Below are 115343 nucleotides of genomic sequence, written 5' to 3' on the forward strand. Positions count from 1 at the left end.
CATCTGCACAGAATAAAGCACCATCGCCACGTGTTGTCGAAAATGATTTATCTGATGGTCAAAGCATACGTCAACTACCAACATTGACTCAACCTGTCATCGATCAAGCACAGGTTTTAAGTCAAGCACAGTTAAAAAGATTGTCAGATCAAATCATTCAGCTACATCAATCTGCAAAAGCGCAAATAGGCATTGTGATTGTACCAACAGTTGGGCAAGAATCTATTTTTGACTTTGCTATGCGTATCGCAAATCAATGGAAATTAGGTACAGCAAAGCAAGATAACGGTATTGTGATTGCAGTTGCGGTGAATGATCGCCGTATTCAAATTTTGACAGGTTATGGTTTAGAAGGTGTATTACCTGATGCTATTGTTCATCGCATCATACGAAACCAAATTACCCCTGCATTTAAAGATGGAAATATTGCACAAGGTTTAACAGCAGGTCTTCAAGAAATTCAAAGAATACTGAATTTAGATCCTGACGTGGCGAAACAAGCAGCAGAACAGTTAAAACAGCAGCAAGATCGTGCCATTCAGGCTCAAGAATCAAAAGATCAAATGTTGTTATATACAGCCGTTATTTTAATTATCGGTATATTTGCATCCTCATTTTTTGGGAATCGCTTAACTGCATCTGTTGCAGGTGTGACAGCAGTGGCATCGGGAATGATTAGTGGTGCAGGAGTATTGGTCAGTTTACTGCTTGGGGCGGGGGTTTTTTTACTCTTAATTACGTCTTTAGCACAACTTATGTTACAAATTTTCACCTCGGGGGGTGGTCGAGGAGGAGGCTCAGGTGGCAGTGGTGGTGGTTTTAGTGGCGGTGGCGGTGGTTTTGGCGGTGGGGGAGCATCAGGGTCATGGTAAATAAAAGAGATACGGCACATATTACAACGCAGATCGACACTCGCGATGCGGTTGTACCGAGTTTTAAACGCTGGTTTAAACATTTTACATATATACCCAATGCATCAAAATACTTCACAAAATCTGATTACAGGCAAATTACGCAAGCTGTACAACATGCCGAAGATGGACATGCAGGTGAAATACAAGTGGTTGTCGAAGGGCATATTCCATGTACTTTGGCATATTATACCAATACCGCTTTAAGAGCACAGCAACTGTTTGCCCAATTGAGAGTTTGGGATACTGAATTGAACAGTGGCATTTTGTTGTATTTAAATTTATGTGAATGTCGGGTGGAGATTGTTTTTGATCGAGGAATCAGACAAAAAACAACGCCTGACATTTGGACTGTAATTTGTGAAAACATTGTACAGCGTATGAAAAATAAACATTATACCGAGGCTGTAACGCAAGGTGTTGCCGAAATTGGGCAAGTTTTAAATGAATACTATGCACAAATGCACGATCATGATCAGTATGGCAATGAATTGAGTAATCGGCCAATCATGATTTAATGATGACGAATTGTGAGTTTTATTGACATAAAATGTCAGTTTGTGTCATTTTAAGTACATATTAAATTCATACAATGGCTCAATTGCATGAATTTAAATAAATAGTTTGATTGGCACAAATGTTGCTATACTCTATGTATAAAAGAGTGACAACACGTTACTTGAATAGGTTTTTAAACGTTAAATTTACACAGAGGTAAATAAATGAACGCTCAAAAAGGTTTTACACTTATTGAATTAATGATCGTTGTAGCGATTATTGGTATTTTGGCTGCGATTGCGATTCCTGCGTATCAAAACTATACTGCTAAGGCAAAAATCTCTGCTGCGTTAGCAGATGTTTCTGCTGGTAAAACACAGTATGAATTATTGTATAACGAAAAAGGTACATCAGGTTTTAATGGTACTGCAGCGAGCCAAGTGGGTCTACAAGATAAAACTGGAAATTGTGATAGTGTGACAGTTGCAGCTCCTGCAGCAGATGGCAGTGTTTCATCTGCTATTTCATGTACTGTTAAAAATGTTGGAAGACTAGGTACTGAAGGCTCTGTTAAAGTAAGATATGACCGTACCACTACGGGTAACTATGTATGTAAAATTGAAGGTGTGACGGATACGAGTTATTATCCATCTGGTTGTACAGCGTAACTATAACTTCACATCGTTTTTAGTATGGCATCCAAAAAATTAGATGCCATACTTTTGGTACAATTAAAATGATTAATTTTTAACTCAATGAAAATATTTTTCATATTACTCATATTTTCATACCTATTACCTGCCCACTACTTACCTTGGTCTAGCTTTTTATTAGAGTTTTTAGCATTATTTAGCATTATTTTTTTACTTCCATTACTTACTTTTAAAAGAAAAAAAATTACTATCCCTTATTGGGCAATTCCATTTTTATTGTTGTCTTGCTTGCCCTTATTACAGTATTTTTGTGGCCAAATTTTCTTTTTTACAATTGCGTGGACGGCTTCCCTTTACCTATTCGCCTTTATGTTAGCCATTGTTATTGGTTATAACTTAATACTTCAAGAAAATTGCTCAAATCAAATTTTAAGTGCTTTATTTGCAGTGTTCATGCTTGCTTCATTCGTTTCTTCATTTTTTGCTATATTTCAATGGTTAGGGTTGTTTAAAGGACAAGAATGGTTGATGAATTTTTCTGGTAATCGTCCATACGCAAATATTGGGCAATTTAATCAGTTATCTACATTGTTGTCTTTAGGTTTGTTATCTGGGTTATATTTCTTTGAAAAAAATATCTATAAAAAATATATTTTTATGAGTTTGAGTTTTTTATTTTTATTTGCAATGGCGCTAACACAATCACGTACTGGATGGTTAATTATTATTTTTTGTTTCACTTTTTTAGTTTTTGCAAATAAGGAAGTATCTTTAAAATTTAACTACAAAGATGTAGTGATTTTAACGCTATTCTATATTTTATCTATCTCTGTACTTCCATTTTTAAATCAAGCATTGGCTCCTTATTTTAATGTTGCATCGATTAGCTCCGCATCAGAAAGAATTTCATCGGGTTATTTGAGATTAGATATTTGGAATCAAATGGTTCACGCGATATTAAAACAACCTTTTTGGGGTTATGGCTGGAACCAAACAACTGTAGCTCAAGCACAAGTGATTGATGTATATAAAGGCTATGAGTGGGCGACAAGTGCACATAATTTATTTCTGGATCTTATGGTCTGGTGTGGACTACCTTTAGGGTTGTTTATTACTTTTTATATTTTATGGATGTATAAGACTTTATTACACTGTATTGTTAACACTGAAACACTCATTATTTTTCTGATGATCTCGGCATTAGGAATTCACTCTATGCTCGAATTTCCACTCTATTACCTATACTTTTTATTACCTTTGGGGTTACTCATTGGAATATCCCTTGCATATCAACCTCGCTTTGAAACCTCAATATCTCAAGGCTATGTAATCATTATTTTTATACTTTCTTTTGTGGGGGGGTATCATGTATATCAACAATATAATCTTATATGGGATAATATCTTGACTGGAAAAACTGCTGAAATGAACAACCATAAAGGGGTAGTGGATTTACCTTATAAATTAGCTTTGTTCGATCAGTATGATGCTAGAGCGCAATGGATTGGCTTAAATATACATCAACCCATGACTGACAAAGATTGGTTGAATGCAAAAAAAATGGCTGAATTGTATATTATGCCGTACGATTTAATAAAGTATGCACAAATTCTTGCACTTAATGGTGAAGAAGCTGAAGCCAAAAGACAATTGGGTATTTTAAATTATACTTATCATAAAAATGTGAGCTATAAGCAATTATTAGAAGAAAAGCCTAAATTTTAGCGCACATTGGTTACTGTAATATTTCGCCTAAAAAAGAACCATTCGATCCATAAATAGGTTGAAACATAAAAAACCCCTTGCAGTAAAGCATTTCACTCTATACAATGCGCTCCATCAAGTCATTTAAGACTTGTTGTAAAATACATGTTTACCAGAACATTGTATGTCGGTGCGGGATGGAGCAGTCTGGTAGCTCGTCGGGCTCATAACCCGAAGGTCGTTGGTTCAAATCCAGCTCCCGCTACCAATTCAATGAGATTTGCAACATCATTGGGCTTATTTAGCGTTGTAAAAATACTCAAAATAAGTTAAAGTATTGCACACTATTGCGGGATGGAGCAGTCTGGTAGCTCGTCGGGCTCATAACCCGAAGGTCGTTGGTTCAAATCCAGCTCCCGCTACCAAGATTCTTGCTAAAAGGCTCACAAATAGGTGGGCCTTTTTGCACAGTGGGCTTTGCTTTTTCTGTGCAAAAAGGGCGGATAGACGCCCTTTTTTTAATGGTTGTTATGTTGTGTCGACATCAATTTGTCAACAAGACATGCTTCACTACATACAGGTGGGTTGGTGCAAAAGCCAACTGTTGTATTGCATAAAATGATGAGAGTACATGAAACTATCAAACAAAAATCAAGCGCTACAAGACCTCATTGCACCTGCGGTAGCCGCATGTGATGTTGAGTTGTGGGGTATTGAGTTTTTACCTCAAGGTAAGCGTTCTATGCTACGTGTTTATATAGATAGAGCGAATCAAACAGAATCTACACAGGTGCTCGAAGGTCTTGCAGATGAGCAAGGCAATGGCATTGGTGTTCAAGATTGTGTCAATGTCACAAAACAGGTTGGTGCAATTTTAGATGTACATGACCCCATTTCAGGTGAATACTCGCTTGAAGTTTCGTCACCAGGGTGGGATCGCCCATTTTTCGAGCTTACCCAAATGCCAGCTTACATTGGCCAACAGGTTGCTTTGCGTTTAATTGCAGCTGTTGAAAATCGCCGTAAATTTCAAGCGAAATTGGTTGCAGTTGATCTTGATAATGAAACGATTCAAGTAGAAGTGGAAAAACAGCACGTTATTGAAATTGATAGCCAAAATATCGACAAAGCGAACTTGGTATATCAAGACTAAATTATTAAGAAAATCTAAATGTATAGGTGACTTATGGGTCGTGAGATTCTTACCGTTGCAGAAACGGTTAGTAATGAAAAAGGTGTTAGCCGTGAAGCCATCTTTGAAGCACTAGAACAAGCGCTTGTTGCTGCAACGAAAAAGAAATTTTATGAGGGTACAACCTCAGAAGAAGCACAGCTTCGAGTACAAATTGACCGTAAAACAGGTGAATACCGAACATTCCGCCAATGGGAAGTCGTTGCGGATGAAGACCACGAAATGCCAGCATGTCAAGATGCAATTTCAGATCTTAATCCTGAAAAATGTTCAATAGGCGACATTCGTGAGCTTGAAGTAGAATCGATTGAATTTGGTCGTATTGCTGCACAAATTGCAAAACAAGTGATTGTACAAAAAATTCGTGAAGCGGAACGTGCATTGATTGCTGATGCATATATGTCTAAAGTCGGTGAGCTGATTTATGGTGAAGTGAAAAAACAAACCAAAGATGGCTATATTATAGATTTAGGCGACAATGCTGAAGGCTATCTAGCACGTGAAGAAACGATTCCAAAAGAAAACTTACGTCCTAAACAAAGACTCAGTGCAATTTTGTATGAAGTCAATCGTGAAGGTCGTGGTGCACAACTATTATTGTCTCGTGCTAAACCTGAGATGTTAAAGGCGCTTCTTAAAAAAGAAGTTCCTGAGATATCGGAAGAAATTATTGAAATTAAAGCAGCGACACGCCAAGCGGGTGTCCGTGCAAAAATTGCAGTAAAAACCAATGATCATCGCATTGACCCAGTGGGTGCATGTATTGGTATGCGTGGTACACGTATTCAAGCTGTACAGCAAGAGTTAAATGGTGAACGCATTGATGTTGTGGTATGGTCAGATGATCCTGCTCAATATATTGCAAGTGCATTAGAGCCTGCAGATGTTTCTGGTATTGTTATTGATGAAGATATGCGAACAGCAGATATCATTTTTGCAACCAGTGAACAATTAGCACGTGCCATTGGTTCACAAGGGCAAAATGTACGTCTTGCTTCAGAGTTGACAGGCTATAAGCTTGATATGATGCTAGAGGAAGATTACCATGCTCGTCAGCAGAATGAAGCACAACAATATTTGGACATGTTTGTTACCCGTCTAGACATTGATGAAAGTTTAGCTGTGGCACTTGTTGAAATGGGCTTTACGTCGCTTGATGAAGTGGCATATGTTCCTGCAGAAACATTCAATGAAATTGATTTAGACAGCGATACTGTTGAGCTTTTACAAAGTCGTGCGAAAGAAATTGCTTTGGCAGATGCGCTAAAAGAGCAAGAAAATATTCAAGAGCCAAGTGAAGAGCTGTTGAATATGGAAGGCATAACGAAACAAATTGCGTATGCACTTGCAAGCCGTGGCATTGTAACTGTAGATGATCTTGCAGATCAGGCAACAGATGACATTTCAGATATTGAAGGTCTAGATGCAAAAAATGCAGGTCAATTAATTATGAAAGCCAGAGAATCATGGTTTAACTAGGAGGTAATAAATGACGGACAAGTCGATTAAAGAATTGGCGGAAAATGTGGGACGTCCTGTTGAGAAGCTCCTAGAGCAGGTTCGTGATGCTGGATTACCACAAAAAAATGCGAATGATACGCTTACAACAGAACAGCAAAATACTCTCGTAAACCATCTTAAAAATGTGCATGGTCAAAACGAAGGAAATGCAGGAAAAATTACCTTGAAACGTAAAACGACCAGTACAGCAAAAGTAGCAAGTACCTCAGGTAAACCTAAAACGATCAACGTAGAAGTACGTAAAAAGCATACGTTTACAAAACCTGATCCTAAGCAACTTGCTGCAGAAGCAGCTGCAAAAGCGAAAGCAGAAGCAGATGTAAGTCAGCCTAAAACTACAGCTAAAGCGGTTAAAACAGAGACCAAACCTGCAGTAGAAGATAAAGCAAATGCAACGCTTGAAGCAATGCGTGCAGCACAAGCGCAGAAAAAAGAGCAAGTAACAACGTCTACAAAAGCTGCTGCTGTTGTTGTGAAAAAACGCAATGGTGCAGTGGTTCGTCCAAGCACTAAGCCAACGGTTAACGCTGCCGAGAAAAAGGCACGTCAAGCACAAGAAGCGCAATTACGTGCGACTGAAGAAGTTGTACGTCGTAAAGCTGCTGAAGAAGCACAACAGCGTACACTTGAGCAAATGCGTAAAATGGCGTCTAAATATACCAATGACGACAGTAAAACGATTCGTGTTGTAGATGATGCACCAATTGCAGCAGGTCTGGTTGGACAAGCTTATGAAGAATCTTTCAAAAAAGAAGACCGTGAAATTAAACGTGGTGGTGCAAAAGACACCCGTGGTCAAAAGAAAGGTCGTAATGGTCAAGAAGAGCAAAGCTTCAACAAAAATCATCACAAACGTGGTTTAAAAACCAGCGCTGCAAATAAACATGGTTTTGAAAAACCTGTGAAAAAGCAAGTGTACGATGTTGAAATCGGTGAAACGATTATTGTTGCTGATCTTGCACAAAAAATGGCTGTAAAAGTGCGTGAAGTCATTAAAATGCTTATGAAAATGGGCGAATTAGTGAACGAGAACCAAGCGATTGAGCAAGAAACAGCATCTTTAGTGGTTGAAGAAATGGGGCATAACCCTGTATTGGTTTCAGATACTCAAACTGAAGACAACCTACTCGAGCAAGCTGAACAAGCACGTGGTGAACTCACAACACGTCCACCTGTAGTGACCATCATGGGTCACGTTGACCATGGTAAAACGTCACTTCTTGATCGTATTCGCCGTGCAAAAGTGGCTTCTGGTGAAGCTGGTGGTATTACACAACATATTGGTGCATACCATGTTGAAACTGAGAAAGGAATCATTACGTTCTTAGATACCCCAGGGCATGCTGCATTTACTTCTATGCGTTCACGTGGTGCTAAGGCAACAGATATTGTGGTGTTAGTTGTTGCAGCAGATGATGGTGTAATGCCACAAACTACCGAAGCAATTGACCATGCACGTGCAGCAGGTACGCCAATTATTGTTGCCATGAACAAAATGGATAAGGAATCTGCAGATCCAGACCGTGTATTGAATGAGTTGACTGCAAAAGAAATCGTTCCAGAGCAATGGGGTGGTGATGTTGCCGTAGCTAAAGTGTCAGCACATACAGGCGAAGGCATTGACGATTTACTCGATCAAATTTTACTTCAAGCTGAAGTGATGGAACTTCAAGCATCTGCAAAAGGTGCTGCACAAGGTGTTGTTATTGAAGCGCGTGTAGATAAAGGCCGTGGTGCTGTAACTTCTATTTTAGTGCAAAATGGTACATTGAACGTAGGTGATCTTGTATTGGCAGGTTCATCATATGGTCGCGTACGTGCGATGTCAGATGAAAATGGTGTTCGTATTAAATCTGCAGGCCCTTCTATTCCTGTTGAAATTTTAGGATTACCAGAAGTACCGATGGCGGGCGATGAAGTACTTGTTGTGAATGATGAGAAAAAAGCGCGTGAAGTTGCTGATGCTCGTATGACTCGTGAGCGTGAGAAACGTTTAGAGCGTGCAAGCGCAATGCGTTTAGAAAACCTCATGTCATCTATGGGCAAAAAAGATGTTCCTACGGTGAATATCGTGTTAAAAACTGATGTTCGTGGTTCTTTAGAAGCATTACAAACAGCTTTATATGAACTTGCAACAGATGAAGTGAAAGTACGTGTGATTGGTTCTGGCGTGGGTGCAATTACAGAATCTGATGTGACGCTTGCTGAATCATCAGATGCAGTTTTACTTGGTTTTAACGTCCGTGCAGATGCAACAGCTCGTCAAAAATCAGATCAAGACGAAATTGATATTCGTTACTATAGTGTGATTTATCAATTGATTGATGATGTGAAAAATGCAATGAGCGGTAAGCTTGCACCTGAACATCGTGAAACGATTCTTGGTGTTGCACAAGTGCGTGAAGTCTTCCATTCAAGCAAGTTTGGTGCAGCTGCAGGCTGTATGGTCATGGAAGGTGTGATTCATCGTAATAAACCAATTCGTGTTTTACGTGATGATGTCGTTATTTTCCAAGGTGAACTTGAATCTTTACGTCGCTATAAAGAAGTGGTTGAAGATGTACGTGCAGGCATGGAATGTGGTTTAGCAGTTAAAGGTTATAAAGATATTAAAGCCTTAGACAAAATCGAAGTTTATGATGTACAAATTATTAAACGGAGCCTTTAATTTATGGCAGGTAGTCAGCGTTTAAAACGTATGGCAGATTCAGTTCAGCGAGAAGTCGCTGAATTGATTCGTCAAGAGTTGAAAGACCCTCGTTTAGGTGGTTATGTTACCATTTCTGCTGTAAAAGTGAGTCCTGACTTGGGCTATGCCGAGATTTATGTCACAGTGATGGGGCGTGAACTCGGCGATGAGCAAACCGAGGAAGCAAATAAAGAGACGCTGAATGTACTAAATAAAGCGTCTGGTTTTTTGCGCCAAGAGTTAAGTCGACGTATTAAAACACGAGTTACACCACGCTTACGTTTTCATTATGATAAAACCAATGCATATGGCAACTATATGTTTGATTTGATTGAAGAAGCCGTAAAGGACTTACCTGAACGTAAAAAAGAGCAAGATTAATTAAAAAAAGCCACTTTAGAGTGGCTTTTTTTATATTTAAGATGGATTGGAAGATGAATCTTTAGTATTGGTACTACGTGCTGAAAATTTAGTTTTAGACCAAGGTAATGGCCGTTGAATGGTTTCTGGTACATCACCACTTAAAGAGCGCAATTTTAAATGCAGTGCGGCTTGAGCCATTAAGTTGGCTGATACAGGTGCGCTAATAAATGCCAATAAAGTAATAATGAGCTGAGCAAAACCAAATTGATGATGAAACGCAGCATAGATAATGGCTGCAATTAAAAAACTACCTAAACCTAAGGTGCTCGACTTGGTTGGTGCATGTAGGCGAGTAAATAAATCTGGCATGCGAACCATACCAATACTCCCTGTAAGCATAAAGAAGCTACCAAGTAATAGAAAAAAAGAAACACATATTTCCATGATTAGTTGCATAATTTCATCCTCAGTCAATCACATGGCCACTGGTAAAATATCGGGCCAGTGCAACGGTTGAAATAAAACTAAACAAAGAGATCAAAAGTGCACTTTCAAATAATAAGTGAGTAGCCCAATAAACACCAAGAACAATGATTAGTCCTGAAGTATTTAAAAATAAGGCATCTAGTGCCAAAAGTCGATCAACAATAGAAGGCCCAATGACCATTCTAACCAAGCAAAGGAGCATGGAAATGGTAATCATGGTCAGGCAAATTCCAAGTACGTAAGGCAATATTGTCATTGATTTACTCCTGTTTTTGCGCTAAAAATCTGAATCAATGGCTGTTCATAACGCTGTTTAATGAGTTCAATTTCAGCATCAGGATTTTTAGCATTAAGAGCATGCACTAAAATATCACCTCGCTCTTGGTCTATTCCTGCACTGACCGTACCGGGTGTTGTGGTAATAATCATGGCCAATAAAGAATTCACTTGTTCGTGTTTGGTTTCTAAGGGGATGCGAAACCATTTTGGTTCTAAGTTCTTTTTTGGCCCTAATACCAGTTTGGCAACAACAAAATTAGAAACAACGATGTCCCATAACACGGTAAAAAATAAGTGAATGGTTGGCCACCATTGCATATTGGGGGTTCGTGCAATAAATGGCGCAGATAATTTAGGAATAATAACAGCAATCAATAGAGCAACTATAATATCACTTAGAGCAATACTATGATTGAGCATCAGCCAAAGTAAGCCACAAACCACGGAAACAAAAGGGTGAGGTAACCAACGTCTAAACAACGATTTTCTTTTCATTTAAGGCTCCATTCGCTGTAGTTTTGCCCCATCATTATTGATTGGTAAAGTGGTTGGCCGTGATAACTCTTGTTGCTGTTTGAAAATTTGCTCTTTCTTATAAGACGAAATATGTTCGCCTGCATAGGTCTCTGGTGAAATAATATACGGAATTAAATGTGCATTTGGATCTAAATTTTCACCTGCATATTTTGTTTCAGCAATATTTTTTGAATCAAATGGTTGTATGCTAATCAAATTTCCACGTTGATCTTGCTTAAGTATTGCATTTTGATAAAACGATTGTTGTGATAAGTCGGTACTGGCCGCGGCTAAATATTGCTGAATTGGGTTTGCAAAAATAACATATAAAATAAGCATGCTTAAAAAGAAGTATACTGTAATGTCATAACGCTTTGGTGCACGTTTAGGTAAGGCTTGATAGTTTTTATAAGCTTCGCTATCTGGGTTTTTTTCAGGTTCACTGGTTTGCCAAAATAAAATAAATCCTGCTTTAACAAAGGCCAATATGCTCAGTAAACTGACCACTAAAACGGTAATGATAATTAAAACTTGATATGGATAGCCTGCGGTTGCTTGTAAAATAAATACTTTGCCTAGAAAACCACTAAATGGTGGCAGTCCTGCCATCATTAATGCCACGAGAAAAAAGCAAATAGATAACAAGGTATTTTGTTTCATGCGTGGAGCAGCTTTAAAATGATCTTTAAATTCACCACGTTGTGCAGTAATCCAACCACACAGTAAGTAAAATGCAGCACCAACAATTGTGCTATGAAAGAGGTAATACAGGCCTGCCGTCCAAGATGCGGGGCGGTCGATACCTAAGGCCACACAAATGGTTCCAAGTGATGATAAAATCATGAAGCCAACAAAACGTCTCAGTCGAATTGCACCTAAAGCACCAATTACGCCATACAATGAGCCGATCAAGCCAAGTGTTAATAAAATATTAAACAGAGCGGTGTACTCTTGTTCTAAAAATAATACCGCATTGACCCTTAAAATTGCATAGATACCAACTTTGGTCATGAGTGTAAATAAAGCTGCAACAGGGGTACTTGCCACAGCATAGGTTTTGGGTAACCAAAAACCAAGTGGTAATACAGCGGCTTTAATGGCAAACACTGTAAACAGTAAATATGCGCCTGCAGTTGCAAGTTGCTTTTGGTCTGGATGTAATGTAGGCATAATTCGTGCTACATCGGCCATATTTAGGCTACCTACACTGGCATAAATAAGGCCTAAAGAAACCAAGAAAATTGCACTAGCTACAAGATTAATAACCACATAGTGTATGCCAAGCTGAAAACGTGCTTTACCTTGTCCATAAATCAAAAGGACATAGGAAGACATCAATAAAACTTCAAAAAATACAAATAAATTAAATAAATCACCCGTCAGAAATGCTCCGCACAAGCCCATGAGTAAGAACTGTAGTAGTGCGTGAAAATAGCGGCCACGTAAGTCCCAATCTGAGCTTGCAAACCACACAATAGGCAGTGCTAGTAGGTAGGTCAGCAACAACATAAAACCAGACAGGCGATCTAATACCAGCACAATTCCGAAAGGCGCAGACCACTCACTGAGACTATAGACGTAAAGTTGTCCATGTGTGCTTTGTACCACATAACTGATTGCAGTAATAAAACCTGCAATTGTTGCGCTATAACTGATAAATCTTCGCCATGGTTGATATTTATCTGTGAGTAAGTTTTCGGCACGAGGGTTGCCTAATAAAAGTAAAATAAAACCAGCAAGTGCGGGGATCAGTATGCTAATAATTGGAGTTTGAGTGTGCCAAAAGTGAAAAAAGTCATTCATGATGCTTTGTCCTCGTTTGGATCATTGGCAAGTTCTGTAATTTCTTTTGAGTCGACATGGTCTGTACCCGATTCATAGCGACTGCGTAATGCCAATTGCACAATAAAAGCTGTGGTTGCAAATCCAATCACAATTGCTGTAAGGACTAAAGCTTGTGGAAGTGGGTCAGTTACAGAGGTGGTTTCAGTTAAGATGGCAGGTGAATTTACATGTACACGCCCTGTAGCAAATAAAAATAAATTGACCCCATAACCAAGCATGGCTAATCCAAGAACAACAGGAAAAGTTCTGGCACGTAAAATTAAATAAATGCCTGTGGCAAAGAGTAATCCAATCCCCGATGCCATTAAGAATTCAATACTAATCATTTTAGCTACTCCTTTGGCATAGGGCCAGACATTGAAGAATGTCGAGAGTCCCCTAATACTGAAATCATGAGCATGGTTGAACCGACCACAGCAAGATATACACCTAAATCAAAAAATACAGCAGAGGCTAAATGTGTTTCTCCAAATAAAGGAGGAGAAACATAAATGTGTGCGCTGGTTAAAAATGGACGCATCCAAAACCAAGAGGCAATTCCCGATAGACCTGCAATAATTAATCCTGAACCAATCCAAATTTCATATAAACGACCAGATCTGGCACGAATCAAACGTTCTGCACGATCTTGGCCTAATGCAATGTATTGTAGAATTAATGCAATTGCAGTGATGAGGCCTGCAATAAAGCCACCCCCTGGATAATTGTGCCCACGCATAAAAATATAAAAACTGACCACCAAGGCAACAGGTAAAATCCATGATGCTGTGGTTCGCAATAAAAGTGGTGATGGGTTAAAACGATAGGTTAAGCCCTTGGTGGTTTGAGTACCATGAGCTCGCATACCATCCATTAAGCACAGTGTACCTATACCTGCAATTCCCAAAACTGTGATTTCACCAAATGTATCGAATCCACGAAAATCGACCAAAATAACATTAACGATATTTGCACCACCACCAAGGGGTAAAGATTGTTGAATGAAGAACCACGAGATTGAACTATAGTCACGTGTTAAAATCAGCCAAGTGACCCAACCAATCCCACCACCTGCTGAGATTGCAATGATGGCATCTCTCCAACGTCTCGCTTGTGATGATTCATATGGAGTAAGCTGTGGTAGTAGCGATAAGCTCATTAACAGTATGACGGTGGTCACCACATCTACTGTGATTTGTGTGAGTGCAAGGTCGGGTGCGCTGAGTGTGGTAAAAGTAATAGAAACCACAAGTCCAACAGCACCACTAATAAGCACAGCTTTAATTCGTTCATGATGAAACCATAGCATCATCCAACATGCACTAAACAGTAACAACCAAAGAACAATCGCCAGTATTGGTGCATGCGTAAGTACACGTGTACCTGTGCTAATTTGATATGGCAGTAAAGGAATACAAATCATGCAAATGCTAAAAGCAATGACTAAAAATAAATAGCTTTGTAATCGACTGGTTTCCGTGGCCAATTTGATGCGTCTAGAAAGGGTCTCTAATTGAGATAGCAGTTTTTCAAAAATGAGCTTGCCTTGAATTGGGCCCAAATATTTTTCAAGCTCAATACGGCGAATTTTTCCGTGTCGAGCTAAGAAGAAGTACATGCTTATTCCACCCACCAAAGCAACAACACTCATGCCTAAAGGAAGGTTAACGCCGTGCCAAATGGCCAAATGCACAATATGTGAATTGCTATCGAGTAGAATAGATTGTGTAACGCTATTAACAATATGTTCAGCAAAAAATGCAGGTAGAACACCCACCAAAATACACAAAATGGCCAGTAATAAAATAGGTGCACGCATACCAAAAGGTGGTTCATGGGCGTGTTTGTTTGGAATATTTTCACCTAAAGCGCCATCAAAAAATATGCCATGAATCATGCGGGTTGAGTAGGCGACCGCAAAAATACCTGCAAGTGTTGTAATAATAATGGCAATGGTTAAACTTGTTCCCGAAAATTGAGACACAATTTCGGTAAAAAACATTTCTTTGGATAAAAAACCATTGGTTAAAGGAACACCTGCCATGGCAGATGCTGTAATAAATGTGAGCGTACCTGTAAATGGAAGAAGTTGCCAAATGCCTTTGAGCTTACGTAAACTACGGGTTCCCATTTCATGGTCAATGACCCCTGCAATCATAAACAGTGCCGCTTTAAATGTGGCATGATTAATAATATGAAAAACTGCAGCAGCCACTGCAAGCGGTGAGCCCATTCCCAATAAACAGACAATCAACCCTAAATGACTAATGGTTGAATATGCCAATAAGCCTTTGAGATCTTCTTTAAAGATGGCAAAAAATGCTCCAATAAAGAAAGTAATCAGGCCAACACTAGTAACAATAGTATGGAATAAGCCAAATCCAACAAAAATAGGAAGTAAGCGAGCAATGAGAAAAATACCTGCTTTAACCATCGTTGCTGAATGTAAATAGGCCGATACAGGTGTTGGGGCTGCCATGGCATTTGGTAGCCAAAAATGAAATGGAAACTGCGCACTTTTTGTAAATGCACCTAGTAAGATCAGGAGCATAGCAGGGGTGAACAAGGCATGTTGTTGTAAGCTTGAGCCCATGGCTAAAATACTATGAATTTGGTACGTACCTGCCATTTGTCCAAGTAATACAAATCCACCGAGTAAAGCAAGCCCTCCCATACCCGTAATGGTCAATGCCATCCGTGCACCACGTTGTGCTGCATCGTATTGATGCCAATAAGACACCAATAAAAACGATGAAATGCTGGTAAGCTCCCAAAAAACCAGTAAAACAATCAGATTATCTGAAAGTGAAATACCGAGCATGGCTGCCATAAAGAGGTTTAATAAGATATATAACTTACTTAACGAGCTATTTTTACTTAAATAATAATAAGCATAAATAAAAATAAGAGTGCCAATACCACTAATGAGTAGTGCAAAAAGCCATGCTATGGCATCTAATCGAAAACTTAAATTAATACCTAATTGGGGTAACCAGTCCCAATGCTGTAAAATAGTGTGTCCCTGTAAGATTGGGTCTGCTTGACTGAGCAATAGAATAAAACAACTTAAACTAATAGCGACAGCCACCAGCATTTTGGCGAGGCGGTGAGCTTTATTGAATAACGCACTGAGTCCAGTACCTAACAATAAAGGTAAAATGATGATAATGGCCAGCACGCTTGTATCCTTATTTTGATGTAGGCATGTGCCTGGTGAATCTTTTCTTTTAAAATTTAGAGGTTTGCAAAGAGAAATCCAATATTCAAATTTTAAAAGCCACTGACTGTATTTTACTTGATTGACATAAAATAACAGGCCGAGGGTCATCAGACGGTATCAGGTGATATTGTAATCAATAAACCCTGTCAAATTCGAGTTTTTTAACATTAAAAAACAGCAGGATTGGTAAAAACAGCTTTATTTTAACATGATTCATTTTTATGCGTGATAGATTGAATCAATAGTGAGCATTTTAAAAAACTTTAACCCAAAAAAGTGCAAATCTGCTATCTTATAGGCGTGGTAACACGGGTGTGACATCTGCGATGTTAGGCCAAAGTCTTAATGTATGATGCATATTTTTTGTAGAGCAAAAGATCAATCAGTGTTAGTTTACATGGTCAGATTGACAGTATGATGATCGATTCTTGCAGTGGTTTATCTCGATACAAAAACCATGTGTTGTCATGATTTGGTTGTGCATATTGCAAGAATCAAGGAAAGAACTTACACCTGATGCCCATAAGTTGTTGAGTATATTGAGTGTAAAAACATGTACTGCAATGTGAGTGGTACATATGAAACATTGATACCATGAAATATGGTCAACATGCCAGCAAATGATGAAAAAGCGAGCTACGTAGAAACATAATGTTTTATACACGCATTATACTTTGTAGTCAGTGAATGAGCCCGTCTAAAATGGATGAAATAGGAAAACCGAATATGTCTAAGATTTTTGATTTTGTAAAACCTGGTGTAATTACTGGTGATGACGTTCAAAAAGTATTTGCTGTTGCTAAAGAAAATGCTTTTGCTCTACCTGCGGTGAACTGTGTAGGTACAGATTCAATCAATGCAACGCTTGAAGCTGCTGCAAAAGTGAAAGCACCAGTCATCATTCAATTTTCAAATGGCGGTGCAACATTTATTGCAGGAAAAGGGTTGAAAACAGAACAACCTCATGGCGCAGCAATTTTAGGTGCAATTTCTGGTGCTCAGCATGTACATTTAGTTGCTGAACATTATGGCGTACCTGTAATTTTACATACAGATCACTGTGCCAAAAAACTATTGCCATGGATTGATGGTTTGCTCGATGCAGGTGAAAAGCATTTTGCAGCTACAGGTAAACCTTTATTTTCTTCACATATGATTGACCTATCAGAAGAGTCTTTAGAAGAAAACATCGAAATTTGTGCTCAATATCTAGAACGTATGTCAAAAATTGATATGACTTTAGAAATTGAGTTGGGTTGTACAGGTGGTGAAGAAGATGGCGTAGACAATAGTCATATGGATGCTTCTGCACTGTATACACAACCAGAAGATGTGGATTATGCATATCAAAAACTCAGTGCAATTAGCCCACGTTTTACCATTGCAGCATCATTTGGTAATGTACATGGTGTTTACAAACCAGGAAATGTAAAATTAACGCCAACAATTTTACGTGATTCACAAGATTACGTGAGCAAAAAACATGATCTACCACACAATAGTTTAGATTTTGTATTCCATGGTGGTTCAGGTTCTTCTGCACAAGAAATTGAAGAATCTATTGGCTATGGTGTGATTAAAATGAACATTGATACAGATACCCAGTGGGCAAATTGGCAAGGTGTGCTTGAATTCTATAAAAAGAATGAAGCTTATTTGCAAAGCCAGTTGGGTAACCCTGAAGGTGCAGATAAACCGAATAAAAAATTCTATGATCCACGTGTTTGGCTACGTGCAGCACAAACATCAATGGTGACACGTTTAGAGCAGGCATTTGAAGAGTTAAATAGCGTTGACCGCAACTAAAATTTAATTCATGAGATAAAAAAACCGAGCAATGATGCTCGGTTTTTTTTATTTATATTGGTTCGATATTATTTTTTTAATTGTACAATTTCTTTGACTTTTTCATTTTCGTCATAAGTCACTTGATAAGCAATATCTTTACCATCAAAGGCTGTTTCTGTTGGTGTGCCGACAATTTCCCACAGTCCGAGTGTGGCAACATCTGCTACACCATGAAAGAATGCACGCCCAATTTTAGCGCCTTTGCCATAACCTTGTTTAAATGAATACACATCAACACGGGTATTGTCATTTCGTTTTTCTGTACTGACAGGAACACCAAACTCGGCAACAATTACAGCACGTGGCATGCCTGATACAAGAAGTGATACATTTTTCTTATCGGGTTGTTTTGCCGCCATAAATACAGAACAACCAGCGCTCATGAGTACAGTAAAAGTCATGATGATGGCAGTGACAAGTTTTAGTATAGTGTGTTGCATGGTTTACCCCTTAAAATAAGTGGGGTAATTTATATTAAATTTGATTAAATTCATAGGGTTAAGTTAAATATATAAGCTATTTTATGATTTTAAATGAATGAAAGCACAAAGTAGATCACTAGGATCTACTTTGGCTAGTTGGTTAGTATTTAAATTTGAGTGAGAAGTTGATTTGGCGTGGGTTACCTAGCGTAACAACGCGGTCATCATTGTTTGTATTGGCAAATGTTCCTGCATAATATTCTTTATTAAATAAGTTGCGTATAGACAGTTGTGCACCCCAATGTAAAGCGTTATAGCCTGCTTCTGTATCAAATAAAGCATAACGTGGTAGTTTTACAGAGGTATCACCAATAATAGGTTTTGAGCTTTCACCTCGTACACCACCACCAATATACCAACCTAGACTATCACTTTGTGTATAGTATCGAGTAGATAAGCTATAGGTGTTTTCAGGTGTATTTTCAATACGTCGACCGACACGCTCAGGTCGAGTATCTTTACTGGTTTTTGCTTCATACATGTGACCAAAAGAGGCATTGACACGTAATTGGTCAGAGATATTGGCCGCAAGTTCAGTTTCAATCCCTTTGGTTCTTTGCTGACCCTCGGCAATGTTAAAACTGGTTGCTGTCGGATCACGTACGAGTACGTTGTCTAGTGTTAAATTATACCAAGCAATACTACCTTGTAAGCTTTGGCTGTCATTTTGGAATTTAAAGCCAGTTTCAAATTGTTTGCCTTTTTGTGGGTCAAATGGGGAACCCATTTTGTCTGTACCTGAGTTTGGCAAGAAAGACGTTGAATAACTTGCATATGGTGAAACCCAGTTATTGATATTGTAAAGAACGGAGGCACTACCCGAGAAAGCATCTGTACTTTTTGGTGTAGTTTTTTTGCCTGTTAATCGGTTCTCTGTACTGGTTTTTGACCAGTCATAGCGACCTGCCAAATTGACAATCAAATTGTCTTGAATAAAGATTTGATCTCGTAAATAAATGCCTGCAAATTGAGTGGTATCAATTTTATCGGTATTGTTGCTCGCATCGGTTGCTTTTTTATAGCTAGGTTTATAATTTCTGTTGCTACAGTCAACATTTGTGCCATATACAGGATTGAAAACATTTAAATTACTAATGGCACAGTCGTAGCTGTTCATTTTTCGTTGATCATGTAAACCATCAATACCGATCAAGAGATGATGACTCATGTTTTGAAAATCAAAATTTCGTTTTAATTGGTTATCTAGTGTGTAAATTCGGTTGTTTGCATCTTGTAGGTTAGAGGTGCGCAGTATAGAGGTGAGCTTGTTATTGCTCCAACGGTCGATGGTAATGAAGTTACCATCATTGCTTGCATTTCTAACTGCAAAATTTTGTTCAAACTGCCAGTCATTGTCAAATTTATAACTAAATGTATAACCTACACGATAGACATCTGCTTTATAAGGCCCTGCTTGAGGTTCGCCAATAAATAAGTTTCTTTGAATTTCACCATTAGGATTATTTCTTATTGTACCTGCAGCGGGTAGCCCTTGTATTCGTAAATACTCGCGATGTTGGTAACTTGCAATCACAGACAATGCTGCTCGATCGCCTAAATCAAAATTATATGATGGTGAAATAAAGAAATCTTTAAAGTAAAGTTTATCAATTTCATCTTTTCGATCAGAGACACGACCTGCTAAACGAAAAGCCCCTTCTTTGGTTTGATTGGGGCTATAGTTTAGATCAAATTGGGCTTGTTTAAAGTTATAACTACCATAAGTGAGGTCAAGATTGGCAAAAGAATTTGCGGTCGGGCGTTTCGTGACTAAGTTGACAATACCTCCCGGTAATGATTGTCCAAAGTTAACAGACGCAGGGCCCTTAATTACTTGTACTTGATCGATTCCTGATAAATCTACCGCAACATCTGAACCACCTGATGCTGTTAAATTGGTTTGTCTTAAACCATCAATATAAATTTGATTAGATGCATTTTGTCCTCGAATAATAATATCGTCGAGTCCACGGCGACCACGATAACCTGCAGATACCCCCGCAATATCACTGACTGCATCGACTAAAGTGAAAGCCTGTTTTTGATTTAATTGTTCTGAAGTGACAACACTGACGGATTGTGCTGTTTTAAATAATGGCGTCTCTGATTTTAAACCTGATGCAGCAGTTTTTGCAGCATAATTGGTATTGCCATTGGTTTCAGCTGTAACGGCAAGAGTAGGTAGGGTTTCTGTTGTATGGGTGTTTGATGCGGCATGTAGATGCGCGGCCGACACACATAAAATGGAACATATCGATAAATGTAGTGATTTTTTTTTGAACTTATACATGATTTTTTAAGCTATTTTTAATAATAACAATTTACATTATCATAAATGTTTATTTTATAAAATAGCCTAGTCAAGGCAAAAAAATGAATTGTATTGTTAAAGAATGTATTATTTTTTATAAGTTTATGTTTAGATTAGTATTTTATTATTTTTAATTTTTAGTACATTATTTTTAATTTTTTATAAGATTTTGATTTATTTAAATAAATAAATTTATCTATTTTTTATTTAATTTTTCGATGAGATCGTAAATATGATGAATATTGAGACTTTTTTTGGCGCGTGTGCAAGCCACATACAGTAAACGTAGTTCTTCATCACTAATTTTATAGTCATGCGGATTAACTTTAAATTGATAATCATCTTCAAGATGAACTCTGTCCCACTCTAGACCTTTGGCTTTGTGCGCTGTAGAAATGACATAATCTGCTTGTTCAATGGGTGTGATTTGGTGTAATGCTTTTTTAAGTGGAGATGTACCATGCTCATCAACCAGACGGACAAGTGGCTTAATGTCACTACCTTCGTGTGTTTCACAGTACTCATGTACATCATTCCATGAATTAAACCAAGCCAATTCAGGAACATCTACAACACGTTTGCCTTGTTTAAGCATGGTGGCTGCATCAATAAAGCGTCCTAGTCGGGCATGATCTGCCTGCAAGCTGACTCGATCACCACGAATTAACCCCGATAACAGTAGCTCCATTGCTCTAGCATTGGTTCGACATAAAATGGCATCGTGTTTTTTATGGTGTGGTGAATGAACAACGTTCGACAGGGCATGTGGATTACCTTGTAAAGGCACTGTTTCTTTTAGATCACGCAGTAATAAATTTGCAACCTCTGCAATGTCTTGCCCAAAACGAAAGGATGTCGTGAGTCGAGATTCAGGTAGAGGCATTTTTTGCATTGCATTGACTGCACCGCGCCATGCATAGATTTGTTGGTGTGCATCACCGACATAAATGACTTGGCTGTGTTGTTGTTTGAGTAAAATGCCAAGCATAAGTGGGTCTGCATCTTGCGCTTCATCAAATAAAACGTAATCTGTAGGAATAATGGGCTCAGAGAGTGCCCATAATTTTAAGTAAATATCGTGCCCAATACCTGCTTCGTGCTGTGGATGAATGGACTCAAGCCAACGCCGTTCTAAAAATGGGTATAAGTATTGTTGTAAAGCCTCAATATCATCTGTGTGTAACCAAGAGGGTGCTTGAATATGCCTTGGTGCAGGGTATTGCGAATTGGTTGAACAAAAATATCCTACTGCGTTACTGACTAGACTGGCAAGACGGCTTGGCAGGATGGTGTATCGCTCGTAGCGTCCACCCATGAGTCGACGTAACGTTAGTGGTTCTAAGCGGTAAGATTTGGCTAAAAAGCTTGGACTTAAACGTGGCAGGCGAAGTTTGTCTGTAATGGCGCGAGGTACATTTCTAAATGCTAAAGAGTGAAAGGTACGACTATCTACACGGCCTTGAAATTTTTGTTTCGCTTCGGCTGCAATGGTTTTATTAAATGCTAAATACATGCCCTTTTTATGGGGTAATGCCTGACTGATCATTTGTAAGGTAGTGGTTTTACCTGTACCTGCGTACGCCACAATTTTAAATGATTGGCCATGTTTAGCCATGTCAAGGGCATGTGTTTGTTCTGCTGTTGGCTGTATGGTTTGGTTCATTAAGTGGTTCGATTGGCTTTTTCTACAAGTCCTGATAGCCCCTGACGACGTGCTAATTCATTGAGAACGTCTTGTGGGTTGAGGTCGAAATAACCTAAAACGACAAGGCTATGAAACCAAAGATCTGCTGTTTCATAGATCAGGTCATTTTTTTGATCTATATGTGGCATTTGCGCTAAATCTTTAGCCGCAATGATGGTTTCAATCGATTCTTCACCGACTTTTTCTAAAATTTTGTTCAAACCTTTTTGATATAGTTTTGCAACATATGATTGATCGGGGTCTGAAGTTTTGCGTTCAATCATCATCTTGCCTAAATAGTCGAGAATTTCTACAGATTCGGCATGTGATGTTGAGCTAGACATGATTTGCGTGTGTGTATGGTGAGTGGTCGTGCTGGTTTGGTAGATGTCTTTTGGGTCTTTCTTTGGTGCATCAACAATTTGCCAACCTTGCGGTGTTAATGTACGGTAAAAGCAAGATTCGCGTCCTGTATGGCAGGCGATCCCACCGTGTTGTTCAATCTGTAATACAATTACATCTGCATCACAATCAAGGCGTATTTCATGTACGGTTTGAAAGTGTCCAGACTCTTCACCTTTATGCCATAGTTTTTGACGTGAACGAGAATAATACACGGCTTGATTTTTTTCTGCAGTGAGTTGTAATGATTCACGATTCATCCATGCGACCATCAATACACGGCCTGTTTGGTGATGCTGTGCAATGGCAGGAATGAGGCCTTGCGCATTAAATTTCACGTCATCTAGCCATTGTGTATTGTTCATCAGATGCCACCTGTTGCATATAAAAAGTATAATTTTGGTGTTGCATAGTGTACGGCATATTTGACTTTTTCTAAATGCTTTTATGGTGGAGGTATTATTTGACTAAGCGCCAAATGGCAATGATTGCACTGCATACAATGAGTGGAATAGCAATAAACCATGGTGTGACTAAAGCAAGGCTGATTAAAATTGCAATCATACTGCCGAAAATCCAACTGCGTTTTTGTTGTGATTCAATTTGAATGCGTATGTTTTGAAGTTCACGCAACTGTCGATCTTGCCATTGCGACTGCATTTTTAAGCTATGCAGACTTTCTAAAATTAGGTTAGGAAACTCTTGTACGTTGAGCATGAGGTCAGGCAAATGCTGACGCAAGTATTTAAGGTTTTTGGTTGGACTACTGTTGGCTTTGACCCAATCGGTTAAAATAGGTTGAGCCAGCTTCCAAATATCAAGCTGTGGATAAAGCGCAGTCCCTAAACCTTCTACATGAATTAAGGTTTTAATGAGTAACATAAGCTGGGGTGGAATTTCCAAATGAAAGCGCCGTGCGATATCCATGATTTGTAGTAAAATTCCTGCAAAATCAAGTTCATTCATTGGTTTTGAAATCATAGGACCGACGGTACGACGCATATCTCGTGCTAAAGCATCTTTATCGATACTTGGAGGAACCCATGCCGCTTGATAAATGATGTGTACCAATTGGTCAAACTCATTATTCATGACGGCCAATAGCATACGCGCGACATTCATTTGATCTTGCTTAGAGAGTTCTCCCATAATTGCACAATCAAGTGCAAGATAGCGGGGTTTTTTTTGGTAAACGGTTTCAACAAAGATATTACCGGGGTGCATGTCTGCATGAAAAAAGTTATCACGTAAGACCTGAGTGAAAAAAATCTTTAATCCATTTTCAGCCAAACGTTTTCGGTCTATTCCTAAACGATCAAATGTTTCGGTGTCAGAAATAGGTACACCTGTAATACGTTCTGCCACCATAACGTCTGTGCTTTCCATATAGACTTCAGGCACATACATCATGTCTGACCCTGTAAAGTATGCACGCATGCGACGAGTGTTATTGGCTTCTAAGGTTAAATCTAGCTCATTTAAAATGGTTTGACGGTAATCTTGAATAATTTGGTTTAAATGGAGTGCTCGTGCAGCTTCTAGGCGCTGTTCACAATGTCGACCAAGCCAAGTCAGAATTTCAAAATCTTGTAGTATTTGTTTTTTTATATCTGGGCGTGTGACTTTAACCACCACTTCTTTACCATCATGTAACGCGGCAGTGTGGACTTGTGCAATGGATGCAGCAGCAAGCGGTTGTTCATCAAAACGTTGAAAAAGTGTATTCAGGTCGGCTTTAAGTGATTGTTGAACACGATCTTTGACGGTATGTACATCAAATGGTTTAACACGATCTTGTAAAATAGTCAGTTGATTGAGAATATGTGGGGGAATGAGGTCACGCCGTGTGGACAACAGTTGGCCTAATTTAATGGCCAAAGGCCCCATATCTTCGAGCGCTTGTTTTAATTTTTCTGGGTTTTTTTGGTGTTTGCTTGACCATGCAGCAGGGTGTAGGGCAATGAGTTTAACAATGGGTTTGGCTTTAAGTGGCAAATCATCTTTGGCAATCAGAGTATCTAGACGATAGTGAGCAGCAATGCGCCAAAGTTCGAGTAACCGTGAGATATGCGGGATCATAATGCCGATAGCCTGTATTTACAGAAGATTTGTTAGAAGACATGCCAAAGATAACTTGAGCATGTCTGTTCTTTAGATGTGAACGTGTGGTTTAAACTTTAAAACCACGATGTACTGCAACAATACCACCTGTCAGGTTGTGATAATCACAATCTTTGAACTGTGCATGTTCCATCATCTGTTTGAGCGTACGTTGGTCTGGATGCATGCGAATTGATTCTGCTAAATATTTATAGCTCTCTGAGTCATTTGCAACGATTTTCCCCATTAAAGGGAGTGCTGTAAATGAGTAAAGATCATACAGTTTAGAAAACGGTTCAAACACAGGCTTAGAAAACTCTAAGATGAGCAAACGACCACCTGGTTTGAGTACACGATACATCGCTTCAAGTGCTGCATCTTTGTCGGTGACATTGCGTAAACCAAAACTGATGGTGACTAAGTCAAAGCTATTGTCTGCAAATGGTTCGAGTGACTCGGCATTGGCGAGTATAAACTCCATGTTTTTACATTTGTCTTGTAAGCGATTTTGCCCGACTTTAAGCATAGATTCATTTATGTCAGATAAAACGACACGTCCTTGAGCACCCACTTCTTTACTAAAGACTTTAGCAAGATCACCTGTGCCACCTGCAATGTCGAGTACGTGTTGGCCTTGGCGTACACCAGACATACGAATTGCAAAGCGTTTCCATAAACGGTGAATACCAAAAGACATCAAGTCATTCATAAGGTCGTATTTTTGTGCAACCGAATGAAACACCTGTGCAACTTTTTGCTCTTTTTCAGTGGTATTTACGGTTTGGAAACCAAAGTGCGTGGTCTCTCCTACGTGTTCTGTACGGTTTGCATGTGTAGAAGAAGGTGTAGGTTGAAACGGCGTTTGTTCATCGAGGGGCTGACTTTGCCCTTGAGGCGTTCCTTTAGGTAATGGTTCGGTTAAAAACGGGCTTGTTTTGTCTTGAGATGCCGTCTGTTGTGCTGTTTTAGGCATTTGGTTTTCATTTGACATGGAATTTCTCCTAACCACCAAAGAAAGAATCATTTTAAAGGGTCACATCATGACAGTATTTTACATTTTTTGCAGTGCATTATGCGCACGTTGAAGCATAATATCTGTAAAAAGAAAATATTGTTGTATTTTAGATAGATTTAATCCGTTTGAATCTGAAAAGGATTTTTCTTCCCACGTTGTATTTGCATTAATACTTGACGCTCTTGAGCTGTAAAATTTTGCACAAAATCTTGTGCCGAGGTCATGGGTTTGAGTGCATTAAAACCTTCAGCAATAAAATCGTAGGCTGTATTGAAACGATGTTTATAGGCTAAAGGTTTTGCAATCTTAAATGCAGTGTGAAGTAAGCGAGAACGTAAATACTGATCTAAATATTGCCCAAGCTGATCTGTCATGTCGAGCTGTTGTTGTCTTTTTGCATGTTGGTCGAGCTCTTTGTAGCATGCTTCAATCATTTCATTTGAGATCGTGAGCTTTGCAGGGTAGTGATGTAATAGAGCTTGTGCAATTTGTTCATCGAGCTCGACAGCTAAAATCGCTAAACTAATGGCATGAGTACCTGTTTGTATGGCTGTTGCAGGAATGAGTGCTTCTACGCGATGGGCATGTTGAATCATACGCTCAATTTGGCTTGCAAGAGTATCAAAATCAGGGCTACCGTAGAGACGTGTCACAAAATAGCTAGCCATACGTTGATTTTTAGGTTGATGGAACAGCGCATGATGTGTGGATTGCAATCGTTGTTTTTGCCATTGTTGTACATCGGTTAATCTTTGTTTTAATGCGCTCTTTTGGTGGTATTTTAACTGATGATAACGTTGAATCAGTTCATCTAATATGCTCAATTTAGACATCGAAAGCTAGTTCTAGGTATGAATAAGAGGTATTTATCATAAAAGAACAGTGATGAAAATGATATAAGCAGATGGTAACCGTGATCGGCATTAAAAATAAAATAATTGTGCACACTGGGAGTGATTATATTGGGAAAAATTCATAAAAAACACATTGCTTTTGAATTGATTAAAGCACAGCGCGCTTTACAAAATTATCAGGGTACATCACAGGGGCGAAGTATCTTGATTGTTGTTTCAGGCGTCGCTTTTTCAGAAAAAACAACTGCAGTAAAGCATTTGAGTTCATTGTTAGACCCACATGGGCTACGTATTGTTGCAAATGAAGTTAAAACGATAAATGCTCATGTACCATTTTGGCAACCGTATGTGGAACATATTCCTCAAGAGGGTGAAATTGTTGTTTTATTGGGCAATTGGTATGACCAACTGTTGGCCACAGCACTGCACAAAGATCAAAATACGGTCGATATTCCACAAATATTACAACAGGTTTTAGCTTTTGAGGCGTATTTGAAAAATCAACGTGTAGAGGTGATGCATTTTTGGTTTGATTTGTCGTGGTCTGCACTTAAACAAAAATCGTTAGAAAAAGAGCTTTTAGCCACACAAGTACAGCAACTCTACGGTGTGGATTGGTTCAATAAAAAATGCTATCAAAAAGCACAACAATTACGCCATACATTTACGCAAGATTGGATTCATATTGCAGCTGATGATCCAACACCAACTTTGAGCTTTGCACAGCATATTTTGTATATTTGCCAACACAGCACCTTACCACAGCATGATCATTTTACATTTGACTCGGTCACATTGTCACCACGTTTAAATGTGACCAAGCAAGAGGCATTGGCACGTGAACAGTATGAAGACACTTTGGCACAATTAATCCAGCAGTTTGTTGTGTTACTGCGACAAGAAAAACGTCAAATTGTTGTTGTTTTTGAAGGTATGGATGCAGCAGGAAAAGGGGGAGCAATTGCACGAGTGATTGAAGGGTTAGACCCTTTAGAATATGGTATTCATGCGATAGCCGCCCCTAAAACACATGAGTTACAACGACCTTATTTATGGCGTTTTTGGCGTCATTTAAATCAAAAAAAGCTGACTATTTTTGATCGATCTTGGTATGGCAGGGTTTTGGTTGAACGTGTGGAGCAAATTACACCAAGTGTACTTTGGCAAAAAGGCTATCAAGAAATTAATCAATTTGAACAAGATTTGGTGAAACATAACACATTGGTGGTTAAATTTTGGTTAGCAATTGATGTGAAAGAGCAAGGCAAGCGTTTTAAATCCAGAGCGTCTACACCGAGTAAGCAATTTAAAATTACAGCAGAAGATTGGCGCAATCGTGAGAAATGGACTGACTATTTGCAAGCTGCTTCAGATATGTTGGCATGTACAGATCATGTGCATGCACCATGGTACGTGATTGCCACCAATGACAAACGTCGTGCTAGACTTGATGTGTTGCGTGCGTTAATTGAACAAATGACCACCACAGCGTAGGTTGTGTCGTGGTCATTTAAATATTATTTTAAGACGTTTGTACAATCGGTTCTTGGCTTTTGTCTTGAATACTTTTTGCAAGTTTGTAACTGTCTTCTATGTGTGATTCAGCAATTTTTTTGAACACAATATAGCCCAAACTTGCAGCAATAATTTGCCCACCAAGCGGAATGAATTTAGTGACCTGTTTGGTGAGCATACGACTGACAAAACCATTGATTGATTTTTTAACCCCTGTGCGTGCCACCATTAAACCTGAAAACTCAATCCCACGTTTTTTGAGTTCATCCCAATGAACTTCTTTGGTTTGTGGGTTAAATACGGTGGTGTAATTTTTAGAGAGCCCAAAACTTTGGTTAATTTGTGGAATCAGCGTGGTGAGAATCCCTACGTCAATCATGACATCAAAAAAAGGGATGGGTACAATCGCTGCCCCTGCTGAAATATAAGCCCGTTTTTTAATCAGCTCAAGCGCATTGGCTTTGGCTTTTTCTAAGTCTAGCTGTGGGTCAATAAACTCGGGTACATTTTCAATTTTCATTTGACGATCCCTTAAATATTTTTGTTAGCGATATACAACATACTTATGATACTGATTTTAAATGACTCTAACAGATAGACAATAGATAAATACATAAACATACAAAGATATATGGGCAAGTTGGTGGGTCAAATGCTGTGTATAAAACTTAAACATGTTTCTAATACATTATTTGAACACTGTAAAAGCGCTGTGATGATTCTGTCATATAACGATGATGAATATTTGAATGTGCCTTTGAAAGGATGACATAGTGATTAAAATAGATATCTGATAAGATTTAGATTGTCGGGGGAGTCTTGTTAAAGACTGAGAGGCTATTTAAGCGACCCTTTGAACCTGACCCAGTCGATGCGGGTGTAGAAAGACATGTACATGATGATCTTCTGCATAATCACGGGTCTCAACTTGAGAGACTACGATGTATATTTTTTTTAAAATGAGTGTGATGTCATGAAATGGTCTATTTTAGGCGATGGCGTGACAGGTTTATGTGTAGCAACAGCATTAACTCAAGCAGGTGAATGTTGTGAAGTGATTACCTCAAATCATACGGCAGCGTCTCATTGGGCAGGCGGTATGCTTGCACCGTATTGTGAAGCTGAAAGTGCCAGTGCTTACGTTACAGAGCAGGGGCTAAAAGCCATTACATGGTGGCAAAATCATATTCAAACAGTTCACCGACAGGGAACTTTAGTGGTTGCACCCGTGCGAGATACCCAAGAGTTGCACCATTTTGCACATTTAACTCAAGGCCACCAATGGGTTAAACCACATACGCTAGAACCAGATCTAGCAGATTCTTTTGAGAAGGGATTATTTTTTTCACAGGAAGCGCATTTAAATCCACGTCATGCATTACAACAACTCAAAGAACAGTTAAAGCAACGAGGGGTGATGTTTCACCATCAAGCTCCAAGTGGAAAAATTGTTGACTGTCGTGGAATATCTGCAACAGATACGTTATCTAACTTGCGTGCTGTTCGTGGCGAAATGTTAATTTTACACAGCAATGATCTTGAGTTTTCCCGCCCAATTCGCTTTTTACATCCACGATTTCCGTGTTATTTGGTTCCTCGTGGTGATGGGCAATTTATGCTCGGTGCGACCATGGTAGAAAGCCAAGATACAGGTCAAATTACGGTGAGAGCATTGTTAGAGTTATTAACGTCGCTTTATGTGTTGAATCCAGCATTTGCCGAAGCGAAAATTTTAGAAACAGGAACAGGGTTACGCCCATCATTTCCAAATAATTTACCTCAAATACAGTATCAGCAAGGTAAGCACTTTATTAATGGTATGTATCGGCATGGTTTTCTTCTTGCCCCTATTTTGGCCGAACAATTTGTTCAGTCTATTAGCAAATCTTAGGTGAATGAATGAATATTCTATTTAATGGTCAATCGACCCAAACGACGTGCGTGTATTTGAAAGATGTTTTGCTCGAACATCACATTGATCTTTATGCAGTTGCAACTGCGCTCAATGGTGATTTTGTGCCTCGATCTTTATATGCAACGACTGAACTTATGGAAGGGGCTCGAATTGAAGTCTTATCTCCAATGCAAGGCGGTTAAAACCATGTTATATGACTTTCCTTTACAATCACGTTTATTGCTTGGTACAGCAGGGTATCCATCACCAGAGATACTAGAGCAAGCCATTGATGCATCTGAAACGCAAATTATTACCGTAAGTTTGCGTAGAGAAGGCGCTTCTTGCGGGGCAGGGTTTCGAGAACTCCTTAAAAGAACACACAAGAAAATTTTACCGAATACCGCACATTGCTTTGGGGTGAAAGAAGCAGTAACAACAGCACATATGGCACGTGAGGTTTTTGAAACCAATTGGATTAAATTGGAAGTGATTGGTCATGCAGATACATTACAGCCTCATCCGTTTGCATTGGTTGAAGCTGCCCGAATTTTATGTGAAGAAGGTTTTCAAGTGTTTCCCTACATGACAGAAGACTTGGTGTTGGCTGAGAAACTTTTACAGGTGGGGTGCAAAGTATTAATGCCTTGGGCATCACCGATTGGTTCGGGACAAGGGGTGCGTAATGTTGAAGGATTACGTGCGATGCGTGCTTATTTTCCAGATACGCCGTTAATTGTAGATGCAGGTATTGGTGCACCAAGTCAAGCAGCACAAGTGATGGAAATGGGGTTTGATGCAGTATTACTGAATACAGCGATTGCAAAATCTGCTCAACCTGTGCAAATGGCAGGCGCATTTAAGTTAGCGATTGATGCAGGTCATCAGGCATATCAGGCAGGTTTAATGCCAAAACGAGACATGGCACATGCCTCAACCCCTGCTTATGGATTGGCTTCATTTATATAGGAATGGTCATGCGTTATTGTCGTCAAATACAAATGGCAGAAATTGGCCAGCAAGGACAAGCCAAATTACTCAATGCACGTGTGCTTGTGGTTGGTGCAGGGGGGTTAGGGTGTCAGGTATTGCCGTTATTGGTGGGAGCAGGTGTCGGCTTTATTCGCATTTTTGATGCAGATGTGGTCGATGAAAGTAATTTGCATCGTCAAACGTTATATCGCATGTCTGATCTTGGCAAAAAAAAGGTGGATATTGCAATCAATACATTGCAAACACTTAATCCTGACGTGGACATGGAAGGGCATAGCACACGTTTATACGTTCATAATATTAAACAAGCAATACAAGACATTGATCTTGTCATTGATGCGGCAGATAATTTTGTCACGACGTACCTTTTATCTGATGTTTGTTTTGCACAATATATTCCTTTTGTAAGTGCATCTGTCATGATGCGTGAAGGGTATGTGGGTGCATTTTGTGCAGGAGCACCAAGTTATCGTGCTGTTTTTCCACGTATTCCACAGCAATTAGGTTCATGTAATACACAAGGGGTGATGGGCTCTGCTGTGGCTGTGATTGGAGCAATGCAAGCACAGGTGGCTTTAAGTATATTACTTGATTTTAAACCTGTGGTTTTGGGGCAGTTTTTTCAATTTGATTTGAGCACATGGCAATACAAAACCATGAAATTTCAATCGGCAGAAGAACCTGAACATCAATCCATTGAGTTTATTGATGTATCTTCTGTGACACCAGAAGATTATGTGGTTGAGCTACGAGAGGATCATGAATTGAAAACTGCACCGAGTATCCCTGCAACAATTCGACTCACTGTAGCACAGTGCAATACATACGCATGGCCAACACCAATCAAACGATTGGTTTTGGTTTGTAGACAAGGGGTTCGAGCATTAAGTGCTGCGCAATCTTTAGTGGGTGTTGCGAATGTTGAACATATTGCAATCTTGGCCATGGGAGATGAGTCGTAGGTGTTGTGGTGATATACGTTACACTGAACTGCTCGATTTAAATTTTTCATTTGAGTTTGGTTTTTGATGGCAATGCATTCGTCACATGAGATTACTTCAATGCTTTTTTATTGTTATGTGACTGTCGTTAGCCGTCATTTATAGCCCAAATCAATCTCTATTTTAGGGCAGTAGATTTTTTCTAATGCTATGAGTCTTGAATGTGTTTGAAAATTTAGATGAAAGGGTGGTTTTATGATGAAGTTTTACATAGATTGTTGTTGGTGATGTAGATTGTTTCTACACGTTTAAAGTGTTCAACTTTTGTATAACGTCATTAAGAGAGATATGAGTAAGCTGTGATTGTGATACATCAATACATGCTAATGTTTTAAATGGAGATCTGTTGACGGAACCTAGAATATTTTGAGTTTTAAATAAAAAATAGATGGTTTTGATAAAAATCGCGCATGTTATACAAGCCATTTTAATCCGTTGTTGCTCTGATTGAAATGGCTTGAGTATGCAAAAAATCACGCTGTACGATGAATACTTATTGATTAAATAATCTGTAAAGCGTGATAGTGCTGTCTGTATTTAGTATTTAAATTTCAGATTAAACATAAAGGTACGCGGATTACCGAAATTAACCAATTGCGCGTTGGGGGTCGTACCTTGAATATAGTCTTTATCAAACAGGTTTTTTACACTGAAGTTTGCACCCCAATGTTTCGCTTCGTAGCCTGCATTAACATCAAAGAGCATGTAGCTTGGAATATATACATAGTAGGTTGAGCGTTGTGCAGATGCATGGCCTTGATAGCGCACGCTACCTCCGATATTCCAGCCTGTTTTATGGCTGTCGAAGTAGTACTGTGTAGAAAGTGATGCTGCATTTTTTGGAACATGGTTAATACGCTTACCAATGTCCGTTTTGGTGATACTCTCAGTCGTTTTTGCTGTTGGAATATAGCTATAAGCTGTAGAAATATTTAGCTGAGGTGTGATTGCAGCAGACAGTTCCGCTTCAAAACCTTTGGTGGTTTGCTCACCTGTTTGAATAGAATAGGTGCCTGTAGTACTACTTTCAGTGACATTTTTACGCACGAGGTCATAGTACGCCATGTACCCTTGTAAGCGACCATCAAAACCTTGCAGTTTTATCCCTACTTCAATTTGTTTGCCTTTTTCAGGCTTTAATAATTCACCTTGTGAACCAGTGTCTGTAACAGGCATGAATGACGTTGAATATGTGGTATAAGGCGCAAAATGATCATTCAGGTTGTACATTAACGATGCACTGCCTGTAAATGCATTGTCTGAATTTTTAATCGTATTATTTTTTACAAAGTTGTAAACTTTGACTTGTGTCCAGTCATGACGGGCAGATAAGTTGAGTAACCATTGGTCGTTAAATTTAAAATTATTCTTTAAATATAAGCCTGTATATTGATTATAGGTTAAGTTCCAAGACGGTGTGCCTGTTTTAACGCTAGTGACACCATATGCTAATTTATTGGCATTGAGTGAATTAATTGTATCTACACGTTGATAATAATCGCTACGTTCTCGCATTAAATCTACGCCAAGCATGCCGTTATACTGAACAGCACCAACGTTAAAGTTGCCTTGTATATTTTGGTCTAATGCAAAATTACTGTCTTGTTTGTCTTGATAGTTAATTTGTCGAGTAAGATTTGGGAATTTTGCACCAGATGCTGAAAATACCGAATTACTCCAGCTTGTATTTCGTGTTGCTGCAAAGTTTTGATTGAATTTCCAATGATCATTAAAGTAATGCGTGTAGTTGCTGCCAAAACGATATACATCTACGTCATAGCCACGGTCTGGTTCACCAATGAAAATGCTTTTACTATAGCCTTGATAGTTTTGTGGAATACCTTGATTACGAATGTACTCTCGATGTTGATAGCTGGCAATCACAGACAATTCGTCTTTATCGCCTAGATCGAAGTTATATGATGTTGCAACATATTGGTTTTTGAAATAAACATAGTCTGTTGGGTCGTTTTGGTCTGATGCTTTAGCCACAACTCGTACAGCACCTTTGCGACTATTTTCATGGGGTGCATAGTTTGCATCAAGGGTGGCCTCTTTGAGTGCATAACTGCCATAGGTTAACCCGCCTTGAATAAAGGTCTGATCTTCTGGGCGTTTGGTTGTTAGGTTCACCAAACCACCAGGAAGAGCGAGGCCATACCCCACAGAGGTTGGGCCTTTAACCACTTCTACTGACTGCACACCTGCAATATCTTCAGACCTTAAAACATTGGTGGATGTTTGGGTGCGTAAGCCGTCAATGTAGGTTTGTGAGCTTGAAATCTGCCCCCGAATAATAAAATCATCCCAACCACGGCGACCATAAGGTGCAGTGTTTACTCCAGCTACACCTTGCAAAGCATCAGTTACACTTTGCATTTGTTTTTCTTCAATCTGTTGTTGTGTCACAACGCTAATTGATTGCGCTGTTTCAAATAAAGATGTACCTGTTTTAACCACAGATGCAGTTTTGGCTGCATAGTTGTTTTGATCTTGTTCGGCTTGTGCTTGAATCGATGGAAGCATGGTGTTGCTTTGGAGCGCAGCATAGGTGTTTGGAAATGTGGTGGCAAGAATACACAATGCCAAAAAAGATCGTTTGATCTGCATGATAAATAAACCCCCAAGTAAACGATAATTATAATTATTCTTATTTTACTTTTAAAGTCCTTTATAAAGGCTTTGAAGATCTAAAGTTGTTTTTTTAATCTAGATAAAATACAAAGAGAAAAACAAGGAATAAAATTAATGTTTATTCCTTTGTAAGCATACTGAATGAGCAATTATAAATAATCTAAACCAATATCTAAATATCGAGCACTGTGTGTTAGATAACCTAAAGCCATAAAATCTACCCCTGTTTCTGCAACCGCCTGAGCCGTGTGTGGTGTAATGCCTCCAGATGCTTCGGTTGCTGTGTGTCCTTGGCAAAGCGCTACGGCACGTTTAAGGGTTTCAGGTGACATATTGTCTAATAAGACCAATGAAACCCCTTCTTTTAATACGAATTCAAGTTGTTCTAGGGTATCTACTTCAACTTCTATGGGAATCAGATGTCCTGCATATATTTTTGCTTTTTGAATGGTTGAAATGATGTCTCCGCCCGACAGTGCAATGTGATTGTCTTTAATTAAAATAGCATCATCTAAGCCCATGCGATGATTTCTACCTCCTCCTGTGCGGACGGCATATTTTTGAATATCTCGTAACCCAGGAATGGTTTTACGTGTACAAGTTAGACGAGTTGATGTATGTGCAATACTGCTTTGAATCTCATGAGTGGTGGTTGCAATCCCACTCAGATGCGTCAGGAAATTTAATGCTGTACGTTCTGCACTGAGTATGGCATGTGCATTGCCTTGAATAGATGCAATGATGGTTTGGGGCGCTATTTCGGCACCATCTTTGAGATGTGCATGGAATTCAAGTTTTGGGTCCATGGCTTTAAAGGCGAGTCGTGCTAAATCTATACCGCATAAAATACCTGACTCACGTGCCACAATATGTAACTGTGCTTCTTTTTGAGCAGGAATGACGGCTGCAGAAGTAACATCACCACGTCGCCCGAGATCTTCTCTTAAAGCAGTTTGTACAAGGGGGTGTAAAATCACGTCAGGCAATGCGTAATGCATAGTAAATCTCCTATATATACTCATATAGAGTATATGTTGGAAATTTATACGGACGCAATCTTTTAATGATTGGCTGCAGGAAGTTTATAGCCAGACAGAAGGCTTTCTTGAAGGACGTTCTTTTTAAATCGATAAAGCTGTGCAGGGCGACCTCGTTCAACTAAAGCTTCTTTGCCTGTTGCTTCAATGACATTTTGATGATGAATGAAACGTCTGAAGTTTTGTTTGTGTAGTTCAATACCTGTTAGAGCCTCTAAGCTTTTTTGTAATTGCAATAACGTAAACTCAGTTGGCATAAGATCAAAAATAACAGGTCGATATTTTAATTTTGCACGGAGTCGTGTCATGGCTGTTGCAAGTACTCGACGATGATGATTGTGCATGGGTTGACCTGTAATTTTTTCAGGCAATTGCTGGTTAAAATAAGGCGATTCAACAATTAATCCTGCTTCGTACATCAGTTCATAACGTAAAAGTACATGTTCTTCTTGCCATTCATGATCATGCAGCCCCCAACACAAATTCAGACGTTGCGTACGTTGGTTATGTATTTCAGTACGAGATGATGAGTCTACCCAATTTTGTATTTGATTGATAATTAAATGAATGTTTGTATAGTGATCGGGTTGTCTACGATCTTCCCAAGGAAAATAGGCATACCAATCATGCCATTTGGCATTTAATGCAAGTTTTTCTTCATCTGCTTCTTTAACCAACCCTAAATAGCTGACATAAACAACAGGATAACCAATGGTTTGTGAACGCTTTACATCTACAAATGTATAAAGCTGTTCCATATAACCTAAAGGTTGTCGAGTTTGTTGTTGTACCCATGTACGAGCACCTGCTTGTAATGAGTGATGAATGGCGGTGAGAGGGCCTGAAGGTAACAAATTACCCTCATGAATTGTTAACACACGTGCTGAAAAATTTGTCACTGCAATGAGTACAGCAACAAGTTCTGTGGTTGTTTCTTGAACCATATATATTTTATGTTCTCTTATATTGCGTGATTAAATGTCATACCGTTTATTGTATTTGAAACAGATGACTTGTTGAATACTTCTGAAAAAATTAGAACAATCTTGTGATTTTTAATAAAAATCAATATATATCATTGTCTTATATTATTTATACTCAATTTGATTAAAAATAGTTTGAATTTATATACTCATTATGAGCATAATTAGTAAAGAAGTAATTTGGATGAATGTAATGAAAAACGCCATTGAGCATTATCCCTATGAAAAGCCATCGTTGGATTTCATGCAAACCTATTTAGCCGATATAAAAGAACAGCACTTACAAAATAGTTGTACGTTGCAACAAGCGTGGGCTAAAGTTGCCCAACCCATCGAACAAGAACAACAAAAACATTATATTGAAGAAATTAAGCAACATTTAAAAGAGCGTAATGCAGTGATGGTTGCACACTATTATGTTGAACCTGAATTGCAAGATCTTGCTTTAGAAACAGGAGGGATGGTCGGAGATTCGCTAGAAATGGCAAAGTTTTGTAAATCTCACCCTGCGGACACGCTACTTGTTGCGGGAGTTCGATTTATGGGAGAAACCGCTAAAATTTTAAGCCCTCATAAAACCGTTCTGATGCCTGATTTAGATGCAACCTGTTCACTTGATTTAGGCTGTCCTATCGATGAATTTTCAAAATTCTGTGATGACCATCCTGATCGTACAGTTGTGGTGTATGCCAATACAAGTGCAGAAGTCAAAGCACGTGCAGATTGGATTGTTACTTCTTCAATTGCTATTGAAATTGTGCAGTACTTACATGCACAAGGGCAAAAAATTATTTGGGGGCCTGATCGTCATTTGGGAAGCTATATTCAAGCACAAACAGGTGCAGATATGCTGTTATGGCAAGGGTCTTGTATTGTTCACAACGAGTTTAAAAGCATTGAACTTGAGCATTTAAAGCAAAAGCATCCTGATGCATTGGTGTTGGTGCATCCTGAATCTCCTGCTGAAGTGGTGGCCCATGCAGATGTGATTGGTTCGACCAGTAAGTTACTCAAAGCGGTAACGCAATATGACAATCAAACATTTATTGTCGCGACAGATTTGGGCATTTTGCACGAAATGCAAAAACAAGCGCCTCATAAGCAGTTTATTGCAGCACCTACTGCAGGCAAGGGGGCAACGTGTAAGTCATGTGCATTTTGTCCATGGATGGCGATGAATGGTTTAGAGGGTTGTTTAAATGCGTTGAAATATCAGCAAAATTGTATTGAGTTAGATTCAGATTTAGTGGTAGAGGCCGAAAAACCTATTTTAAAAATGTTGGATTTTTCTGAGAAATATCAAAAATTTAATCAAGAAAATAAGCATGCTGTCAATCTAAATACACAGGATTTTCATGTATGGCTAATGGAGCAACAGCATGGTGCAAAGTTTTGAGTATGATGTTGTTATTGTGGGTGCAGGGTTAGCAGGTTTAACGGTGGCATTGTCTTTACCACAACATATGCGTATAGGGTTATTTTTAAAAGACGAGCTTCATATTTGCTCAAGTTACATGGCACAAGGTGGGATTGCTGCTGTTTTGGCTGAAACGGACAGTATAGAAAATCATGTACAAAATACGATAACAGCAGGTGCAGGATTGTGCCATGTAGGAAATACACAAAAGATTTTAGCTCAAGCCCCTAAAGCCATTGCTTGGTTGCAACAGCAAGGTGTGATCTTTGATACAGAAGTATTTAATGACCCTACTCAATTGCATTTAACGAAAGAAGGTGGGCACGATCATCGCCGTATTGTGCATGTGGCAGATCATACAGGGCAGTCGATCATTCAAGCATTGGTTAAAAAGCTAAATACTGCACAGCATATTGAATGTTTGTTTGGATATGAAATTGAGTCTTTGTTAATGCGTGGAACGCATTGTTACGGTATACGAGGTAAACGTGAAGGTGAGCAACGTAACTTTATTGCACAATATAGCGTACTTGCAACAGGAGGATTAGGACAACTTTTTGAAAGAACCACAAATCCAATCACGGCAACAGGTGATGGCGTTGCATTGGCTTATCATGCAGGGTGTCGTGTTGCAAATTTGGAGTTTATTCAATTTCATCCAACGGGGCTTGCCATAGAAAATGCAGGTGGATTTCTTATTTCAGAAGCTTTACGTGGCGAAGGTGGAATCTTACGCAACATAGATGGTCATCGGTTTATGCCAGACTATGATGAACGTGCTGAGCTTGCACCAAGAGATATAGTGGCTCGTTCAATATTTAAAGAAATGAGTCGGCAAAATCATCAACCTGTATTTTTAGATATGACCCATTTAGATGCAAATTTTATTCAAACACATTTCCCTGCAATTTATGCAAAATGTAATTCGTTAGGTTTAGATATTTCTCGTGAAATGATTCCTGTTGCACCCACGGTTCATTACAGTTGTGGGGGTGTGTTAACCGATGCGTATGGGCATACCGATCTTGAGCATCTGTATGCTGTAGGTGAGGTTGCATGTACGGGGTTACACGGAGCAAATCGCTTAGCCAGTAATTCTTTACTAGAGTGTGTTGTCGTGGGACGTTATATTGCACAAGATATATTCGAGGGTCATTCATGGTCATATCCCACAGTTGCATCGTATAAAATAACCACTTATGCATCTACTGACATCAACATTAATCCTGAACAAGTCGCCTTTTCACCCCAAATTTTACAACGATGGATGAGCCAATATTTTGGTATTGTGCGTGATCAAACAGGACTATTTAAATTATATGTACAATTAAATATGTGGAAAGAACAACACCCTCAGGAACACTTAATTACTGTTGCATTGTTGATGGTAAATGCAGCATTAGAACGTTTAGAAAGCCGAGGTGCGCATTTTAATGACACTTATCCTGATCTTTTAAATCATGAATTATATTCAATTGGTGTAAATGCGCATTGAGATTCATTTAATCATGATTTTTTAAATGACAATTGAGAGCCCATCATATCGATTGCAAGATCAAGAAAGCTGTTGATTGGCTGAAAAATCACTTTTGATTTTTCATTTCAATAAGACGGTATTGAAAGAAGCCTTGATCTTTGAATATCTCTGTTGAGATTTAATTGGTGATATAAATGCAAGATCATGACTAAGAAAGTATTTATTCATATTTTTTAAATATAATCAACGCTGTGTATGTCCGATATGTGTTGGGATAAAAAGAATAAATGATCCAAAGAGATCTGATGAATTTAATGAAATAACGGTGGTTGATTGATTTGGAGTTGCGTAAAATATAGCGAGATCAGGTCTGTATTATTTCAGCATCATTGGCAGTGGTGGTTAAATATGTTGCGATCATAATCATCATAAAGGAGCTGTTATGGGCATTCATGTTTGCCAAAGTCAGAAGCTAGAAGTTCTTGCACAAATGTTATTGGCACAAGTGAATCAGCCCTCTTCAAATGTTTTAGAAGCGTTGCAAAGCCAGCATTTTATTGTGCCTAATCAGGCTGTTGAATATTGGTTGACCCAATATATTGCTCAACAACAAGGCATTAGTGCAAACCATGTTTTTCATTATCGTATTCAAGCCTTTCAGTGGTTTATTTACCAACATGTATTAACCAACAAAGACCAAGTTCGTCAGGCCAACTTACCGCGCTTAGTCATCAAGTGGCGAATTTATACGGCATTGTCGCAGTTAAGTGAGCAAGGTGTATTGCTATCTCAACAGCACCCAATGTATGCATTTATTCAGCGTATTGAAGAGAGTGCATCACATCTTACTGACCATGTGCAAAAACAACAAAAAAAGCAAAGTATGTGGTATTGGGTCGCAGAAAATGTCTCTAAACTATTTAGCCATTACATGGCATATCGAGGGCATTGTCATCAAGACCATGGTGATTTACCTTGTGATTGTCGTCATAATTGGTTGGCACAGTGGGGTGCAGGACAACACTTAGATATAGAGGCACTGATCTCTCCTGAACAACAGGTGTCTTTATATAATTTAGAGCAAGCTGGTGCATTAGAGCTGTGGCAAAGTTGGTTATGGCAACATATTTTTCATGAAGACTTTTTAAATATACATGCCATTGATGATGCATTTTGGCAGCGTTTATCACACATGAGCGAACAAGAACGCAGTGAAGCATTACCGCCACAGGTGATTGTATTTACACTTCTAGATCTACCGCCAGTGCAACTCCATTTTTTACGCCGTTTAGCACAATATACTGACGTTATTATTTATCACTACAACCCATCACAAGAATATTGGGCAGATAGCGTCGATCCGAGATGGAAAAAAAGTTATGACGCGAAAGTCAAACAGCGTTTTATTGAAAAAAATCAGCAACAAGGAAAAGTGGTGTCTGATCAAGACATCGATCATTTTCTTCAGCGCTTTAATCAACATTTTGATGCAGAATCAAGAGAATCTAGACACCCATTACTGACACGCTTTGGTAAACAGGCACGAGATCATTTTTCTTTACTTGCAGGCTTGTCGTCTGGAGAGGAGGGGGAGTGGGTCGATGTTTTTGTAGATATCGATGCAGATCATATTTTGCATCAATTACAAGCCGATATTTTGTATCTTATGGAGCCTGAAGCAGGTGGCTATGCATTAAAAGAAAATGATCAGTCGATTCAAATACACGTGTGTCATACCACACTTCGTCAGTTAGAGGTGTTGAAAACACAATTGGTGAAATGGTTGGCTGAAAAAGATCCGACACAGCCACGTCGTTTAGATGATATTTTAATTCTGACACCATCGTTAGCTGATATTGAACCGTTGGTACGCAGTGTCTTTGCACCTATGCCAAATTTGCACGGTAAACTGCAAGATGATTATTTACCCATCAAAATGGCAGGTGTAATGCAGTTTGATTTAAATAATGCATGGCAGGCAGTTTTGGGACGAATTACATTGCCTGAAGGGCGTTTTCAATTCCCTGATTTTTCGGATTGGTTAAGTTTGTTGGCAACACAGCGATTTTACAACATCGACCATCAAGCAGTTGAACGTATTTTGCAATTATTAGATCGTGCAGGGTTTAAACGGGGATTAGACGATATACATTTAAAGCGAACATTATTGGCAGATGATACAGATTACCGTTATACCTTTAAATTTGCTTTAGATCGCTTGGTGAAGGGCGTGGCGGTGCCTGAACATTGTATGGTGCTCGATGGATTGAGTATAGATCACATCATGCCAGAAGATTTTGCTTTGATTGGTGTACTCATCCAAATGTATCAAGATTTTGATACACGCCGTGATTGGTTGTATAGCGATGCATTTTCAAAAACTACAGTTGAGGCGTGGTTGAGCATTTTACTTGAGGAAGTGAATGCATTTGAAAAACAGGGTGAAACAGTTTTACGTAGTGTGAAAGAAGTCATACAAAAACAAATACGTATGCTGACATTAACAGCCAATTATGAACAACGACATGCCAAAACCGAAGACCTTGCTGCCTTAACGGACTTGGTTTTACCGCTTGCAAGTGTAATCCAAGAAATTAGTCAGGCCATAGAAAGTCATGTCGAGCAAGCGATACCGAGTGGATCAATTACATTTAGTGAAATCGGCCACATTCGACCATTACCATACCGTTTAGTGGTGATATTAAATTTAGACAATGGCGTGTTTCCAAGTCAGCAACGGCATACACCATTTGATCTCATGCAAGTGCTTCGCCCAATTTTAGGGGATCGCTCTCGTCTTGAAGATGATCAAGGGGCTTTTTTAGATGCGTTATTGCTTGCAAAAGATGCACTGTGGTTATTTTATAATGGTTTTGATGCTAATGATGGTGAAGTACGTCCACCATCTGTGGTGTTACAAGAGCTTATTGATCATTTGGCCTTTATTATTGCTGTGCCTGAACAACCAAAGCAATTTAATGATTATGGTTTAGAGATTGCACCACATTTATATCCGTTGTATCACTTACATCACTTACAGCCGTTTCACATTGAATACTTTAACCAACCTGACCGACCAAATTACCATGATCAATGGTTTGAGGTGGCATCTCAGTTGCAACAGAATACTGAAAAACGTCCTGCATGGGTGGATGTAGGCGTAACTGTGCCTGCCAAAACTGTGCAAGTAATTGAACAACAACAGTGGTTATCTGATGTTACCTTTCCTGCACGATTATATTTAAACGCTTTGGGCATGGTGAATACGCATTTGACCGAAGAGGTTCAAAACAGCGAACCTCTTTTGTTAAATGGTTTAGCTCGGTATCACATTCGTGATTTTTTACAACAGCAACAACACGCGCCAAATATCAATTTACTCATGGATTGTTTACCTGTTGGAAAAGTGAAATATAGTGCATGGCAACAAGCCCAACAGGAACATGAAGATTTAATGGTTGAGTTACAACGCTATGCCCCTCAACCGACAAAAACAACGCAAGATACTTTATATATCGATGATGGTTTGTATATGCGTATAAATATTGCTGAGCAAGGTACAAAACAGTGGGTAAGTTTACAGGCCTCAAGTGCACGAGCAGAACGATGTACTAAAGTGTGGCTTGAATATTTATTATGGCTGAGCTATTTAGATCTTGCAGAGGAGGGGGCTGAGCTTAAACGTGTGATGATTTTTAGTCATCGAACGCTTATTTGTCAAGGATTGAGCTCAAACCAAGCCAAAGCCTATTTGTCACACTGGTGGCAAGCATGGTATCACGCACAACAAACTCCTTTGGTATTGCCTGCGGCATTATTGTTAAAACCGACCGAACAGGACAAAACATTAGTCTGGCAGCCAAGCGAAGAAGGGAACATACTCGATGAGAAAAGTTGGCAGATGCTTTTGAAAGTGTGGGAGAACCAATATGAATATGGTGCCTTTTCACTCAGTGAAGATAAAGCTTCACAGTATCATCAAGATTGGGCCTTTATTTTACAACAACAAGATCGCACAGCATTATTAAAAGATGCATGTTTGAAATGGTCAGCTTTGCTGTATGCCCCAATGTATGAATCATACTTGGAGCTTCATCATCATGAATAACAATACCACAGTATCATTTGATCCTATTCAAGAGCTTCAATTTACAGGGTTGCATTGGATTGAAGCATCTGCAGGGTCAGGAAAAACGTTTACTTTGTCTAGTTTGCTTGTACGTGCGCTTATTGAAAAATATGTACCCAAGCAAATTGTAGCCACCACATTTACGCGTGCAGCCGCAGCAGAATTAAAATTACGTACACGCAAACGATTGCTTGAAGCATTGACATTTTTTAAAACCTTGCAAGGAAATACAGAACAACAGAATTTAAAATGGCTTGAAACACCACATACAGATCCGTTGTATGTGGTTTTGCTTAAACAATATGCCAATAAAATTGACTACGTATGTGCACGCTTAAATCTCGTTATTTCACAGTTAGATGAGCTATTTGTAGGTACACTAGATAGCTTTAGTCAAAAGCTACTCCGAGAATTTGCTTTTGAAAGTGGAAAAGTAGAGCGTGCAGAAATTACTGACCAGTCTAAGCAGTACATCAAACAGCTTATTCATGACATACTCAGAGAGTGGTTACAGCAACAACCGCAACAACAGATTGATTTTATGTATTTTGCAGGCTATTTACAACCTGCCGAACACTATATTAAATTGGTTGAAGATACGCTAAATTTTAGTAATGCACAGTTTAATTCGCCTAGACCACCGCAATTGACACTGACCAAAATTACCCAGCTACAACAGTTACTCACTGATTTTTCAGTACACCATCTTGCCCCATATTATGCCTTTGAAGGTGAATATTTACACACTGTGAGTGGTACGCTTTATAAAGATAAAAGTAAATTTACCACTTTGTTTGATGTGGATATTCCTCACGCCGTTCGTTCATTACTTAAAGATGATGGTAAGGCATTTTTTAACCAAGAGTATGCGGGGTTATATAAATTACAACAGCAGTTTTATGCTCAAAAACTTTTTACTAAAAAATGCCCAACAGAGATGGCGAATGCCTTTTATAACGATGTGGCATTGCACACATTTTTTCAAGTGCTGACAGAGCTTGGTGACATACAGCAACAACTTCAACACAGTGAAACATATTTTAAGTTTTATTTGTGTCAGCAAGTAAAACAACGTTTACCTGCATTGTTGCAATATAAAGGTGAAACCACCTTTTCACAGCAAATTAAAACCTTGTCAGATGCTCTGCAAGATCGCCAAGGGCAAGATTTTGCCAAGTTTGTACAACGAAGTTATCCGCTGATTTTTGTAGATGAGTTTCAAGATACCAATCAAGATCAAGATAATATGCTCGCGCAAATATGGCGTGATTCAGCGCGTTATATGCATGGTTGTATGGTTATGGTCGGTGATCGTAAACAAGCCATTTATGGTTTTCGTGGTGGAGATATGTTGACCTTTATACATGCACAGCAAGATGTGAGTGCGAAGCAGGGGAAATATTATCGTCTAAAATACAATCATAGAACCGTTCAACCATTGGTACAGGCAGTAGATGCTTTGATGCGTCAACGTCCAGATTTTGGTGAGCACGTCATCTACCAAGCAGTAGAAGCAGGCACACGCTCACACCCAAGTTTAGTCGATGCCTCAGGCGAAAATCATGCTCCACTGCGTTGGCTTTGTATTCGTGATAAAAAAGCAGTGAGTGCAGATATACAAGTGGCATGGCAGATTTCAACCCTTTTACAACAAGCCCAACAAGGTCGGTTGTACATTAAAAAAGACCCTTTACAACAGCCCATAGAGGCTGATGATATTGCAGTATTATCAAAAAATCATCACAATTTAGATTTAGTGCAATATGAATTAGAACGCCTTGGAATACGTGTAAATCGACCTGCTAAACGCAGTGTATTTGCAGGTGCAATGGCACAAGATGTTGCTGCATTTTTAGCTGCGATTTTACATCCGTTTGATGAGCGTCTGATTAAACGGGCACTGGCTACACGTCTTATGGGCTTTAAAGTGTCTGACTTAATACAGCTTGACACCCAAGTCGATGGATTGGGTAAATATATTGCCATGTTCGATCAAATTCGTGAGATGTGGTTTACCCGACAGTTTTTAACCGCTTGGCAGTTTGCTTTAAATCAGTTTCACGTTTGGCACAACGTTGTACAATATGCATCACGTGATAATGAACGTTCAGTTGTGGATTTAAGACATTTAAGTGACTTATTAAGCCAAGAGAGTCGACATTATCAAGGCCCATACAATTTATATCAGTGGTATATCAAACAGTTGGCCTCACCAAGTGAGCGAGAGTGGGAGCTTGAGCGAGGTTTGTCGAGTATGGCTGGGGTTCAGCTAATGACCATACACCAATCGAAAGGACTTGAGTTTAAAATTGTTTTTTTGATGAATGCCGATGCCCCATTTAAAGAATTACAAAAAACATTAAACTTTTCAACGACTGAATCTGCAGATGCAGAGCACCACATTCAGCGTGTTGTTGAAATTAACGATCAAGCACATTTACACGAACAGGCGGTCTCACAACATCAAGCCCGTGCAGAGGCAGAACAAAATCGTTTATGGTACGTTGCGCTGACTCGTGCAAGTCATCGAATGTATATTGTTTTGAATCAACCAAAAAGTGCAGCAGGAATATATTTTTGGACTCAAGGTTTGCCTTTTGAGCACCAAGAGAGTCAGGAGGAAGAAGAAATTTTGAATGCTCCTGCACCATATCGTGAAAACACGGTGCAAATGAGCCCCATTTACGCACAGCCTGTGCCCAAGTTACAATTATATCCTCGTTCACGTACCAGCTTTTCAGCATTGGCTCAACATTTAACACATCAACACGCATTTGACGTATTGGTTGAGCAAGATCATATACAGCAACCTGCAGATGATGAAGTTCATCTGTCGACCAACCCAGACATCGTGACTGTACCTGTCCCCATATCTTCCATTGCAATGAAATTTCCTATGGGTGCACAAGCGGGTAACTTTTTACATGAAATTTTTGAGCAAATCGATTTTCAATATCAGCAAGACTGGGCACTTGAAATTCAACGCCGTTTAAAAAATGACTATGCCAGCTTACGCCAACCTTTGTTTGAGTATTATCAAACCCAATCTGAACAACCCGAACAGCAGATGATTCAGGATCTACTTCATTGGTTAAATGCCATTGTGAATACTCCTATACACTCAAACTTTTGTTTAAAACAGCTCAGTCGACAAGATTATTTGTCTGAATTTCCGTTTCATTTGGCTTTGTCAGATCGTGTATTTGCCACACAACGTATTCAAAATTTGTTGAAAGAATATAATATTACGATTCCTGTACTACATACAGCAGAGTCAGCACGATTCATGAATGGTTCTATCGATTTGGTCTATATTTTTGAAGGAAAATATTACATTGCTGATTATAAGAGTAACTTCTTAGGTGAACAGACGACAGCATATAGTACCGAACAAATCGGTAAAAATATGTCGAAAAGTAGTTATTGGTTGCAGGCAAGTTTATATTTGGTGGCGTTACATCGTTATTTAAAACAAAAATTAAAAGGCTATCAAATTGAACAGCATTTAGGTGGTGCAAGTTATTTATATTTAAGGGGGATGAGTGGTATTTCTGATCAGGGGGTTTTACATTGGAAACCCGAAATAGAGTTCATTTTACGCCTTGATGCGATTTTGGGATATGATGATGCACATTCGAATAAACACTAATCTTTTTATTCTAAATCAATATCTTGTGTTGTGGAAAAACCTGAGTATAACTCTGTTGATATATATGTGTATAAAATTGAGGATATGTCTATGAATATTATAAAGAATCAAGACATACAGGCAGAGCCATGGGCGATATTGTGGTCAGAGTACTTGACACAGTCTGTTAGTTTTACCGACGATGCCGAGCGAATTGCTGCACAATCACTCATACAGGCTGTACTTTTTTCTGTATCAGAGGGACATAGTTGCTTAGCGACAACCGCATCTGATGCAAAGCGGTTGCGTAGTCTAGTGTCTTTTTCAGATAAAAGCCATATCACTCCCTTTGTTTTTTGCCATGATCGCCTTTATTTGTACAGATATTATGCACTTGAACAACGTTTAGCACAGCAAGTCAAACGATTAAATGGGCCAGCTTTATTTACTGTAGATCATCGTACAGATTTATACAGCCAACTATTAACAGACCCTTATCAAAAAAAGGCGCTTGAGGTGGTTGCAACTCACGGATTGAGTATGATTATAGGTGGACCTGGAACGGGTAAAACCTATACTTTGGCACGAATTATTGCGGTATTGAGTCATCGTGTTCAAGATTTACGTATTGCCATGGCTGCGCCTACAGGTAAAGCTGCACAGCGTATGCAAGAGGCTTTAAAGCATGCTTTTAAAGATGATGACTTAAAAGCCCTAATGACCCCAGCGCTTGAACTACTACAGCCTGTGACTTTGCATCGACTGTTAAAAATAAGCAAACAAGGGCGTAGTCAATTTAACCAACAACAGCCTTTACCATACGATGTTGTGGTGGTCGATGAAGCCTCTATGTTGGATCTTCAGCTTGCAACGCAACTCTTTGAAGCAGTGGCTACGGGTACACGTTTAATCTTACTCGGAGATGCCAATCAATTGGCTTCTGTTGATGTGGGTACAGTGTTGAACGATTTGCAACACAGCACACTTTTACACACACAGCTGGTTGAATTGCAATACAGTCGCCGTTTTAGCGATGATGCACAAATTGGAAAAATGGCACGATTTATTCAACATCAGAAAAAGAATAAGACTCAAGATGTGGTGCAGCAGTTTGAGCAAGAGGTGGCTCAAGCGACTGTGTTAATGCCTATTGATTTATCTGAAATTAAAAAAGATTATATTCAACTTCAATATATTAATGACACCATACAAACATCGCAGTATTTACAGACATTATGGTATGGTTTTGAACATTATGCCGAAATGTTAAAACGTTATTGCCAAACGGAAGACCATGTTCAGCAAGAGTTAAGTCATGAACAACAGGCTGTTTTGGCGGCTTTTGATGATTATCGTATTTTAACAGCCATGCGCTATGGCGATTTTGGTGTCACTCAACTCAACCATTATATGCAAACGCAATTGTTAGAATATTTGGCGGCAGATGCTATACCAAGGGGGGATTGGTATGTGGGTCGTCCTGTGATGATGACTGAAAACAACGATCAAATTGGATTGTCTAATGGTGATGTGGGTATTTGCTTTAAACATCGACAAGACCCTACGCAATTTGAAGTGTATTTTCCGAGTTTGGCAAAATGGGTGTTAGCAACACGATTACCTAAGCACATACAAACAGCATTTGCCATGACTATTCATAAGTCACAAGGTTCAGAGTTCACTCACACGGCAGTGGTTTTTGCAAATGATGCCGAAAAATTATTGAGTCAAGAGTTGCTCTATACCGCGATTACTCGCGCAAAGAAAGTAGTAACGTTATTGGTGGCTCAAACAGCTTTTGCTTCTGCTTTAACTCATCGTACTGTGCGTCAAAGCGGTTTAATTCATTTTTTAAAATAATGCTGAGATTGTACGAAATAACGTACAGTAAATAGGGTCTTTGGCTAATAGTGTAAATCGTTATTTTTTGCGATGATTGTTTTACACAATAAGCTTGATCGGGAAAGGTTAAGTAACCATGCAGATAAAAATAATAGATATTCGAAAGACTGCAAACTTACAATGAATCGTGGGTTAAAGAAATAAGCGTAAAGCTACTAAGCCTTTTAGTTTTGGGAGAGACTAAAAGGCTTCTCTTTTATGTGGTGACCTATTTTTTGTTTAAAAGGTCAAACAAACACATCATTTGATTGACCTCTTGACTAAAAATATTAAAGCACAGATTGAGCTATATTTTTCACATTTTGACTAATTTTCATTGAGCAAAATTGAGGACCACACATAGAGCAAAAATGCGCTGATTTATGTGCATCTTTAGGGAGTGTTTCGTCGTGCATTTGACGTGCTGTATCTGGATCTAAGCTCAAATTGAATTGATCTTCCCATCGAAACTCAAAACGTGCTTTTGAAAGGGCATTGTCTCTGACTTGTGAACCGGGGTGACCTTTGGCCAAATCTGCAGCATGTGCTGCAATTTTATAGGTAATAATCCCATCTTTCACATCTTTTTTATTGGGTAGACCAAGGTGTTCTTTCGGAGTCACATAACACAGCATGGCTGTGCCATACCACCCGATCATAGCGGCTCCAATGGCAGAAGTAATATGGTCATAGCCAGGTGCGATATCGGTGGTCAGCGGGCCTAAGGTATAAAATGGTGCTTCTTTACAGACATCAAGTTGTAGATCCATATTTTCTTTGATCATCTGCATTGGTACGTGCCCTGGGCCTTCAACCATCACCTGTACATCATGTGCCCATGCGCGTTGTGTTAGTTCCCCGAGTGTTTTAAGTTCACTAAATTGGGCATCATCGTTGGCATCTTGAATACAGCCCGGACGCAATCCATCTCCTAAACTAAAACAAACATCGTAAGACTTCATAATTTCACAAATATCATCAAAGTGTGTGTATAGGAAATTTTCTTTTTGATGAGTCATACACCACTGCGCCATAATCGACCCACCCCGAGACACGATCCCTGTGAGCCGATGACTAGTTAATGGAATATATTCTTTGAGTACTCCAGCATGAATCGTAAAATAATCGACGCCTTGTTCTGCTTGTTCAATGAGTGTGTCTTTAAAGATATCCCAAGTTAAATGTTCAGCAATACCATTTACTTTTTCTAACGCTTGATAAATCGGTACTGTGCCAACAGGTACAGGTGAATTTCGAATAATCCATTCACGGGTTTCATGAATATTTTTACCTGTCGATAAATCCATGATCGTATCAGCACCCCAACGGGTGGCCCAAGTCATTTTGGCAACTTCATCGTCAATAGAAGATCCTAGTGCTGAGTTGCCAATATTGGCATTAATCTTAACCAAAAAATTACGCCCAATAATCATGGGTTCACTTTCAGGATGATTGATATTGGCTGGAATAATCGCACGTCCTGCGGCAACTTCTTGGCGTACAAATTCGGCAGTAATTCGCTTTATTTGCTGCGCACCAAAATTTTGCCCTGTATGTTGTTGGGTGTTAACAGCTGCTTCTTGCTGTTGGTTTTCACGAATCGCGATAAATTCCATTTCAGGAGTAATAATGCCTTGTCGTGCATAATGCATTTGCGTGACATTTTTCCCCGTCAAGGCCTGTCTCGGTCGTTGAATATGTTGGAAACGAATGTGTTCAGTACGAATATCTTTGGCGCGTTGATGACCAAATAATGAGCTTAATCTCTTTAGCCGTATGGTATCTTGTCGTTGTTCAATCCATGATTGACGTACTTTGGGAAGCCCTCGATTGAGGTCAATCTCAATAGATGGGTCTGTATAGGCCCCTGAAGTGTCATAAACTAAAATTGGGCCATTTGCTTCACCACCTAAACCTTCAGGTGTGTGTGCCAGCTCAATTTTGCGCATCGGTACACGAATAGAAGGTTGTGAGCCTTCTATATACACTTTTTGAGAAGCAGGGAGGATGCGGGTAAGGTCTTGCGCATCTTGCTCAATTTGAGCTTGTTTTTGAGAAAGATTCGTTAATTGGTTCATGGTCATGATCCTTGTGAAAAATCAACGAATCAAGCACGGCCAAAAATGAATACACAGCGTCAGGTCTTGGAAAAGACAGACAATCAGGGATCAGTTTGTGGTGGCTTGATTCCTACGCAGGTTTTAACCTGATCAGGTTCAACGGTATTCACCATTAAGTTATCCTTTGGTGATCTCAGCGAGTCGTTACTCGCACTCCGTCAAGCATGGCGCTATAGTAGCAGGTTTGTTTCTAGATGTCGTTTTTATCAATTTGATGCGTGTGAAAAATGTGATTTTTATCGCTTAGCGTTAAAATAAATAGAATGTAAACGCTATTTACATGTGTTTTGGGTGTATAGCGCAATTTGTAAGATATTTCTTACGTGATATACAGTCAAAAACCACTATAAAGCATATTTTGTTGTGGCAATATGAAGATGTGGGAACAAGATGAAACAAACCATAACAATACAGGAACAGAATAAATTATAAACACTAAAATGACAAAAACAGTCATAACTATAATAACGACATAGCGCATTAAAAAAAGCCCAAGGAAACTTGGGCTTTTTTTAATGCTTATTTAAAATCGGTTGAATCTGTAAAAGCATTTTGCAATTTGCATGCTTTTCACTTAAAATATGCACTTGCTGTAGTGATGCACGGCAGGCAGTTTTTCAAAAATTGTCTTATATCATTTTTTTATTTTAAGCATCTCGGAGAAATCGAATGTCTTTAACAACTACAGATCGTGCTGAAATTATTGCTAAATTTGCACGTGCAGAAAACGATACAGGTTCACCTGAAGTACAAGTTGCTTTGTTGACTGCTCAAATCAATGATTTACAAGGTCACTTTAAAGCACACAAAAAAGATCACCATGGTCGTCGTGGTTTAATCCGTATGGTTAACCAACGCCGTAAGCTTCTTGATTACCTAAACGGTAAAGATCATGGTCGTTATGTAGCGTTAATTGGTGCTTTAGGCTTACGTCGTTAATTCGATTGAGCAACTTTTCGGTACAACCTATGTTATTTATAGCATTGGCACTGAAAACAAAGCATGGCTTAGTTTGCTAAGCAATCTAGGAAGGGGCGAATGTTCGCTCCTTCTTTGTGTTTAAAATCTAGTGAAGTCGGCTTCTAATGTTTGTTATTTAAAAATAATCGGACTGTAATATACGAAAATAACAAACCTTAGGGGTCTCCACTAGAATAAATGAATGAGGAAATAACAATATATGTCAATGTTTAATGTGACTCGTAAAGAATTTCAATATGGCCAGTACCAAGTCGTACTCGAAACAGGTCGTGTTGCACGTCAAGCCAACACCGTTTTAGTGACGATGGGTGGAGTAACTGTATTGGTTGCTGTGGTTGCACAACCAACAGCAAAAGCAGGAACGGACTTTTTCCCGCTTACTGTGAACTACCAAGAAAAACAATATGCAGCAGGTCGTATTCCTGGTGGATATGGCAAGCGAGAAGGTCGTGCATCTGAAGCTGAAACATTGATTTCACGTTTAATTGACCGCCCAATTCGCCCATTATTCCCTGAAGGCTTCTACAATGAAGTACAAGTGACAGCAACAGTTGTTTCTTCAGACAAAACGATGGATGCAGATATTGCAGCGATGATTGGTACCTCTGCTGCACTTGCCATTGCAGACACACCATTTCATGGCCCAATTGCCGCAGCACGTGTAGGTTTAGTGAATGGCGAATATATTTTAAACCCATCACATGAACAATTGACTCAGTCTGATCTTGACCTTGTTGTTGCTGGAACAGAGTCGGCTGTATTGATGGTTGAATCTGAAGCAAAAGAGCTGTCAGAAGACCAAATGCTAGGTGCAGTATTGTTTGGTCATGATGAAATGCAAATTGTGATACAAGCTATTAATGAGTTTGTTGCTGCAGTTGGCGTGACGAAAACACCATGGAATGCACCTGTAAAAAATGAAGCGCTTGGAGCGCAATTAAAAGAAGCATTTGAGGCGAAAATTTCACAAGCATATACCATTGCTGTGAAACAAGATCGTTATACTGCACTTGATGCTTTACGCACTGAAGCAATTGCACAATTTGTACCAGAAACAGATGAAGATGGTAAAATTGCAGACGAATTAAATGACCTATTTGATGATCTGAAATACCGCACTGTACGTGACAATATTGTATCGGGTAAACCGCGTATTGATGGTCGTGACCATAAAACAGTTCGTGGTCTAGATGTACAAGTGGGTGTATTAGATCGTGCGCATGGTTCTGCATTGTTTACACGTGGTGAAACTCAAGCATTAGTGACAACAACACTTGGTAATACCCGTGATGCGTTAATGGTAGATACATTGTCAGGAACAAAAACTGACAACTTTATGTTGCATTACAACTTCCCTGCATACTCTGTTGGTGAAACAGGTCGTGAAACAGGTCCAAAACGTCGTGAGATTGGTCATGGTCGTCTAGCACGCCGTGGTGTATATGCTGTATTGCCACCTGTAGATCGCTTTCCATATGTAATTCGTATTGTTTCTGACATTACAGAATCAAATGGTTCATCATCTATGGCTTCTGTGTGTGGTGCATCATTATCACTCATGGATGCAGGTGTACCTTTAAAAGCACCGGTTGCAGGTATTGCAATGGGGCTTGTGAAAGAAGGTGAGCGCTTTACAGTACTGTCTGATATTTTAGGTGATGAAGATCACTTAGGTGACATGGACTTTAAAGTTGCAGGTTCTGAAAACGGAATCACTGCACTTCAAATGGACATAAAAATCGAAGGTATTACTGAAGAAATTATGGAAGTGGCATTAAATCAAGCGTATGCAGGCCGTATGCATATCTTGAATGAAATGAACAAAGTGATTTCTCGTGCTCGTCCTGAAATTTCTGCACATGCACCAACTTTTGAAGTGATTAGCATTAATCCTGATAAAATTCGTGATGTGATCGGTAAAGGCGGTGCAACAATCCGTCAAATTACTGAAGAAACCAAAGCTGCAATTGATATTGAAGACAATGGTACAGTCCGCGTATTTGGTGAAACGAAAGCGGCTGCACGTGCAGCGATTGCGAAAATCCAAGCATTAACTGCTGAAATTGAACCAGGTACGATTTACCAAGGTAAAGTCATTCGTATTGTTGAGTTTGGTGCATTTGTAAATATTATGCCAGGCACAGATGGTTTATTACATATTTCACAAATTTCTAACGAGCGTATTGCAAATGTGACGGATGTATTGACAGAAGGTCAAGAAATCAAAGTACAAGTGCAAGACGTCGATAATCGTGGTCGTATTAAACTTTCAATGAAAGACATTGAACAAGCTTAAATCTTGTTTTAATTTGAAAAAGTCCGCTTGATGCGGGCTTTTTTTCGTTCCACAATCCGTATATTCCACCATAAACATGAATTCATTTATGCAAAGTTACTATTTTTATCGCCATCAAGATACGGGAATTTTATCTGTATCGCAGCATGTTTCTCAGCAAAATCATCCAGATTTTGTGTGGATAGATTGTTTTAGAGAAGACGTCGTAAATGCTGTAGATTTGTGGCAAGAGCACATTAAAAATCAAGCACAGCTGGTAGTGAATGAGTTTCATATTGCAGATATTTTGAATATAGAGCATCCATGTGGTTTCGATACAATGGAAGAGTATGATTTTTTAACTTTTCGTAAAATTATGACACCTGATGATCAACATATTCTTGAAAATCAATCGAATGAACAGCATCAAAGTGAGTTTGGTTTATTTACGACACCTGTGAATTTTATTATTACGGGCAAATATTTAATTACGGTGCGAGAGCGCGGTAATAAATCCATGCAAAACTACGTTGATCGACTGTCTGGATTATTAGAAAAAAATGTGACAGAACAACATAGGTTAAGACGTTTACCAAATACGCCACTAAATTTAGCACTACGTATACTTAATAGCATGATTGATGATTATTTAGGGCTACGTACACCATTAACGCGTCGAGTAGAATTTTGGCAAACCGAACTGTTGCAAGGAAAGCATTATTTTAAACAGTGGCAACAGTTATTACAAGAAAACATGGCTTTTCAGCAAGTGGAAAATTTATGTGAAGAACAAATTGAAACGTTGCAAGAACTTAGAGATGAAGCCGTAGAAAATCACCATCACTTACATGAAACACCATCAATAGATAGTTTAGACCTTATTTTGGTCAGAATTAATGATTTAGTGAGTCATATTGAACGTATTCAAAAACATACTTCACGCTTACGTCAGTCCATTCAATCTGCAATTGATTTACATTTTTCTGCAATTTCCAACCAAACCAATGAAAATATGCGTATATTGGCCATCATTACGGCAATTTTTGCGCCATTGACGTTGCTAACAGGAATTTATGGAATGAATTTTGAGTCAATTCCAGGGCTGAAATCGCCTGAGGGCTTTTGGGTGATGTTGATGGCTATGTTGATGACTACATTATTGCTGACGTTTTATTTTTATCGTCGTCATTTGGTAGGTAGAGGAGAGAAGAGTGTTGTAGATATGTTGTCGCAATCGAATCAAAAGAATGTCAATTTATTTACAATTTTAAATGTAGAGCCTATTAAGAAAACCATGAAAGAGGTTGAAAAAATGGCAAAAGGCGTAACGAAGACATAGCATGAGATATGCTATGTCTATGTGTTGAGATCGGATTAATACTTCCAATCTACTCTAAAGAGTACATTGGTTGGACTAGCTAGGAAATTATTACCACCGTTAATACGTACTCTGTTGTTTTCGTAATAACGTTTGTTGGTAATGTTATCGCCAATTAAGTTAAATGATAAGTTTGGTGAGTAGCTATAGCGAATATTTGCATTCCAAACGGTGTACCCACCTTGATAAATGCTGTAAAGGCTACTAGTACTTGTTTGAGCAATTGCTCCAATGCCTGCAGACCATTTTTCCAAAGAGCCGGGGAGTTGATATTGAGAATGTATTTTAAACATATGTTCAGGCGTGTGTTTACTAAAGTTTGTGCCTGACAGATAAGTTAAACTTTCAGTCTGTAAATACTTACTTTTGTTGTAGGTATATCCTGCAAATAGTGCTAAATCATCGGTTATTTTGCCAGAAAGCTCGACATCAATGCCACGACTACGTACTTTTCCTTCAGGCACAGCAAAGCTGATATTATTGTATGTCGCAGCGATGGGGCGGTTTTGTTGCTCTATTTGAAATAGCGCCAATGAAGCATTTAAACGCCCATCAAAAAGTTCAGATTTAATTCCAATCTCATCATTTTTACCGATGACAGGGTCGAGGGGCTTTCCTGATAAACTTCTAGAAGATTGAGGTTTGAAAATTTCAGTATGGCTAGCATACACACTTGTATTGTCTGTTAAATCATAGGTTAAGCCAATATACGGAATAAATTTATTCTTTTTTATTTCTCGATTTCTTGCGTATTCACCGTCAAATTGACCACCAGTAATGGCATAATATGTACTTCCGTTATTGACAGTTTGAGTATAACGACCTGCAAGTATTAAATGAATATTTTGAAGTAAGTTAACTCGAGTTCCTAATGTTGCGGAGGCTTGAGTAATATAATTGGTGTAGAGCCAATTTAAGTTTAAAGCACCATTCCAATTGGGTGCGGCTATGGTTGTCGGATCAAACGTGGTGACATTATATGATTTTGAATTTAGAATTCGACGCCATTCAGATTTTTCATATGTGCTGACGTAAGTTAAATTTGCAAAGAGATCATGTGTGGCATTAAATAAATTGTATTGCCCATTTAATGAAACTTTTGCACTTAACTCATCACTACTATTGTCATAGTACTGATAATTATTCATGGCTAAGTTTTGATTACTGCTAGTTAAGCCAATATAACTGGTCCCGAGTTGTGCAAGTGCTCCAATATGCTCTAAAGAATGACTCCAAGTGGCATTAATTTGGGTGCTTAGACTCCAATGATCATTAAATTGATGTTTTACATCTGCAAATACATTATATTTTTCTAAATCACGTTGAGACCAATCTGCACCTAAATATTTACTGGCGGGTAATCCTGAATCTACTCCACCAAATGCCATTGGAATACCGAAGTTATCAATGCCTTCAGATGATTTTTGATATAATACACCTAGACGGACAAGTGTTGCAGGTGTGAGATCAATATCTAATACGCCATAAAATGTTTGATTATCTTTAGATATCGTATTTTTAAAAGAGTCTTTGTCCTCACTAATAGCAACAAAACGGCCACGTATGGTGCGATCTTGATTGAGTGGACCAGAAACATCAAACATCGATCTGAAGTTATTCCAACGACCAGCTTGTAAATAACCATGCATTTGGAAATCTTTGGTTGGATGCTTACGTACAGCATTAAGTGTACCACCTGGTTCGCTGTATGCTTGGGTGAGGCCTGTTGCACCACGAACAACTTCAATATGGTCATAGATATCTAAATCGGTAAAATTAGATGAAGTTCTGTAGGGGTTTGAACCAGCACCTGGCATATTTGTACTCAAACCGTCTTCTTCAATTTGATCGATATAAAACCCACGAGATTGGTAACGAAAACGCCCACCATCTCGAATCACGTTGATCCCTGTGGTTTGTTTCATGGCATCTGTAACGGTGGTTAAGCCTTGGTCTTGAATTTGTGCTCGTGTAATGACTGAGACAGATTGGGGTGTTTCTTTTCGTGTTAATTCAAGCCCTGTTGCTGTTTTCATGCTTGATGATTGATTTGACTCAGCTTGAATCGTTTCAAGATTTGTCACATGAGAAAGATCTGTATTGTCTGTAGCAAAACTATGCATAGAAATACTGAATATACTTGCGCATAATGGCGTGAATAAAAATTTCTGACGACTAATTGACATAATTAAAAAAAGTGTGAATAAAGTGGTGGCATTTTTATACAAATGCAAACAATTATCAATTGCTTCACTATACTCATTCAATGAAACGTTTTTATATGATCTTTATTTATTAAAAATAAAAATTTATAACATAAAAATATAAAGTGTTTAAATTTACTTAATTTTTTGTAATATATCGTGGCTTTTGATTCATGACAGCGTCATATTTTGCTAAGATAATTTTAAGGAAATAAACGAAGTATGATAATAATGGTGATGTAATATTGATCCCATGCGAGGTAAAAAATGCCAGTTAGACTCATCGCTGTAGATATGGACGGTACCTTCTTAAACGGAGAAAAGCAGTACAATACACAACGCTTTTTGAAGCAATTCTCAGCCCTTCAACAAAAAGGAATACACTTTGTAGCAGCGAGTGGCAATCAGCTATACACGCTGAAAAACTACTTTTCCGATATTCAAGACCACATTGGATATGTTGCTGAGAATGGTGCTTTTGTTGTAGATGGTTTAACAGAAGTCAATTTTTCACACTTTGATTCTCAAGTTGCAAAAGTGATGCTTGCTGACCTCATGGCAGATTATGCAGAAGGAATTATTTTATGTGGCAAGGAAGGGGCTTATGTAGATGAGCAAACACCTGCTGAAAATATGCCAAAACTTCATAAATATTTTAAACGATTATTTTGTGTAGAAGACTTACTTCAAGTCGATGATTTAGTGTGTAAAATTACTATCAATACGAGCAATTATGACTTTGATGTACTCACAAATGCATTAAATCAAAAATCGTATATTAAAAATAATCAAGTCAAAATGGTTTCAAGTGGCTTTGGATTTATCGACTTAATTGTACCTTCTCAACATAAAGCTTTTGGATTAAGTTTTTTACAACAGCGTTGGCAGGTGAGTGCCGATGAAACGCTGGTGATTGGCGATAATAATAACGACATCGAAATGGTGAAAATGGCTAAATTTGGTTTGGCCATGGACAATGCTATACCTGAGTTAAAGCAAGTTGCAGATTATGTGGTAGGGCACAACGAACGTGAAGCTGTGCTTGACGTGTTAGATGCTGTTTTACACAGTGAATCAGATACACAACTGGCTGAAAAGTTGGCATGTTTAAATTAATCTTTCTAAGTACATGGCAGTGTGTGAATGACTGCCATGTACTTGAGATTTTTTAAAACCAACCATTGATAATTTTTTGGTATTCTCCAGTCTCTTTGCTCAGATGTAACCACTGATCTACATAAAGTTTCCATGTGATATCGTTTGTTGGGAGCATATATGCTTTTTCCCCATATTGGAGCGGTTTGTCTGTGTTTACAGCGCATAGTGTGGGATAGTGTTTTTTCTGATACATGGCTTCAGATGCTTCTGTGATCATGACATCTGCTTTTTTGTCTACCAATTGCTGAAAAATTGCTAAGTTGTCTGAGCTGAGTGTGAGATGACTATTCGGCAAATGCTGACGTGCAAATGCTTCGTTTGTACCCCCTGTTGGTTCAATCACGCGTACAGAAGATTTGTTGATTTGTTCAATGGTCTGATATTTCTTTGCGTCAGTACAGCGCACAAATGGGACTTTGCCATCAACATCGATGCGCTGTGTAAAAAAGACTTGGCGTTGTCTTGCTAAAGTGACTGAAATACCACCCATCGCAATATCACATTTGCTTGCAACTACATCGGGTGTCAGCGTTTTCCATGTTGATTGAATATAATTGGCCTTTACACCTAAACTTTTGGCTAAAGACTCTGCCATAGAAATATCTATTCCTTCATATTTGGCATCGGAATTAAGAAAACTATAGGGCTTATAATCACCTGTTGTACATACATCTAATGTCCCCTTATTTATAATACGTTGTAGTTGAGATTCTGCATGTAGGTGTGTTGCGGTGAAGGCAAAAAAACACAATGTGAGATATTTTTTCATAAACATACTCTAAATTTAAATATAATATAAATATTAATTGTCTGTTATTTATAAGGCAAATTTTATGCCAATGACATGATTTTGAATATTATTTTTAAAAATGTGTTGCCTGTGGGAGTTGAGGCTAAGCAGAATTATCTTTATGTGTTTTGACATATATTTGATAAAATATAAGCATACCTTAATAAAGCATCGATATACTGTAGAAGCCTAAATGAATTAGGTCGCTTCTAGGTAATTTGTAGAGCCGATAATATGCTTTTGATGAATGTTGAACAGTATCGAAAAAACAATTGGAAAATACTTTGTGATTTCGATGGCACGATTAGTTTGCAAGACACCACAGATGAATTGCTCGAACATTTTGCTGACGATGGTTGGCAAGACATTGAAGAGTTGTGGGAGCAAGGCCAAATTGGCTCTAAGGAGTGTATGCAACGTCAAATTGCATTACTCAATGTAAGTAAACAAGACTTAGAAGCTTTTGTGCAAAATATTAAGATTGATGAAAGCTTTATTGAGTTTGTCAAACTCACCAAATACTATGGTATACCCCTGACCATTGTGAGTGATGGTCTAGATCAAGTGATTCGTTGTGTACTTGCAAAATATAATTTAATGCATGTTCCTGTGATTGCAAATCAGTTGCAACAGGTGAGTGACACTCGTTGGCAATTGGCATTTCCAAATGCGAGTAAAACGTGTAACTCTCAGTCGGGAACCTGCAAATGTAAGGTATCTAAACAACATCAACAATATAAAACCATTTTGATTGGTGATGGGCGTTCGGATTTTTGTTTATCTGAACGCGCAGATTACGTGTATGCGAAAACATCACTTTTAAAACATTGTCAAAAAAATAAAATTAGCCATGTCGCCTTTCATCGTTTTGATGAAATTAGTGCATCTCTTGAACAGTTTGTACAGTCACAAAAGATGACAAAGGTGATTAGTTTATGATAGAGGATCATTCCTTTTTGCTGTCTGGAGGGCGTACAGGCATTTTACTCATTCATGGGCTTACAGGAACGCCAAATGAAATGCGTGGATTGGCACGGCGTTTTCATCAACAAGGCTATACTGTAATGGCATTACAGCTTGCAGGACATTGCGGAACAGTTGAAGATTTAGTCAATACCACATGGCAAGATTGGTATAAAAGCGTGTGTGTTGCTGCCGAAAAATTAAAACAAAATGTAGATGATATGTTTGTGGCAGGGTTATCTATGGGGGCATTACTGGCTTTAAATTATGCCACTGAGCATAAAGTTAGTGGTGTGATGAGTTACAGCCCGACATTTAAATATGATGGTTGGAGCATTCCTTTATGGTCAAAAATGATTGCGCCTGTTGCTTTGCCTGTTGTTTATAAACTCAATATTTTTCGTGATCTGACGTTTGATGAGGCAGAGCCCTTTGGTATTCAAAACGAAAAACTCAGACAGCGTATTGTGCATTCGATGCACCACGGAGACAGTAGTGAGGCAGGACTGCCAGGAAACCCTTGGCATTCGTTATACCAACTACAATGTTTATCTAAAGTACTAAGAAGAAATTTGTCTCGTATTAGTGCACCATGTCTGTTGATTCATGCATACGATGATGATATTGCACATCGTAGAAATAGTCAGTTGGTATATGATCAAGTTCAAGGACCTAAGCAGTTAGTTTGGCTGAAAAAAAGCTATCATATGATTACCATAGACAATGATAGAGAACAGGTGATTACAGATTCTTTGGCCTTTATGAAGCAATACCACAGTGAAGTTTAGGGTCAGCAGATGAATGCATTGGTCGTTATGGTGTGGATGTTTACAATAGCAGTAGATACCGTTGGGCAATTGGCATTTAAAGCCTTGGCTTTGAAAGGTCTAGCCTATGAAGGTAAAGCCCGTTGGTTGGCTTTTGCTAAAATGCCAATGCTATGGCTCGGTTTGGCCTGCTATGTGGTGGAATTTGTGGTTTGGCTGGCTTTTTTATCATTGGTGCCTTTATCTGATGGTGTGATGCTTGGCTGTATTAACATTGTGGTGATTATGATCGCAGGCCGTTTGTTTTTTAAAGAGCAGTTAACCAAAGAGCGTTTGATTGGTGTGTTATTTATTAGTGCAGGCGTGGCTGTGATTGGAATAGGTCTATGAGATTATTTTATTTGGTTGGTTTTTCTGTACTGATGCTATTTGATACCTTAGCGCAAATCAGTTTTAAGCTGGCCTCAAATCATGCGATGCCATTGACCTTTGATTTACCATGGCTTGCACGTGTATTTGGTAATATTTGGATTTATGGTGCATTGATTGGTTATATCGGTTCATTTTTTACGTGGATGACTTTACTTGAAAAAGCACCCATTGGCCCTGCTGTGGCTGCTTCACATATAGAGCTGATTAGTGTCACTTTATTGTCGGTTTGGCTGTTTAGTGAACCACTGACCGCGTTTAAAGTATGTGGTATGACCTTAATTGTGATCGGTGTGTTATTTTTAGCAAAGGGCGAAGCTAAAATTTATAAACAACAGCAACAATAATTTATGAGCGCCATGCTGTATCAATGCGTTCAATCAGTCGAGTATTGAGCGCTTGTTGCTGGTTCTGCCAAGCTGTCAACTGTTCCTCAGGCATATCTTCTTGTGCATCTAACTTACTCAAAAAAGCTTTAAACCACTGTTTATATTGATATAAAGAAATATCTCCAGTGATATCTGCCCCCATTAATTTTCCTCCACATGCATCAATGAGTGTATGCAGATGTTGCTCTAAGAACTGACCTTGGTCCCAATTGGTTTTAACCACGTCTTTAGATAAAATATCTTTATCAATGGAGAGGTAAATAGGCAGATTTACAGTGTTGAGTGTGGTTAAAAACTCAGCCATGAGCGCATCGGGAAAAGCAAAATTACGTGCTGCGTGTTTTGCACCAATGTGTTTTAGCCAGCTTGCATCTTGCTGTACACTCCAGTAATGCAGTTTGCCTTTTTTGAGGGGTGACCAATGATTTTCCCATGCATGACTTAACCCAATATCATTTGAGCTAATTCCAAGCACGTCTATGCGAGCAACTTGTGGGAGTTGGCTGGCCCAATAGACCCATGATCCACAATGAATACCAAAAGGATAGCGCATGTTGTCTGGGTGGTTATCGCAAACCACCAAATGAATGGGTTCATCTTTTGCTAAACGAGAAAGCAATAAATAGCTGAGGTGATGATAGTCACCACTACCAAGTAAAGCGCAACCTTGTTGTGAAGGCGCAGGAAGTTGGTTTGCTAAGTGGGTTTCTAATTGCTTAAAGTCATGCCATTTACAACCAAAACGAATTTTCTCTTGCCATGATTGTAATGCAACACGCCGCCAAGCATTGGGCTGAGCCGAGGAATCATCAAAATTTAAAATAACAGGTGGTCGTGTCACGGTCATGTACCTTATGTGTCTTGCTGCTGATGCCAATGCGCATCTGATTCAAATAAATGTCTGAATTTCTTGAGTATAAACCGAAGCATGGGAGATTTAACCCATACAAGATGTTGTGTAAATGTAAATTGTGCCCCGAGTTGGGCTTTAACCTCAGGATCTGTCCATCCTGCCACGTAGAAATCTAAGTGGTGGGTTTTGGCATAATCTAAATTTACAAACCAACTGATGAAATATAAGTTGTAATCTAGCGCAAGGGAATAGTTGAGGCCAATATATTTATCAACCAACGTATTGTTGTGTACGTAGCAGATATTATAGCCGATGAGGGTGTCGTCTTTCCAATACATAAAAACACGGCCTTGCTGACCAGATTCTTGTAAAATAGTACGAAAGAATTCAAGGCTGAGCAGGTCAAAGTGTATGTCGCTTTGTTGATACACTTCTAAATATAAGGCATATAATTGTTGCAGTGTATCTGTATTTTGAAAGTAAGCATCGCCTGTATGTTTAATTTCAACATGCAATTCATCTAGATGTTTGAGTTTTCTTTTTAAATTTTTACGTCTGCTTTTAGAAAATCGATTTAAAAAATCGTTTTGGTCGGCAAAGTCTATTTTTACATAGGCCAATGCTTGACCTTCTACCGCCAAGAAACCACGTTGTTGTGCAGATTGAATCAGCGCCTGACTAAAGAGATTATCTTTTTCGGGTAAAAGTGGAGACTGAATAGGCAAGTCTTTAATAATCGTTAAACTTTGTTTTTGACAAAACGGTTGTATTTGCTCGAGTAGTTGTTGTGCCGTATGTGTATGTGGTAAAGGCGTATATTCTGTAACAGTGGTTCCAATAAATTGCGTTGGAAAATGAACGAAGCGTTGCCAATACTGATAGCCAAGCACCGACTGGATTTTCTTGCGAAGGGGAGCATCGAGTGTGGTGAGTAGATTAAATTGTGTGCTAAATGCATAAAAAGATACATCAAGCGTTTGAGCTTCAAATGCGTTTGGTGGATGCTTTAAAAAAGCATCCACCAAACATTGAGGTTCTACATGATTAAAACCAGTATCCATAAGTCGGTTTTACATTTCCTTTTTTGCACGAACCAAGAGTTGATCAAGCAATACGAGTGCTTGGTCAATTTCGGCACGGCTGATTTCAAGTGATGGTGCAAATGTAATCACATTTTTATAGTAACCACCTACATCGAGTACCAAACCACATTTTTGACCTTCATACTCTAAAGTACCAGATAAGCCAATGTCTACCATTTTGTCGAGGAGTTCTTTATTTGGTGTGAAACCATCAGTTTGACAAATTTCTGCACGTAAGGCTAGGCCTAGACCATCTACATCACCAATTTCTACATGTTGTTTTTGGAGTGTTTTTAGACCATCTAAGAAATAAGCACCACTTTCCATGACTTGTTTTTCATAGTCTTTTTCAGCCAACATCGTCATTAACTCTAAACCAACGGCTGTACCAAGTGGGTTAGATGCAAATGTAGAGTGTGTTGAACCGACCGGGAACGTGGTTGGGTTGATGAGGGCCTCTTTTGCCCAAATCCCTGCCAAAGGATTTAGACCATTGGTTAATGCTTTACCAAATACAGTAACGTCTGGTGTAATGCCAAAGTGTTCCCATGACCATAATTTACCAGTACGGTAAAAGCCCATTTGAATTTCATCAACAACCAATAAAATACCATGGTCATCGAGTACTTTTTTCAAGCCTTTAAAGAAGTTTTTAGGTGGAATAACATAACCACCTGTTCCTTGAATGGTTTCCATGTAAAACGCTGCAAATTCACTTTCACGAACTTTTGGATCCCATACGCCATGATATTCAGTTTCGAATAAACGCGCAAATTCTGCCACACATTTGTCGCCATATTCTTCAGCTGTCATGCCTTTTGGACGACGAAATGGGTATGGAAATGGAATGAAGTGTGCACGTTCACCAAAGTGGCCATAACGGCGGCGATAACGATAGCTTGATGTAATTGATGATGCACCTAAGGTACGGCCATGGTAGCCGCCTTCGAAAGCAAACATACGGCTTTTACCACCACAAAAGTTACGAATAACTTTGAGGGAGTCTTCAATGGCTTGTGAACCACCCACGTTGTAATGAATACGGCCAGCTTCACCTGTTTTTTTGAAGATATCTTCGGCAATTACTTTGCTAAGCTCGATTTTTGTTGGATGTAGATACTGACTTGCAACTTGTGGCAAGGTGTTAATTTGTTCAATTAAACGGTTACTTAAACGTGGGTTTTTATAACCAAAGTTGACTGCTGAATACCACATCTGTAAATCAAGATAAGGGATGTCTTGATCATCATACAGGTAGCTTCCTTCACAGTTGGTAAAGATTTTTGGCGGTTCTACATAATGTACGGTATCACCATGTGAGCAATATTTTGCTTCGTCCAAAAGGAGCTGTTTTTCATTAATCGCCATAAGTAAATCCTTATCGTGCTTTAAAGGTCTTTAATATTTTATTGTGTTTAAACGCGATAAAATGATTAAAGGGAAGTGGTGTTTAAAATTGGTATAAAATGCCTATACTGTTGCTAAAGTCAGCGATTTTATTGACCATTGGGCTTTGCTGCTGTTGCCTTGATAGGCGAGTAACTTGACTGCTGTTGTAAAGCGTCCAGTGTGGGTTAATTTGATAACCTATATCTAAGCTAAAATATGGTTGTATGCTTTGTTTGGGGGTGTAACGGTCTATCTGACTACGTTGAGCTTCGATTTCACTGACCCCATAGTAATAATTGTTGTAGTTTTTATCATTCCATTGCAGTCCCAATTCTGGGGAAAAGGTCCATTGTTTATAATGTGTTTCTGCAAGGTAGGCAAGCGTCGCAAAAGTACCATGACTGCGTGATTGAATATCTTTTTCAGCTAAAATCTGAAAACCACCATAAGGGGTAATATAGGTATAACTGCCCCCTGCCATAACAGAAGCGTGTCTTTTGTCGAGTCGGCTGAGTGTGTCTGAAGGCTTAAATTCGGTGCTGTTGTAGTAAAGATTGAGTTTAAGTTGGTGTTTTGGTGTATGCAAAGCATATAGTCCAATTTCATTGCCATCGACATAGACATAATTTGAATCAAAAAATACACTTGGAAAAACAGTTGTAGGAAAGTTATTGTTTTTATAGGCTTGTATGTCAATAGCCCCTGCAACCCCTACTTGTAAAGTAGTTGGTGTGTTTGCATAAGCATATGGGGTCGTGGTCAAAGCCATGGCAACAGCAGTACTCATGGTGTATTTGAAACATTTTACGTAATCTAGCATATAGGTGTGTTGACCATGTTTTTAGCACATACTTCTAGTTATATATAAATTTAATATGTCATTATTAGGACAATCTTAAAAAAAATAAATATTTAATCGTTTTTTGAGTAAGTTAGCTGTAATTTTATACCATGATCAATACGATAGGTATAGTCATGGTATATTTTTTGATTTATTTAGCTGAGGTGGCGACCAAACAAAGCCAATGCTTCTTCGGCATTAAAGGTATACTTTGCATTACAAAATTGACAATCCATTTCAATGGGATTTTGTATGCTTAAAGTCTCTTTTACAGCATCTTCTCCAATGTGTAATAGCGCATTTTCACACTTTTGTTGTGAACAGGTACATGAAAATTCAAGTTGTTCTACATCAGGTAAGCGCACCTCTTCTTCATTATATAAACGATATAGAATCTCTTGTGCATCGAGTTGTTTGAGTTCATCTGCCTTGAGTGTGTTGGTCAACATGATGAGGCGTGGCCACAAATCATCATCAATATGTTGTTTTTCTTCTTCGGTGCGTGGAAGCAGTTGAATGAGTAAGCCGCCAGATGCTTGAGCATCACTTGCTAGCACTAGATGGGTTGGAATTTGTGCCGATAAAGCATAATACTGCATGAGACAGCCTGCCAATGTAGGTTGGTCAAGTGCAATAATACCTTGATAGCGCTCTCCAAACTCAGGGTCAATATTAATGAATAAAATAGGCTGCTGTAGCGTGGAAAATACAGTGCTACTGTCGGTGGCGTGTTCAAAGCGTGAATCTGCTTCAAACTCTGCAAGTGCTCTGAGTTGTCCTAAGTGATTGCATTCAGCCATTGCCCATTTGAATGATCCTTGGGCTTGTATTTGCAAGCTAATATTGCCTTTTATTTTTAATGTACTTGCCAATAATGCAGTTGCACTTAGCATTTCACCTAAGAGTACCTCAATGGCTTGTGGGTAATCACGTTGCTTTAAAATCGTGTGTAATGTGTTTGTGAGTTGCACTACTTCACCACGAACAGGGCAATTTTCAATATAAAAGCGTTGACGTAAGTTTGACATGTTTTTCTCCAATCTAAGCAATAAATGGTGGCATTGTCTTAAAAGACAAGAGGCTATTGATCCTTTCTTGACAGGTTAGAAGGATCTGTGTGTTCACATTTTGTGGTGGGTTCTTTTTGTTGAACTTCGGCATCTCGTTCAAATAAATGTTCTAATTCTGCTAAAGCGTTGCGGTGAGTTTCAAATATTTTTTGTTCATCTTGATAAATGCTTTGCTGTTCGTTGAGTAAGGATTCATCATACTCTTTAAATAGCTCAATATGCTGATAAGCTTCTGTTTCATCTACACCGAGTTCACGTAAGGTTTTATATGCCATTCCTAATGCAGATAAATATGTTTCACGCCAAATATGTACTACGCCAATTTCTTTGAGTAAGTGAACATGGTGGCGATCTCTAGCACGCACTAAGAGTTTAATGTGGGGGTAATGCAAACAAATGTGGCGTGCTGTACGAAGTGAGTCTTCCACATGATCGATTGCAAGCACAAAAACTTTGACATGCTCAATCCCTGCAGCGCGTAATAAGTGGGGCTGAGTGGCATCGCCATAATATAAAGTGCCCCCATATTGGCGTACAAAATGAATTTGTTGCAAGCTTGAATCAATGGCAGTAAATGGAATGTGCTGTAAGCGAGCAATACGTGCCACAATTTGTCCAACACGGCCAAAACCTGCAATAATCATGGGTGCGTGTTGTGATGGAATATCATCAAATGCTGTGGTGGAGGATTTGTCTAAACGTGGAACAATATGGCGTGAAACTAGCCAAAATAAAATGGGTGTGAGTACCATAGACAGAGTGACAATGAGTGTAACTGGTTGTGCAATTGCATTTGAAATAATGTCTTGACTATGAGCTACACTTAAAACAACAAATGCAAACTCTCCACCTTGAGCAAGACATGTGCCGAGTAAAAGACTGTTTTTCCAATTGTGCTGATAATAACGTGCAATCAGTAACATGATGATCGCTTTAATGATGAGTAAAGCCATTGCACCCCCAATAATGAGTAAGGGCTGGCTAAAAAGAACAGACAGTTCGGTGGTCATGCCTACGGTCATAAAAAATAACCCGAGCAATAACCCTTTAAAGGGTGCAATATTTGATTCTAATTCATGGCGAAATTCTGAATCAGCCAATAATACGCCTGTCAAAAATGCACCCAAAGTGGTGCTAATGCCTAAAAGATCCATCAGTAATACGGTAGACAATACAATGAATAATGCAACGGCTGTTAATAGTTCACTTGCGCCACTGCGCGCAACGAAACGAAAAAAGGGTCGCATGACAAAGCGACTAAATAAAAATAGCCCACTAAATACAGCAATAATGGCGGCAAAATAAGCAATACCATGATGTGTATTTGATGTTCCTACCAATAATGGAATGATTGCAAGTAATGGAATAGCAGCAATATCTTGGAACAGTAAAACCGAAAACGCATTTTGCCCATAACTGGTGTTTAATTGTTGTTTTTCATTGAGCAGTTGTAATACAAATGCGGTAGACGATAATGCCAAAGCAAAACCAATACAAAAACTGGCGGCTATGCTTTGTTGAAAGACAAGCCAAATCAAAAGCATAAGCACAGTACCTGTGATAATGACTTGTAAACTACCCATCACAAAAATGGCTTGTCTTAGCTTCCATAAACGTTGTGGTCTTAGTTCTAAACCAATTAAAAACATCAAAAAAATAACGCCAAAATCTCCAAGCTGCATCACAGCAGAAGCATCGTGTGCAATATTGAGTATACTTGGCCCTAAAACAATACCTGTAATGAGATAGCCTAGTACTGTAGAAATTCCAAAATGTTTTGCACAGGGCACAATTAATAAACTGGCTGCAAGAAAGAGTGTAATTTGGAGAAGTAATGACATGAGATTGCCTGTATAGGACATGCAAAGGTGGAGTCACATTATTTTAAGAGCAAATCAAGCCACAAGATAGTCGAAGTTGTTTGTGGTTTAAAATCGTGTTTACAAAATGTCTATGTAAACGATGCTGTTTTACTCATAGAGTAATTGTAGGATTAAATTTGACAGTATTATTAGAATTTACTAATATTAGATTTATCTAATAAAATGAAATGATGATATGGCGAATCTAGACGAAATGTTTCAAGATGCGGTTAAAGCAACCAATTTCTTAAAAATGATTAGTAATCCACAACGTCTATTAATGATCTGTGCAGTGATGAAAAAGCCTGGTTTAACCAATGGTGAAATCAGTACTGAATGCGGATTGAGTATTTCTGCCACATCGCAACATCTTACAAAAATGTGTATGGAGGGAATACTGTACAAAGAAAAAGACGCTCAAATGAGTAGATACTACGTTAAAGAAAAAACAACAGAAGAAATCGTTTGGTCACTAAAAAGAGCATTTTCAAATGAATAACATCAATATATCGGGTTTAGTTCAAACGGCTAAAAATATTGTAAGTACCGAAAGCATTGGTTTGTGTATTTGTTTACTGAACCAAGCAGGACAAAAAGTGTTTTTTATTAGCTTGGGTCAAATTAAACCATGCAGTATAAAAATGAGTGAAATGAAAGCATTCACGTCTTATCAATTTACTCACGATAATGATGAAATATATCAATTACTCAAAAGTTTAGGCGATACACCACTTATTTCAGAACAATATTGTTTTATACCAGGAGGAAAATATATTCCAAATCTATTTGGACATGATGCATTTTTAGGAGTTTCTTCAACTGACCCAAGTCAAGATGCAAAAATAGCAGATGAACTTGTAAATTATTTATATCTAGGAGATAAAAAATGAAAAAAGTATTAGTGACAGGTGCAGGAAGTGGTTTTGGTCAACTTTATAGTATTGAGCTTGCAAAGCGAGGCTATGAGGTGTACGCAGGCGTTGAAATTACCAGTCAAATTACACAGCTTAGAAATATTTTAAAGGCACAAAATTTAACTGCACATGTGTTTAAATTGGATATTTGTAGTGAGATTGATCAAACTTACGCAAGTCATTTAGATATTGATATCTTAGTCAACAATGCAGGTATTGGTGAAGGTGGTTCACTTGCCGATATGCCAAGTGAAGTGTTAAGAAAACAATTCGAAGTCAATTTTTTTTCAACCATTACATTAACACAGAAAATATTAAAAAATTTGGTGAAAAAAGGACAAGGTAGAGTCGTATTTATCTCTTCTATTGGTGGTGTTGTATCTTTAGAAAAATATGGCGCTTACTGTGCATCTAAACACGCTTTAGAAGCAGCAGCACAAGCTTTAAATCAAGAAGTTTCACCTTTAGGCGTAAGTTTTGCGACCATCAACCCAGGGCCGTACTTAACAGGATTTAATGATAGAATGACTGAAGCGTCCAATGCATGGTATGACGCCAATAACGCAGTCGTAAATCATGACAATCCAACATTTGGTCAAGATCAGTATCCACAAGAACAAGATATTGAAAAAATGGTGGATGTGATTGTAGATCCAACATCAAAATTTAGAAATATGTTTCCATTAGAAATTAATCAGCCATTTAAAGATATGCAAGCGAGTGTTTGGGACGCTTAAACATCAATAGAGCTTAACAATGACGTTAAGCTCTATTTTTTCATATATCGCAGATGTATTGCCACATTGATAAAGACAATACACGTTAGAGTAGATACTGAATTACCCCAATTCTTGAGGGTCGATATCTATTGATAAGCGAATATGAGAAGGGGTGATAGCACGAACTTGTTGCCACCAATGACTGACATAGTAATGTAATTGGGCTCTGTTTTCAGACAGCAATAGCATGTGTGCATGGTATTTACCTGCTTTTCGTTGCATTGGGGCGGGTATTGGCCCCCAAATATCAATACTTTGTTGTGCAGATGTTGTTAGGGTTTCGGCACATTGGGTTAAAAATGCTAAATGATCTTTTTCATTTTTTGCATCACTACGAATTAACACACTATAACGATAAGGCGGAAGACAAGCACTTTCTCTTTCTTTTAAAGTTTGCTGTGCAAAAGTGCGGTAATCATGTTCAAGTAACGTATGTAGGATTGGATGATCTGGCCGAAGTGTTTGTAAAATAACCTCGCCGTGCACGTTTCCACGCCCTGCTCGTCCAGAGACTTGGGTAATGAGTTGTGCTGTACGTTCAGGTGCACGAAAATCGACACTCAGTAAACCTGCATCGACATCTAAAATTGCGACTAAACTCACATGAGGGAAATGATGCCCCTTAGCGAGCATTTGTGTTCCTAATAAAATGAGTGGTTTTTCTGTATGAATTTGAGCATATATTTTTTCTAAACTGCCTACATGACGGGTACTGTCTTTATCAACTCTAAGTACATCATAGGTTGGAAAGAGTTCTTTTAACCCTTCTTCAATTTTTACCGTACCTAAACCAATGGGTTTAAGTGTTGTATGTTGACAGGCAGGGCAATGTTTAGGCAACGTCTGTATCAAGCCACAATGATGACAGTGCAAATGGGTGTAAGGCTGTGTGTGTAAGGTAAAATGAGCATCGCATTGTGGACAATTGGCCTGCCATGCACATGACTCACACATGAGTACGGGTGCATAGCCACGTCGATTTAAAAAAACCAATACTTGCTGATTTTTTTGTAAGGTTGCTTTAATTTTTTCAATCAACATTACACTTAAACCATGCTGTTTAGGGGCAATTTTTAAGTCAAGAATATGCATTTTAGGCAAACTTGCATGACCCGCTCTTTGATTGAGTATCAGGTGTGTTAACTTACCGTGTTTGGCTAAAGCAAAGCTATCAATACTGGGGGTGGCAGATCCTAAAATCACGGGGCATTGTGCTAAATATCCTCGATATAAAGCAACGTCCCTTGCATGGTAGCGAAATCCCTCTTGTTGTTTAAAAGAAAGATCATGTTCTTCATCTAAAATAATTAACCCTAAATCAGGTATAGGTACATAAATTGCAGAACGTGTTCCTAAAATGATACCCGCTTGGCCTGTTTGTGCTTGTTGCCATGCCTGTAGACGTTTTGTTTCATTGAGCCCTGAATGTAATAGTGCAATTGGGCAATCAAATCGAGCACTGAATCTAGCAATCGTTTGTGGGGTAAGTCCTATTTCAGGAACTAAAACCAGTACTTGTTTATTTTGTTTTAATATTTGCCACATGATTTGCAAATAAATTTCTGTTTTCCCACTACCTGTAATTCCATCGAGTAAATAACCGTGATATTGCGTGAGTAAGGGCAAAATTTGATTGAGTACATGTTGCTGTTCTGTATTCGCGATGAGCTCGTTTTCTGCTAAATTCACGGGGTGGCGACTAAAATCAATAGGTACGTCTTGTTTTGTAATGAGTTGTTTTTTTTCTAATGTTTTGAGGGTGGCTGTACTGATCCCTTGTTGGTTTAATTGGTTTTCGAGTACATGGCCTTGGTGCGTTTGTAAATATTCATATGCTACTTTTTGTTTGCTTGAGCGTTTGAGCTGTTGATCAAGGTCATGTGGTGTAGGGTTGAGTTGCCATTCGGGCGTTACAACATCATAACGATGACCTTGTCTTAATTTGGCAGGGAAAGCGCTTTGTATCACCTCACCTAAAGGGTACATATAATATTGTGCTGACCAAATGAGTAATTTTAAAATGTGTTGGTCAAGTAATGGTTTTTGATCGAGAATATCTGTAATTTTTTTGAGTTTAAATTGTGTGGAAAGCTCGGTGTCTAGGGCAATTTTTTCAATCACAATAGCCACACATATTTGACGTCCAAAAGGAACAGAAACTCGCATACCTATTTTAAGATCTGCATATTGTTGCGCAGAGACTTCGTAATCAAAGCAATCGTGAATGGGTACAGGTACGGCAACACGAATACGATAGGGAAGAAGATGATTCATGTTTCATTCAACTAGAAGTATATTTTATGTACATTTTAGTCCCTCATGGCGTAAATATGTCATATACGATTTACGCCATGAAGGAGGATATTAACGTCTTGATTTAAAAGAAACATCTATACTACGTGGGCGATAATACCAACCTAATACTAATAAAATGACTGAAAATAGCAAAATCGGGGAGTCACCAAGGCGACTATACATGGTTTGCCCTGTAAAAGCGGGTACGTCGTGGCGTAAAACCAATGCTTTATCTTGCGGTGCTTGCGCAACAATTTGGCCGTGTTCATTGATAAATGCGGTTACTCCCGTATTGGTTGCTCGCATAAACCAGCGTCCATTTTCTTTGGCACGCATTTGTACCATTTGTAAATGTTGCCATGGGCCTGCTGTCCCTGTAAACCATGCATCGTTAGAAATGGTGGTCATATAGTCACTACCGATGGCATTTAATCGGGTGAGGTTAGGGTAAGCAACCTCATAACAAATGGCTACACCAAGAGCGTGGTGCTTTATTGTTAAATGTGGTTGAGGGGCTTGTCCTGCAGACATTCCACCACCACTTGGATCATTTTGAAGTGCAGGAAGTACCCATTTAAGAAGTCCTGCCATTGGAATATATTCACCAAATGGGACTAAACGTTGCTTTTTATATAAGCCTGAAGCATTTTGACCCGAAAGCATGAGTGCATTATAAAGTAATAGTTGTTGCGCCTGTTCCGATGCTTTTACATCGTAATACAACATGCCAACACCCCATGCAGAACCTGTTTGTCGCGCATGTTCAGTGACTTGATCAATAAAGGGTTGTACTGAGGTTTGTAACATGGGAATAGAAGATTCAGGCCAAAGTACTAAATCTCGCCCCCATTCAGATGCACTTAATGCGCTATAAATATCGAGTGTTTTGTATTGATAGGCTTCTTGCCATTTTAGATCTTGAGGAATGTTTCCTTGTATTAAAGATACAGAGAGGGGTTGATCTGCTTTAGGTGTAACAAAACTGATTAAACTTGCTCCCCATGCGCCGAGCAGTACGATTAATATTGGGATGAGCCAAAAAAAACGCTTTTTAAAGAGTTCTACGCATGCTGTTGCAATAAAAACAGCAACAAATGACACACCAAACACCCCTAAAAGAGGCGCATACGCATCAAGATAGGCTTGAGTAAATGCATAGCCGACAAATAGCCATGGAAACCCTGTAAAGAGCCATGTTTTTAGCCATTCAAACAAAATCCAAATGGGAGTAAATGTCAGCGGTGTTTCGGGGAAAAATCGTTTATAAACCCAACTAGATACTGCGCTAAATAGACCCATTACGAGAGCAAGTAGGCCAATAAGTAAAACGGAAACAGGGGAGCTTGTATCGCCGTATTCATGGATAGAGGTATATAACCAAAACGCACCAACAAACCACAAACCTATGCCATAACACCAGCCTAAAATAAAAGCTTGAGGTGCGCTACGTTCATTTAAACACGCATATAAACATGCAGGCGAGAGAAGGGCTAGCCACCAATAACCATAAGGCGCAAGTGCAAAGCTAAATAGCCCTCCTGCCATGAGTGTAATGAAAGATAATAAGGCAAGTGGGCATTTTTTTAGATGAAAGCCATTTAGACTCATTTGCGCACAGCTCGAATCAGTTGAATCGTCCGAGAATCTGCGGTCACAATGGTAAAGGTCCAGTCTTCTAATTCAATCACTTGGCCTTGTAAATCATTGACTAAACCAATTTCTTGTAACAGTAGTCCTGCCACTGTTTCGACTTCATCGTCTGAAAAATTGGCATTTAATACGCTATTGAAATGTTCAATTGGTGTAAGTGCTTGTACAATCCATGCAGGTTTATCTTGATGCTTTGAATCTGGTAAGATCAGTTGACTTTCTTCATTGGCATCATCGTGTTCGTCTTCAATTTCGCCCACAATTTCTTCTAAAATATCTTCTAATGTGACCAGCCCTGATGTTGCACCATGCTCATCAATAACAATGGCAATATGTGTTTGTGTATTTTTAAGCATACGCAATACTTGGTCAGAACGTGCACTTTCTGGAATGAAAAGTGGTTGTCTGATGAGTGCTGAAATGTCCACTTTGGCAGTGGCTTCAGATAAAAATGGCAACAAGTCTTTGGCCAACAATACGCCCACCACTGTATCTGGATGGTTTTCACAAAATACAGGAAAGCGAGAGTGTGCAGACTCTGTTAAAATAGGTAAAATATCAAGAAGTTGGTCATTTTCTTGTAGGCTGACCATTGCAGTACGTGGGGTCATGACCTCACGAATTTTGGTTGCAGGAAGGTCAAGTACACCTTCAAGCATCGCCACAGTATCGGGTTCTAAAAAGCGCTTAGAGTCTTGTACTAATTTAAGTAATTCATCTCTGGTTTCAGGTGCTGTACCTAACCATTTTCTTAAGCCACGCATGCCCCACGATGGGCTTGATTCCTCGTGCATGATCCTTCCTAATTAGAGGTGTGTTTTTATCTGATTGAATGGTCATCATACCGAAGAAAAATGGCAGATGCATTAACAAAACCATGTTAAATATGTAAAAAAAACAAATCACGATCTAGATTATTGGTCGTGATTTCTTCGTAATGATGGGCTTTTTAAAAAATAATCATCTTTTGAGCCATAAGAGGCTAACTATTGATGAAAATACACCCAATGTAATCGATCTTTTCATGAAGACAAAACAGTCTTGCCAACATGTTTACGCTTAACCCTAATGATGAAACAATCAAGTTGTTTGATGCCTGTGATGTATGATTTAAAAACAGCATAAAAGCGTATGGTTATAATTAGGAGGTCGTTAGGATTTTCATTTGTGTGTTATTTCAATGGTACAACACAGGTAAACACAAAGTATTGTCGTGGCGATGCCAGTCATTGTTGTTTTAAACAGTCTTTGCTAAACATGTGAATTATTTTATGTCGTTGAGCACTCTATGTGTTTTTAATCGATTAATAAATTTTATGTCTTATTTTAAGAGGCCTAGCTGTTTTATAGTTTGTGATAAAATAACTTTATTTACCTATAAAAGGGAGCGTCATGTCTGATTCGGCAATCATGGTACATGTTCAATTAGATACTCAAGGGTTGTATTGCCCAGATCCCATCATGATGCTTAGAAAAGCCATTCGTCAATTACAAGTCGGAGAAGTTGTTGAGGTGGTGGCAACAGATCCGTCAACCTCTTGGGATATTCCTCGATTTTGTGTACACATGAATCATGAATTATTATTGCAAGAGCAAACACTCAGTGAACAACAAAAAAAGTGTTATCGTTATTTGATTAAAAAAGGTGCGTAGTACATCGGCTATAGCTTTACTATAGCCGATGCGATGTGTAGTGATTACATGTTTGGATAGTTTGGCCCACCGCCACCTTCAGGTGTGACCCATGTAATATTTTGCGATGGGTCTTTGATATCGCAACTTTTACAATGCACACAGTTGGCCGCATTAATTTGAAAACGTGGTTTTTGATTGTCCTCTTCCACAATTTCATAAACGCCAGCAGGGCAGTAGCGCTGTGCTGGCTCATCCCATTTGGGTAAATTGACATTTACAGGAATATCGGCATTGGTCAGCTTTAAATGTGCAGGTTGATTTTCTTCATGTACGGTATTTGAAATAAATACAGATGATAAGCGATCAAAGGTGATTACACCATCTGCTTTTGGATAGTTTGGTTTAAAGTGGACCGCATCTTTCGTTTTTAATGCCGCAAAATCTGGTGTGAGGTCATGTAAAGTAAATGGTACTTTAAATAGATTTTGGTCGACAAAGTTAAATGCACCGCCTAAAAATGTTCCAAATTTATGCATGGCAGGGCCAAAGTTACGGCTATTATATAGCTCCTCTTTAAGCCAGCTTTGATTAAATTTTTCTGTATAAGCCGTGGTTTCCTTAATGAAATGGTCTTCACCTTCACTTACACGGGCAATGGCAAGATCGCCACCTTTTGCTACACCTTCTGCAATTGCTTCAAAGACGGCTTCAGCACACAGCATGCCTGATTTCATGGCCGTATGAGAGCCTTTAATTTTTGCAAAATTCAGAAAACCTGCATCATCACCAATCAAACAGCCACCAGCAAAGGTCAGTTTGGGTAGCGCATTTAGCCCTCCTTTTACGACTGCGCGTGCACCGTAAGATACACGTTTACCACCTTCTAAAAATTGTTGAATCAGTGGATGTGTTTTCCAACGTTGCATTTCCATAAATGGATACATATGAGGATTTTGATAGGAGAGATCAATAATCATGCCTAAAGTCACTTGGTTGTTTTCTGCATGATATAACCACCATCCACCAGAAGATGCCGTTTCAGTGAGCGGCCAACCTGCGCCGTGCATCACTAATCCTTCTTGATGTTTGGCTGGGTCGATATCCCATAACTCTTTAATACCAATGCCGTAATGTTGTGGGTCGGAATTTTTATCTAAGTTAAATTTTTCAATGAGTTGTTTGCCTAAGCTACCACGGCAACCTTCTGCAAATATTGTATATTTGGCATGAAGCTCATAACCTGGCGTAAAGTTTGAAGTTGGTTCGCCATCTTTACCTACGCCCATGTCGCCGGTTTGAATGCCTTTGACAGTTCCGTCTTCATGATACAAAATGTCTGATGCGGCAAAACCTGGAAACACTGCAACTTCAAGTTCTTCAGCTTTTTCTCCGAGCCAACGCACAACATTGCCTAAAGATACAATGTAGTTACCTTGGTTATGCATGGTTTTTGGAACCATCCAGTGCGGTGCTTCTTGATGTTTTGTGTCAGACATTAAAAAATAGGTTTTATCTTCTTTTACCGACACATTCAGTGGAGCACCCTCTTGTTTCCAATGTGGGAAAAGCTCATCTAATGCACGGGGTTCGAGCACAGCTCCTGATAAAATGTGTGCTCCTACTTCTGAGCCTTTTTCTACGACACATACGCTTAAATCAGACAAATCGTTTTCAATTGCTAACTGACGAATCTTAATTGCTGCAGAAAGCCCAGCTGGGCCTGCACCAACAATAACAACGTCAAACTCCATCGATTCACGTTCGATGTGTTCCATGTAGGACTCCTCATATTTTTAAAGGTGGCAACCAAATCATCAGGTTATGGTGCTGCCATGAGTGTTTTGTATAGCATAATGACCACGATGTATGCTTTGGGTCATTTTCAGTTACTATAGCGATAAACATAGCTCTATATTTTCTGTCAAATGAGGCATAAAAGCGATGGTAAATGACAATATTTGCCCTGATTTGTGTAAAAAAAATGCACATAAAGCCAATACATTGGTGCATACAGCAGGTCATAGCCCAGATTTAAGCACTATTCTAGCACATCATGACATTCCGCCTTTACACACATGGCACCCGACCCAATGTGGAGAAATGGATTTATGTATTCACTCAGATGGCACATGGTGGCATGAAGGTGAGCAGATTCATCGTGAAGCACTGGTTCGTCAATTCTCTCGTATTTTATGTAAAGAAGGGTCGTTTTATTTTTTAAAAACACCAGTCGAAAAAATAAAAATTCAAGTTCAAGATGCACCATTACACATTGAACGTATAGAGCGTATGTGTGTTGATGATAAAGATATTTTATATTTTTACACCACAGATGGTGATGGCGTCATGCTCGATGAACAACATCGTGTATTTATGCAATCTTATCAGGGTGAAGATAGACCTTATATTTGGATACGTTACGGACTTCATGCATTAATTCCACGAGCTATTTTTTTACATTTAATTGATGATGGGCAACTTAGCCAAGATGAAACAGGTAAAACAATATTGATGCTACAAAGTGGTGATTTTTGTTTGCATTTAACGGCATGAGGTTTAATATTCAGCATATCTTGCTTAAGCCATTTTATTTTGATGATGAACAGTATTTCTTCTGTTGTAGTATCTGTTTCAAAACAATCACCCATTGGAGTCTTTGACTCGGGTGTAGGTGGCTTGTCGGTGGTCAAAGAAATTTGTGAATATTTACCTCATGAGCAGATTATTTATTTGGCAGATACGGCGCATGTACCGTACGGAATAAAAACAGATGAGGAAATTCGTGCGCTCACATCTATTGCGGTAGAGTGGTTATATCAACAGGGCTGTAAAATTGTAGTGGTTGCATGTAATACGGCATCTGCATTTAGTCTCGATTTTTTAAGACAAAAATATGGTGAGCGTTTTCCAATTATTGGGCTTGTACCCGCATTAAAACCCGCAGTCTTAAATACAAAAACAAAAAAAGTGGCAGTACTTGCAACACCTGCCACTTTTCGTGGCAAATTAATTCAAGATGTGGTCGAGTATTTTGCCAAACCTCAAGGGGTTGAGGTGATGACGGTGACTTGTTTGGAGTTAGTCCCTATTGTAGAAGCAGGGCAACAATATGCGGTTGAAACGCAAGAGTTGCTCCAACGTATTTTAAGTCCTGTGATGGCCAAAGGTGCTGATTATTTAGTACTTGGTTGTACGCATTATCCTTTTTTAAGACCGAGTATTGATGCATTTTTGCTAAATCAAATGACTATAGTCGACTCAGGGCAGGCGGTAGCACGCCATGTTGGTCGTGTTTTAGCACATCATCAATTAAATACAGCATCTCATCGAGCGAATCGACCACAAGTGATTTGCTATTTTACAGGTGGGGATACTGCCCATCTAGATACTTTATTAAAACAATTATTACCTCCACAAGTGTCTTGGAATGTTGCAAAATTTACGACATATTAAGTACCTCTACTCTTTTATTTATTATCAATATATTTCAAAAATGATAAATAGCATTAATGAGTCTATTTCATGGTCGATAAGCGGTATCAAGTTTTTATTTCTACATCGGGCTTAGATCAATCAGATGCCTACAGAACTTTATGTCAAACTCTTGTTGTGATGGGGTGTTTTCCATGGGGAGTTGAACAACGTTCTGCAAAAACAGCCACACTTGCACGGCGGCAAATTGATGAAAGTGATTATGTGGTTTTACTATTAGGTGCAGATTATGGCATTTTATCTTCTTCTGGCATGAGTTATGTACAGCTTGAATATATTTATGCTTTGGCTCGACAAAAACCGGTCATTGCATTTATGTCAGCGAATCCACGTGATGTCAGTTGCTATACTCAAATGTCTAAAGACACACAGAAAAAATTTGAGCTATTTAGACAGCAAATTTTACATGATGTGCAGTACGTGTTTGAATTTGAAGATATGGCAGATTTAGAATTCAAAGCGCGTTTACATATGCCAGAAGCACTTTTACATTATCCAGCACAAGGCTGGATTCGGTCGTATGGTACTCGTTTATTACAAGATGAGATTCGGCGTTTAAGACAACGTGTAGACGTATTAGAAGATGCAAAACCAAAACATCGCTGTGCCCCAAGTATGTTGAATTTAGCACCTGTAGAATGCGAAGATTTGTTTGAAATACAGTATCATTTGCGGGCTTATGACCCTACAGGTCAATACCGTCTCAAACAAGTTAAAACATTAACATGGTTGAATATTTTACAAATATTGGCACAATATTTTTCGAAACCAAAACCTGAAGCACATTTTGTATATTGTTTAAATCGGTATTTGGAAAAAGTGGCTTTATCCGATGCGTGTATGTCTCATCCTAATTTGACTGAAGTTTCGGAAGTAAATATTACCACGCAGTCATTACACAGGATCAAAGTACAGCTACAAAAAAATGCATGGATTGTACCAGTTGGTCGAGATCATCATCGTCATGTACTTTGGGAAATTACGCCTAAATCTGTTACAATACTTGAAAAATACGTTTCAAATAAATAATTTAACTTGATAATTGTTAATAGCGATTAGTTTAAATAAAAATACAAGTCATGGTTTAGTTTTAATTAAAACTAAAAAGCTTTACATTACACTTAAGTATCAAGAGCGACTGAAATGATGATTATAGAAAATAAACCCAAGGTCACTGTTATTCTCGCCAATTTGGGCACGCCAGACGCAGCGACTGCACCTGCTGTACGTGAGTTTTTAAAAGAATTTTTATCCGATACACGTGTTATTGAAATTCCTAAATTTCTTTGGCAAATTATTTTACGTATGTTTATTTTACCTTCCCGACCAAAACGTGTTGCAGAGGCATATGCATCGGTATGGTGGAATGATTCGCCAATGCGTGAAATTATGATGGATCAAGTCAAACATATTCAACAGGTGACGCCACAAAAGTATCCAAATTTAGACCTTAATATTGTACCTGCGATGACCTATGGTAATCCGGGTATGCAGGCATTGCTTAAGGATTTAAATGGTTCAGACACAGACCATATTTTATTGTTTCCGTTGTATCCACAATACTCTGCAACGTCTACAGCACCTCAGTTTGATATGTTGTCTAAATGGTCGCTAAAACAACGTAATATTCCGGGTGTGAGTATGATTCGTGATTATTATCAGCATCCACAATATATTAAAGCTTTGGCAGAAAGCGTCCGCCGTTATCGTGCTGAACATGGTACAGCAGATAAATTATTGATGTCTTTTCATGGTATTCCACAACCTTTTGCAGATAAAGGTGATCCGTACCCAGAACGTTGTCGTACAACAGCAAAACTTGTTGCACAAGAATTAGGACTAAAAGAGCATGAGTGGGCCACGAGTTTCCAATCTCGTTTTGGTTTACAAGAGTGGGTGAGACCGTATACCGATGAGCTTTTAGCAGAATGGGGTAAAAGTGGTGTTAAATCGGTTCAAATTATGAGCCCTGCATTTTCAGCAGATTGTTTGGAAACCCTAGAAGAGCTTGCTGTAGAAAATGCAGAGAACTTTAAACATGCAGGGGGAGAGTCCTATGCATATATTCCTGCATTAAATACAGATGAAATGCATTTACAGTTATTTGAAACATTACTTGATGCACATTTAACAGCGATAGATGTTACATTGGCGCAATATAAAAGTTAATTGAGAGACTTAGGTTATGTTGCAGGTTCAGATTATTCCAGTCACGCCATTTGCTCAAAACTGCTCTGTGGTTTGGGAGTCTGAAAGTAAAGAAGCTGTGGTGATTGATGCAGGTGGTGATGCTGCTAGAATTTGCCAGTATGTGACTGAAAATGGTTTAAATGTTAAAGCATTGTGGATTACACATGGCCATGTAGATCATATTGGTGCAGTTGGTGAATTGGCAAATTTATGGCAAATCCCAGTGGTGGGTCCGCACAAAGCAGATAAATTTTGGATAGATTCACTCCAAGAGGTCTCTGCAAAATATGGTTTTCCTACACCTGAACCTGTCAACGTAACACAGTGGTTAACTGGTGGTGATCGTTTATATTTAGGTGAGCATGAGTTTGAAGTTCGTTTTGCCCCAGGACACACCCCAGGTCACATTATGTTTTATCATGCTCAACATCACTTGCTATGGGCAGGTGATGTATTATTTAAAGAGTCGATTGGGCGTACCGATTTTCCACAAAGTAGCCATGCAGATTTAATCTCCTCTATTTGGCGAGAATGTTTGTCTTTACCTGATAATACGCAATTTATTGCAGGTCATGGCCCAACGAGCACCATAGGCCACGAACGAGCACATAATCCTTTTATTCAATCAAAAAATTAATCATCTAAATTTTTTTCATGTGCTGAGGGTGCCTCCTCACTTGGCAGGCGATAAGCATCACTTGCCCATGCACCAAGATCAATGAGCTTACAACGCTCAGAACAAAATGGACGAAACGTATTGTTTTGCCACGTAGAGTCTTCACCACAACGTGGACATGGAAATATAGTCTGCATAAAAATGATCCTAAACAGGCGGGTTAAATGTAGGCAAGTACGATTCGGCTTGTTAGACTGACGCCAATATTTATAGGTTTGATCTGATTATGCCGATTCGTCAATTTCAAGCACAGCGTATGATTGCACCACGCCAATTCCAGCCCATTAAAAATGAACCTGTCGTGGTTGAAATTGGTGCGGGTAAAGGTAAACACGCATTACAGTTTGTACAGCAATTTCCAGAAACAACCTTGTATGCCATCGAACGTACTCGTGAAAAATTTGATGCGATGCTTAAACAGGCTAAAAGTATGTCAAATGATCACTTTTATCCGATTCATGCAGACGCATTGCCGTGGATAACTCATGCATTATACCCAAAACAAGTCACCACATTTTATATTTTATATCCCAATCCTGAACCACATAATCCCGCTCAACGTTGGTTAAATATGCCATTTTTTGAATTTTTATTGTCGCGTTTGGTCGAGGGTGGGCAAATTATTTTAGCCAGTAATCTGGCTGAATATATTTCAGAAGCTGAACAACAACTTCTACACGTGTGGCATTTACCGTATCAAAAACAGATCATTGATACACATTCAGCAAGAACCCATTTTGAAGTAAAATATTTAGCTCGTGGTGAACAATGTCAACAGTTAGTCATCACAAAACCTGAATATTATCAAACACGTTTTGATGATTTTTCTCCATTAAATGGTATAAATGCATGAGTCAACCATCTGTAGCGATTGTGGGTGCTGGCCCTGCGGGACTAATGGCAGCAGACGTCTTAAGCCAACAAGGTTATGCAGTACAGGTATTTGAACAAATGCCATCAGCTGCACGTAAGTTTTTAATGGCAGGAAAAACAGGGCTTAATATTTCGCATATCGAACAGATTGAAGCATTTATTCAACGTTATGATGCGACAACGTGGGTAGGCCCATGGGTAGAAAAATACGATGCTTCTTGGATTCGAGCATGGATGCAAACACTTGGAATAGCGTCGTATGTTGGATCTTCAGGGAGAATTTTTCCTGTGGAAATGAAAGCTGCTCCGTTATTACGTGCATGGTTAACGCGTTTACAGCAACAAGGTGTGCAATTTTATTATCGGCATCGTTGTATTGATTTAATTGGACAATCTCTAACGTTGCAAAATACACGCGATGCAGAAGTGAAAAAACAATCTTTTGATGCTGTTATTTTAGCATGTGGGGCGGTATCTTGGCAGAAACTTGGTAGTGACGGACGTTGGTTGGCATGGATGGCTTCAGATGAGGTCAATCCATTTCAGCCAAGTAATGCAGGAGTAGTGCGTACATGGTCTGAATATATGCAACCGATCTTTGGCCAACCCTTGAAAGGAATTCGTGCGTGGGTGGAAACGGAAGAAAATGCAGTGACAGGCGATATTATTCTTACCCAATATGGTTTTGAAAGTGGTGTGATTTATCGTTTAAATCGTGCCTTACGAGTACAAGGCATAACATCGAAAAAATACGTGTTAAATGTAGATTTATTGCCTCAAATTTCTTATGAACAACTTGTACTTCGACTAATACAGTATAGAAAGCAATCTTTAAATAATCGGTTACGTAAAACAGGCTTAGATGCAGTAAAATCAGCATTACTTAAAGAAATCGTTGATCGTGGCCAATGGTCAAATGCCGAAATAATGGCATTACATATTAAAAAATTATCCATCGATTTAAATGGGTTTAGACCCATAGATGAAGCGATTAGCTGTGCAGGTGGCATTAAACAAACGGCTTTAAGTACAGAATTGCAACTCAAGAGCCAACCTCATGTGTTTTGCTGTGGTGAAATGCTAGATTGGGATGCGCCTACGGGCGGATATTTGCTGACTGCATGTTTGGCGAGTGGTCGTGTTGCAGGGCATGGTGTTGATCGTTTTTTATCGCAAAAAAGTGAATCGTAATGATACATTGAGCTGTGTTGATCTCATCAGTAGCCTTGGTCTGATATAATAAACACAGCCCATCGAGCCAGCAAAATATAATAACTTTGAAATGATTTTTTTCGATCAAATATGCGTTTATATGAAAATACATGTAAACGTAGATGGGTATTGTTGGCTAATTACACAGATATTAAGATGAACAACCGAAGATATTTTATGGTGATTACACGCATACTTTTTTAAAAGGTAGAGTTTTAACAAAATCATTGCGAGTATTTTTAGTATACGTTTAGAGTATGATCAGGTCGATAAAATCTAGCCTATAATTTTTTAGGAAATATGTATTTGAGCAATTGCATGGTTCATACTTTTTTCTGTACTTTCGCTCAGTAAATATAAAAACCTTAAATATTTATTTGTTTTATCGAGACAAATATTTCTATAGTGAAACCGTGAAACCGTGAAACCGTGAAACCGTGAAACCGTGAAACCGTGAAACCGTGAAACCGTGAAACCGTGAAACCGTGAAACCGTGAAACCGTGAAACCGTGAAACCGTGAAACCGTGAAACCGTGAAACCGTCTAATGATTCATGCAAATAATATTAAAGGCTTCGCTATATGTATTCTTTAATTGTTAATTGTATTTCTGATCCGCGATTTGAGTGATATAACACTTATTTTCATTATTTGTATTTATTTTTTAGGTGAAATTGCCGTGTTTGCCATACACGATGGTCATAAAAAACTGCTTATTTAAATAAAATTAGATAAAACAGTAGTTTAATGATAAGTCTTAGCCATAATTTGGATTATCTTTATATTTTCTAATTAAAATAATGATTCAAGAGCGTTTTATTTAAGCTCATCTTGTTAAGCTTTATCATCAAAGAAAATTTTAAAAAATAATCAGGAGAAGCACAGTGGGGTATTCATTATTTGCAATCGCATGTGGTTCTGTTCTCGGAGGATGGTTGCGTTGGTTTATTGGCCTCAAGCTCAATACGCTATACGCTTCAATTCCTTTAGGTACGGTCTGTGTAAATTTAGTCGGTGGTTTTATTATTGGTTTTTTAGTGGCTTTTTTTGCACAAAGTACGTTGAGTGAACAGTATAAATTATTTTTGATTACAGGTTTCTGTGGTGGATTAACCACATTTTCCACTTTCTCAGTAGAGGTCGTGGCAATGTTACAACAGGGGCGAGTGACAACAGCTTTGCTTACTATTGCGATACATGTTGTTGGTGCATTGCTGTGTACGTTGGCAGGAATGGCAAGTTATCATTATGTCACCACCTCTTAGGTGATGACATGATACTACGTCTGAAATTTATCCTTTTTCTGCCAATACAGCCCCTGAAAAAACCACACCATTCCAGCCATGTTGCATAAACTGGCGAATATTTTGATGATCGTGGCCATCTGGTGTATCAATTACACTTTGATAATGCTCGGCAAATAAATTTAAAGTTTGTGCTTGGTCTAATTGTTGTAACTGCGCAAAATACAGTACTTTAGCACTGCCTTGATTTTCATGGGCTGTATTCTGTTGCGCACCATTTTTAAAGGCAGTAGGGGTATGTGTGTATAGTTCATCAATATACGCAATAATATCTTTAAATTGGCTGTGCTGTTGAAGCTGCTGTAAAATAAATTCTGCCATGTGTTGACTCATATAGGGTTAGGACATTGGCTACACGTTAGCAAGACTTTGTTCAAAAAGCGAGAGTATATTGATCGCTCTTTTATCGATCAGTAGGGGGAATTAACTCCTCAAAAAGATCATTTAAATTATCGTGCACTTTTAAATGAATTAAATTCCAATAGTGTCCAGAGACTGTACGATTAATCATGAGCGTATCTGGGGATGGTCTAAATAAATCCCAATATTTGAGCGATTGTTTCGCTAATTTTACGCCATCATGATGCGCACTATTTTCAGCAAAGTCATAATCTTTGGTCAATGGGCGCAGTAAAACATCTAACCATTGTTCATATAATGCTGGAGGAAACGCATTTTTTTCAGTGAGCGCACGTAGTGCCACCATGTGGTCTTCGAGAGCATTTAAATCGTTGTTTCTAGCGGCTGAAATCAGTTGTTTAAAATGTTGAATAATTTCAGGAGAGACAATTTTAACACCACCATAATCATACACCACTACTTCACCATTTTCTCTAAAGGAAAAGTTGCCAGGGTGAGGGTCGCAATGAAAACGTCTTAAATAGAAAATTTCTTGTCCCATTGCACGAAATAAGCGTTTACCTAATTCATTTCTCAATGGTTGAGGCCATGAACTTGCGGTTTGTATGCTTTCGCCTGGTTCGTAACTTAATGTGAGAATATGGCGTGTAGATAAATGTTTGTAAATAGATGGAATAATAATTTTAGTATCTAAGTTGGCGTGAAACGAGCGAGCAACTTCTAAATTTTGTGCTTCTATTTCGTAATTAAGCTCGTTACTTAAACTTTCTTGTATTTCATTAAACAATTGATCTTGTAGCTTTTTATCTATTTTAAGTACGCCCATAAGTCGTAATGCTAAACGAACTTGTTTTAAATCGCTTTCGCAAGCTTCATCTACACCCGGGTACTGTACTTTAACAACGACATCTTCACCACTATGAAGTTTTGCTCTGTGTACTTGGCCAATAGAAGCTGCTGCAAAAGGTGTTTCATCAAAAGATGCAAAGATCGTATGTAATGGTTGTGCTAGCTCTTTTTCAATATATGGTTTAATTTGATCAAACGGCATTGCAGGCGCTTGACGTTGTAATTTTTCAATGGCTTTACTGACTTCAGGTGGGAAAATATCTTTGTATTGAGATGCAATTTGCCCCACTTTCATCACAGCACCTTTCATCTCACCTAACGTGTTGGCAATTTGCACCCCAATGTCATGAAATAATTGTTGCTTTGCAGATGTTTTTTCAGTTTCATTAGAAGTGATATTGCGAATGGTATTAGATACAGTTTTGCTCGCAATACTTGCTGTCATGGTGGCGAGTTTTAAAAAGCGTTTGCTTGATGATGCCATAGCCAATAGCCTTTTTTTATAACTAAGATTTATGCAAAATAATAACGGTGTTGTTGTATACAGTATATCTATTCGTGTTCAATTTTTGTTGTTCGGTAAACAGTGTGGAAAAGATTTTCCACACTGCGATCGCTTTATGCTTTGCCTTCAGCTTCAGCCGCAGCCATTTGCGCACGCTGTAAGTTAGCTTCAAATTCTGCATCGAAGTTAATAGGTGTTAGCAATAATTGCGGGAAGCTACCTTTAGTGACTAAGTCATTCACTGCTTCACGTAAAAATGGGAACAAAATATTTGGGCAATATGCCCCCAAAATGTAAGGTAGGCGATCTTCTTCAACGCCATCAACCAAGAAAATTCCTGCTTGTGTGACATCTACAATAAAAGCTGTTTCAGACGCATTTTTTGCTTCTACAACCACTTTTAATGCAACTTCAAAATGCGTATCATCGACTTTATCGGCAGTTGACGATAGGTTGATGTTCAGTTCAGGTTGCCATTCTTTTGTAAAAACATGTGCCCCAGGAACTTCAAAAGAAACATCTTTGGTATATAGACGTTCAAGTGCCAATTGCGGTTGTTGTTCTTCGCTCATTATAAAGTCCTTTGTGTTAAAATTTAAGCCACCAGATCATCAAGTTTACCTTCACGATCAAGCGCATAAAGTTGATCAAAACCACCAATAAATTGGTCATTGATAAAAATTTGAGGAACCGTACGATAATTCGTTTTTTGCATCAATTCTGTACGAACTTCAGGCGCCTCATTTGATAAATTTACTTCTTTATATTCAATGCCTTTACGCTGTAAAAGTTGTTTTGCACGAACGCAATATGGGCATACTGTAGTTGAGTAGACAACAACTTTTGACATACTTTTCTCCAAAATCTTATTTAGGTTTAACCAATGGTAACCCTTGAGCTTTCCAATTGGCTACACCACCATCTAAACGATAGCTGTCGCTGTGATTCACTTGTGATAATGCTGATCCTGCAACTTGACCTAGGTTACAAATGAATACCAAAGGACGTTCCGATGTTTTTAATTCTTCAATATGACTTGCAAGTTTACTGTACGGAATATTACGACTACCACTAATGTGTCCTTCGCGGTAATCTTTGGCATCTCTTAAATCAATGAGCATTGCATTTTTAGCTTTAACTAAAATACCAAGGGATTGTGCCGATATTTTGCGACCGTTGCGTTTACCCTCAACAACAAAAAATGATACGATAAGAATCGCAAGCAGAGCAAACAAAAAGGGGTGATTCCCCATAAATTCGAACCAACGTTCCACAATTCACCTGATAACCGTTAAAAATGAGTTTGAGTATAGCTTATATTGATGGTGATCAAAAACCTCGCTTCAAGGGTAATCTCAAAGAAATTTAGCTTTTTTGCTGTGCTTCTTGAATTTCATCGCATAGACGTAAAAAACTCTCTAAACGTCTTGGTAAAATATCACCCTGTAATGCTGCTTTTTCTAAAGCACAATTCTTGGCCTGTTTATGGGTACAATTTCTAAATTGGCATTGACCAATTAACGCTGAAATTTCAGGAAATCCTGAATAAATGGCATCTTCTGTTAAATGCCATAAACCAAATTCACGAATGCCAGGGGAGTCAATAAGGGCACCACTTTGGCCAAAATCAATCAGTCGGGTCGATGTCGTGGTATGTTGGCCAAGTGCTGAATTTTCAGAAATAACATTAATTTTTTGTGAGGCATCTGGCAAAATTGCATTAATTAATGAGCTTTTGCCAACACCTGATTGTCCAACAAATGCAACTGTTTCACCGTCAAGCCTTTGTGTTAAAGCATCAACGTGCCCATGTGCATGTGTGGTCATTACTTCATAACCTAATGCTTGATACTCTTGTAACAGTGTTTGAATATGATGATTTTGATCGATTAAGTCTGCTTTGTTGAGAACCAACAGTGTGGGAATGTTGGCATGTTGGCATGCGACTAAGTAGCGATCAATGAGTGTGGGTGCAGGTTCTGGTAGGGGTGCAAAAACAATGACAATTAAACTGATATTGGCTGCAACGGGTTTAACTTTATGGTAACGATCTGGACGTGTGAGTAAGGATTGTCTGGCGTGAATTGCAGTAATAATACCTAGACCTGTATTGGGGTCTGCTTGCCATGTCACACGATCACCTGTCACGAGTAGTTCAAGGTTAGTTCGTGTATGACAACGCCAAACACTGCCTAATGTGATGGGCTTCCAAAAAGGTTCTGGGTCATTTGGCCCAACCGTGGGTTTTTCAGGATGTATTTCAGGCACAGACAATGCCTTAATTTCAAGTTGACGTCCATAATGTTGAACGACAAGACCTTCAAGGTCATTAGATGTATCTAGATCATCTTGTCGAGATTGATGTTGTTTATGAATGCGTCGCTTTTGCTGGTCGGTTAAACGTCGTTTACGAATGAGAGCCATTCAAACCCTGAAACAAAATAGATAAACCGCAAAAATAGCATGAAGGCGGAGACAATTACAGCCAAGACAGGATAAATTTGCTAATATTAATATTTATTAATGAATAAGCATTGATTTCATGAGCAGCACATTACAAACGCGGTTAATTTGGATTGACCTTGAAATGACAGGGCTAGACACAGACAACGATAAGATTATCGAAATTGCAACGATTATTACCGATGATCATTTAAATATTCTTGCCGAAGGCCCTGTGTTAGCAGTACATCAGCCAGATACGATTTTGAATGCGATGGATGAATGGAATACGCGTCAGCATGGTCAATCTGGTTTAATTCAGCGTGTGCGCCGTAGTACGCTCACGATACGAGATGCAGAGTTGCAAACGCTTGAGTTTTTAAAAAAATGGGTATCACCAAAATCATCTCCAATGTGTGGTAATTCTATTTGCCAAGACCGTCGTTTTATGCACCGTTTAATGCCTGAATTAGAGCAATTCTTTCATTATCGTCATTTAGATGTTTCTTCGGTGAAAGAGCTTGCCAAGCGTTGGAGACCAGAAATTATGGATGGTCTTAAAAAAGAAGCGTCTCATTTGGCATTAGATGATATTAGGGATTCCATTCGTGAGCTGAAATATTATCGAGAATATTTCTTTATTACTAATTAATAAAATCATCTGTTGTGTCATGATATTTGTAGAGTAATACCTGTTTGACGATATTAAACACATCTTAATATCGTTACAAAAACGCTTTGTGATCATATGTTTTTGTACTTAAAATAGTTCAGTATCAACTACAACCTAAAAGAGTTGAATAATGCAAAGTAATAACCCTATTTTAACGCGTGCAGAAACGCACGCAGATTATGCACAGCCCATGACCGTACAAGGTGCTGTGGGTAAGTCAGTCTTGTTAACGGCAATATCAGCCATTGCTGGTATTGCATTATTTTTTTACTGTGCCTTGAGCATGAATGTTGGTATCGCTTATGCAGCAAGCATGGTGGGTGGTCTTGGTGGCTTTGTTTTAGCGTTAGTCATTACATTTAAGCCTAACACGGCACCGACATTAGCAATTCCTTATGCCCTGTTTGAAGGCGCATTTTTGGGCGGTATTTCATTCGTTTTTCAAGCCAAATATCCTGGTGCTCCATTGCAAGCATTGTTAGCGACATTTGTGACGACATTGGTGATGTTTGGGCTGTATCGTGCAAAAATTATTCGTGCAACTGAAAAATTTAAAGCAGTTGTTTTATCTGCAACTATCGCTATTGCTCTAGTTTTTGTTGTACAAATGGTTATGAGCTTACTTTTTAGTTCATCTATTCCATATGTGTTTGAAAGCAATTGGTTGGGTATTGGTTTTGCCGCTTTTGTTGCTGTGATTGCATCATTAAATCTGATTTTAGACTTTGATTTAATTGAAAGCTCTGCAGAAGAACGTGCACCAAAAGCTTTTGAATGGACATGTGCAGTGGCTTTATTGGCAACATTGGTATGGATGTATGTGTCATTCTTACGTTTAATCGGTTTAACATCAAACGATTAATTCGCGAATTGTTGAAAGAAAGCCATCTTTATTGTCACGATAAAGGTGGCTTTTTTATGATGATGACGAAAAAAATTAAAAAAGATGCTTTATGCAATTTATAAATTGCCTCAAACTCGACAAAATAGACCATATTGATTAAAAACGTAAATGAGAGACCAGCACATGGCACAAGGACTACTGACAGGTAAACGCTTTTTAATTGCAGGCGTTGCAAGTAAATTATCAATTGCATATGGTATTGCACAAGCTTTGCATCGTGAAGGTGCAGAATTAGCATTCACTTATCCAAATGAAAAGCTAAAAAAACGTGTTGATGATTTTGCGGCAAGTTTTAATTCAACTTTAGTTTTTCCATGTGATGTGTCTGTAGATGGTGAAGTTGATGCAGCTTTTGCATCTATTGCTCAGCATTGGGATGGCCTAGATGGTGTTATTCATTCTATTGGTTTTGCACCAGCGCATACTTTAGATGGTGACTTTACGGATGTGACCGATCGTGATGGATTTAAAGTTGCACATGATATTAGTGCATATAGCTTTATTGAAATGGCACGTGCTGCAAAACCTTTATTAAAAGTACGTCAAGGGTGCTTATTGACACTAACGTATCAAGGTTCAGAACGTGTAATGCCGAATTACAATGTTATGGGTATGGCAAAAGCATCACTTGAAGCGGGTGTACGTTATCTTGCATCTAGTCTAGGTGCAGAGGGCATTCGTGTGAATGCAATTTCAGCAGGTCCAATTCGTACGCTTGCAGCGTCTGGTATTAAGTCTTTCCGTAAAATGCTAGATGCCAACGAAAAAATCTCACCGCTGAAACGTAATGTAACGATTGAAGAAGTTGGTAATGCTGCTTTATTTTTATGCTCTCCGTGGGCATCGGGCATTACAGGTGAAATTATGTATGTGGATGCAGGCTTTAATACTGTAGGCATGAGTCCTGCAATGATGGATGATGAATAATTTAAATGTTTTAAAAAAGCGACCAAAGGTCGCTTTTTTAATGTTAAGGTTGGGGTAAAGGTCTACCGCCAAGGGCTTGTAGTAATGTGACATAAGCATTGTATTGACTTTGCTTCAAATTAACCAAGTTTAAATGGGTATTTCGCGTACTTTCTTGTTGATCCAACACATTTTTTAAAGCAACAGCCCCATATTTATATTGTACTAAAATTAATTTTTCGGAACGTTCAGATAATGCCAAAGTATCTGCTTGCGCACGTACTTGATTTGCTAATTGAGTTTGATTAGATAAGGCATTTTCGACATCTGCAAACGCTTGATATAGTGTTTGTTTATATTGCAAAACTGCTTTGTCATAATCGAGCTGACTGACTGCGATATTGCGTTTCATATCGTTGTATTGCAAAAAAGGTAAACTTAAGTTTGCGCCAAGTGTGAGTATCGGGTTTTTAATCAGCTCTGTTAAAGCTGTACTACTGCTCCCTAGATTACTGGTTAAGCTGATAGAAGGATAATAACTTGCACGTGTAGCATTGGTATTTTCAAGTGTTTTACGCAAACGAAACTCTGCTGCTTGTAAATCGGGTCTACGCGCTAAAAGTGTTGCAGGTAGTCCTGCTGCAATGGCAGGCAAGGTCGTTTGGGGTAATTGTGCTGGTTCAGAAATATTTAACTGTTGTATCGGAATATGTAACAATGTGGCCAGTCCAGTACGTGTTTCAACGAGGCTTTGCTCAATACGATTGAGATTGGCCATTTGACTTTGTACTGCTTGAGCGGCTTGCGCAGTTTCTAAACCCGATACAGCACCTAATTTATACTGTGTATTGACTAGGCGATCGAGTTGTTGCGAATGGGCTAGACTTTGCTGGGCAGTCGTTTTACTTTCATTTAAATAGGCCAATTGCCAATAAAGTTTTGCTGTCGTTGCAATTAAGGTTTGTGCGGTGGCTTGTAAATCTTCTGCACTGGCTTGTGCTTCCCATTGAGCGCTTTGGGTTTGATGTGACAACTTACCAAAGAGGTCGAGTTCATAACTAACCCCAACATTGGCCGATACACCTTGAGCTTGGTTTGATCCATCTTCAAACATAAATTTATGTCTTGTAGATGAAGATGCATTGACTCTAAAACCTTGTTGATTTTCGGCCAGTCCTGCTTTGAGTCGTGCTTGTTGGAGTGTTAATCCAGCAATTGCAAGGTTGTGGTTTTCTTGTATTACATGTTCAATCAGATGATTTAGTGTTTGATCGCCAAATAACGTCCACCACTGATCTGGGTAATTATTTTGTAGACTGTTTTGAGCATATGCAAATGTTTGACTCGTAGATACTTCAGGGGCTTGATAAGGTGTTTTAACGAGTGCACTACAGCCCAAGAGTACATTTGATAGCAAAATGACAGATGCAAATGTTGAAAATTGATGCTTCATGGTTTTCCTTATTCTCTTGCTAAGGCTGCAACGGGATCCAATTTTGCTGCATTTTTTGCAGGTAAAAATCCGAAGACAACACCAATGAGGGTGGAACAAATAAATGCAGCGACAATAGATGTCGCTGAATAGGACAGGGTAAATAGCCCACCGCCAAGTTGAGTCAATAGTTGACCTAAGCCTAGAGACAATAGGACACCTAAAATACCGCCAAGTAAACAGACTAAAATGGCCTCAATGAGAAACTGTTGTAAAATATCGCCCTGTCTTGCACCAACAGCCATTCGAACCCCAATTTCTTGAGTACGTTCGGTCACAGAAACCAACATAATATTCATGACTCCAATTCCACCAACAACCAAAGAAATAACGGCAATGGCAGAGACCAGCAATGTCATGGTATTGGTTGTTTTTTCGATGGTTTGTCGAATACTGTCACTGTTCATGGTGTAGATGTCTTGAGCACCATGACGTTGTGTGAGTAGATTAACAATGGCATTATCAGCAGCATCTGTTGAATATTTATCGTTGACAAGAACCAAAATGTTCCGTAAGTTAGCTTGCCCTAGAATACGACTCATGACCGTGGTATAGGGCATGTATACATTGAGTGAGTCGCTGAGGGTGGCTGCATTTGTAGGTGGTGCAATCACGCCAATAATGCGGGCAGGTACACTTCCTAACAAAATAACTTGGCCAATCGGGCTTGGAAGATGTGAAAAGAACTGCTTTTGTGTGTTGGTATCAATTACAACATCTTGTGCACGTATACGAATACTGGTGTTATCAAAGCCTTGTCCTTCTTGAAAACTCAGACCTTTAACAATAAAAAAATCACGCCCAACACCATTAATACTGGCGGTAGCTTCACTTTCTTGAAAACGCAGAACTTTAGATGTACTGACTAAAGGGCTAACTGCACTGACATAAGGCTGTTGAGCTAAGGCATCAGCATCACTAGGTACAAGGGTTTTAAAATTTGCTGTTCGAGAGTTATCACCAAAGCCTTTACCTTGCATGACAGTAATTGTATTTGTTCCTAACCCACTAATCTGATTTAAAATTTCTTGTTGAGAGCCTCGCCCAAGAGCAACTACCGTCACGACAGAGGCAATACCAATAATAATTCCGAGCATGGTTAAAAAAGTACGCATGCGGTGTGCATTCATAGCCAAAAGTGCCATACGAAAGGCTTCAGAAAGCCGATCTAAAAATGAACGAAACTGAGAGACGGTTTTAGTTTTTTTGGTATTAGAGGCTAAGATGGCCTGATGTGAAGCGTGTTGTGGGCTTTGATCGAGCGATTTTTGTGTATTGGCTTGATCTGCAATGACTTCACCATCTTTAAGTTCAATAATACGAGTTGCGTTCTTTGCAACCTCCATATCATGTGTAACTAAAATAATAGTGTGACCTGCCGTATTTAGAGCCCGTAAAATACGCATGACTTCAATACCACTATGAGAGTCGAGTGCACCCGTGGGTTCATCTGCTAAAATCACATCGCCACCATTCATGAGCGCACGTGCAATCGATACCCGCTGCTGTTGTCCTCCAGAAAGTTGATTTGGATGATTATTGGTTTTTTGCTCAAGCCCCAATGCAGTAAGTAGTTGCTGTGCTCTGACTTTACGCTCAGATGGTGCACTACTTGCATAAACAGCAGGAACTTCAACATTACCTTCAGCTGATAGATCATTGAGTAAATGGTATCGTTGAAAGATGAAACCAAAGTATTCTCTGCGTAATTGTGCTAGCTCATCGGGTTGTAATTGCCCTGTTTCATGACCATTTACTTGATAATAACCTTGTGTTGGGCGGTCTAAACACCCAAGTATATTCATTAAAGTTGATTTACCAGATCCTGATTGCCCGACAATTGCAACCAATTCACCTGCATAAATATTTAAATTAATATTTTTTAAGACTTGAATTGTACCTTCACCCGCAGGGAATTCTCGAGTAAGGTCACGAACTTCAAGCAATGCTTGTTGCGTCATGGTTACATTCCCATCGGTGGTGGTGTGTTACGTTTACGGTTATTACTTGCTTTGGCTGTGGCTGCAGAAGAATCACTACTATCGGCAATAATCACCTGATCTCCTTCTTTTAAGCCAGCCAATACCTCCGCATGAATACGATTATTCATACCAATCAAAACTTGTTGTGATTGAGGTTGATGATTATTTAAGATTCTAACCACACTTAAACTGGCTTTACCTGCTTTGATTAATTCTTTTTGAGCTGTTGTTAATTCAAGTTTTTGTAGTGGGTTGTCTACGTTATTATTATTGATATTGGGATTATTGGGTGGAAGTTTATTTGATACATTCATTGAGTTTCTGACATTATTGAGAGCAGCCGATGGAACTAAAACAGCATCTTCAATTGATTTGAGTATAATATACACTTGTGCTGTCATATTAATACGCAGTTTTTGATCGGTATTAGGGACATCAAATAATGCATTATAATAAATGGCTGAATTGTTAGATGAGCTTGAATCACTGCTAATCGAATCGGGTGCAGGTTCAATTTGACTCAATGTGGCATAACGTCGCTTATCGTCCCCAAGCGTGGTGAAATAAACTTGTTGGCCTTTTTCAATTTTCATAATATCCGCTTCACTGACTTGTGCCTTAATGGTCATTTGATCGAGCTGGGCGAGTTTTACAATCGTGGGTGTAGTCTGATTTGAGTTTACGGTTTGCCCTTCATTGGTCACAATAGCCACAATGGTGCCATCCATGGGTGCAATAATTTTGGTGTAGCCCAAATTAATACGTGCTGTAGACTCCGCTAGATGAGCTTGCTCAATTTGTGCATCAATAACCTTGAGTTGAGCTAAAGCAGTTTGATATTTGGCATCTGCAGATTCATAATTTGCACGAGAGGTTGCATCTTGCGCAAACATGGCTTTTTGGCGCTTATACTCTAAATTGGTTTCTTTAAGCTGAGCCTCTTGTTGTAATCGTTGAGCTTGTAGACTTTTAATGTTTGCAGCACTATTTTCGAGTGCATTTGCTTGAGTAACAGAATCAATTTTAGCAATGATTTGTCCTCTTTTCACTTGGTCTCCGAGTTGAACATACATATGTTTTACTTGGCCTGAAACCTGTGCACCGACACTTAAACTTTTACTTGCACCGAGTGTACCTGTTGCTAATACAGTACTTTCAAGATTTCCTCGAATGACATCTTCAGTAATATACTGGGGCTGTTCAGTTTTTGGTTTAAATGACTGCCATATAAAGAAACTGATGCCAGCCAAAATAGCTATAATAATAAGGAGTCGTATCGGCTTGATTTTTTTTAACATAGTATGAAGCAACGCCAGTAAAAAATGAAATATAGAAAGGTAGATTAAGTGAAAATAGTGAATCTACTGTGAACATGTTGCTTTATTATAAAATTATTTAAATGTGATTGAGAATAATGATTTCTTATTTAAATAAGGGTTTACCGCATAAAATTGCAATGATTTGTAGCACAGTCAGGTGAGCGGGGTGTTTGCTGTGGCCTTTAATTGCAAGATCAACTTGAAGCAGTAGAGCAGGCCATTGTAAAAAACTGCGAGGTTCAAAGCGTTGAACTGCTTGCTGATACAGTCTGACTTTATTTTGCCAAATACCCAATTGATGCACAGATTGAGGGTTTTCAAAAATTTGCATCAATAAGCGCATTTCTTTATGTAGCACCCATAAGATTAAACTCATAGGCTCATCTGTTGCAACAAGATATTGATAGATTTTAATCGATTGGTTGAAATCACCTTGGAGTAAAGTGTCGCTTAAATCATAGATGGAATAGCGAGATTGGTCTTGTAAACAGGCTCTAAGCTCATCAATTGAAATGATGCTATGTTCAGGAAAGGTATCACTGACTCGAATAAGACTGTTTTTTGCAGCCAATATATGATGTTCATGGTGTTCTAATAGCCACTGCCAAGCTGTTTTTTCCAGTTGAATGCCTATTTTTTGGGCTTCAATCTCTAATATTTTTTGTTGGTCTTTTTCATAAGGGAGACTCAGTGAAACGACAATGCCATTGGCTTCTACGGTTTTGAAAAAACTACTTTTTAGTCCTGCACTGTCTTGTTTGGGCATGACAATGACAAGGGTGTTTTGTTGAGGGTCTTGAATAAATTGTTTTAATTGTTTGAGTGCTGATGCATCAGGTTTGATGCGTGTATGGACTTCTATAGCAAGTGCTTGAGAAAATAATGATAGGCTGTTGAGTGCTTGAAAAACCTGTTTCCAATCATTGACATTGGCAATATCGTAGCGCTGTCTTTCAATGTCTTGATTTTGCCAAAGCTTATGAAATTGATCGAGTAAATTATGTTGTAGGAGAGCCTCTTGACCATGCAAAATCCAAGCACCTACGGCATTTTGGGTGTGTTTCAGTGCTTGAAAGTAATCAATTTTCATCGTGATATCGCAAATATCTTACGGGGAAGTCACTGTTGGTAAGCGATTCGTTGCAATTTGGCGCGCCATTTGCTGTGCAATGTCATCAACTAAAATCCCAATTAAATAGCTTTCTTCGTTATCATCAACATTTACTGTGGCCACATTATATTGATAAGTTTTTACACTATTAATTGTTCTAGGTTGTGTAATGACTTTGCCATTTTTATCTTCAATTTGAAACGTTGCATTCAACTGCAAGATCACTTCAGCGACACGACCACTGAGCTTTTGGCGACGATAATTGTAATCTAATACACGTAGTGTGTATTGACTGTCGTGATTGGTAACATGAATGCCGTTACCCGTCAGATACACTTTTAATTTTTCATCAAGAGCATCTGCTTGGTCGGGTAAGTTTAATGCCATGTTGTTGTAGGCAACAGGTGTTGCATATGGGCCTTTACCTACAAGGTGAAAACTGCAACCGATTAAGCTTGCACTTAAGCCTAAAGTAAATACGATAACTGCAAAACGACGACTTAAGTGCATACTCTTTCCTTTTTAAACAACTAAGTTAACAAGTTTATTTGGAACAACAATTTCTTTTTTTGTTGGGCCAGTCAAAAATTGTTGGACTTCAGGCAATGCTTTGGCTTGTGCGAGTAACTCTTCTTTTGATAAGCCAATAGCAACTTCTAGTTTGCCTCGTAATTTACCATTAACTTGTACCACAATGGTCTGTACATCACGAGTTAATGCGCTTGGGTCAACTTCTGGTAATTGATGTTGAGTTAAATCAATATCAAATTTTGCTAAAAGTGTTTGACTCAAGTGCGGTGCAAATGGAGACAAGAGCGTGAGTAAGCTAATAATCCCTTCACGTTCAACAGCAAGATCTTGAGCAGATGTTGCATTAAACTTCGCAAGACTATTTAAAAACTCCATCTGTGCGGCAATTGCCGTATTAAATGCATGACGTCGCTCAATATCATCAGTAACTTTTGCAATCGTTTCATGGGTTTTGCGACGTAAATCTTGTGCATCTTTAGATAAGTTGGCCGAATCAATCGCAATGTTTTCAGCATTTTTTTCTAAAATAGCGGCTGTAAGACGCCACACACGTTTTAAGAAGCGATTTGATCCTTCAACTCCTGCATCTGACCATTCAAGTGACTGATCAGGTGGTGCCGCGAACATGGTAAATACACGAGCCGTGTCTGCACCATACTGATCAATAATGGATTGAGGATCTACACCATTATTTTTAGATTTAGACATTTTTTCTTGGCCACCAATGACTACAGGTTGACCATCTGCTTTGTATATTGCAGAAAATACACGACCTTTTTCATCACGCTCTAATGTGACATCGGCAGGATTAAACCATGTTTTTTTGCCGTCAGATGCTTCGCGATAAAAAGTGTCTGCCAAGACCATGCCTTGTGTTAGCAAATTACTAAAAGGTTCATTGCCTTGAACCACCCCTTCATCACGCATCAGTTTATGAAAGAAACGCGCATACAAAAGATGTAAGATGGCATGTTCAACACCACCTATATATTGGGTGACAGGTAACCAAGTTTGTGCTGCATCTGGGTTAATCATGCCCTCAGAAAAATTGGGTGATGCATAACGAGCATAGTACCAAGATGACTCTACAAAAGTATCTAAAGTATCGGTTTCACGTTTGGCCGCACCACCACAATTTGGGCAAGTGGTTTCATAAAATTCAGGCATTTTTGCCAACGGATTGCCAGAACCATCAGGAATAACATCTGTAGGTAGAACAACAGGTAATTGATCTTCGGGTACAGGGACTTGACCACAGCTGTCGCAGTTGATCATAGGGATTGGACATCCCCAGTAACGTTGGCGTGAAACACCCCAGTCACGTAAGCGAAATTGTACTTTTTTGTTGGCTAAATCTTTTGGTTGGAGTGTTGCAATAAATGCATCAAACGCCTGTTGAAAATTAAGTCCATCAAATTCACCAGAATGAATTAATGTGCCTTCTTTGCTACCGTACCATTCTTGCCATTGATTTGGGTTGTAGATGTGATCGTCTGTTATATGAATAACTTGCTTAATATTTAAGCCAAAGTTGTTGGCAAATTCAAAGTCACGTTCATCATGTGCAGGTACAGCCATTACAGCACCTGAACCATAAGACATCAGCACGTAATTGGCAATCCATACAGGGATAGGTTCACCAGTCACTGGATGTTTAACATACAAGCCTGTTGCAACCCCTTTTTTCTCTGCGGTTGCCATATCTGCTTCAGAAACAGACCCATGACGGCATTCTTCAATAAATGCATTGAGATCGGGACGTAATTCAGCTGCTTTTTTTGCCATTGGGTGTTCAGCTGCAATGGCAACATAGGTCACACCCATTAACGTATCTGGACGTGTGGTATAGACGGTTAAACCATCTGCATAAACACTGTCATCTGCTGATGGAAAGGTAATATCCATACCTTCTGAACGACCAATCCAATTGCGTTGCATGGTTAATACACGCTGTGGCCAGCCATCTTTTAATTGTTCTAAGTCGTCGAGAAGTTCTTGTGCATAGTCTGTAATGCGGAAGTAATACATCGGAATGTCACGTTTTTCAACGAGCGCACCTGAACGCCAACCTCGACCATCGATAACTTGTTCGTTGGCTAATACGGTTTGGTCTACAGGGTCCCAATTGACGGTCGATAATTTTCGATAAATTAACCCTTTTTTATACAATTGAACAAATAGCCATTGTTCCCAACGGTAATATTCAGGTGTACATGTTGCAATTTCACGATCCCAATCGACAGCTAAACCTAAGCTTTTGAGTCCATTGCGCATATAAGCGATATTATCGAAAGTCCACTGTGCAGGGGCAACTTTATGGTCGATGGCTGCGTTTTCAGCAGGAAGACCAAAGGCATCCCATCCCATTGGTTGCAGGACAGTTTCACCTTTGAGTTGATAAAAACGACTCATCACATCGCCAATGGTATAGTTGCGTATATGCCCCATGTGCAGTTTGCCACTTGGGTAAGGGAACATCGACAGAATATAACGGCGTTTGCCTTCTACGATGTCTGCAACTTTAAAGGATTTACGATTTTCCCAGTCTTGTTGAACTTGAGGTTCAATCGCGCCTGCTTGATATTCTGAATCAATATGTGATGTAGTCATAAAAATTTAATCAACAACAAGATGAAGTTATAAGATTACGCACAGCATAGCGCAAAACGCACCAAAAAGTGAATCTTGTTTTGCTTAAAAAAGAATGCTTTGTTCGGGCGCGTTAAGGTCTTTATGCTTTGATGGTGCAATAATCTCATTTAACTTAAAGGTGGTGGTGTATTTGTAGAAGATTCATCAGATGAGTTTGGTTGATTTGTCGGTTGATCAGATCTCGCTTCAGCTGTGGGTGGACGGTGCATATTATTTTGCGGTTGTATGCTTTGCTCAGGCGGAAGCGTAGAAGAAGATGAAGGGCTCGTAGACCCGTAGGTTTTTAAAATGGTGGTATTTTTGCCATTTAATGGTGGGGTTTGGCTGTAGTGTGTTAGGCCTTTGGCATCGACCCATTTGTAAATGTCTTGTGCATATGCACTGTTTATCGCAAATATTGCCAATAAAGCACTATAAATTATTTTTGAATGTGTCATGCAATAAACCACGCTAATCAAAAGGAGGCACATGCCTTAGGTAAAAATTACCAAAATTGGGGCGAAAAAACTATAAATGATATGAAAATTTTCTTGTATTGGCTTTTCTTGCATAATAATTACGAAAAAGAGGTTGAAGCCTTGACATTACATAGGGAAACAACAAAAATATTAGCCTATCTTACATCATTTGATCACCCTTCAAAGAAATGTAGTTGTAACAGGCAGACACTCTAGCCGAGCTGTTATGTTTTAAAGTGTGTTTATCCCAGCATATTTTATATCGCCTGATGTGTGATTTCAGCGTAATCTGCTGTTGCGTCATGCTTATTCCTGTTGCAAGATAAGTCATTAGCTGTGTGGACACAAAAAAGCACAGTGGGTATTTAGAATTAATCGTATTGTGTGTTGTAATGGCAATACGGCAAAAAAAAGGGTGAATCACGTTGGAACTTCTTTCTGGTGGTGAAATGCTTGTTCGTGCACTTGCGGACGAGGGTGTTGAGCACGTTTTCGGTTACCCGGGCGGTGCTGTTCTACATATTTATGATGCATTGTATCAACAAAACAAAGTCAATCACTACCTCGTGCGCCATGAACAAGCGGCAGGCCACATGGCAGATGCTTACTCACGTGTCACAGGCAAAACAGGTGTTGTACTTGTCACATCTGGACCTGGTGCGACCAATACAGTTACCCCAATTGCCACAGCCTATATGGATTCTATTCCAATGGTGGTACTGTCGGGTCAGGTTGCATCGCATTTGATTGGTGAAGATGCATTCCAAGAAACAGATATGATTGGTGTGTCTAGACCGATTGTAAAACATAGCTTTCAAGTGCGCCATGCCAGTGAAATTCCAGAGATTATCAAAAAAGCATTTTACATTGCGGCAAGTGGCCGTCCGGGTCCTGTGGTGATTGACATCCCTAAAGATGTTACTAATCCTGTCGATAAATTTGCCTATTCATATCCTGAAAAAGTAAAAATGCGCTCTTACCAACCCCCATATCGTGGGCATGCAGGGCAGATTCGTAAAGCGGTCGATGAATTACTTACGGCAAAACGCCCTGTAATTTATACAGGTGGCGGTCTTGTTCAAGGCAATGCATCAGATATTTTAACTGAAATTGCACATCTTTTAAACTACCCTGTGACCAGTACATTAATGGGGCTTGGTGGTTTTGCAGGTACCGATCCACAGTTTTTAGGCATGTTAGGGATGCATGGTTATTATGAAGCCAATATGGCGATGCATCATGCAGATGTAATTTTTGCAGTAGGCGCACGTTTTGATGATCGTGTAACCAACAATCCAAGCAAATTCTGCCCAAATGCAAAAGTGATTCATATTGATATTGACCCTGCAACCATTTCCAAAACAATTTCTGCACACATTCCAATCGTAGGTGCTGTGCAGCCTGTGTTGCAAGAAATGCTCGCACAGCTTAAACAATTAAATATTTCTAAACCAAATCCTGAAGTACTCAGTGAGTGGTGGGATCAAATTAATGAATGGCGTGGTCATCACGGTTTACGCTATGCACCTGCTCAAAATGGTCATATGAAACCACAACAAGTGGTTGAAGCATTGTATAAAATCACCCATGGTGAAGCGATCATTACTTCAGATGTAGGTCAACACCAAATGTTTAGTGCGTTATATTACAAATATGACCGTCCTAGACAGTGGATTAACTCAGGTGGCTTAGGCACTATGGGTGTGGGTTTACCTTATGCGATGGGTGCAAAGCTTGCATTTCCAGAACAAGACGTTGTGTGTATGACAGGCGATGGTTCGATTCAAATGTGTATTCAAGAATTGTCTACCTGTAAGCAGTACGATATTAATGTCAAAATTTTGTGCCTAAATAATGGGTCATTGGGCATGGTTCGTCAGTGGCAAGACATGAACTATGAGGGTCGCCACTCACAATCTTATGTTAAGTCTTTACCTGATTTTGCTAAACTCATGGAAGCGTATGGCCATGTTGCAATTACAATTACGCATGCAGATGAGCTAGAGTCTAAATTGCAAGAAGCGATGGCAATTAACGATAAGTGTGTGTTTATCAATGTGTTGGTTGAAGATGATGAACATGTGTATCCAATGCAAGTGCCAGCACAATCGATGAAAGATATGTGGCTAGCCAAAGGGGAACGTACAGCATGAGCATGAGACACATTATTTCAGTACTTATTGAAAATGAATCGGGTGCATTGTCGCGTTTGGTTGGATTATTTAGTCAGCGTGGTTACAACATTGAAACTCTAAATGTTGCACCTACAGAAGACGAAACGTTGTCTCGTTTGACATTAACCACCTATGGTGACGATCATAAAATTGAGCAAATTACTAAACAGCTCAATAAATTGATTGAAGTAGTGAAAGTGATTGCATTGAGTGATGGCGCACATATTGAAAGAGAGCTGTTACTGATTAAAGTGAAAGCTTTGGGGATTGCTCGTGATGAAATTAAGCGTACAGCAGATATTTTCCGAGCAACGATTGTAGACGTTACACCGACTACATATACTGTGCAAATTGTGGGTACAACTGAAAAATTAGATGGTTTTATTGATGCTTTAGCAGAAAATACCATTTTAGAAGTTGTGCGTTCTGGCGTGTCGGGTATTGCACGTGGCGAAAAAGTTTTAAGCATTTAATTAAAAAAGATTTTTACTGGAGATAACACATGCAAATTTTCTATGATAAAGACTGTGATCTGTCAATTATCCAAAGCAAAAAAGTCGCGATTATTGGATATGGTTCACAAGGCCATGCACACGCACTTAACTTAAAAGAGTCAGGTGTAGATGTGACTGTTGGTCTACGTGCAGGATCAGCATCATGGAAAAAAGCAGAAACTTCTGGCTTGAAAGTTGCAGAAGTTCCTAATGCGGTGAAAGGTGCAGATCTTGTAATGATCTTGACTCCTGATGAATTCCAATCACAACTTTACCGTGATGTGATTGAGCCAAATATTAAAGAAGGTGCAACTCTTGCATTTGCACATGGCTTTGCGATTTTGTACAACCAAGTTGTGCCACGTAAAGACCTAGACGTTATTATGGTTGCGCCAAAAGCACCAGGTCATACTGTTCGTTCAGAATTTCAACGTGGATCAGGTGTACCTGATTTAATCGCAATTCATCAAGATGCATCGGGTAATGCACGTAATGTTGCATTGTCTTATGCGTCAGGTGTAGGTGGTGGACGTACAGGTATTATTGAAACATCATTCCGTGAAGAAACTGAAACAGACCTATTTGGTGAGCAAGCTGTTCTTTGTGGTGGTGCGGTAGAATTAGTGAAAATGGGCTTCGAAACATTGGTTGAAGCAGGTTATGCACCAGAAATGGCATACTTTGAATGTTTACATGAGTTAAAGCTGATTGTTGACTTAATGTTCGAAGGTGGTATTGCAGACATGAACTATTCAGTATCGAACAATGCTGAATACGGCGAATATGTGACAGGTGCTGAAGTGATTAATGAGCAATCTCGTGAAGCAATGCGTAATGCACTGAAACGTATTCAATCTGGTGAATATGCGAAAATGTTCATTCAAGAAGGTGCTTTAAATTATCCATCAATGACAGCACGTCGTCGCCAAAATGCAGAGCATGGGATTGAAGTTACAGGGAACAAGTTACGTGCAATGATGCCATGGATTAAAGCCAACAAAATTATTGATAAAGACAAAAACTAATTTGATCTTTGTGTTAAAAAAACCTGCATACGTGCAGGTTTTTTTGTGGCAACTGAATTTGTCATGTCAGTATCATGTATTTTAGTTTATGATGATCTTGTTGTATTTAAATGCTGTAATTTATAGAAAAAATAGGTATTAAAATAAATAAATCAACAAAGGTGGGTCTGTGTTGAATACACTCAAAGTGAAAGTTTTAGCATTTGATTTACAGTGGTGTATCTATTTAAATCAACTGTCTAAACATGCATATGTTGCATATTTCTTTAAATTGATTAGTCGCTTAGGCGATGGTCTATTTTGGTTTGTTATGTTGGTGTTTGTGTGGGTATTAGAGGAAAAGTATACCTATAAACAAGTCATTTACTTGGCATGTGCCAGTTTTTTAGCAACAGCCACATATAAATTTCTAAAAACGAAAACATTACGTCCACGACCTTATCAAGTACATCAAGTCATTGTTTTGGGTGATCGACCGCTAGATCACTACAGCTTTCCCTCGGGGCACACGTTACATGCTGTGCTAGCAACCATTATTTTTGGTTATGTTTCCCCAATACTTTTATATCTAATGCTGCCTTTTACTGTTTTGGTGGCCTTGTCTCGAGTTATTTTAGGACTACATTATCCAACAGATGTCTTTGTTGGGGCATTGCTTGGGGTTGCATTTGCCATTGTGGTGTTAATGATGGCGTATTATTTTCATATTATTCTATGAATATATTATAATGAGTCAAGCTTAAACGTTGTGAGAAAGAAATGGGATTACGTTGGACAGATACATTAGATATTGCCATTGAGTTGTCTGAAGTACATACAGATGTTGATCCACAATGGGTGAGATTTACAGATTTACATGCATGGGTATGTGCTTTACCAGAATTTTCAGACGATCCAAATAAATCAACTGAAGGAATTTTGGAGGCCATACAAATGGCTTGGATTGATGAAGCGGACTAAAAATACATTAAAAAATGAAACTTTTACACTTTGTAAGCTGATTATTTCGACTGACCTCGTTATAATGCGCAAAATTTTCGCTGTTTATTTTGTTTAAGGAGCCTATCATGGCAGTTGAACGTACGTTATCTATCGTTAAACCAGATGCTGTTGCTAAAAACCACGTTGGTGATATTTTTGCTCGTTTTGAAAAATCGGGTTTAAAAATTGTTGCAACTAAAATGAAGCATTTGTCTCAAGCTGAAGCTGAAGGCTTTTATGCAGAGCACAAAGAACGTGGTTTCTTTGCTGATCTAGTTGCATTTATGACATCTGGTCCAGTGGTTGTATCTGTACTTGAAGGTGAAAATGCTGTACTTGCTCACCGTGAAATTTTAGGTGCGACAAATCCTAAAGAAGCAGCACCTGGTACAATTCGTGCAGACTTTGCTGTAAGCATTGATGAAAATGCTGCACATGGTTCAGACTCTGTTGCATCTGCTACACGTGAAATCTCTTACTTCTTTGCTCAAACTGAAGTGTGCCCACGCACTCGTTAATTTGAGACAGTGTGACCAGATAAGTGGTATACTGCTTATCTGGTTTTTTGTTTTTACAGCACATTTATTTTTAGTAACTCCTCTTTTTCATCTTCAATATTGTTTAGGTAATACACATGGCTCATGACGCAATTCGTTCATCTTTAGTGGTTGATGAACAAGATAATGCCACATTGCATCCGCCTAAAAATGATGCAACGCCAAAAATCAACCTACTAGGGATGTCACGTGCAGAGCTCGAACAATTTTTTGAAAGCTTAGGTGAGAAAAAGTTTAGAGCAGGCCAAGTCATGAAATGGGTACATCAGTACTTTATTACAGACTTTGCACAAATGAGTAATATTTCAGGCAAGCTACGCGAAAAACTTGAAAAAGTTTGTGAAGTAAAAGCACCTGAGGTAGTACATCGTAATTATTCTAAAGATGGTACTCGTAAATGGGTTTTTCGTGTTGGTGAAGGTTCAGGATCTTTGGTCGAAACTGTCTTAATTCCTGCTGATGATAAAACAGGGGCACGTAAAACATTATGTGTTTCATCGCAAGTAGGCTGTGCATTAGATTGTTCATTTTGCTCTACAGGTAAACAAGGCTTTCAACGTGATTTAACCCCAGACGAAATTATTGGTCAGTTGTGGGTAGCAAACCAATCGTATATGGAAGATGTTGCTGTTGCGGAGCGTACACGCTCGGTGACCAATGTGGTGATGATGGGTATGGGAGAGCCATTACTTAACTTTAAACCTGTAGTCAAAGCAATGTCGTTGATGTTAGATGATTTTGCATACGGTATGTCTAAACGCCGTGTCACACTGTCTACATCTGGCATTGTACCTATGATTGACAAATTGGCAGAACAACTTGATGTTGCTTTGGCAATTTCTTTACATGCACCAAATGATGAATTACGTAATGAACTTGTACCTATTAACAAAAAATATCCATTGGCACAACTGATTGCCTCTGCACAGCGTTATCTTCGAAAAGATGGTAATGAAAGTGCACGTAAACATGTCACCATTGAATATGTTATGCTCGATGGGGTAAACGATCATTTAGAACATGCACATCAAATGGTCAAGTTACTTCAAGATTTGCCAAGTAAAATTAACCTTATTCCTTTTAACCCTTTTCCACATGCACCGTATGGTCGTTCTAGTCGTAACCGTATTATGGCATTCCAAAAAGTGTTGTCAGATGCAGGCTTTGTTTGTACGATTCGTCAAACACGTGGTGATGATATTGATGCAGCATGTGGCCAATTGGTTGGACAAGTTGCAGATAGAACACGCCGTGCTGAACAGTGGAAAAAGAAAGTTGCGCAACAGCATGAGATTGTACGGTCTCAGGGTTGAGCGATTACGATAAATCATGGTGAAAAAACATGAGTGCAGTCAAAACGTTAATGGTTTCATGTGTTGCTGTGGGGTGTACTTTACTCACAGCATGTCAAACCACAAGTAATCAATTAAAAGCAGATCCTAAAAAATCTGCACAAGTACGAACACAAATGGCTGCTGAATATCTTCGTACAGGAGATGTTGACTCGGCAAAACGTGAATTAGATGAAGCATTAAAAAAAGACACCACTGATCCAACCACCTATATGATGATGGCTGTGTTGTTACAACAAGAAGGTAGCCCTAACAATGTGGCTAAAGCAGAAAGCTATTTTAAAAAAGCACTTTCTTTAGATCGAACAGATCCACAAATTAGAAATAATTATGGCTTTTACTTATATCAAATTGGCCGTTTTGATGACGCACGTAAAGAGTTACTGATTGCAGCATCTACTTTAGGTTATAATCAGCGCGCATTAGCTTTTGAAACTTTAGGCAGAACCTATCAAAAACTAGGTGATGCAGAAAATGCTGAACAAAGTTACTCTAGTGCGATTAAAGTCAATCCAGACTCTAGTTTTGCATATCAATCATTAGCAGATATTGCGTACCAAAAGGCACAATATCGAAATGCACTTGCACAATATCAGAACTATGTGCGAGTGATGGGCATGAATAACCAAACGAATGTGGCACTTTGGTTAGGAATTCGCATTGCGCATGCAAATGGTGATAACATTACCCAGCAGGTCTTGGCCAATCAACTTCGAGCAAAATATCCAGATAGCCAAGAGTATCAAAATTATTTGCAACAACAGTACAATACTGAGGCGGTATGGAAGTAAATCCAAATTCACAGCAATCGGCGGGTACACAATCAAGCTCAAGCAATTTAGGTAATATTCAACGTCCTGGTGAGTATTTACGCCATGTCCGTCTTCAAAAAAAATATGAGTTGGCTGATGTATCTCAGGCATTAAATATGCCAGTGCGTACATTAGAGGCTTTAGAGAAAGATGAATATACTGCGTTACCCGAAGCTACGTTTATTAAAGGGTATTATCGTACCTATGCACGTTATTTAAGTGTCGATGCTTCTATGATCATCCAACGTTTTGATGAAATTTATCAAAATGATACAGGCTTTCATGCACAAAATGCTTTAAATGATTCACCGATTAAAATTATGGGTAAGCTGCCAGGTTCAAACAGCAGTCGTAACCGTAAATGGCTAAAACGTATCGTTATTTTATTGGCGATTATTGTATTGGCTTGGATTGCAATTGTTGCTGTGCAAAATTGGTCCAATAAAAAGAAACAAGAGCAAATGTCGGTCAACCCTTCAAACGTACAGGTGTTATCAGTGAATCAAGATGCTGCTGTTGGTGATCGACTTGAACTTAAAATTTCACAACCAACGTCACTGAATATTATTGACTCAACAGGCAAAGTGCTTGCCAATGGTCGTCAAACACAAGATCTTTCTTTAAATGGCCAGTCACCTTTTCAAATTCAGCTCAATGATGCAAAAGCTGTGTCATTAAACTTAAACGGTGAAGCTATTTCATTGTCTCCTTATACCGTAAACGGCAAAGCAGATTTTCGTTTATCTCGTTAAAAGATCTAGTCGAGCAACGTCATCATGATAGTAAACCCGATTAAACGCCGACCAACCCGTAAAATTCGTGTTGGATCGGTTTATGTAGGTGGTGATGCACCCATTAGTGTACAAAGCATGACCAATACAGAAACATGCGATGTCGATGCAACTGTGGCACAGATTCAACGCTGTGCCGATGCAGGCGCAGACATTATGCGAGTATCTGTACCTTCTATGGAGGCTGCAGAGGCATTTGGTGCAATTAAAAAACGTGTAGATATTCCGCTAGTTGCAGACATACATTTTGATTATAAAATTGCCTTAGCTGTTGCAGATTATGGCGCAGATTGTTTGCGTATTAACCCTGGTAACATTGGCTCGGAACAAAAAATTCGTGAAGTTGTGGCAGCAGCAAGACATCATGACATTTCCATGCGCATTGGTGTAAATGCAGGCTCACTTGAAAAAGATTTACAAAAAAAATATGGTGAACCGACAGGTGAAGCATTACTTGAATCGGCATTACGCCATATTGATATATTAGATCGCCTAAACTTTCATGAGTTTAAAGTGAGTGTGAAAGCCTCTAATGTATTTTTAACCCTAGATGCTTATCGTTTATTATCCCAACAAATTGATAATCCATTACATTTAGGGGTGACAGAGGCGGGTGTGTATAGAACAGGTACGGTAAAATCAGCGATTGCATTGGGTGGTTTATTACTCGATGGAATAGGCGATACCATGCGTATTTCACTGGCTGCACAACCTGAAGAAGAAATTAAAATTGGCTTTGATATTTTAAAGTCATTAATGCTACGATCAAATGGGATTAATTTTATTGCTTGTCCAAGCTGTTCAAGACAAGAATTTAATGTAATTCAAGTGATGCAATCTCTTGAAGAGCGTTTAGAAGATATTCGTACACCGATTGATCTGTCTGTGATTGGATGTAAAGTCAATGGTCCAGGTGAAGCCAAAGAGGCAGATATCGGTATTGTGGGGGCGAGCCCAAGATCTCTTGTATATCGAAATGGTGAGAAAAGCCATCTCATTGATACACATCAATTGGTTGATGAAATTGAATCAATGGTTCGTCAGCGTGTAGAAGAGCTTGAAAAAGCTAAATCAAAAGAAATTATTCGTAGTTCATCATCATGAGTTCAATTGTTGCAATAAAAGGTTTTAATGACATTCTCCCAACACAAACAGTGGCTTGGAGAAAACTAGAAACATATTTAGCATCTTTAATGGATGCCTATGGTTATCAACAAATTCGATTGCCGATTGTTGAAAACACGGGTTTATTTAAACGTGCGATTGGCGATGCCACAGATATTGTTGAAAAAGAAATGTACACCTTTTTTGATAAAGGCAATCCCCCAGAATCGTTAACCTTAAGACCAGAAGGGACAGCAGGTTGCGTACGTGCATTGTTAGAGCACAATTTACTGCGTGGAGCAACGCCTCGTGTATGGTATATGGGGCCGATGTTTCGTTATGAAAAGCCTCAAAAAGGGCGTTATCGCCAATTCCACCAGTTTGGTGTAGAAACATTTGGTGTGGCAACACCAGATATTGAAGCAGAACTTATTTTATTGACTGCGCGTTTATGGAAGCATCTTGGCATTGCAGACAAGGTACAACTTGAGTTAAACACACTCGGTGAAGCAGATGAACGAACGGCATATAAAAATGCATTAGTTGAGTATTTAAATCTACATAAAACAGATTTAGATGAAGACTCACAACGTCGTTTAACCACCAATCCTTTACGTATTTTAGATTCAAAAGATGAGCAAACTCAGCGCATTTTGGCAAGCGCACCTCAACTGCATGACTTTATGCAACTTGAAACCATGACCCATTTTGACACTTTAAAAAGCTATCTAGATCAAGCAGGTATTGCCTATGTGGTGAATCAAAAACTTGTACGTGGTTTGGATTACTACAATAAAACAGTCTTTGAGTGGACAACTTGTCATTTGGGCTCACAAGCAACAGTATGTGGTGGTGGTCGTTATGATGGACTGGTTGGACAGCTAAAAGGAAAGGCGAGTCAATCGGTACCTGCGGCAGGTTTTGGTATGGGCTTAGAGCGACTATTATTGTTGTTAGAGCAATTTGCACCCGCAGAGCCTATAAGAGATTGTGAAGTGTTTTTAGTCACAGATCCACAATGTCAGGCACATGCTTTATTGTTTGCAGAACAACTTAGAGATGAATTAGAGCGAGTCAATGCACCAATTCGTGTTAAAGTAGGTTCGCAAGGCAGCATGAAAAGTCAAATGAAAAAAGCAGATCAGTCAGGTGCGGTTTATGCCATGATCTTTGGCGAGCGAGAGCAAGCTGCTGAGCACATTGCCTTTAAGCATTTAGCAACAGCAGAACAAAAAGATGTTGTACTTGCTGATGTTGTTTCATTTTTGCTTGAGCAATTTCCATCATCTCGCGTTTAGTAGTAAGGATCATGACATGAGCGCAACCACAGAAGAAGAACAGTTAGATAAGTTTAAATCGCTAGGTAAGAAGTATGGTTCTTCTGCAATTACAGCGGTATTAATTGTACTTATTGCTTTTTTTGCATGGAATTATTGGCAAAAAAACAAGCGAGTTGATTCACAAAATGAAACAGCTCGAGTGCAACAGCTCATGGATCAAGCACAAGCTATATCTTTGACTGATAAAACAGCATTAACCAACTTAATGCGCTTATCAGATGAAATTGTAAAGAAAGACCCTGATTCTGTTCAGGCCATTCAAGCACAACTGATTTTAGCCAAAATATTTTTTGATCGTAATGATACAACTGCGGCTGAAAAAGAGTTACAAAAAGCACAATCTGTGAAAATCAAAGATGAAGGCTTAGTGGCTTTGGTGAATTTACATTTGGCTTATGCACAAATTGCCAATAAAAAATATGATGATGCGCTAAAAACATTGGATTTAGTTAAACTTGAATCATTTAAAGCCACAACAGATGAAGCACGTGGCGATATTTTTGTGTATAAAAATGATACACAAAATGCTAAGTCAGCTTATGAAAGGGCTTGGAGTGCTGCTGTAGCACGCAAACAACAGCCACAAATTTTACAAATTAAACTCGAAAGTGTGGGGGTTTTAGTGGATGATCCTCGTATTGAAACCCCAATTTTGAAAACACAAGTGGACGAATCTTAAATGCATAAAAAATTTAAAATACCGTTTGCGTTAACTATTTTAGCAGTTGCACTCGTTGGCTGTTCAAGTAATAAACCTAAGGTTGAAAAAATAAAACCAAACCCGTTGCCTAAATTGGTTCAAGCGAAAAGCTTACAACAAGTATTTTCTCAACATGTGTCTGCAAGCAATAAAAAAGACCCTTTACGTCTGCAAATGGCAGTAGATCAAGGGGTTATTTATGTGGCTGACCCGAAAAAAGGGACAGTCGATGCATTTCAGGGCAACAAACAGCTTTGGTCAAGTCAAGTCTATAAAAAAGGCATGTTAAGTGCTGGGCTTGAAGTCGGGCAGGGTATTGTTGTCGCAGGAAATCAAAAAGGTGAACTGTTTGCTTTAGAACAAAGTACGGGGAAAGTGCTTTGGCAAGCTCAATTGTCAGGTCCGATTATCACTCCATCTCACATTCAGCTTGGACGTGTGATTACGGTGACTAATGATGGCAATGTATATGCGCACGATGCAACTACAGGCCAGCAACTATGGACATATAAGCTCCCTAATGTTGCATTAAGTTTACGTGGTCAAGCGTCTCCTGTAGCACTTGATCCTAACAATGTCTTAATTGCGACTGCAAATGCTTATGTATATGGCATAGATGTTGTGAGTGGTGTACCACGATTACAACGCCGTGTTTCAGTTGCTGAAGGTCGTACAGATATACAGCGTGTTAATGATATTGATGGCGATCCTGTAATGATGGGGCAGTTCCTGATCACAACGAGCTATCAGGGCCAAATTACCGTCACAGATTTACAGCAACAACAAGTAGTTTGGACAGATAATTCAAGTAGTAATCAGCGTCCAGAAGTAACTCGTGATACCATTTACACGACCACTGTAGATGGAAAAATCATTGCATATGGATTGCTTACAGGACAAAAACTGTGGGAAAATGATCAACTTCTGCATCGTAATTTGAGTAACCCTGTATTGTTGGGCTCAGATTTAGTTGTTGGAGATTTTGATGGTGCTTTAAGCATGATTGATCCAGCAACAGGAAAAATCACAGGTCGTTCAACAACCAAAGGTGAAGTAACTTCACTGCGTGTTGTAGACAACCAACTTTATGTTTCAACACAAAAAGGCGCTTTAAGCGT

General features: G+C 38.9%; 98 protein-coding genes, 2 tRNA genes, 1 pseudogene and 1 riboswitch (2 of these 102 cut by a window edge). Of the genes and pseudogenes, 57 read left to right on the top strand and 44 right to left on the bottom strand.

The features are described 5' to 3' along the window. From I2F17_RS04315 to I2F17_RS04360, 10 genes are all read left to right on the top strand, one after another. On the top strand, positions 1-872 hold the 3' portion of the coding sequence (locus tag I2F17_RS04315; RefSeq protein ID WP_211139172.1) for a TPM domain-containing protein. 193 nt of this gene lie to the left of the window's left edge; the window shows 872 of its 1065 coding nt (coding positions 194-1065); its start codon lies beyond the left edge, outside the window; its stop codon occupies positions 870-872. Further along, positions 866-1429, top strand: a complete 564-nt coding sequence (locus I2F17_RS04320; RefSeq protein WP_211139173.1) for a TPM domain-containing protein — start codon at positions 866-868, stop codon at positions 1427-1429. Before I2F17_RS04315 ends, I2F17_RS04320 begins: the two co-directional genes overlap by 7 nt. A gap of 204 nt (positions 1430-1633) precedes the next feature. Continuing rightward, positions 1634-2077 (top strand): pilin, encoded by a 444-nt coding sequence (locus tag I2F17_RS04325; protein ID WP_211139174.1) that lies wholly within the window; start codon positions 1634-1636, stop codon positions 2075-2077. A 438-nt stretch (positions 2078-2515) separates the two neighbouring features. Continuing rightward, positions 2516-3787, top strand: a complete 1272-nt coding sequence (locus I2F17_RS04330; protein WP_211139175.1) for an O-antigen ligase family protein — start codon at positions 2516-2518, stop codon at positions 3785-3787. 170 nt (positions 3788-3957) lie between these two features. Continuing rightward, a tRNA-Met gene (locus I2F17_RS04335) sits at positions 3958-4034 on the top strand. A gap of 80 nt (positions 4035-4114) precedes the next feature. Then, positions 4115-4191, top strand: a tRNA-Met gene (locus I2F17_RS04340). Between the two features lie 206 nt (positions 4192-4397). Further along, complete coding sequence (gene rimP / locus I2F17_RS04345; RefSeq protein ID WP_196422176.1) at positions 4398-4919, top strand: ribosome maturation factor RimP; 522 nt, start codon at positions 4398-4400, stop codon at positions 4917-4919. Positions 4920-4952: 33 nt separating this feature from the next. Then, complete coding sequence (gene nusA, locus I2F17_RS04350) at positions 4953-6437, top strand: transcription termination factor NusA (RefSeq protein WP_196422177.1); 1485 nt, start codon at positions 4953-4955, stop codon at positions 6435-6437. Positions 6438-6447: 10 nt separating this feature from the next. Further along, positions 6448-9147 carry a translation initiation factor IF-2 gene (gene infB, locus I2F17_RS04355; protein ID WP_211139176.1) on the top strand — a complete coding sequence of 900 codons (2700 nt, stop codon included), beginning with the start codon at positions 6448-6450 and terminating at the stop codon, positions 9145-9147. A gap of 3 nt (positions 9148-9150) precedes the next feature. After that, positions 9151-9549, top strand: coding sequence for a ribosome-binding factor A (locus tag I2F17_RS04360; protein WP_195769535.1), 399 nt, complete (start codon positions 9151-9153; stop codon positions 9547-9549). A gap of 36 nt (positions 9550-9585) precedes the next feature. Here the strand turns inward: I2F17_RS04360 and I2F17_RS04365 are convergent, their stop codons facing one another. From I2F17_RS04365 to I2F17_RS04390, 6 genes are read right to left on the bottom strand one after another with little or no spacing between them, the layout of a single operon-like run. After that, entirely contained in the window at positions 9586-9987 is a 402-nt protein-coding gene (locus I2F17_RS04365; RefSeq protein WP_196422179.1) for a Na+/H+ antiporter subunit G, read from the bottom strand. A gap of 10 nt (positions 9988-9997) precedes the next feature. Then, positions 9998-10273: a monovalent cation/H+ antiporter complex subunit F gene (locus I2F17_RS04370; RefSeq protein WP_196422180.1), complete on the bottom strand. Its 276-nt coding sequence runs from the start codon at positions 10271-10273 to the stop codon at positions 9998-10000. After that, complete coding sequence (locus I2F17_RS04375) at positions 10270-10791, bottom strand: Na+/H+ antiporter subunit E (protein WP_196422181.1); 522 nt, start codon at positions 10789-10791, stop codon at positions 10270-10272. Before I2F17_RS04375 ends, I2F17_RS04370 begins: the two co-directional genes overlap by 4 nt. Next, positions 10792-12615: a monovalent cation/H+ antiporter subunit D gene (locus tag I2F17_RS04380; protein WP_211139177.1), complete on the bottom strand. Its 1824-nt coding sequence runs from the start codon at positions 12613-12615 to the stop codon at positions 10792-10794. After that, the gene (locus tag I2F17_RS04385; RefSeq protein ID WP_196422183.1) at positions 12612-12983 is read right to left on the bottom strand and encodes a Na+/H+ antiporter subunit C; all 372 of its coding nucleotides are present in this window, start codon (positions 12981-12983) and stop codon (positions 12612-12614) included. Before I2F17_RS04385 ends, I2F17_RS04380 begins: the two co-directional genes overlap by 4 nt. A 5-nt stretch (positions 12984-12988) precedes the next feature. After that, positions 12989-15814, bottom strand: a complete 2826-nt coding sequence (locus tag I2F17_RS04390; RefSeq protein ID WP_328705918.1) for a monovalent cation/H+ antiporter subunit A — start codon at positions 15812-15814, stop codon at positions 12989-12991. Between the two features lie 768 nt (positions 15815-16582). Here I2F17_RS04390 and fbaA point away from each other — a divergent pair. Next, a complete protein-coding gene (fbaA, locus tag I2F17_RS04395) occupies positions 16583-17662 on the top strand; it encodes a class II fructose-bisphosphate aldolase (protein ID WP_196422185.1) in 1080 nt (359 codons plus the stop codon). Between the two features lie 68 nt (positions 17663-17730). Here the strand turns inward: fbaA and I2F17_RS04400 are convergent, their stop codons facing one another. From I2F17_RS04400 to I2F17_RS04430, 7 genes are all read right to left on the bottom strand, one after another. After that, positions 17731-18132, bottom strand: coding sequence for a hypothetical protein (locus tag I2F17_RS04400; protein WP_407926547.1), 402 nt, complete (start codon positions 18130-18132; stop codon positions 17731-17733). Positions 18133-18286: 154 nt separating this feature from the next. Continuing rightward, positions 18287-20476 carry a TonB-dependent siderophore receptor gene (locus I2F17_RS04405; RefSeq protein ID WP_235985915.1) on the bottom strand — a complete coding sequence of 730 codons (2190 nt, stop codon included), beginning with the start codon at positions 20474-20476 and terminating at the stop codon, positions 18287-18289. Positions 20477-20693: 217 nt separating this feature from the next. Continuing rightward, complete coding sequence (locus I2F17_RS04410; protein ID WP_211139179.1) at positions 20694-22160, bottom strand: UvrD-helicase domain-containing protein; 1467 nt, start codon at positions 22158-22160, stop codon at positions 20694-20696. Next, positions 22160-22948 (bottom strand): bifunctional phosphoribosyl-AMP cyclohydrolase/phosphoribosyl-ATP diphosphatase HisIE, encoded by a 789-nt coding sequence (hisIE, locus tag I2F17_RS04415; RefSeq protein WP_211139180.1) that lies wholly within the window; start codon positions 22946-22948, stop codon positions 22160-22162. Before hisIE ends, I2F17_RS04410 begins: the two co-directional genes overlap by 1 nt. A gap of 94 nt (positions 22949-23042) precedes the next feature. Further along, positions 23043-24662 carry an ABC1 kinase family protein gene (locus tag I2F17_RS04420; protein ID WP_196422189.1) on the bottom strand — a complete coding sequence of 540 codons (1620 nt, stop codon included), beginning with the start codon at positions 24660-24662 and terminating at the stop codon, positions 23043-23045. Between the two features lie 91 nt (positions 24663-24753). Continuing rightward, positions 24754-25674 (bottom strand): bifunctional demethylmenaquinone methyltransferase/2-methoxy-6-polyprenyl-1,4-benzoquinol methylase UbiE, encoded by a 921-nt coding sequence (gene ubiE, locus I2F17_RS04425; RefSeq protein ID WP_211139181.1) that lies wholly within the window; start codon positions 25672-25674, stop codon positions 24754-24756. A gap of 140 nt (positions 25675-25814) precedes the next feature. Next, a complete protein-coding gene (locus I2F17_RS04430) occupies positions 25815-26531 on the bottom strand; it encodes an FFLEELY motif protein (protein WP_196422191.1) in 717 nt (238 codons plus the stop codon). 129 nt (positions 26532-26660) lie between these two features. Here I2F17_RS04430 and I2F17_RS04435 point away from each other — a divergent pair, with 129 nt between their 5' ends. Continuing rightward, a complete protein-coding gene (locus I2F17_RS04435; RefSeq protein ID WP_211139182.1) occupies positions 26661-28046 on the top strand; it encodes a phosphate--AMP phosphotransferase in 1386 nt (461 codons plus the stop codon). Between the two features lie 28 nt (positions 28047-28074). Here I2F17_RS04435 and I2F17_RS04440 read toward each other — a convergent pair whose 3' ends face one another. Next, the gene (locus tag I2F17_RS04440) at positions 28075-28587 is read right to left on the bottom strand and encodes a hypothetical protein (RefSeq protein ID WP_196422193.1); all 513 of its coding nucleotides are present in this window, start codon (positions 28585-28587) and stop codon (positions 28075-28077) included. A 453-nt stretch (positions 28588-29040) separates the two neighbouring features. On the opposite strand from I2F17_RS04440, the gene I2F17_RS04445 reads away from it, so the two are divergent. The 4 genes from I2F17_RS04445 to I2F17_RS04460 are packed head-to-tail and all read left to right on the top strand — an operon-like array spanning position 29041 to position 31916. Next, a complete protein-coding gene (locus I2F17_RS04445) occupies positions 29041-29958 on the top strand; it encodes an FAD-dependent oxidoreductase (RefSeq protein WP_196422194.1) in 918 nt (305 codons plus the stop codon). A gap of 8 nt (positions 29959-29966) precedes the next feature. Next, positions 29967-30164, top strand: coding sequence for a sulfur carrier protein ThiS (thiS, locus tag I2F17_RS04450; RefSeq protein WP_211139183.1), 198 nt, complete (start codon positions 29967-29969; stop codon positions 30162-30164). Positions 30165-30168: 4 nt separating this feature from the next. Beyond that, entirely contained in the window at positions 30169-30930 is a 762-nt protein-coding gene (locus I2F17_RS04455; protein WP_211139184.1) for a thiazole synthase, read from the top strand. A gap of 8 nt (positions 30931-30938) precedes the next feature. Then, entirely contained in the window at positions 30939-31916 is a 978-nt protein-coding gene (locus tag I2F17_RS04460) for a HesA/MoeB/ThiF family protein (protein ID WP_211139185.1), read from the top strand. Positions 31917-32492: 576 nt separating this feature from the next. Here the strand turns inward: I2F17_RS04460 and I2F17_RS04465 are convergent. From I2F17_RS04465 to I2F17_RS04475, 3 genes are all read right to left on the bottom strand, one after another. Continuing rightward, positions 32493-34565, bottom strand: a complete 2073-nt coding sequence (locus I2F17_RS04465; protein ID WP_211139186.1) for a TonB-dependent siderophore receptor — start codon at positions 34563-34565, stop codon at positions 32493-32495. A 173-nt stretch (positions 34566-34738) separates the two neighbouring features. Next, the gene (gene nadC / locus I2F17_RS04470; RefSeq protein WP_211139187.1) at positions 34739-35587 is read right to left on the bottom strand and encodes a carboxylating nicotinate-nucleotide diphosphorylase; all 849 of its coding nucleotides are present in this window, start codon (positions 35585-35587) and stop codon (positions 34739-34741) included. 62 nt (positions 35588-35649) lie between these two features. Continuing rightward, positions 35650-36570 carry an NUDIX hydrolase gene (locus I2F17_RS04475; RefSeq protein ID WP_211139188.1) on the bottom strand — a complete coding sequence of 307 codons (921 nt, stop codon included), beginning with the start codon at positions 36568-36570 and terminating at the stop codon, positions 35650-35652. A gap of 232 nt (positions 36571-36802) precedes the next feature. Between I2F17_RS04475 and nadA the strand changes: the two genes are divergently transcribed. The 5 genes from nadA (at position 36803) to recD (ending at position 49120) form a co-directional block, all read left to right on the top strand. After that, positions 36803-38005: a quinolinate synthase NadA gene (nadA, locus tag I2F17_RS04480; protein WP_211139189.1), complete on the top strand. Its 1203-nt coding sequence runs from the start codon at positions 36803-36805 to the stop codon at positions 38003-38005. Beyond that, the gene (gene nadB, locus I2F17_RS04485) at positions 37989-39521 is read left to right on the top strand and encodes an L-aspartate oxidase (protein WP_211139190.1); all 1533 of its coding nucleotides are present in this window, start codon (positions 37989-37991) and stop codon (positions 39519-39521) included. Before nadA ends, nadB begins: the two co-directional genes overlap by 17 nt. Before the next feature lie 424 nt (positions 39522-39945). Continuing rightward, complete coding sequence (locus I2F17_RS04490) at positions 39946-43611, top strand: exodeoxyribonuclease V subunit gamma (RefSeq protein WP_211139191.1); 3666 nt, start codon at positions 39946-39948, stop codon at positions 43609-43611. Continuing rightward, positions 43604-47281, top strand: a complete 3678-nt coding sequence (locus tag I2F17_RS04495) for a UvrD-helicase domain-containing protein (protein ID WP_211139192.1) — start codon at positions 43604-43606, stop codon at positions 47279-47281. Before I2F17_RS04490 ends, I2F17_RS04495 begins: the two co-directional genes overlap by 8 nt. Before the next feature lie 90 nt (positions 47282-47371). Continuing rightward, complete coding sequence (recD, locus tag I2F17_RS04500) at positions 47372-49120, top strand: exodeoxyribonuclease V subunit alpha (protein ID WP_211139193.1); 1749 nt, start codon at positions 47372-47374, stop codon at positions 49118-49120. Positions 49121-49437: 317 nt separating this feature from the next. Here recD and thiC read toward each other — a convergent pair. After that, a pseudogene (gene thiC / locus I2F17_RS04505) lies at positions 49438-51219 on the bottom strand (phosphomethylpyrimidine synthase ThiC); the annotation flags it as partial. Positions 51220-51311: 92 nt separating this feature from the next. Beyond that, positions 51312-51429: riboswitch (TPP riboswitch) on the bottom strand. A gap of 501 nt (positions 51430-51930) precedes the next feature. Between thiC and rpsO the strand changes: the two are divergent. The 3 genes from rpsO (at position 51931) to I2F17_RS04520 (ending at position 55856) form a co-directional block, all read left to right on the top strand. Then, a complete protein-coding gene (rpsO, locus tag I2F17_RS04510) occupies positions 51931-52200 on the top strand; it encodes a 30S ribosomal protein S15 (protein ID WP_092746390.1) in 270 nt (89 codons plus the stop codon). A 247-nt stretch (positions 52201-52447) separates the two neighbouring features. Beyond that, on the top strand, positions 52448-54538 hold the full coding sequence (pnp, locus tag I2F17_RS04515) for a polyribonucleotide nucleotidyltransferase (protein WP_196422304.1): 2091 nt from the start codon (positions 52448-52450) through the stop codon (positions 54536-54538). A gap of 88 nt (positions 54539-54626) precedes the next feature. Then, positions 54627-55856, top strand: a complete 1230-nt coding sequence (locus I2F17_RS04520; RefSeq protein WP_211139195.1) for a magnesium transporter CorA family protein — start codon at positions 54627-54629, stop codon at positions 55854-55856. A 35-nt stretch (positions 55857-55891) separates the two neighbouring features. Here I2F17_RS04520 and I2F17_RS04525 read toward each other — a convergent pair whose 3' ends face one another. Then, positions 55892-58018: a TonB-dependent siderophore receptor gene (locus I2F17_RS04525; RefSeq protein ID WP_211139196.1), complete on the bottom strand. Its 2127-nt coding sequence runs from the start codon at positions 58016-58018 to the stop codon at positions 55892-55894. Between the two features lie 348 nt (positions 58019-58366). On the opposite strand from I2F17_RS04525, the gene I2F17_RS04530 reads away from it, so the two are divergent. Continuing rightward, positions 58367-59215: a Cof-type HAD-IIB family hydrolase gene (locus tag I2F17_RS04530; protein ID WP_211139197.1), complete on the top strand. Its 849-nt coding sequence runs from the start codon at positions 58367-58369 to the stop codon at positions 59213-59215. A 52-nt stretch (positions 59216-59267) separates the two neighbouring features. Here the strand turns inward: I2F17_RS04530 and I2F17_RS04535 are convergent, their stop codons facing one another. After that, complete coding sequence (locus tag I2F17_RS04535; protein ID WP_196422210.1) at positions 59268-60026, bottom strand: transporter substrate-binding domain-containing protein; 759 nt, start codon at positions 60024-60026, stop codon at positions 59268-59270. 255 nt (positions 60027-60281) lie between these two features. On the opposite strand from I2F17_RS04535, the gene I2F17_RS04540 reads away from it, so the two are divergent. From I2F17_RS04540 to I2F17_RS04555, 4 genes are read left to right on the top strand one after another with little or no spacing between them, the layout of a single operon-like run. Then, on the top strand, positions 60282-60986 hold the full coding sequence (locus I2F17_RS04540) for an MtnX-like HAD-IB family phosphatase (RefSeq protein WP_211139198.1): 705 nt from the start codon (positions 60282-60284) through the stop codon (positions 60984-60986). After that, on the top strand, positions 60983-61798 hold the full coding sequence (locus I2F17_RS04545; RefSeq protein WP_211139199.1) for an alpha/beta hydrolase: 816 nt from the start codon (positions 60983-60985) through the stop codon (positions 61796-61798). Before I2F17_RS04540 ends, I2F17_RS04545 begins: the two co-directional genes overlap by 4 nt. Before the next feature lie 9 nt (positions 61799-61807). Next, a complete protein-coding gene (locus tag I2F17_RS04550) occupies positions 61808-62167 on the top strand; it encodes an EamA family transporter (protein WP_196422213.1) in 360 nt (119 codons plus the stop codon). Next, positions 62164-62553 (top strand): DMT family transporter, encoded by a 390-nt coding sequence (locus I2F17_RS04555; protein ID WP_196422214.1) that lies wholly within the window; start codon positions 62164-62166, stop codon positions 62551-62553. The genes I2F17_RS04550 and I2F17_RS04555 overlap by 4 nt, the downstream gene beginning before the upstream one ends. A gap of 1 nt (position 62554) precedes the next feature. Here the strand turns inward: I2F17_RS04555 and I2F17_RS04560 are convergent, their stop codons facing one another. The 6 genes from I2F17_RS04560 to I2F17_RS04585 all read right to left on the bottom strand — a co-directional run bounded on the left by I2F17_RS04560 (position 62555) and on the right by I2F17_RS04585 (position 69671). Beyond that, positions 62555-63442, bottom strand: coding sequence for a hypothetical protein (locus I2F17_RS04560; RefSeq protein WP_211139200.1), 888 nt, complete (start codon positions 63440-63442; stop codon positions 62555-62557). 5 nt (positions 63443-63447) lie between these two features. After that, positions 63448-64509, bottom strand: coding sequence for a GNAT family N-acetyltransferase (locus I2F17_RS04565; protein WP_211139201.1), 1062 nt, complete (start codon positions 64507-64509; stop codon positions 63448-63450). 9 nt (positions 64510-64518) lie between these two features. Beyond that, positions 64519-65898 (bottom strand): aspartate aminotransferase family protein, encoded by a 1380-nt coding sequence (locus I2F17_RS04570; RefSeq protein ID WP_211139202.1) that lies wholly within the window; start codon positions 65896-65898, stop codon positions 64519-64521. A gap of 82 nt (positions 65899-65980) precedes the next feature. After that, a complete protein-coding gene (locus tag I2F17_RS04575; protein WP_211139203.1) occupies positions 65981-66706 on the bottom strand; it encodes a MipA/OmpV family protein in 726 nt (241 codons plus the stop codon). Between the two features lie 209 nt (positions 66707-66915). Next, the gene (hslO, locus tag I2F17_RS04580; RefSeq protein ID WP_211139204.1) at positions 66916-67788 is read right to left on the bottom strand and encodes an Hsp33 family molecular chaperone HslO; all 873 of its coding nucleotides are present in this window, start codon (positions 67786-67788) and stop codon (positions 66916-66918) included. A 53-nt stretch (positions 67789-67841) separates the two neighbouring features. Then, positions 67842-69671, bottom strand: a complete 1830-nt coding sequence (locus I2F17_RS04585; protein WP_196422220.1) for a monovalent cation:proton antiporter-2 (CPA2) family protein — start codon at positions 69669-69671, stop codon at positions 67842-67844. Positions 69672-69888: 217 nt separating this feature from the next. Here I2F17_RS04585 and I2F17_RS04590 point away from each other — a divergent pair, with 217 nt between their 5' ends. From I2F17_RS04590 to I2F17_RS04600, 3 genes are read left to right on the top strand one after another with little or no spacing between them, the layout of a single operon-like run. Continuing rightward, on the top strand, positions 69889-70191 hold the full coding sequence (locus I2F17_RS04590) for an ArsR/SmtB family transcription factor (protein ID WP_196422221.1): 303 nt from the start codon (positions 69889-69891) through the stop codon (positions 70189-70191). After that, on the top strand, positions 70184-70582 hold the full coding sequence (locus I2F17_RS04595; RefSeq protein WP_211139205.1) for a heme-binding protein: 399 nt from the start codon (positions 70184-70186) through the stop codon (positions 70580-70582). The genes I2F17_RS04590 and I2F17_RS04595 overlap by 8 nt, the downstream gene beginning before the upstream one ends. Beyond that, the gene (locus I2F17_RS04600) at positions 70579-71343 is read left to right on the top strand and encodes an SDR family oxidoreductase (protein ID WP_211139206.1); all 765 of its coding nucleotides are present in this window, start codon (positions 70579-70581) and stop codon (positions 71341-71343) included. The genes I2F17_RS04595 and I2F17_RS04600 overlap by 4 nt, the downstream gene beginning before the upstream one ends. A gap of 102 nt (positions 71344-71445) precedes the next feature. Here the strand turns inward: I2F17_RS04600 and I2F17_RS04605 are convergent, their stop codons facing one another. The 3 genes from I2F17_RS04605 to I2F17_RS04615 form a co-directional block, all read right to left on the bottom strand. After that, positions 71446-73659: a primosomal protein N' gene (locus I2F17_RS04605; RefSeq protein WP_211139207.1), complete on the bottom strand. Its 2214-nt coding sequence runs from the start codon at positions 73657-73659 to the stop codon at positions 71446-71448. A gap of 90 nt (positions 73660-73749) precedes the next feature. Next, complete coding sequence (lnt, locus tag I2F17_RS04610) at positions 73750-75288, bottom strand: apolipoprotein N-acyltransferase (protein ID WP_196422225.1); 1539 nt, start codon at positions 75286-75288, stop codon at positions 73750-73752. Further along, positions 75285-76124, bottom strand: a complete 840-nt coding sequence (locus tag I2F17_RS04615) for an HlyC/CorC family transporter (RefSeq protein WP_211139208.1) — start codon at positions 76122-76124, stop codon at positions 75285-75287. The genes lnt and I2F17_RS04615 overlap by 4 nt, the downstream gene beginning before the upstream one ends. A gap of 598 nt (positions 76125-76722) precedes the next feature. Between I2F17_RS04615 and tusA the strand changes: the two genes are divergently transcribed. After that, positions 76723-76983, top strand: a complete 261-nt coding sequence (tusA, locus tag I2F17_RS04620) for a sulfurtransferase TusA (protein ID WP_196422226.1) — start codon at positions 76723-76725, stop codon at positions 76981-76983. A gap of 44 nt (positions 76984-77027) precedes the next feature. On the opposite strand, the gene I2F17_RS04625 is transcribed toward tusA, so the two are convergent. Then, positions 77028-78740: an electron transfer flavoprotein-ubiquinone oxidoreductase gene (locus I2F17_RS04625; protein ID WP_211139209.1), complete on the bottom strand. Its 1713-nt coding sequence runs from the start codon at positions 78738-78740 to the stop codon at positions 77028-77030. Between the two features lie 166 nt (positions 78741-78906). Here I2F17_RS04625 and I2F17_RS04630 point away from each other — a divergent pair, with 166 nt between their 5' ends. The 5 genes from I2F17_RS04630 to I2F17_RS04650 all read left to right on the top strand — a co-directional run bounded on the left by I2F17_RS04630 (position 78907) and on the right by I2F17_RS04650 (position 83284). Next, positions 78907-79518 carry a DUF1285 domain-containing protein gene (locus tag I2F17_RS04630; RefSeq protein ID WP_211139210.1) on the top strand — a complete coding sequence of 204 codons (612 nt, stop codon included), beginning with the start codon at positions 78907-78909 and terminating at the stop codon, positions 79516-79518. Between the two features lie 42 nt (positions 79519-79560). After that, positions 79561-80418: a glutamate racemase gene (gene murI / locus I2F17_RS04635; RefSeq protein ID WP_196422229.1), complete on the top strand. Its 858-nt coding sequence runs from the start codon at positions 79561-79563 to the stop codon at positions 80416-80418. Between the two features lie 69 nt (positions 80419-80487). Then, positions 80488-81486 (top strand): DUF4062 domain-containing protein, encoded by a 999-nt coding sequence (locus tag I2F17_RS04640; RefSeq protein WP_211139211.1) that lies wholly within the window; start codon positions 80488-80490, stop codon positions 81484-81486. A gap of 117 nt (positions 81487-81603) precedes the next feature. Next, complete coding sequence (gene hemH / locus I2F17_RS04645) at positions 81604-82626, top strand: ferrochelatase (protein WP_196422306.1); 1023 nt, start codon at positions 81604-81606, stop codon at positions 82624-82626. A 16-nt stretch (positions 82627-82642) separates the two neighbouring features. Continuing rightward, entirely contained in the window at positions 82643-83284 is a 642-nt protein-coding gene (locus I2F17_RS04650) for an MBL fold metallo-hydrolase (protein ID WP_211139212.1), read from the top strand. On the opposite strand, the gene I2F17_RS04655 is transcribed toward I2F17_RS04650, so the two are convergent. Next, on the bottom strand, positions 83281-83460 hold the full coding sequence (locus I2F17_RS04655; protein WP_196422232.1) for a DNA gyrase inhibitor YacG: 180 nt from the start codon (positions 83458-83460) through the stop codon (positions 83281-83283). The genes I2F17_RS04650 and I2F17_RS04655 overlap by 4 nt on opposite strands. 89 nt (positions 83461-83549) lie before the next feature. Between I2F17_RS04655 and I2F17_RS04660 the strand changes: the two genes are divergently transcribed. From I2F17_RS04660 to crcB, 3 genes are all read left to right on the top strand, one after another. Further along, the gene (locus tag I2F17_RS04660; protein WP_196422233.1) at positions 83550-84176 is read left to right on the top strand and encodes a class I SAM-dependent methyltransferase; all 627 of its coding nucleotides are present in this window, start codon (positions 83550-83552) and stop codon (positions 84174-84176) included. After that, positions 84173-85387, top strand: coding sequence for a TIGR03862 family flavoprotein (locus I2F17_RS04665; protein ID WP_196422234.1), 1215 nt, complete (start codon positions 84173-84175; stop codon positions 85385-85387). The genes I2F17_RS04660 and I2F17_RS04665 overlap by 4 nt, the downstream gene beginning before the upstream one ends. Before the next feature lie 904 nt (positions 85388-86291). Further along, positions 86292-86672 (top strand): fluoride efflux transporter CrcB, encoded by a 381-nt coding sequence (crcB, locus tag I2F17_RS04670; RefSeq protein WP_196422235.1) that lies wholly within the window; start codon positions 86292-86294, stop codon positions 86670-86672. A gap of 27 nt (positions 86673-86699) precedes the next feature. On the opposite strand, the gene I2F17_RS04675 is transcribed toward crcB, so the two are convergent. The 6 genes from I2F17_RS04675 to rsgA form a co-directional block, all read right to left on the bottom strand. After that, a complete protein-coding gene (locus I2F17_RS04675) occupies positions 86700-87032 on the bottom strand; it encodes a HopJ type III effector protein (protein ID WP_211139213.1) in 333 nt (110 codons plus the stop codon). Between the two features lie 82 nt (positions 87033-87114). Beyond that, positions 87115-88404, bottom strand: coding sequence for an ABC1 kinase family protein (locus tag I2F17_RS04680; RefSeq protein WP_196422237.1), 1290 nt, complete (start codon positions 88402-88404; stop codon positions 87115-87117). 134 nt (positions 88405-88538) lie between these two features. Further along, positions 88539-88997, bottom strand: a complete 459-nt coding sequence (gene secB / locus I2F17_RS04685) for a protein-export chaperone SecB (RefSeq protein WP_196422238.1) — start codon at positions 88995-88997, stop codon at positions 88539-88541. Positions 88998-89020: 23 nt separating this feature from the next. Continuing rightward, complete coding sequence (grxC, locus tag I2F17_RS04690) at positions 89021-89275, bottom strand: glutaredoxin 3 (RefSeq protein WP_196422239.1); 255 nt, start codon at positions 89273-89275, stop codon at positions 89021-89023. Between the two features lie 16 nt (positions 89276-89291). After that, a complete protein-coding gene (locus I2F17_RS04695; RefSeq protein WP_196422240.1) occupies positions 89292-89699 on the bottom strand; it encodes a rhodanese-like domain-containing protein in 408 nt (135 codons plus the stop codon). 91 nt (positions 89700-89790) lie between these two features. After that, complete coding sequence (gene rsgA, locus I2F17_RS04700; protein WP_211139214.1) at positions 89791-90849, bottom strand: ribosome small subunit-dependent GTPase A; 1059 nt, start codon at positions 90847-90849, stop codon at positions 89791-89793. Between the two features lie 118 nt (positions 90850-90967). On the opposite strand from rsgA, the gene orn reads away from it, so the two are divergent. The 3 genes from orn to I2F17_RS04715 all read left to right on the top strand — a co-directional run bounded on the left by orn (position 90968) and on the right by I2F17_RS04715 (position 93371). Further along, entirely contained in the window at positions 90968-91519 is a 552-nt protein-coding gene (orn, locus tag I2F17_RS04705; RefSeq protein ID WP_196422242.1) for an oligoribonuclease, read from the top strand. A 151-nt stretch (positions 91520-91670) separates the two neighbouring features. Continuing rightward, a complete protein-coding gene (locus I2F17_RS04710) occupies positions 91671-92402 on the top strand; it encodes a Bax inhibitor-1/YccA family protein (RefSeq protein WP_196422243.1) in 732 nt (243 codons plus the stop codon). A gap of 165 nt (positions 92403-92567) precedes the next feature. After that, on the top strand, positions 92568-93371 hold the full coding sequence (locus I2F17_RS04715) for an enoyl-ACP reductase FabI (protein WP_211139215.1): 804 nt from the start codon (positions 92568-92570) through the stop codon (positions 93369-93371). Between the two features lie 43 nt (positions 93372-93414). Here the strand turns inward: I2F17_RS04715 and I2F17_RS04720 are convergent, their stop codons facing one another. The 7 genes from I2F17_RS04720 to I2F17_RS04750 all read right to left on the bottom strand — a co-directional run bounded on the left by I2F17_RS04720 (position 93415) and on the right by I2F17_RS04750 (position 102874). Further along, positions 93415-94803, bottom strand: a complete 1389-nt coding sequence (locus I2F17_RS04720) for an efflux transporter outer membrane subunit (protein WP_211139216.1) — start codon at positions 94801-94803, stop codon at positions 93415-93417. An 8-nt stretch (positions 94804-94811) separates the two neighbouring features. After that, entirely contained in the window at positions 94812-96803 is a 1992-nt protein-coding gene (locus I2F17_RS04725) for a MacB family efflux pump subunit (protein WP_211139217.1), read from the bottom strand. Between the two features lie 2 nt (positions 96804-96805). Then, positions 96806-98122, bottom strand: coding sequence for an efflux RND transporter periplasmic adaptor subunit (locus I2F17_RS04730; protein ID WP_211139218.1), 1317 nt, complete (start codon positions 98120-98122; stop codon positions 96806-96808). Positions 98123-98246: 124 nt separating this feature from the next. After that, complete coding sequence (gene holA / locus I2F17_RS04735) at positions 98247-99233, bottom strand: DNA polymerase III subunit delta (protein WP_211139219.1); 987 nt, start codon at positions 99231-99233, stop codon at positions 98247-98249. Between the two features lie 18 nt (positions 99234-99251). Then, positions 99252-99764 carry an LPS-assembly lipoprotein LptE gene (locus I2F17_RS04740; RefSeq protein WP_196422249.1) on the bottom strand — a complete coding sequence of 171 codons (513 nt, stop codon included), beginning with the start codon at positions 99762-99764 and terminating at the stop codon, positions 99252-99254. 12 nt (positions 99765-99776) lie between these two features. Continuing rightward, the gene (gene leuS, locus I2F17_RS04745) at positions 99777-102395 is read right to left on the bottom strand and encodes a leucine--tRNA ligase (protein WP_211139220.1); all 2619 of its coding nucleotides are present in this window, start codon (positions 102393-102395) and stop codon (positions 99777-99779) included. 149 nt (positions 102396-102544) lie between these two features. After that, positions 102545-102874 (bottom strand): DUF4124 domain-containing protein, encoded by a 330-nt coding sequence (locus I2F17_RS04750; RefSeq protein WP_211139221.1) that lies wholly within the window; start codon positions 102872-102874, stop codon positions 102545-102547. Between the two features lie 446 nt (positions 102875-103320). Here I2F17_RS04750 and I2F17_RS04755 point away from each other — a divergent pair, with 446 nt between their 5' ends. The 13 genes from I2F17_RS04755 to bamB form a co-directional block, all read left to right on the top strand. After that, a complete protein-coding gene (locus tag I2F17_RS04755; RefSeq protein WP_196422252.1) occupies positions 103321-105048 on the top strand; it encodes an acetolactate synthase 3 large subunit in 1728 nt (575 codons plus the stop codon). A gap of 2 nt (positions 105049-105050) precedes the next feature. Further along, positions 105051-105542: an acetolactate synthase small subunit gene (ilvN, locus tag I2F17_RS04760; protein WP_196422307.1), complete on the top strand. Its 492-nt coding sequence runs from the start codon at positions 105051-105053 to the stop codon at positions 105540-105542. A 29-nt stretch (positions 105543-105571) separates the two neighbouring features. Next, the gene (gene ilvC, locus I2F17_RS04765; protein WP_196422253.1) at positions 105572-106588 is read left to right on the top strand and encodes a ketol-acid reductoisomerase; all 1017 of its coding nucleotides are present in this window, start codon (positions 105572-105574) and stop codon (positions 106586-106588) included. Positions 106589-106757: 169 nt separating this feature from the next. Next, positions 106758-107306 (top strand): phosphatase PAP2 family protein, encoded by a 549-nt coding sequence (locus I2F17_RS04770; protein ID WP_211139222.1) that lies wholly within the window; start codon positions 106758-106760, stop codon positions 107304-107306. 41 nt (positions 107307-107347) lie between these two features. Next, positions 107348-107548, top strand: coding sequence for a Fe-S cluster assembly protein IscX (gene iscX / locus I2F17_RS04775; protein WP_196422254.1), 201 nt, complete (start codon positions 107348-107350; stop codon positions 107546-107548). Between the two features lie 107 nt (positions 107549-107655). Continuing rightward, positions 107656-108087: a nucleoside-diphosphate kinase gene (ndk, locus tag I2F17_RS04780; protein WP_196422255.1), complete on the top strand. Its 432-nt coding sequence runs from the start codon at positions 107656-107658 to the stop codon at positions 108085-108087. Positions 108088-108203: 116 nt separating this feature from the next. Beyond that, positions 108204-109439, top strand: a complete 1236-nt coding sequence (gene rlmN / locus I2F17_RS04785) for a 23S rRNA (adenine(2503)-C(2))-methyltransferase RlmN (protein ID WP_196422256.1) — start codon at positions 108204-108206, stop codon at positions 109437-109439. A 29-nt stretch (positions 109440-109468) separates the two neighbouring features. Next, positions 109469-110269, top strand: coding sequence for a type IV pilus biogenesis/stability protein PilW (gene pilW / locus I2F17_RS04790; protein WP_196422257.1), 801 nt, complete (start codon positions 109469-109471; stop codon positions 110267-110269). Further along, positions 110260-111042 (top strand): RodZ domain-containing protein, encoded by a 783-nt coding sequence (locus I2F17_RS04795; RefSeq protein ID WP_196422258.1) that lies wholly within the window; start codon positions 110260-110262, stop codon positions 111040-111042. The genes pilW and I2F17_RS04795 overlap by 10 nt, the downstream gene beginning before the upstream one ends. Before the next feature lie 24 nt (positions 111043-111066). Beyond that, complete coding sequence (ispG, locus tag I2F17_RS04800) at positions 111067-112185, top strand: flavodoxin-dependent (E)-4-hydroxy-3-methylbut-2-enyl-diphosphate synthase (protein WP_211139223.1); 1119 nt, start codon at positions 111067-111069, stop codon at positions 112183-112185. After that, the gene (hisS, locus tag I2F17_RS04805; RefSeq protein WP_211139224.1) at positions 112182-113483 is read left to right on the top strand and encodes a histidine--tRNA ligase; all 1302 of its coding nucleotides are present in this window, start codon (positions 112182-112184) and stop codon (positions 113481-113483) included. Before ispG ends, hisS begins: the two co-directional genes overlap by 4 nt. Positions 113484-113499: 16 nt before the next feature. Beyond that, on the top strand, positions 113500-114204 hold the full coding sequence (locus I2F17_RS04810) for a YfgM family protein (RefSeq protein WP_211139225.1): 705 nt from the start codon (positions 113500-113502) through the stop codon (positions 114202-114204). After that, positions 114205-115343, top strand: the 5' portion of a protein-coding gene (bamB, locus tag I2F17_RS04815; protein ID WP_211139226.1) for an outer membrane protein assembly factor BamB. Its footprint extends 16 nt past the window's final position; the window shows 1139 of its 1155 coding nt (coding positions 1-1139); its start codon is at positions 114205-114207; the stop codon falls past the right edge of the window.

It is taken from the genome of Acinetobacter baretiae, from assembly GCF_015627105.1.
GTDB lineage: Bacteria > Pseudomonadota > Gammaproteobacteria > Pseudomonadales > Moraxellaceae > Acinetobacter > Acinetobacter baretiae.

Coding starts and splice junctions, on each gene's coding strand:
- I2F17_RS04320 (WP_211139173.1), top strand. CDS start 866: ATGGTAAATAAAAGAGATACGGCACATATTACAACGCAGATCGACACT.
- I2F17_RS04325 (WP_211139174.1), top strand. CDS start 1,634: ATGAACGCTCAAAAAGGTTTTACACTTATTGAATTAATGATCGTTGTA.
- I2F17_RS04330 (WP_211139175.1), top strand. CDS start 2,516: ATGCTTGCTTCATTCGTTTCTTCATTTTTTGCTATATTTCAATGGTTA.
- rimP (WP_196422176.1), top strand. CDS start 4,398: ATGAAACTATCAAACAAAAATCAAGCGCTACAAGACCTCATTGCACCT.
- nusA (WP_196422177.1), top strand. CDS start 4,953: ATGGGTCGTGAGATTCTTACCGTTGCAGAAACGGTTAGTAATGAAAAA.
- infB (WP_211139176.1), top strand. CDS start 6,448: ATGACGGACAAGTCGATTAAAGAATTGGCGGAAAATGTGGGACGTCCT.
- I2F17_RS04360 (WP_195769535.1), top strand. CDS start 9,151: ATGGCAGGTAGTCAGCGTTTAAAACGTATGGCAGATTCAGTTCAGCGA.
- I2F17_RS04365 (WP_196422179.1), bottom strand. CDS start 9,987: ATGCAACTAATCATGGAAATATGTGTTTCTTTTTTTCTATTACTTGGT.
- I2F17_RS04370 (WP_196422180.1), bottom strand. CDS start 10,273: ATGACAATATTGCCTTACGTACTTGGAATTTGCCTGACCATGATTACC.
- I2F17_RS04375 (WP_196422181.1), bottom strand. CDS start 10,791: ATGAAAAGAAAATCGTTGTTTAGACGTTGGTTACCTCACCCTTTTGTT.
- I2F17_RS04380 (WP_211139177.1), bottom strand. CDS start 12,615: ATGAATGACTTTTTTCACTTTTGGCACACTCAAACTCCAATTATTAGC.
- I2F17_RS04385 (WP_196422183.1), bottom strand. CDS start 12,983: ATGATTAGTATTGAATTCTTAATGGCATCGGGGATTGGATTACTCTTT.
- fbaA (WP_196422185.1), top strand. CDS start 16,583: ATGTCTAAGATTTTTGATTTTGTAAAACCTGGTGTAATTACTGGTGAT.
- I2F17_RS04405 (WP_235985915.1), bottom strand. CDS start 20,476: ATGTATAAGTTCAAAAAAAAATCACTACATTTATCGATATGTTCCATT.
- I2F17_RS04410 (WP_211139179.1), bottom strand. CDS start 22,160: ATGAACCAAACCATACAGCCAACAGCAGAACAAACACATGCCCTTGAC.
- hisIE (WP_211139180.1), bottom strand. CDS start 22,948: ATGAACAATACACAATGGCTAGATGACGTGAAATTTAATGCGCAAGGC.
- I2F17_RS04420 (WP_196422189.1), bottom strand. CDS start 24,662: ATGATCCCGCATATCTCACGGTTACTCGAACTTTGGCGCATTGCTGCT.
- ubiE (WP_211139181.1), bottom strand. CDS start 25,674: ATGTCAAATGAAAACCAAATGCCTAAAACAGCACAACAGACGGCATCT.
- I2F17_RS04430 (WP_196422191.1), bottom strand. CDS start 26,531: ATGTCTAAATTGAGCATATTAGATGAACTGATTCAACGTTATCATCAG.
- I2F17_RS04440 (WP_196422193.1), bottom strand. CDS start 28,587: ATGAAAATTGAAAATGTACCCGAGTTTATTGACCCACAGCTAGACTTA.
- I2F17_RS04445 (WP_196422194.1), top strand. CDS start 29,041: ATGAAATGGTCTATTTTAGGCGATGGCGTGACAGGTTTATGTGTAGCA.
- thiS (WP_211139183.1), top strand. CDS start 29,967: ATGAATATTCTATTTAATGGTCAATCGACCCAAACGACGTGCGTGTAT.
- I2F17_RS04455 (WP_211139184.1), top strand. CDS start 30,169: ATGTTATATGACTTTCCTTTACAATCACGTTTATTGCTTGGTACAGCA.
- I2F17_RS04460 (WP_211139185.1), top strand. CDS start 30,939: ATGCGTTATTGTCGTCAAATACAAATGGCAGAAATTGGCCAGCAAGGA.
- I2F17_RS04465 (WP_211139186.1), bottom strand. CDS start 34,565: ATGCAGATCAAACGATCTTTTTTGGCATTGTGTATTCTTGCCACCACA.
- nadC (WP_211139187.1), bottom strand. CDS start 35,587: ATGCATTACGCATTGCCTGACGTGATTTTACACCCCCTTGTACAAACT.
- I2F17_RS04475 (WP_211139188.1), bottom strand. CDS start 36,570: ATGGTTCAAGAAACAACCACAGAACTTGTTGCTGTACTCATTGCAGTG.
- nadA (WP_211139189.1), top strand. CDS start 36,803: ATGAAAAACGCCATTGAGCATTATCCCTATGAAAAGCCATCGTTGGAT.
- nadB (WP_211139190.1), top strand. CDS start 37,989: ATGGTGCAAAGTTTTGAGTATGATGTTGTTATTGTGGGTGCAGGGTTA.
- I2F17_RS04490 (WP_211139191.1), top strand. CDS start 39,946: ATGGGCATTCATGTTTGCCAAAGTCAGAAGCTAGAAGTTCTTGCACAA.
- I2F17_RS04495 (WP_211139192.1), top strand. CDS start 43,604: ATGAATAACAATACCACAGTATCATTTGATCCTATTCAAGAGCTTCAA.
- recD (WP_211139193.1), top strand. CDS start 47,372: ATGAATATTATAAAGAATCAAGACATACAGGCAGAGCCATGGGCGATA.
- rpsO (WP_092746390.1), top strand. CDS start 51,931: ATGTCTTTAACAACTACAGATCGTGCTGAAATTATTGCTAAATTTGCA.
- pnp (WP_196422304.1), top strand. CDS start 52,448: ATGTTTAATGTGACTCGTAAAGAATTTCAATATGGCCAGTACCAAGTC.
- I2F17_RS04520 (WP_211139195.1), top strand. CDS start 54,627: ATGCAAAGTTACTATTTTTATCGCCATCAAGATACGGGAATTTTATCT.
- I2F17_RS04525 (WP_211139196.1), bottom strand. CDS start 58,018: ATGCATAGTTTTGCTACAGACAATACAGATCTTTCTCATGTGACAAAT.
- I2F17_RS04530 (WP_211139197.1), top strand. CDS start 58,367: ATGCCAGTTAGACTCATCGCTGTAGATATGGACGGTACCTTCTTAAAC.
- I2F17_RS04535 (WP_196422210.1), bottom strand. CDS start 60,026: ATGAAAAAATATCTCACATTGTGTTTTTTTGCCTTCACCGCAACACAC.
- I2F17_RS04540 (WP_211139198.1), top strand. CDS start 60,282: ATGCTTTTGATGAATGTTGAACAGTATCGAAAAAACAATTGGAAAATA.
- I2F17_RS04545 (WP_211139199.1), top strand. CDS start 60,983: ATGATAGAGGATCATTCCTTTTTGCTGTCTGGAGGGCGTACAGGCATT.
- I2F17_RS04550 (WP_196422213.1), top strand. CDS start 61,808: ATGAATGCATTGGTCGTTATGGTGTGGATGTTTACAATAGCAGTAGAT.
- I2F17_RS04555 (WP_196422214.1), top strand. CDS start 62,164: ATGAGATTATTTTATTTGGTTGGTTTTTCTGTACTGATGCTATTTGAT.
- I2F17_RS04560 (WP_211139200.1), bottom strand. CDS start 63,442: ATGACCGTGACACGACCACCTGTTATTTTAAATTTTGATGATTCCTCG.
- I2F17_RS04565 (WP_211139201.1), bottom strand. CDS start 64,509: ATGGATACTGGTTTTAATCATGTAGAACCTCAATGTTTGGTGGATGCT.
- I2F17_RS04570 (WP_211139202.1), bottom strand. CDS start 65,898: ATGGCGATTAATGAAAAACAGCTCCTTTTGGACGAAGCAAAATATTGC.
- I2F17_RS04575 (WP_211139203.1), bottom strand. CDS start 66,706: ATGAGTACTGCTGTTGCCATGGCTTTGACCACGACCCCATATGCTTAT.
- hslO (WP_211139204.1), bottom strand. CDS start 67,788: ATGTCAAACTTACGTCAACGCTTTTATATTGAAAATTGCCCTGTTCGT.
- I2F17_RS04585 (WP_196422220.1), bottom strand. CDS start 69,671: ATGTCATTACTTCTCCAAATTACACTCTTTCTTGCAGCCAGTTTATTA.
- I2F17_RS04590 (WP_196422221.1), top strand. CDS start 69,889: ATGGCGAATCTAGACGAAATGTTTCAAGATGCGGTTAAAGCAACCAAT.
- I2F17_RS04595 (WP_211139205.1), top strand. CDS start 70,184: ATGAATAACATCAATATATCGGGTTTAGTTCAAACGGCTAAAAATATT.
- I2F17_RS04600 (WP_211139206.1), top strand. CDS start 70,579: ATGAAAAAAGTATTAGTGACAGGTGCAGGAAGTGGTTTTGGTCAACTT.
- I2F17_RS04605 (WP_211139207.1), bottom strand. CDS start 73,659: ATGAATCATCTTCTTCCCTATCGTATTCGTGTTGCCGTACCTGTACCC.
- lnt (WP_196422225.1), bottom strand. CDS start 75,288: ATGAGTCTAAATGGCTTTCATCTAAAAAAATGCCCACTTGCCTTATTA.
- I2F17_RS04615 (WP_211139208.1), bottom strand. CDS start 76,124: ATGCACGAGGAATCAAGCCCATCGTGGGGCATGCGTGGCTTAAGAAAA.
- tusA (WP_196422226.1), top strand. CDS start 76,723: ATGTCTGATTCGGCAATCATGGTACATGTTCAATTAGATACTCAAGGG.
- I2F17_RS04625 (WP_211139209.1), bottom strand. CDS start 78,740: ATGGAACACATCGAACGTGAATCGATGGAGTTTGACGTTGTTATTGTT.
- I2F17_RS04630 (WP_211139210.1), top strand. CDS start 78,907: ATGGTAAATGACAATATTTGCCCTGATTTGTGTAAAAAAAATGCACAT.
- murI (WP_196422229.1), top strand. CDS start 79,561: ATGATGAACAGTATTTCTTCTGTTGTAGTATCTGTTTCAAAACAATCA.
- I2F17_RS04640 (WP_211139211.1), top strand. CDS start 80,488: ATGGTCGATAAGCGGTATCAAGTTTTTATTTCTACATCGGGCTTAGAT.
- hemH (WP_196422306.1), top strand. CDS start 81,604: ATGATTATAGAAAATAAACCCAAGGTCACTGTTATTCTCGCCAATTTG.
- I2F17_RS04650 (WP_211139212.1), top strand. CDS start 82,643: ATGTTGCAGGTTCAGATTATTCCAGTCACGCCATTTGCTCAAAACTGC.
- I2F17_RS04655 (WP_196422232.1), bottom strand. CDS start 83,460: ATGCAGACTATATTTCCATGTCCACGTTGTGGTGAAGACTCTACGTGG.
- I2F17_RS04660 (WP_196422233.1), top strand. CDS start 83,550: ATGCCGATTCGTCAATTTCAAGCACAGCGTATGATTGCACCACGCCAA.
- I2F17_RS04665 (WP_196422234.1), top strand. CDS start 84,173: ATGAGTCAACCATCTGTAGCGATTGTGGGTGCTGGCCCTGCGGGACTA.
- I2F17_RS04675 (WP_211139213.1), bottom strand. CDS start 87,032: ATGGCAGAATTTATTTTACAGCAGCTTCAACAGCACAGCCAATTTAAA.
- I2F17_RS04680 (WP_196422237.1), bottom strand. CDS start 88,404: ATGGCATCATCAAGCAAACGCTTTTTAAAACTCGCCACCATGACAGCA.
- secB (WP_196422238.1), bottom strand. CDS start 88,997: ATGAGCGAAGAACAACAACCGCAATTGGCACTTGAACGTCTATATACC.
- grxC (WP_196422239.1), bottom strand. CDS start 89,275: ATGTCAAAAGTTGTTGTCTACTCAACTACAGTATGCCCATATTGCGTT.
- rsgA (WP_211139214.1), bottom strand. CDS start 90,849: ATGGCTCTCATTCGTAAACGACGTTTAACCGACCAGCAAAAGCGACGC.
- orn (WP_196422242.1), top strand. CDS start 90,968: ATGAGCAGCACATTACAAACGCGGTTAATTTGGATTGACCTTGAAATG.
- I2F17_RS04710 (WP_196422243.1), top strand. CDS start 91,671: ATGCAAAGTAATAACCCTATTTTAACGCGTGCAGAAACGCACGCAGAT.
- I2F17_RS04715 (WP_211139215.1), top strand. CDS start 92,568: ATGGCACAAGGACTACTGACAGGTAAACGCTTTTTAATTGCAGGCGTT.
- I2F17_RS04720 (WP_211139216.1), bottom strand. CDS start 94,803: ATGAAGCATCAATTTTCAACATTTGCATCTGTCATTTTGCTATCAAAT.
- I2F17_RS04725 (WP_211139217.1), bottom strand. CDS start 96,803: ATGACGCAACAAGCATTGCTTGAAGTTCGTGACCTTACTCGAGAATTC.
- I2F17_RS04730 (WP_211139218.1), bottom strand. CDS start 98,122: ATGTTAAAAAAAATCAAGCCGATACGACTCCTTATTATTATAGCTATT.
- holA (WP_211139219.1), bottom strand. CDS start 99,233: ATGAAAATTGATTACTTTCAAGCACTGAAACACACCCAAAATGCCGTA.
- I2F17_RS04740 (WP_196422249.1), bottom strand. CDS start 99,764: ATGCACTTAAGTCGTCGTTTTGCAGTTATCGTATTTACTTTAGGCTTA.
- leuS (WP_211139220.1), bottom strand. CDS start 102,395: ATGACTACATCACATATTGATTCAGAATATCAAGCAGGCGCGATTGAA.
- I2F17_RS04750 (WP_211139221.1), bottom strand. CDS start 102,874: ATGACACATTCAAAAATAATTTATAGTGCTTTATTGGCAATATTTGCG.
- ilvN (WP_196422307.1), top strand. CDS start 105,051: ATGAGACACATTATTTCAGTACTTATTGAAAATGAATCGGGTGCATTG.
- ilvC (WP_196422253.1), top strand. CDS start 105,572: ATGCAAATTTTCTATGATAAAGACTGTGATCTGTCAATTATCCAAAGC.
- iscX (WP_196422254.1), top strand. CDS start 107,348: ATGGGATTACGTTGGACAGATACATTAGATATTGCCATTGAGTTGTCT.
- ndk (WP_196422255.1), top strand. CDS start 107,656: ATGGCAGTTGAACGTACGTTATCTATCGTTAAACCAGATGCTGTTGCT.
- rlmN (WP_196422256.1), top strand. CDS start 108,204: ATGGCTCATGACGCAATTCGTTCATCTTTAGTGGTTGATGAACAAGAT.
- pilW (WP_196422257.1), top strand. CDS start 109,469: ATGAGTGCAGTCAAAACGTTAATGGTTTCATGTGTTGCTGTGGGGTGT.
- I2F17_RS04795 (WP_196422258.1), top strand. CDS start 110,260: ATGGAAGTAAATCCAAATTCACAGCAATCGGCGGGTACACAATCAAGC.
- ispG (WP_211139223.1), top strand. CDS start 111,067: ATGATAGTAAACCCGATTAAACGCCGACCAACCCGTAAAATTCGTGTT.
- hisS (WP_211139224.1), top strand. CDS start 112,182: ATGAGTTCAATTGTTGCAATAAAAGGTTTTAATGACATTCTCCCAACA.
- I2F17_RS04810 (WP_211139225.1), top strand. CDS start 113,500: ATGAGCGCAACCACAGAAGAAGAACAGTTAGATAAGTTTAAATCGCTA.